Source organism: Halopseudomonas pelagia (genome assembly GCF_009497895.1).
GTDB lineage: Bacteria > Pseudomonadota > Gammaproteobacteria > Pseudomonadales > Pseudomonadaceae > Halopseudomonas > Halopseudomonas pelagia_A.
The window spans coordinates 173,015-286,583 of sequence record NZ_CP033116.1 but is presented as its reverse complement, the minus strand read 5'-3'; the positions used below and the strand labels follow the sequence as shown (position 1 = coordinate 286,583).

At 59.2% G+C, this 113,569-nt stretch carries 101 protein-coding genes (2 of these 101 cut by a window edge); 55 read left to right on the top strand and 46 right to left on the bottom strand.

Translation table 11 applies throughout. The annotated features are described in order from the left end of the window. The 3 genes from EAO82_RS01320 to EAO82_RS01310 form a co-directional block, all read left to right on the top strand. Window positions 1-1,087 carry the 3' portion of an efflux RND transporter periplasmic adaptor subunit gene (locus tag EAO82_RS01320; protein ID WP_096345380.1) on the top strand. Its footprint begins 65 nt before the window's first position, so only the last 1,087 of its 1,152 coding nucleotides appear in the window; the start codon falls outside the window, past its left edge; it ends in the stop codon at window positions 1,085-1,087. 82 nt (window positions 1,088-1,169) lie between these two features. Next, entirely contained in the window at window positions 1,170-4,358 is a 3,189-nt protein-coding gene (locus tag EAO82_RS01315) for an efflux RND transporter permease subunit (protein ID WP_096345379.1), read from the top strand. Next, entirely contained in the window at window positions 4,351-5,769 is a 1,419-nt protein-coding gene (locus EAO82_RS01310) for an efflux transporter outer membrane subunit (protein ID WP_096345378.1), read from the top strand. Before EAO82_RS01315 ends, EAO82_RS01310 begins: the two co-directional genes overlap by 8 nt. A gap of 84 nt (window positions 5,770-5,853) precedes the next feature. On the opposite strand, the gene EAO82_RS01305 is transcribed toward EAO82_RS01310, so the two are convergent. The 3 genes from EAO82_RS01305 to EAO82_RS01295 form a co-directional block, all read right to left on the bottom strand. After that, window positions 5,854-6,018, bottom strand: coding sequence for a DUF1328 domain-containing protein (locus tag EAO82_RS01305; protein ID WP_022962111.1), 165 nt, complete (start codon window positions 6,016-6,018; stop codon window positions 5,854-5,856). A 108-nt stretch (window positions 6,019-6,126) separates the two neighbouring features. Next, the gene (locus tag EAO82_RS01300) at window positions 6,127-6,561 is read right to left on the bottom strand and encodes a PA2169 family four-helix-bundle protein (RefSeq protein WP_096345377.1); all 435 of its coding nucleotides are present in this window, start codon (window positions 6,559-6,561) and stop codon (window positions 6,127-6,129) included. A gap of 80 nt (window positions 6,562-6,641) precedes the next feature. Next, complete coding sequence (locus EAO82_RS01295) at window positions 6,642-7,478, bottom strand: BON domain-containing protein (RefSeq protein WP_096345376.1); 837 nt, start codon at window positions 7,476-7,478, stop codon at window positions 6,642-6,644. Window positions 7,479-7,701: 223 nt separating this feature from the next. Between EAO82_RS01295 and algB the strand changes: the two genes are divergently transcribed. The 3 genes from algB (at window position 7,702) to EAO82_RS01280 (ending at window position 11,553) form a co-directional block, all read left to right on the top strand. After that, window positions 7,702-9,048 carry a sigma-54-dependent response regulator transcription factor AlgB gene (algB, locus tag EAO82_RS01290; protein ID WP_096345375.1) on the top strand — a complete coding sequence of 449 codons (1,347 nt, stop codon included), beginning with the start codon at window positions 7,702-7,704 and terminating at the stop codon, window positions 9,046-9,048. Then, window positions 9,045-10,820, top strand: a complete 1,776-nt coding sequence (locus EAO82_RS01285) for an ATP-binding protein (protein WP_096345374.1) — start codon at window positions 9,045-9,047, stop codon at window positions 10,818-10,820. The genes algB and EAO82_RS01285 overlap by 4 nt, the downstream gene beginning before the upstream one ends. 139 nt (window positions 10,821-10,959) lie before the next feature. Beyond that, on the top strand, window positions 10,960-11,553 hold the full coding sequence (locus tag EAO82_RS01280) for a DUF4136 domain-containing protein (RefSeq protein ID WP_096345373.1): 594 nt from the start codon (window positions 10,960-10,962) through the stop codon (window positions 11,551-11,553). A 21-nt stretch (window positions 11,554-11,574) separates the two neighbouring features. Here EAO82_RS01280 and EAO82_RS01275 read toward each other — a convergent pair whose 3' ends face one another. Together EAO82_RS01275 and EAO82_RS01270 are read right to left on the bottom strand one after the other, a co-directional pair. Then, window positions 11,575-13,071 carry a helicase HerA-like domain-containing protein gene (locus EAO82_RS01275; protein ID WP_096345372.1) on the bottom strand — a complete coding sequence of 499 codons (1,497 nt, stop codon included), beginning with the start codon at window positions 13,069-13,071 and terminating at the stop codon, window positions 11,575-11,577. A 114-nt stretch (window positions 13,072-13,185) separates the two neighbouring features. Next, window positions 13,186-13,734 (bottom strand): cupin domain-containing protein, encoded by a 549-nt coding sequence (locus tag EAO82_RS01270; RefSeq protein ID WP_096345371.1) that lies wholly within the window; start codon window positions 13,732-13,734, stop codon window positions 13,186-13,188. Window positions 13,735-13,888: 154 nt separating this feature from the next. Between EAO82_RS01270 and EAO82_RS01265 the strand changes: the two genes are divergently transcribed. Next, complete coding sequence (locus EAO82_RS01265) at window positions 13,889-15,430, top strand: bifunctional GNAT family N-acetyltransferase/carbon-nitrogen hydrolase family protein (RefSeq protein WP_096345370.1); 1,542 nt, start codon at window positions 13,889-13,891, stop codon at window positions 15,428-15,430. Here the strand turns inward: EAO82_RS01265 and alr are convergent. The 3 genes from alr to EAO82_RS01250 all read right to left on the bottom strand — a co-directional run bounded on the left by alr (window position 15,399) and on the right by EAO82_RS01250 (window position 18,222). Beyond that, a complete protein-coding gene (alr, locus tag EAO82_RS01260) occupies window positions 15,399-16,490 on the bottom strand; it encodes an alanine racemase (protein WP_096345369.1) in 1,092 nt (363 codons plus the stop codon). The genes EAO82_RS01265 and alr overlap by 32 nt on opposite strands. Window positions 16,491-16,592: 102 nt before the next feature. Then, window positions 16,593-16,949 (bottom strand): RidA family protein, encoded by a 357-nt coding sequence (locus EAO82_RS01255; protein ID WP_096345368.1) that lies wholly within the window; start codon window positions 16,947-16,949, stop codon window positions 16,593-16,595. After that, window positions 16,924-18,222, bottom strand: a complete 1,299-nt coding sequence (locus EAO82_RS01250) for a D-amino acid dehydrogenase (RefSeq protein ID WP_096345367.1) — start codon at window positions 18,220-18,222, stop codon at window positions 16,924-16,926. Before EAO82_RS01250 ends, EAO82_RS01255 begins: the two co-directional genes overlap by 26 nt. Window positions 18,223-18,369: 147 nt before the next feature. On the opposite strand from EAO82_RS01250, the gene EAO82_RS01245 reads away from it, so the two are divergent. Both EAO82_RS01245 and EAO82_RS01240 read left to right on the top strand, forming a co-directional pair. Next, on the top strand, window positions 18,370-18,864 hold the full coding sequence (locus tag EAO82_RS01245; protein WP_096345366.1) for an Lrp/AsnC ligand binding domain-containing protein: 495 nt from the start codon (window positions 18,370-18,372) through the stop codon (window positions 18,862-18,864). A gap of 57 nt (window positions 18,865-18,921) precedes the next feature. Next, entirely contained in the window at window positions 18,922-20,223 is a 1,302-nt protein-coding gene (locus EAO82_RS01240; protein ID WP_096345365.1) for an NAD(P)/FAD-dependent oxidoreductase, read from the top strand. A gap of 101 nt (window positions 20,224-20,324) precedes the next feature. Here EAO82_RS01240 and EAO82_RS01235 read toward each other — a convergent pair whose 3' ends face one another. From EAO82_RS01235 to EAO82_RS01190, 10 genes are all read right to left on the bottom strand, one after another. Then, on the bottom strand, window positions 20,325-21,665 hold the full coding sequence (locus EAO82_RS01235; RefSeq protein WP_096345364.1) for a ribonuclease J: 1,341 nt from the start codon (window positions 21,663-21,665) through the stop codon (window positions 20,325-20,327). A 114-nt stretch (window positions 21,666-21,779) separates the two neighbouring features. Further along, window positions 21,780-22,256: a DUF2214 domain-containing protein gene (locus tag EAO82_RS01230; RefSeq protein WP_096345363.1), complete on the bottom strand. Its 477-nt coding sequence runs from the start codon at window positions 22,254-22,256 to the stop codon at window positions 21,780-21,782. A gap of 17 nt (window positions 22,257-22,273) precedes the next feature. Further along, window positions 22,274-22,660, bottom strand: coding sequence for a DUF6152 family protein (locus tag EAO82_RS01225; protein WP_096345362.1), 387 nt, complete (start codon window positions 22,658-22,660; stop codon window positions 22,274-22,276). Between the two features lie 110 nt (window positions 22,661-22,770). After that, entirely contained in the window at window positions 22,771-23,493 is a 723-nt protein-coding gene (phoU, locus tag EAO82_RS01220) for a phosphate signaling complex protein PhoU (protein WP_096345361.1), read from the bottom strand. A 30-nt stretch (window positions 23,494-23,523) separates the two neighbouring features. Next, the gene (gene pstB, locus EAO82_RS01215; protein WP_218838561.1) at window positions 23,524-24,420 is read right to left on the bottom strand and encodes a phosphate ABC transporter ATP-binding protein PstB; all 897 of its coding nucleotides are present in this window, start codon (window positions 24,418-24,420) and stop codon (window positions 23,524-23,526) included. Between the two features lie 11 nt (window positions 24,421-24,431). After that, window positions 24,432-25,709: a phosphate ABC transporter permease PstA gene (gene pstA, locus EAO82_RS01210; RefSeq protein ID WP_096345360.1), complete on the bottom strand. Its 1,278-nt coding sequence runs from the start codon at window positions 25,707-25,709 to the stop codon at window positions 24,432-24,434. Continuing rightward, window positions 25,702-27,090: a phosphate ABC transporter permease subunit PstC gene (gene pstC, locus EAO82_RS01205; RefSeq protein WP_096345359.1), complete on the bottom strand. Its 1,389-nt coding sequence runs from the start codon at window positions 27,088-27,090 to the stop codon at window positions 25,702-25,704. The genes pstA and pstC overlap by 8 nt, the downstream gene beginning before the upstream one ends. A gap of 152 nt (window positions 27,091-27,242) precedes the next feature. Beyond that, window positions 27,243-28,289, bottom strand: a complete 1,047-nt coding sequence (locus EAO82_RS01200) for a substrate-binding domain-containing protein (protein WP_218838560.1) — start codon at window positions 28,287-28,289, stop codon at window positions 27,243-27,245. Between the two features lie 220 nt (window positions 28,290-28,509). After that, window positions 28,510-29,739 carry a nucleoside recognition domain-containing protein gene (locus EAO82_RS01195; protein WP_096345357.1) on the bottom strand — a complete coding sequence of 410 codons (1,230 nt, stop codon included), beginning with the start codon at window positions 29,737-29,739 and terminating at the stop codon, window positions 28,510-28,512. A gap of 18 nt (window positions 29,740-29,757) precedes the next feature. Beyond that, the gene (locus tag EAO82_RS01190; RefSeq protein ID WP_096345356.1) at window positions 29,758-30,630 is read right to left on the bottom strand and encodes an N-acetylmuramoyl-L-alanine amidase; all 873 of its coding nucleotides are present in this window, start codon (window positions 30,628-30,630) and stop codon (window positions 29,758-29,760) included. Between the two features lie 291 nt (window positions 30,631-30,921). Here EAO82_RS01190 and EAO82_RS01185 point away from each other — a divergent pair, with 291 nt between their 5' ends. Then, window positions 30,922-32,208, top strand: coding sequence for a DASH family cryptochrome (locus tag EAO82_RS01185; protein ID WP_096345355.1), 1,287 nt, complete (start codon window positions 30,922-30,924; stop codon window positions 32,206-32,208). A gap of 18 nt (window positions 32,209-32,226) precedes the next feature. Here the strand turns inward: EAO82_RS01185 and EAO82_RS01180 are convergent, their stop codons facing one another. The 4 genes from EAO82_RS01180 to EAO82_RS01165 form a co-directional block, all read right to left on the bottom strand. Continuing rightward, window positions 32,227-33,903 (bottom strand): diguanylate cyclase, encoded by a 1,677-nt coding sequence (locus EAO82_RS01180; RefSeq protein ID WP_174958664.1) that lies wholly within the window; start codon window positions 33,901-33,903, stop codon window positions 32,227-32,229. 86 nt (window positions 33,904-33,989) lie between these two features. Beyond that, window positions 33,990-34,850 carry an endonuclease/exonuclease/phosphatase family protein gene (locus EAO82_RS01175; RefSeq protein ID WP_410402920.1) on the bottom strand — a complete coding sequence of 287 codons (861 nt, stop codon included), beginning with the start codon at window positions 34,848-34,850 and terminating at the stop codon, window positions 33,990-33,992. Window positions 34,851-34,859: 9 nt separating this feature from the next. After that, window positions 34,860-35,492, bottom strand: coding sequence for a thiol:disulfide interchange protein DsbA/DsbL (locus EAO82_RS01170; RefSeq protein ID WP_231703264.1), 633 nt, complete (start codon window positions 35,490-35,492; stop codon window positions 34,860-34,862). 153 nt (window positions 35,493-35,645) lie between these two features. Further along, window positions 35,646-36,266 (bottom strand): c-type cytochrome, encoded by a 621-nt coding sequence (locus EAO82_RS01165; protein WP_096345353.1) that lies wholly within the window; start codon window positions 36,264-36,266, stop codon window positions 35,646-35,648. Window positions 36,267-36,544: 278 nt separating this feature from the next. Here EAO82_RS01165 and yihA point away from each other — a divergent pair, with 278 nt between their 5' ends. Next, window positions 36,545-37,252, top strand: a complete 708-nt coding sequence (gene yihA / locus EAO82_RS01160) for a ribosome biogenesis GTP-binding protein YihA/YsxC (RefSeq protein ID WP_096345352.1) — start codon at window positions 36,545-36,547, stop codon at window positions 37,250-37,252. A 246-nt stretch (window positions 37,253-37,498) separates the two neighbouring features. On the opposite strand, the gene polA is transcribed toward yihA, so the two are convergent. After that, on the bottom strand, window positions 37,499-40,243 hold the full coding sequence (gene polA / locus EAO82_RS01155) for a DNA polymerase I (RefSeq protein WP_096345351.1): 2,745 nt from the start codon (window positions 40,241-40,243) through the stop codon (window positions 37,499-37,501). Window positions 40,244-40,319: 76 nt separating this feature from the next. Here polA and EAO82_RS01150 point away from each other — a divergent pair, with 76 nt between their 5' ends. Continuing rightward, window positions 40,320-40,604, top strand: a complete 285-nt coding sequence (locus EAO82_RS01150) for a DUF2782 domain-containing protein (RefSeq protein ID WP_231703387.1) — start codon at window positions 40,320-40,322, stop codon at window positions 40,602-40,604. 9 nt (window positions 40,605-40,613) lie between these two features. After that, window positions 40,614-41,567, top strand: coding sequence for a homoserine kinase (locus EAO82_RS01145; protein WP_096345349.1), 954 nt, complete (start codon window positions 40,614-40,616; stop codon window positions 41,565-41,567). Here EAO82_RS01145 and EAO82_RS01140 read toward each other — a convergent pair. After that, window positions 41,564-42,466: an ROK family protein gene (locus EAO82_RS01140; protein ID WP_096345348.1), complete on the bottom strand. Its 903-nt coding sequence runs from the start codon at window positions 42,464-42,466 to the stop codon at window positions 41,564-41,566. The genes EAO82_RS01145 and EAO82_RS01140 overlap by 4 nt on opposite strands. Before the next feature lie 154 nt (window positions 42,467-42,620). Between EAO82_RS01140 and EAO82_RS01135 the strand changes: the two genes are divergently transcribed. After that, a complete protein-coding gene (locus tag EAO82_RS01135) occupies window positions 42,621-43,034 on the top strand; it encodes a group II truncated hemoglobin (protein WP_096345347.1) in 414 nt (137 codons plus the stop codon). A 13-nt stretch (window positions 43,035-43,047) separates the two neighbouring features. Here the strand turns inward: EAO82_RS01135 and znuA are convergent, their stop codons facing one another. Further along, the gene (gene znuA, locus EAO82_RS01130; protein ID WP_096345346.1) at window positions 43,048-43,977 is read right to left on the bottom strand and encodes a zinc ABC transporter substrate-binding protein ZnuA; all 930 of its coding nucleotides are present in this window, start codon (window positions 43,975-43,977) and stop codon (window positions 43,048-43,050) included. An 82-nt stretch (window positions 43,978-44,059) separates the two neighbouring features. Here znuA and EAO82_RS01125 point away from each other — a divergent pair, with 82 nt between their 5' ends. The 9 genes from EAO82_RS01125 (at window position 44,060) to EAO82_RS01085 (ending at window position 54,169) form a co-directional block, all read left to right on the top strand. Next, window positions 44,060-44,554 carry a Fur family transcriptional regulator gene (locus tag EAO82_RS01125; protein WP_096345628.1) on the top strand — a complete coding sequence of 165 codons (495 nt, stop codon included), beginning with the start codon at window positions 44,060-44,062 and terminating at the stop codon, window positions 44,552-44,554. Next, a complete protein-coding gene (gene znuC / locus EAO82_RS01120; protein ID WP_096345345.1) occupies window positions 44,551-45,342 on the top strand; it encodes a zinc ABC transporter ATP-binding protein ZnuC in 792 nt (263 codons plus the stop codon). Before EAO82_RS01125 ends, znuC begins: the two co-directional genes overlap by 4 nt. Beyond that, complete coding sequence (gene znuB, locus EAO82_RS01115) at window positions 45,335-46,120, top strand: zinc ABC transporter permease subunit ZnuB (protein WP_096345344.1); 786 nt, start codon at window positions 45,335-45,337, stop codon at window positions 46,118-46,120. The genes znuC and znuB overlap by 8 nt, the downstream gene beginning before the upstream one ends. 122 nt (window positions 46,121-46,242) lie before the next feature. Next, the gene (locus EAO82_RS01110; RefSeq protein ID WP_096345343.1) at window positions 46,243-47,238 is read left to right on the top strand and encodes a ligase-associated DNA damage response exonuclease; all 996 of its coding nucleotides are present in this window, start codon (window positions 46,243-46,245) and stop codon (window positions 47,236-47,238) included. After that, window positions 47,238-48,833: an ATP-dependent DNA ligase gene (locus tag EAO82_RS01105; RefSeq protein WP_096345342.1), complete on the top strand. Its 1,596-nt coding sequence runs from the start codon at window positions 47,238-47,240 to the stop codon at window positions 48,831-48,833. The genes EAO82_RS01110 and EAO82_RS01105 overlap by 1 nt, the downstream gene beginning before the upstream one ends. Continuing rightward, a complete protein-coding gene (locus EAO82_RS01100) occupies window positions 48,823-51,312 on the top strand; it encodes a ligase-associated DNA damage response DEXH box helicase (protein ID WP_096345341.1) in 2,490 nt (829 codons plus the stop codon). The genes EAO82_RS01105 and EAO82_RS01100 overlap by 11 nt, the downstream gene beginning before the upstream one ends. Further along, window positions 51,309-51,956, top strand: coding sequence for a ligase-associated DNA damage response endonuclease PdeM (gene pdeM / locus EAO82_RS01095; RefSeq protein WP_096345340.1), 648 nt, complete (start codon window positions 51,309-51,311; stop codon window positions 51,954-51,956). The genes EAO82_RS01100 and pdeM overlap by 4 nt, the downstream gene beginning before the upstream one ends. A gap of 98 nt (window positions 51,957-52,054) precedes the next feature. Further along, entirely contained in the window at window positions 52,055-53,269 is a 1,215-nt protein-coding gene (locus EAO82_RS01090; RefSeq protein ID WP_096345339.1) for a putative DNA modification/repair radical SAM protein, read from the top strand. Window positions 53,270-53,278: 9 nt separating this feature from the next. Beyond that, window positions 53,279-54,169, top strand: coding sequence for a TIGR03915 family putative DNA repair protein (locus tag EAO82_RS01085; RefSeq protein WP_096345338.1), 891 nt, complete (start codon window positions 53,279-53,281; stop codon window positions 54,167-54,169). Here the strand turns inward: EAO82_RS01085 and EAO82_RS01080 are convergent. From EAO82_RS01080 to EAO82_RS01060, 5 genes are all read right to left on the bottom strand, one after another. After that, window positions 54,156-54,788 carry an SCO family protein gene (locus EAO82_RS01080; RefSeq protein WP_096345337.1) on the bottom strand — a complete coding sequence of 211 codons (633 nt, stop codon included), beginning with the start codon at window positions 54,786-54,788 and terminating at the stop codon, window positions 54,156-54,158. The genes EAO82_RS01085 and EAO82_RS01080 overlap by 14 nt on opposite strands. Further along, window positions 54,779-55,675 (bottom strand): heme o synthase, encoded by an 897-nt coding sequence (cyoE, locus tag EAO82_RS01075; RefSeq protein WP_096345627.1) that lies wholly within the window; start codon window positions 55,673-55,675, stop codon window positions 54,779-54,781. The genes EAO82_RS01080 and cyoE overlap by 10 nt, the downstream gene beginning before the upstream one ends. A 99-nt stretch (window positions 55,676-55,774) precedes the next feature. After that, window positions 55,775-56,815, bottom strand: coding sequence for a COX15/CtaA family protein (locus EAO82_RS01070; protein ID WP_096345336.1), 1,041 nt, complete (start codon window positions 56,813-56,815; stop codon window positions 55,775-55,777). A gap of 5 nt (window positions 56,816-56,820) precedes the next feature. Then, the gene (locus EAO82_RS01065) at window positions 56,821-57,420 is read right to left on the bottom strand and encodes a hypothetical protein (protein WP_096345335.1); all 600 of its coding nucleotides are present in this window, start codon (window positions 57,418-57,420) and stop codon (window positions 56,821-56,823) included. Then, window positions 57,413-58,147 carry an SURF1 family protein gene (locus tag EAO82_RS01060; protein WP_096345334.1) on the bottom strand — a complete coding sequence of 245 codons (735 nt, stop codon included), beginning with the start codon at window positions 58,145-58,147 and terminating at the stop codon, window positions 57,413-57,415. The genes EAO82_RS01065 and EAO82_RS01060 overlap by 8 nt, the downstream gene beginning before the upstream one ends. Before the next feature lie 63 nt (window positions 58,148-58,210). Here EAO82_RS01060 and EAO82_RS01055 point away from each other — a divergent pair, with 63 nt between their 5' ends. Beyond that, window positions 58,211-58,423 carry a twin transmembrane helix small protein gene (locus tag EAO82_RS01055; RefSeq protein WP_096345333.1) on the top strand — a complete coding sequence of 71 codons (213 nt, stop codon included), beginning with the start codon at window positions 58,211-58,213 and terminating at the stop codon, window positions 58,421-58,423. 30 nt (window positions 58,424-58,453) lie between these two features. On the opposite strand, the gene EAO82_RS01050 is transcribed toward EAO82_RS01055, so the two are convergent. Genes EAO82_RS01050 through coxB form a run of 4 tightly spaced genes read right to left on the bottom strand, consistent with a single transcriptional unit; the run spans window position 58,454 to window position 62,675 of the window. Further along, complete coding sequence (locus tag EAO82_RS01050) at window positions 58,454-59,344, bottom strand: cytochrome c oxidase subunit 3 (RefSeq protein ID WP_096345332.1); 891 nt, start codon at window positions 59,342-59,344, stop codon at window positions 58,454-58,456. 30 nt (window positions 59,345-59,374) lie between these two features. Beyond that, window positions 59,375-59,947 (bottom strand): cytochrome c oxidase assembly protein, encoded by a 573-nt coding sequence (locus tag EAO82_RS01045; protein ID WP_096345331.1) that lies wholly within the window; start codon window positions 59,945-59,947, stop codon window positions 59,375-59,377. Window positions 59,948-59,957: 10 nt separating this feature from the next. Continuing rightward, window positions 59,958-61,541 carry a cytochrome c oxidase subunit I gene (ctaD, locus tag EAO82_RS01040; RefSeq protein WP_096345330.1) on the bottom strand — a complete coding sequence of 528 codons (1,584 nt, stop codon included), beginning with the start codon at window positions 61,539-61,541 and terminating at the stop codon, window positions 59,958-59,960. Window positions 61,542-61,550: 9 nt separating this feature from the next. Beyond that, window positions 61,551-62,675: a cytochrome c oxidase subunit II gene (gene coxB / locus EAO82_RS01035; RefSeq protein WP_096345329.1), complete on the bottom strand. Its 1,125-nt coding sequence runs from the start codon at window positions 62,673-62,675 to the stop codon at window positions 61,551-61,553. Window positions 62,676-63,095: 420 nt separating this feature from the next. Here coxB and EAO82_RS01030 point away from each other — a divergent pair, with 420 nt between their 5' ends. Then, a complete protein-coding gene (locus tag EAO82_RS01030) occupies window positions 63,096-63,740 on the top strand; it encodes a hypothetical protein (protein ID WP_096345328.1) in 645 nt (214 codons plus the stop codon). 26 nt (window positions 63,741-63,766) lie between these two features. On the opposite strand, the gene EAO82_RS01025 is transcribed toward EAO82_RS01030, so the two are convergent. Both EAO82_RS01025 and prlC read right to left on the bottom strand, forming a co-directional pair. Beyond that, complete coding sequence (locus tag EAO82_RS01025) at window positions 63,767-64,030, bottom strand: YheV family putative zinc ribbon protein (RefSeq protein ID WP_096345327.1); 264 nt, start codon at window positions 64,028-64,030, stop codon at window positions 63,767-63,769. Beyond that, a complete protein-coding gene (gene prlC / locus EAO82_RS01020; RefSeq protein WP_096345326.1) occupies window positions 64,027-66,075 on the bottom strand; it encodes an oligopeptidase A in 2,049 nt (682 codons plus the stop codon). The genes EAO82_RS01025 and prlC overlap by 4 nt, the downstream gene beginning before the upstream one ends. Before the next feature lie 119 nt (window positions 66,076-66,194). Here prlC and EAO82_RS01015 point away from each other — a divergent pair, with 119 nt between their 5' ends. From EAO82_RS01015 to amt, 4 genes are all read left to right on the top strand, one after another. Beyond that, on the top strand, window positions 66,195-66,737 hold the full coding sequence (locus tag EAO82_RS01015; protein ID WP_096345325.1) for a gamma carbonic anhydrase family protein: 543 nt from the start codon (window positions 66,195-66,197) through the stop codon (window positions 66,735-66,737). Between the two features lie 57 nt (window positions 66,738-66,794). Then, window positions 66,795-67,865, top strand: a complete 1,071-nt coding sequence (locus EAO82_RS01010) for a GGDEF domain-containing protein (protein WP_096345324.1) — start codon at window positions 66,795-66,797, stop codon at window positions 67,863-67,865. Window positions 67,866-67,993: 128 nt separating this feature from the next. After that, on the top strand, window positions 67,994-69,016 hold the full coding sequence (locus EAO82_RS01005; protein ID WP_096345626.1) for an NADP-dependent oxidoreductase: 1,023 nt from the start codon (window positions 67,994-67,996) through the stop codon (window positions 69,014-69,016). A gap of 231 nt (window positions 69,017-69,247) precedes the next feature. Then, window positions 69,248-72,634 (top strand): ammonium transporter, encoded by a 3,387-nt coding sequence (amt, locus tag EAO82_RS01000; RefSeq protein ID WP_096345323.1) that lies wholly within the window; start codon window positions 69,248-69,250, stop codon window positions 72,632-72,634. Window positions 72,635-72,637: 3 nt separating this feature from the next. Here amt and EAO82_RS00995 read toward each other — a convergent pair whose 3' ends face one another. Continuing rightward, on the bottom strand, window positions 72,638-73,330 hold the full coding sequence (locus EAO82_RS00995) for a sensor histidine kinase (RefSeq protein ID WP_096345625.1): 693 nt from the start codon (window positions 73,328-73,330) through the stop codon (window positions 72,638-72,640). Between the two features lie 8 nt (window positions 73,331-73,338). Next, window positions 73,339-74,943: a tetratricopeptide repeat-containing response regulator gene (locus tag EAO82_RS00990; protein WP_096345322.1), complete on the bottom strand. Its 1,605-nt coding sequence runs from the start codon at window positions 74,941-74,943 to the stop codon at window positions 73,339-73,341. 255 nt (window positions 74,944-75,198) lie between these two features. On the opposite strand from EAO82_RS00990, the gene EAO82_RS00985 reads away from it, so the two are divergent. Together EAO82_RS00985 and EAO82_RS00980 are read left to right on the top strand one after the other, a co-directional pair. Next, window positions 75,199-75,915 carry a tellurite resistance TerB family protein gene (locus tag EAO82_RS00985; protein WP_096345321.1) on the top strand — a complete coding sequence of 239 codons (717 nt, stop codon included), beginning with the start codon at window positions 75,199-75,201 and terminating at the stop codon, window positions 75,913-75,915. A 92-nt stretch (window positions 75,916-76,007) separates the two neighbouring features. Next, window positions 76,008-77,975 (top strand): alkaline phosphatase D family protein, encoded by a 1,968-nt coding sequence (locus EAO82_RS00980; protein ID WP_231703263.1) that lies wholly within the window; start codon window positions 76,008-76,010, stop codon window positions 77,973-77,975. A gap of 106 nt (window positions 77,976-78,081) precedes the next feature. Here EAO82_RS00980 and EAO82_RS00975 read toward each other — a convergent pair whose 3' ends face one another. From EAO82_RS00975 to EAO82_RS00965, 3 genes are read right to left on the bottom strand one after another with little or no spacing between them, the layout of a single operon-like run. Continuing rightward, complete coding sequence (locus tag EAO82_RS00975) at window positions 78,082-79,497, bottom strand: efflux transporter outer membrane subunit (protein ID WP_096345623.1); 1,416 nt, start codon at window positions 79,495-79,497, stop codon at window positions 78,082-78,084. Window positions 79,498-79,508: 11 nt separating this feature from the next. Further along, window positions 79,509-82,658: an efflux RND transporter permease subunit gene (locus tag EAO82_RS00970; RefSeq protein ID WP_153274261.1), complete on the bottom strand. Its 3,150-nt coding sequence runs from the start codon at window positions 82,656-82,658 to the stop codon at window positions 79,509-79,511. A 6-nt stretch (window positions 82,659-82,664) separates the two neighbouring features. Next, entirely contained in the window at window positions 82,665-83,813 is a 1,149-nt protein-coding gene (locus tag EAO82_RS00965) for an efflux RND transporter periplasmic adaptor subunit (protein WP_096347776.1), read from the bottom strand. 190 nt (window positions 83,814-84,003) lie between these two features. On the opposite strand from EAO82_RS00965, the gene EAO82_RS00960 reads away from it, so the two are divergent. Further along, window positions 84,004-84,639 (top strand): TetR family transcriptional regulator, encoded by a 636-nt coding sequence (locus EAO82_RS00960; protein ID WP_096347802.1) that lies wholly within the window; start codon window positions 84,004-84,006, stop codon window positions 84,637-84,639. Window positions 84,640-84,658: 19 nt separating this feature from the next. On the opposite strand, the gene EAO82_RS00955 is transcribed toward EAO82_RS00960, so the two are convergent. Both EAO82_RS00955 and EAO82_RS00950 read right to left on the bottom strand, forming a co-directional pair. Continuing rightward, complete coding sequence (locus EAO82_RS00955; protein ID WP_143520368.1) at window positions 84,659-85,318, bottom strand: TetR/AcrR family transcriptional regulator; 660 nt, start codon at window positions 85,316-85,318, stop codon at window positions 84,659-84,661. A 290-nt stretch (window positions 85,319-85,608) separates the two neighbouring features. Beyond that, window positions 85,609-86,958, bottom strand: coding sequence for a sensor histidine kinase (locus EAO82_RS00950; RefSeq protein ID WP_096347778.1), 1,350 nt, complete (start codon window positions 86,956-86,958; stop codon window positions 85,609-85,611). Between the two features lie 67 nt (window positions 86,959-87,025). Here EAO82_RS00950 and EAO82_RS00945 point away from each other — a divergent pair, with 67 nt between their 5' ends. Then, on the top strand, window positions 87,026-89,017 hold the full coding sequence (locus EAO82_RS00945) for a TonB-dependent receptor domain-containing protein (protein WP_096347779.1): 1,992 nt from the start codon (window positions 87,026-87,028) through the stop codon (window positions 89,015-89,017). Here EAO82_RS00945 and EAO82_RS00940 read toward each other — a convergent pair. Continuing rightward, entirely contained in the window at window positions 89,007-89,702 is a 696-nt protein-coding gene (locus EAO82_RS00940) for a response regulator transcription factor (RefSeq protein WP_096347780.1), read from the bottom strand. The two genes, EAO82_RS00945 and EAO82_RS00940, sit on opposite strands and share 11 nt — an antisense overlap. 162 nt (window positions 89,703-89,864) lie before the next feature. Here EAO82_RS00940 and EAO82_RS00935 point away from each other — a divergent pair, with 162 nt between their 5' ends. Genes EAO82_RS00935 through EAO82_RS00925 form a run of 3 tightly spaced genes read left to right on the top strand, consistent with a single transcriptional unit; the run spans window position 89,865 to window position 92,100 of the window. Beyond that, a complete protein-coding gene (locus tag EAO82_RS00935; RefSeq protein WP_096347781.1) occupies window positions 89,865-90,185 on the top strand; it encodes a hypothetical protein in 321 nt (106 codons plus the stop codon). Beyond that, window positions 90,182-91,780, top strand: a complete 1,599-nt coding sequence (locus EAO82_RS00930; RefSeq protein WP_096347782.1) for a PepSY-associated TM helix domain-containing protein — start codon at window positions 90,182-90,184, stop codon at window positions 91,778-91,780. Before EAO82_RS00935 ends, EAO82_RS00930 begins: the two co-directional genes overlap by 4 nt. Next, the gene (locus tag EAO82_RS00925) at window positions 91,777-92,100 is read left to right on the top strand and encodes a DUF3325 domain-containing protein (protein WP_096347783.1); all 324 of its coding nucleotides are present in this window, start codon (window positions 91,777-91,779) and stop codon (window positions 92,098-92,100) included. Before EAO82_RS00930 ends, EAO82_RS00925 begins: the two co-directional genes overlap by 4 nt. A 50-nt stretch (window positions 92,101-92,150) precedes the next feature. Here EAO82_RS00925 and EAO82_RS00920 read toward each other — a convergent pair whose 3' ends face one another. Next, window positions 92,151-93,563, bottom strand: a complete 1,413-nt coding sequence (locus tag EAO82_RS00920; RefSeq protein ID WP_096347784.1) for an APC family permease — start codon at window positions 93,561-93,563, stop codon at window positions 92,151-92,153. Window positions 93,564-93,667: 104 nt separating this feature from the next. On the opposite strand from EAO82_RS00920, the gene EAO82_RS00915 reads away from it, so the two are divergent. The 13 genes from EAO82_RS00915 (at window position 93,668) to EAO82_RS00855 (ending at window position 105,160) form a co-directional block, all read left to right on the top strand. Continuing rightward, the gene (locus EAO82_RS00915) at window positions 93,668-93,973 is read left to right on the top strand and encodes a DUF2845 domain-containing protein (RefSeq protein WP_231703262.1); all 306 of its coding nucleotides are present in this window, start codon (window positions 93,668-93,670) and stop codon (window positions 93,971-93,973) included. A 75-nt stretch (window positions 93,974-94,048) separates the two neighbouring features. Beyond that, window positions 94,049-94,441: a GFA family protein gene (locus tag EAO82_RS00910; protein ID WP_096347786.1), complete on the top strand. Its 393-nt coding sequence runs from the start codon at window positions 94,049-94,051 to the stop codon at window positions 94,439-94,441. A 253-nt stretch (window positions 94,442-94,694) separates the two neighbouring features. Next, a complete protein-coding gene (locus EAO82_RS00905; RefSeq protein ID WP_096347787.1) occupies window positions 94,695-95,291 on the top strand; it encodes a paraquat-inducible protein A in 597 nt (198 codons plus the stop codon). Further along, entirely contained in the window at window positions 95,288-95,932 is a 645-nt protein-coding gene (locus EAO82_RS00900) for a paraquat-inducible protein A (protein ID WP_096347788.1), read from the top strand. The genes EAO82_RS00905 and EAO82_RS00900 overlap by 4 nt, the downstream gene beginning before the upstream one ends. Then, on the top strand, window positions 95,913-97,559 hold the full coding sequence (locus tag EAO82_RS00895) for an intermembrane transport protein PqiB (RefSeq protein ID WP_096347789.1): 1,647 nt from the start codon (window positions 95,913-95,915) through the stop codon (window positions 97,557-97,559). Before EAO82_RS00900 ends, EAO82_RS00895 begins: the two co-directional genes overlap by 20 nt. Before the next feature lie 17 nt (window positions 97,560-97,576). Further along, complete coding sequence (locus EAO82_RS00890) at window positions 97,577-98,143, top strand: membrane integrity-associated transporter subunit PqiC (protein WP_096347790.1); 567 nt, start codon at window positions 97,577-97,579, stop codon at window positions 98,141-98,143. Between the two features lie 89 nt (window positions 98,144-98,232). Further along, window positions 98,233-98,757 (top strand): transporter suffix domain-containing protein, encoded by a 525-nt coding sequence (locus tag EAO82_RS00885; RefSeq protein WP_143520369.1) that lies wholly within the window; start codon window positions 98,233-98,235, stop codon window positions 98,755-98,757. 65 nt (window positions 98,758-98,822) lie between these two features. Continuing rightward, window positions 98,823-99,953 carry an HlyD family secretion protein gene (locus EAO82_RS00880; RefSeq protein ID WP_096347791.1) on the top strand — a complete coding sequence of 377 codons (1,131 nt, stop codon included), beginning with the start codon at window positions 98,823-98,825 and terminating at the stop codon, window positions 99,951-99,953. Continuing rightward, window positions 99,943-100,995: a DUF2955 domain-containing protein gene (locus tag EAO82_RS00875; RefSeq protein ID WP_096347792.1), complete on the top strand. Its 1,053-nt coding sequence runs from the start codon at window positions 99,943-99,945 to the stop codon at window positions 100,993-100,995. The genes EAO82_RS00880 and EAO82_RS00875 overlap by 11 nt, the downstream gene beginning before the upstream one ends. A 221-nt stretch (window positions 100,996-101,216) precedes the next feature. After that, window positions 101,217-101,894 carry a DUF3313 domain-containing protein gene (locus EAO82_RS00870; protein ID WP_096347793.1) on the top strand — a complete coding sequence of 226 codons (678 nt, stop codon included), beginning with the start codon at window positions 101,217-101,219 and terminating at the stop codon, window positions 101,892-101,894. 122 nt (window positions 101,895-102,016) lie between these two features. Beyond that, entirely contained in the window at window positions 102,017-102,361 is a 345-nt protein-coding gene (locus EAO82_RS00865; protein WP_096347794.1) for a hypothetical protein, read from the top strand. A gap of 167 nt (window positions 102,362-102,528) precedes the next feature. After that, window positions 102,529-104,151, top strand: coding sequence for a methyl-accepting chemotaxis protein (locus EAO82_RS00860; RefSeq protein WP_096347795.1), 1,623 nt, complete (start codon window positions 102,529-102,531; stop codon window positions 104,149-104,151). A gap of 34 nt (window positions 104,152-104,185) precedes the next feature. Continuing rightward, window positions 104,186-105,160: an alpha/beta fold hydrolase gene (locus tag EAO82_RS00855; protein ID WP_096347796.1), complete on the top strand. Its 975-nt coding sequence runs from the start codon at window positions 104,186-104,188 to the stop codon at window positions 105,158-105,160. 7 nt (window positions 105,161-105,167) lie between these two features. Here the strand turns inward: EAO82_RS00855 and EAO82_RS00850 are convergent, their stop codons facing one another. Beyond that, window positions 105,168-105,968: a helix-turn-helix transcriptional regulator gene (locus tag EAO82_RS00850; protein ID WP_096347797.1), complete on the bottom strand. Its 801-nt coding sequence runs from the start codon at window positions 105,966-105,968 to the stop codon at window positions 105,168-105,170. Window positions 105,969-106,073: 105 nt separating this feature from the next. On the opposite strand from EAO82_RS00850, the gene EAO82_RS00845 reads away from it, so the two are divergent. The 6 genes from EAO82_RS00845 to EAO82_RS00820 form a co-directional block, all read left to right on the top strand. Continuing rightward, window positions 106,074-107,054 (top strand): threonine dehydratase, encoded by a 981-nt coding sequence (locus EAO82_RS00845; RefSeq protein ID WP_096347798.1) that lies wholly within the window; start codon window positions 106,074-106,076, stop codon window positions 107,052-107,054. A 311-nt stretch (window positions 107,055-107,365) separates the two neighbouring features. After that, window positions 107,366-110,812, top strand: coding sequence for a response regulator (locus EAO82_RS00840; protein ID WP_096347804.1), 3,447 nt, complete (start codon window positions 107,366-107,368; stop codon window positions 110,810-110,812). Beyond that, window positions 110,809-111,642: a CheR family methyltransferase gene (locus EAO82_RS00835; RefSeq protein WP_218838665.1), complete on the top strand. Its 834-nt coding sequence runs from the start codon at window positions 110,809-110,811 to the stop codon at window positions 111,640-111,642. Before EAO82_RS00840 ends, EAO82_RS00835 begins: the two co-directional genes overlap by 4 nt. Next, the gene (locus EAO82_RS00830) at window positions 111,639-112,211 is read left to right on the top strand and encodes a chemotaxis protein CheB (RefSeq protein ID WP_096347800.1); all 573 of its coding nucleotides are present in this window, start codon (window positions 111,639-111,641) and stop codon (window positions 112,209-112,211) included. The genes EAO82_RS00835 and EAO82_RS00830 overlap by 4 nt, the downstream gene beginning before the upstream one ends. Before the next feature lie 2 nt (window positions 112,212-112,213). Then, window positions 112,214-113,380 carry a hybrid sensor histidine kinase/response regulator gene (locus EAO82_RS00825; protein ID WP_218838666.1) on the top strand — a complete coding sequence of 389 codons (1,167 nt, stop codon included), beginning with the start codon at window positions 112,214-112,216 and terminating at the stop codon, window positions 113,378-113,380. Between the two features lie 81 nt (window positions 113,381-113,461). Continuing rightward, window positions 113,462-113,569 carry the 5' end (the start) of a LysE family translocator gene (locus EAO82_RS00820; protein ID WP_153274260.1) on the top strand. It continues 510 nt past the right edge of the window, so 108 of the gene's 618 nt are visible here — the first part of the coding sequence; the start codon lies at window positions 113,462-113,464; its stop codon lies beyond the right edge, outside the window.

Genomic DNA, 113,569 nt, shown 5'->3' with positions numbered 1-113,569 from the left:
GGCCGGCTGCGATGCTCAAGGCCAGGACAACACCGCTGCACCCCCACCGCCAGAGGTTGAGGTCGCCGAAGTTCGTGCTGAACCTGTAACCCTGTGGGGAGCCTTCAGCGGCCGCGTTGAGGCACCGCAAACGGTGGAACTGCGGCCGCGCGTCAGCGGCTATATAGATAAGGTCGGTTTTGAAGAGGGCGAACTGGTCAGCGAGGGCGACGTGCTCTTTGTTATCGACCCGCGGCCCTATAAAGCCCGTGAGCAACTGGCCCAGGCCGAACTGGCGCGCATGCGCAGCCAGTTGACGCTGGCCAGCAGCGAGGCTGCGCGATCCGCGCAATTGTGGGAGCGCCGAGCGATCTCCCGTGAGGAGTTCGAGCAGCGCAACGCGGCGAAGACCATGGCCCAGGCGGCAGTCAATGCAGCTGCGGCGTCCTTGCAAAGCGCGCAACTGGATCTGGAATATACCCAGGTCAAGGCGCCGGTCAGCGGTCGTATCGGCCGTGCCCAGGTGACTCGCGGCAATCTGGCCAGCGCAGATGCCACGCTATTGTCCACGTTGGTATCGGTCGACCCGCTCTATGTCTATTTCGAGAGTGATCAGCAGACCGCCCAGGACAACCCCCACGGTCAGGCCGTGCCAGTACGCATCGGGCTGCCAGGCGGGCAGGACTTTCCGTTTGAAGGCCAGCTGGACTTTGTTGATAACCAGTACAACAGCCGCACCGGCACCCTGCAGTACCGCGCGCAGGTAGCCAATCCGGACGGCGCTCTGCGCCCGGGGCAGTTTGCCCGGGTAGAAATGCCGGTGGCCTCGGCCAGTGCCGCATTGCTGGTGGATCAGAAAGCGGTGATGACCGATCAGGATCGCCGCTACCTGTATGTGCTGGATGCCGACAATCGCGCCGAGCGCCGCATTGTTGAAACCGGCCGCCGGGTTGATGGACTGCTGGTGATCACCGAAGGGCTGGCCGCTGGCGAGCGCGTGGTGGTCAACGGGTTGCAGAAGATCGCATTCCCCGGCATTGAAGTGGTTCCGCAGCTGGTAGATATGCGCCGTGGCGAGGCACCCATAGTAGTCGCGACAGCGCCGTGAGGCAGTAGCGCTCCATTTAACCTTCTTCTTTATTTGACTGATACGGGCGCGCCTTCTGGACGCGTTCCGGGAGGCTGTTGCCGTGAATTTTTCGCGTTTCTTCGTAGACAGGCCGATCTTTGCCTCGGTGCTGTCGATCATCATCTTCGTTGTCGGGCTGATCAGCATTCCGCTGCTGCCGGTCAGCGAGTACCCCGAAGTGGTGCCGCCCAGCGTATTGGTCAGCGCCAGCTATCCGGGCGCCAACCCCAAGACCATATCCGAGACCGTGGCCACGCCGCTGGAAGAAGCCATTAACGGCGTCGAGGACATGATCTACATGAAATCGGTGGCCGGCAGTGATGGCAGCCTGGCGCTGACCGTGACCTTTGCCCTGGGTACCGACCCGGATCAGGCCCAGGTGCAGGTGCAGAACCGGGTATCCCAGGCGTTGCCGCGGCTACCGGAGGATGTGCGTCAGCTAGGCGTCACCACCCAGAAGCAGTCGCCCAACCTGATGATGGCGGTGCATCTGACCTCACCGGACGACAGCCTGGATGCCACCTATATCCGCAATTACGCGGTACTGCATATTCGTGACGAGCTGGCACGCATTCCCGGTGTCGGCCAGGCCGGCCTGTTCGGTTCTGGCGACTATGCCATGCGCCTGTGGATCGATCCGCAGCGTGCTGCGGCGCTGGGCGTGACCGCTGGTGACATCAGCGCTGCGGTACGCGAGCAGAACATCCAGGTCTCCGCCGGACAGATCGGCGCGCCGCCGATGCCGGATGGCTCGGATCTGCTGATCTCGATCAACGCCCAGGGCCGCCTGGAGACGGTCGAGGAATTCGAGAATATCGTGTTGCAAACCGGCGAGCAGGGTGAGGTCACACTGCTCAAGGATGTGGCGCGGGTTGAGCTGGCTGCGTCGCAGGACTCCTTGCGCGCGCTGTTGAATAACCGCCAGGCCGTGGCCCTGCCGATCTTCCAGGCACCCGGCTCTAACTCTCTGGATGTGTCCGCTGCGGTACGGGCAAAAATGGCCGAGCTGGAGGGCGATTTCCCCGAGGGCTTGAGCTGGGAAGTAGCTTACGACCCGACCGTGTTCGTCAGCACCTCAATCAAGGCCGTGATCATGACCTTGCTCGAGGCCGTCGCGCTGGTCGTGCTGGTGGTAATTCTGTTTCTGCAGACCTGGCGCGCGTCGCTGATTCCGCTGCTGGCGGTACCGGTATCGATTGTCGGTACCTTTGCCGTCTTGCTGCTGATGGGCTTTTCGATCAACACCCTGACCCTGTTTGCCATGGTGCTGGCGATTGGTATCGTGGTGGACGATGCCATCGTGGTGGTGGAGAACGTCGAACGTAATATCGAGGAGGGGCTGGCACCGTTGGCGGCTGCGCACCAGGCGAAGCGCGAGGTCAGCGGGCCGATCGTTGCCATCAGTCTGGTGCTCTGTGCGGTATTCGTGCCGATGGCCTTTCTGGATGGCATTACCGGGCAGTTCTACCGCCAGTTTGCCATGACCATCGCCATTGCCACGGTGATTTCAGCGATCAACTCGCTGACCCTCTCGCCCGCGCTGGCGGCTGCGTTGTTGAAACCGCATGGCGCTCCGCCGGATTTGCCGGCGCGCATTATCAACCGCCTGTTTGGCTGGATATTCCGTCCGTTCAACCGCTTTTTCCAGCGTAATGCGCAACGCTACGAATCCTTGGTCGGTCGCAGCCTGAGTAAACGCGGCTTGGTCTTTGGCGTTTATCTACTCCTGCTGGGTGGTACTGCGTTGATGTTCACCCAGGTGCCTGGCGGTTTTATTCCGATTCAGGACAAGACTTACCTGATCGGTAGTATCCGTTTGCCGGAAGGTGCTTCGCTGGATCGTACCGAAGCCGTGGCAAGGCGGGTCAGTGAGCTGGCGCTGGAGACGGAGGGCGTATCTGACGCGCTGGCCTTCGTCGGCTTCAATGCGCTGCAGGGCACCAACACGCCGAACGTGGGTACGGTGTTCATGGTGTTCGATGACTTCGAGGTGCGTGACCGCACCGCACAGGCGATCTCCGATGACATCAACGCACAGCTGGGCGGCATCAATGAAGGCTTCGCCATAACCTTTATGCCGCCGCCGGTGTTCGGTCTGGGCGCGGGTTCGGGGTATTCGCTGTACGTACAGGATCGTCGCGGCGCCGGTTATGGTGAACTGCAGAACGCCACCAACGAACTGGCCCTGGCGCTGAGCGAGACGCCCGGCATGTTCTACCCGTTCAGCTCCTACCAGGCCAACGTGCCGCAACTGGATGCCGATGTAGACCGTATGCAGGCCAAGGCCCAGGGCGTGCAGCTGGATGATCTGTTCGGCAGCCTGCAGCTGTATTTTGGCTCGCAGTACATCAACGACTTCAATCTGTTCGGCCGTACCTATCGGGTCATGGCTCAGGCGGATGCGCAGTTCCGCGATAACCCAAGCGACATCGACCACCTTTATACGCGTAACGCGAATAACGAGATGGTCCCGCTCAATACCATGGTGACGCTGCGCGAGAGTTTCGGGCCAGACCCGGTGATCCGCTACAACGGCTATCCGGCGGCGGACCTGATTGGCCAGTCCGACCCGACCCTGCTGTCGTCGTCGCAAACCCTGGCTGCGGTCATGGGCGTAGCAGACGAGGTGTTGCCAGCCGGCATGACGCTGGAATGGACCGACCTGAGCTTCCAGCAGGTAACCCAGGGCAATGCGGCGATGGTGGTGTTCCCGCTGGCCTTGCTGCTGGTGTTCCTGGTGCTTGCGGCGCTGTATGAAAGCTGGGTGATGCCGCTGGCAGTGATTCTGATCGTGCCGATGTGCTTGCTTGCCGCCTTGTTCGGCGTGTGGATGGTCGGTGGTGACAACAACATCTTCGTCCAGGTGGGCCTGGTGGTGTTGATGGGGCTGGCATGCAAGAACGCAATCCTGATCGTCGAGTTTGCTCGCGAACTGGAATTGCAGGGTCGCGATACCGTCAGCGCCGCACTGGAGGCCAGCCGCCTGCGTCTGCGCCCGATCATCATGACCTCGGTGGCCTTTATTGCCGGTGTCGTACCGCTGGTGCTGGCAACCGGCGCAGGTGCCGAGGTGCGCAACGCCATGGGCATCACGGTGTTTACCGGGATGATCGGTGTGACCCTGTTCGGCCTGCTGCTGACCCCGGTGTTCTATGTTGCCCTGAGAACGCTGGCCAAGCGCTTTGAGGGTAAGCCGGAAACGGCTGTTGCAGAATCCAAAGGGTCGCTGAAAGGAGAATCACATGAGTAAGCTGGCAGGACTCTTTACCATGGCTGCACTGCTCGGTGCCTGCGCAGTCGGCCCGGACTACCAGGCCCCGGAGCCGGTGCAGTTGCAGCAGTTCGCCCACGATCAAGCGCCGGCTGACACCGCAGGCACAGCTGTGGCGAGCAATGAGCAGCTATTCTGGCAAGGGTTTGACGACCCCCTGTTGGCAGGCTTGATTGAGCAAACCCTGGCTGAAAACCAGAGCCTGCAGGCAGCGCTGGCGCGGTACCAGGAGGCTGAAGCACTGCTGCGCGGCTCGCGCCGCGATCAGTTGCCGAGTGTCACGGCGGGCGCCGGTGTTGCTGGGCAGCGGCTGGCGGAAGTGGAACGCACCCAACCGGATGAGCGCAGTGTGGAGCTGTACCAGGCCGGTGTCGCGCTGAGCTGGGAACTGGACCTGTTCGGGCGGCTGCGCCGCGCCACTGAAGCCAGTGAGGCCGAACTGCAGGCGGCGGGCGCGGACCGGCAGACTTTGCAGGTAGCGCTCGCAGGCCAGATGGCCAGCAGCTATTTCCAGCTGCGCGGTCTGCAGCAACAACTGCGGGTGGCTGAAGAGAACGTCGGTTTACAGCAGGCGTCGCTGGATATTGTCAGTGCGCGCCTGGATGCCGGCCGCGGCACCCTGTTCGATCAGGTCCGGGCTCGCGCTCAGTTGGACGCTACCCGAGCGGTGATTCCGCAGTTGAAAGCAGGTATAGGCGCAGAAATGCACCGCATCGGCGTGCTGACCGGGCAAACGCCTACCGCACTGGTGCCTTTGCTGCATGTTCCTGCAGATCTACCTGACAGCCATCCATCGATTGCGGCGGGTAGCCCGGGCGACGTACTGCGGCGACGTCCGGATATTCAGGCGGCCGAGCGGCGGTTGGCGGCGGCCAGTGCGCGTATTGGCGTGGCCAGTGCTGATCTGTTCCCGCGCTTTACCCTGGACGGGCTGATAGGTTCGCTGGCTGGCAACGGCTCTGACCTGTTTACTGGCGGCGCAAGCACCGGACGCGTGGCGCTGGGGATTGACTGGAGCTTCCTCGACCGGGCCCAGGTGCAGGCGCGCATTGATGCAGCTGATGCCCAGTCCGCCGAGCTGTTGGCCGACTACCGGCAGACAGTGCTGCTGGCCCTGGAAGAGACTGAAACCTGGCTGTTGCGCTACCAGCAATCGCAAGAGCGTGCAGCGTTGCTGCAAAGCGCCACTGACGCCGCCACCCAGGCGGTAGAACAGGCACGTGACCGCTATGACCAGGGCTTTATCGGTTATTTCGAACTGCTGGCCGCCGAGCAGGAGCTGACCGCCATGCGTGACAGGTGGGTGCAGAGTGAGACGCAAGTGGTGTTGGCGATGGTCAATGTGTACCGCGCGTTGGCTGGAGCCCCGGCTTCCCCGGTTGCCGGCTAGCCAGCAAAACTCAAACTGCAGATGCGCAAAAACCGCTCCCCAGGGAAGCGGTTTTTGAGTTTTGCGCGTTTTTTTGTGGTGCTACTAAACCTTAGGTCGTCGACCCAGGATCAGCGAAACCACGAAGAGCACCAGGAAGACCAGGAACAAGATCTTGGCAATCCCTGTTGCGGTGCCTGCAATGCCACCAAAGCCCAGAACCGCAGCGATGATGGCGATAATTAAGAATGTAACAGCCCAACTCAGCATAGTGTTTCTCCTTAAATAGGGCATATGCCCCGCCAGGCTAGCTCTGGACCAGCCGTTAAGGCTGCTTCAGGCCAACTGCGCCTGGGCCGCCCTGGTGTTGCCCATCTATTACTCTGTTGCTTTTTTCAGTGCGCGCATGCGGTCATGGCAAGCCCGTACTTTGGGCATTTCCAGAACCAGCAAGGTGCGTACATCCGCCTCGGAATCTTCCAGCGCTTCTTCAAACGCGTGAAGGATACGGTCCTCGGCTTCTTCCAATTGGGCGATGTAAGTTGCATCTTCATCGCTGGAAATCATTGCACGGGTGTCGGCATAGATCTGGCGGCATTTGCCGGCAAAGGTGCCACCCGTGGCTGGCTGCTCATGATTAGCCGCCACTTTCAGCGACAGCGCCTGGATCACTTCGGTTTTCGCCAGCACCATGTCACTGAACAGGTTCTGCAAGCCGATATCCTTCACCTCTTCACGTGCATGCTCATAGAAGCGCTGTCCGTCGCGGGTGATTTCAATCAGTTCATTCAGTTGTGCGGTCTTGTTCGTCATCGTCATTCTCCAGGTGCATCACGTCGCTTGTGGCGGCGAATACGGCAGCCACCGGCCGGAATTGGCCGGTGGTTTGGTTCTTAGCCCGCTACGTTCAGAGCAGAGGCGTTTACATCTGTCACACCGCGAATGTTGCGCGCGGTCTCAACTGCCAGCTCTTTCTCAGCTGCGGTAGCGACGGTGCCGCTCAGGGTGACCTGACCGTTCTCGGTTTCCACCGTGATATCCAGACCGTCCAGGTTGTTACTGAACAGGAAGGTAGACTTCACCTTGCTGGTGATCCAGGCGTCGCTGATAGCTTCACCAGCTTCGTCTGCCGTGTTCTGCGCCTTGGCAGCAGTCGTGGCATTGGCATTAACAGTGATGTTGTTTTCTACATCACGCACGCCATCGGTATTGGCAGCCAGACGCTCGGCCAACTCCTTGGCTTCTTCAGATTGGGCGGTACCTTCGAGAGTAACGACACCGTTCATGGTGGTGACATTAATGTCCAGACCTTCAGTGTTGCTGTTCCACAGCAGACGCGATTTCACGCTGGCGGTAGTGGTAGCGTTGTCAAAGCGCTGGGTCATGGATTTGTCGTTGTGCTCGTTGCGCTCGGCTTCGCGATCAACAGTTAGTTGGTTGTCGACCTTCTGTACGCCATCAACGCTCATGGCAACTTGTTCGGCCAGATCACGATCAACGTCGCTTTCGACTTCACCGGTCAGTACAGCAGTGCCGTTTTCAACTTCAACGTCAATCTTGAAGGGGTTGAGGTGGCGATTCAGTGCGATAGCAGTGACCACGGAACCCTCTTGACGGGCTTCACTCAACTGGCGGCTGGTGTCGCCGTCGTCAGCGAAAGCGGTCATGGGGGACAGGGCAATGATGCCGGCAGTAGCAGTGGCCAGGGCGAGAGTTTTTAGTTTGAACATCGTTATTCTCCAATTTTTATCGCAAAATGACTGTTTTCCCAGTCGTACCATACTGTCGCAAGCGCTGTGCCAACCTGAAAGATCAGTTAATTCTGTTATAAATCAGGTAGATACAAAAAAGTGCTGGCACTAGGTGGCATGCAGGCTGCATGATCGCGGTCTTGATGCCGTGCAACTTGCACGACTTTTACAAGCAATTCCGGAAAGAGGTCAGGAGCGGAAAATGGAACCGGCGGAACAACCCTGCGGACGTATTCTTCTGGTTGATGATGAATCAGCTATTTTGCGCACTTTCCGTTATTGCCTGGAAGATGAGAACTACCAGGTATCCACAGCCAACTCGGCCTCCAAGGCCGAGGCCCTGCTACAGCAGCACGTATTCGATCTGTGTTTTCTGGATCTGCGTCTGGGTGAAGACAGCGGCCTTGATGTGTTGGCACAGATGCGCGTGCTGGCGCCGTGGATGGCGGTGGTTATAGTGACCGCGCACTCGGCAGTGGATACCGCGGTGGATGCCATTCAGGCCGGTGCTTCGGATTATCTGGTCAAGCCCTGTAGCCCCGAGCAGTTGCGCATGAGCGCGGCCAAGCAGCTCAAGGCCCGCCAGCTGGTGGCGCGTATCGAGCAGCTCGAGGGCCAGGTGGGCAAGCCGCAGGAAGGCCTGGATTCAAGATCGCCAGCGATGATGGCGATTCTCGATACAGCGCGGCAGGTAGCGTCTACTGATGCCAATATCCTGATTCTTGGAGAGTCCGGTACCGGCAAAGGTGAGCTGGCCAAGGCCATGCACAAGTGGAGCCAGCGCGGGAAAAAGTCCTTTGTGACCATTAACTGCCCTTCGCTGTCCTCGGAACTGATGGAAAGTGAGCTCTTTGGTCATACCAAGGGCGCTTTTACCGGCGCCAGTGAAAACACACTGGGGCGGGTCAGTCAAGCCGATGGCGGCACCTTGTTTCTCGACGAGATCGGCGATTTCCCGCTTACGTTGCAACCCAAGTTGCTGCGTTTCATCCAGGACAAGGAATTTGAACGGGTCGGCGATCCGGTCACCCGTCAAGCGGATGTACGGATTCTTGCCGCGACCAACCGCAGCCTCAAGGATATGGTCGACGACGGCCGGTTCCGCGAGGATCTGCTCTACCGCTTGAACGTTATTACCCTGACATTGCTGCCGCTGCGTGAGCGCGTGGAAGATATTGCCGAGCTGGCAGAGCGCTTCCTGCTGCGTTTCGTCAAAGCCTACAGCACGCCGGCCCGGGGCTTCACCGAAGAGGCCATGACCGCGCTGCTAGCCTATTCATGGCCGGGCAACATTCGTGAACTGCGCAACGTCATCGAGCGTGCGAGCATTATCTGTACTGATGACAAGGTGCAGGTCAGTCACCTGGGTTTCAGCGGTCCAGCACTCAACAGTGCGCCGCGGGTGGGTGATGAGCTGAGTCTCGACGAGCTCGAGCGGGCGCATATCGCGGCAGTATTGGCCAACAGCGAAACCCTGGATCAGGCCGCCAAAACCCTCGGCATTGACGCCTCCACCTTGTATCGCAAGCGCAAGCAGTTGGCATTATGAAATTGCGCAGCCGGTTGTTCCTCAGCAGCAGCGCGCTGCTGACGGTCGCGGTGGTCGGCTTGCTGTTGGGACTGTTCAGTGTGCTGCATCTGACCAAGACGCAGAACACCGCGATGACGCGAAATCTGAGCATTATTCAGGCAACCCTGGGGCTCAGCCATGAATTGAGTCGCCAGGTGACGCTGCTGCTGGCTGAAGACCTGGACCGCGATGCGTTGGCGGCTTCTGATGCGCACTTCCGTAATTGGCTCGACACTGCCGCTTCCAGCGCGATGAATGACGCTGATATACAGGCAACCGAGGAAATTCGGCATGCCTACGCGACCTACAGCCTGTTGATCAGCGAGCCCTTTACCGTACGCCGCGAGCTGCTGCGCAACGACCAGTTTGGTCGGGCGGTGGACGCCATGCGTGACCGCATCAGCGCTGTGCAGATGCGCTACGTGACGCAGGTGGAGGCGGCCGAAGACAGCTCCCGCGAACGGGCCTGGCTGGTTGCTGGGCTGATGGGCTTGATCGCCGTGGCGGTACTGCTGATCGGCCTGATTACCGCCAACAGCATCGCCCAGCGCTTCGGCCGGCCAATTGAGTCATTGGCCAGGGCCGCCGACCGCATCGGTAAAGGCGATTTCAAGGTGGTATTGCCGATTTCGCCGATCGCCGAAATGTCGACTCTGGCCAAGCGTTTCGGGCTTATGGCCGCTTCGCTGGAAGAGTTCCGCAACAGCGACATCGCCGCGTTGCAAGCCGAGCAGAAACGCCTGCAGGCGGTGCTGGACAGCATCGACGACGGCCTGCTGATCTTCGATTGCGCGGCGCGCATCGAACATATCAACCCGGTAGCGCAGCGCCAGTTGGGGTGTGATGAGAGTCATCTGGGTCTACATCTAGGTGAAGTACTCGGCTTGCCTGAGTTGGATGAGCAGCTGCACAAACTGCTCCAGGATGATTATCAGGAGCACGGCGAGCAGGATCTGCAGATCGAGGCCGATGGTGAAACCCGTATGCTCAGCTACAGCCTGTCCTCGGTTATTCATAACGAAGGGCATTTCGTCTGCGCGGTGATGGTGCTGCGCGATGTGACCGAGCAACGTGCATTCGAGCGCGTGCGCAGCGAGTTCGTGTTGCGCGCTTCCCACGAGTTGCGCACGCCGGTGGCCGGGATGCATATGGCCTTTGCGCTGCTGCAGGAAGGCGCCAATGCGCAGCCCGGCAGCCGCGAATCGGATCTGATGAACACCGTGGACGAGGAGATGCGTCGTCTGGTGCGGCTGATCAACGATCTGCTGAATTTCTCGCGGTATCAGAACGGTCTGCAGAAGATCGATCCGGCCCCCTGTGATCTGGAGCCGTTGCTGATTAATACCCAGCAGCGGTTTACTGGACAGGCAAGCGAGCGAGATATCTCCATCACCATCGAAACCGAAGGCGAGTTACCCAAGGTCGAACTGGACCGGCTGCAGATTGAACGCGTGCTGGACAACCTGATCGGCAACGCCCTGCGCCACACGGACAGCGGCGGCAAGATAGTGCTGCGTGCGCGGCGCAAGTCGGAGCGTGTGATCATCGGCGTTGAAGACAACGGCGAGGGTATTCCCTATAGCCAGCAGGCTCGGGTATTTGAACCCTTTGTGCAGGTCGGCGGCAAGAAAGGCGGTGCTGGGCTGGGGCTGGCGCTATGCAAGGAAATCGTGCAATTGCATGGCGGTTATATGGGCGTACTGTCCAAACCCGGACAGGGCGCGCATTTTTATCTGGCCCTGCCGTTGTGACGTGTTTGGTAACAGAGCGCTGCGAACTGCAACGCGGTATTGTGGGTCTTATGCAGTAGTACGGTATTTGCAAGGGCGTGTGCGCACAGGCGTGTTTGCAGAGCAATGTGTCCCTATCGGCCTATGGCGGGTGATTATAATGTTTGTTTCTCGACTGCACTCCACAACCAAATCTCTGACGCTCGGGGTCGCTGTGTTGCTGCTGGCAGCCTGTCAGGCAGCGCCAATCCAGCGCGATTTCGACACCAACCGTGATTTCACCCAGTACCGGGACTGGAGTTGGGCTGAAGAGGCGGTGAGTTACACGCCGGCCAGTGACCCGCGTATCCAGAGCGATCTGACTACCCAGCGTATCCGCGATGCGGTCAGCGGCCAGCTGGATGTTCGTGGCCTGCGCCCGGTTCAGCCCGGCCAGGAGCCAGATCTGCAGGTCAAGGTCTACGTGATCAGCGAAATGCGCGAGGATAACGTCACTACCAGCTATGGCGGCTCCTTTGGTACCTATTGGGGCGGTTGGGGTGGTGGCTGGGGCGGTGGTCCCGGTTATGCTGAAACGCGCTCGGTGGACTACCAGGTATTAACCCTGCAAATCGATCTGCTCGACGATGGCCAATTGGTGTGGCGCGGCAGCGATGAGCAACAGTTGCGTAGCACTCCCCTGACACCAGCAGAGCGTTCGCAGCAGATTCAGGATATGGTCAGCAAGATTCTGGGTGGTTTCCCACCCTACTGATGATGATCGATGCTGGCTCTCTCAACGGCCCTTGAGGGAGCCGAGCACGCCGCGCAGAATTTGCCGGCCCAACTGGGTGCCGAAAGCTCTGGCCGCACTACGGCCCACAGAGGCGGCCATATCGGTCCAGGTTGAGCTTGCTCTGGCCGCCGGTTTACGCGCTTTGGACGCGGCCCGCGCTTGTTCCTGGGTGCGGGTCTTTGCGGTTTCTTCCGATAGCGCCTTTTCTGCCTGCGCCTGCAGAATCTCGTAGGCGGACTCGCGATCCAGCTCCTGTTCATAGACGCCCGCCAACACCGAAGTGCCGATGATCTCGCCACGTTCCTGATCGCTGATGGGGCCCATCTGGCTTGCCGGCGGGCGTATCAGCACGCGCTGTACCGGTGTGGGAACGCCTTTTTCGTCCAGCATGGAAACCAGCGCTTCGCCGACCGCCAGTTCGGTGATGGCCTGCTCGGTGTTCAGTTCGGGATTGCTGCGGAAGGTTTGCGCGGCGCTGCGTACCGCCTTCTGATCTCTGGGGGTAAAAGCGCGGAGTGCGTGCTGTACGCGGTTGCCGAGCTGGCCGAGGATGGACTCTGGCACATCCAGTGGGCTCTGAGTAACAAAATACACACCCACCCCCTTGGAGCGGATCAGCCGCACAACCTGCTCGATCCTGTCCACCAGGCTTTTTGGGGTATCGGCGAACAACAGGTGGGCTTCGTCGAAGAACAGCACGAAGCGGGGTTTTTCCGCATCGCCGACCTCCGGCAATTGCTCGAACAGTTCGGAAAGCAACCACAGCAGAATGCTCGAGTAGGCCAGTGGGCTGTCCCGGTAGAGCCGTGCTGCGTGCAGAATATTGACGACACCGCGGCCCTGAGCATCGGTTTGCAGGAAGTCCTCCAGGGTCACCGCTGGTTCGCCGAACAGCTTCTCGCCACCCTGATTGTCAAGGTTCAGCAGCGCGCGCTGGATGGCGCCAATGCTGGCGGCGGACAGGTTGCCATAGCGCGGCCCAATCTCGGCGCGTTGCTCGTTGATATGCGTGAGCATGGCGCGCAGATCCTTTAGATCCAGCAGCAGCCAACCGTTATCGTCGGCCACCCGAAACAGGATCTGCAGTACGCCGCTCTGGGTCTCGTTCAAATTCAATAGCCGTGCCAGCATCACTGGCCCGAAGTCGCTGATGGTCAGCCGCAGCGGGTGGCCATGCTCGCCATGAACGTCCCAGAACACGGTAGGTGCACCCTTTACGGTCATTGGGCCCAGGCCGACCTTGTCCGCGCGCTGCTGAAGCTTTTCGCCGAGCACGCCTGGCTTGGCTATACCGGAGAAGTCGCCTTTGATATCCGGCACCAGCACCGGCACACCCAGATCGGAAAAGGCCTGCGCCATGATTTGCAGCGTGATGGTCTTGCCGGTGCCGGTAGCGCCGGCCACCAGGCCGTGGCGGTTGGCCATGCGCGCCATCAGACTCACCGAGCCGTGGGCGTTGCCGCCGATTAACAGGGTCTGGGACTGGCCGTCAGGCATGGGTATAGCTCCTGGGTAAGGGTACGCAGGGCCCAGTTTAGACTGTTTTATTCGTGCCGGGAGTGACCGGCGACCGGGAACGGCTTGCGTCGCCCCGGCAGTGCTCGGAACGGCTTAAAAGTTGGCCGGCGTGGTCGCGCTGATCAGCAGGCAGGGTACGTCAAAGGGATTACGAAAGCGGTGCGGCTGATTGCTGTCGAAGTAGTAACTGTCGCCGGTATCCAGCACGAATACTTCGTTGCCAACAGTCACTTCGAGCTGGCCACTGACCACGGTGCCGGCTTCTTCGCCGTCATGATTGAGCATGTCCGGGCCGGTATCGGAGCCGGGTGGATAGGTTTCGTTGAGGAAGGAGAACGCGCGGTTGGCGTGGCCCTTGCCGACCAGTTTCATGGTCACCTCGCCGGCGCCTATGTCGAGCAGTTCTTCGGCACGGTAGACGACCTTGCGTGGGTTGTCGTCTTCGACTTCAAGGGAGAAGAAATCCACCAGCGACATCGGGATGCCAGCCAGCACCTTTTTTAACGAGCTTACCGAAGGGCTGACGCTGTTTTTCTCGATCATGGAAATAGTGCTGTTGGTTACGCCTGCTCGTTTGGCCAGTTCACGTTGGGACAGGCCCTTGAGCTTTCTTATGGTTTTGAGTCGGGCACCCACGTCCAATATCGATTCCTCCAAGCAGCTCAGCGGGTAATGGCCAGAATGATTGCATGACTGTTCAGAATTTACAACGCATCAACGGGGATGCTTGAACACCTGTTAACATACGCGGTCATATGGCCGATTGTTTGCCATGATAGAAAATGAGGATTGCCGAATGGATCTGGAAGACCTGCACCTTACCCTGCGCACACTGCAACCCAGTGATTATCCGCAGCTCAAGGTGTTGATGGACAAGGTATATGACGATATTGGCGGTGCCTGGCCAAAAAAGACCATTTCGCGACTGATCAGCGATTTTCCTGACGGCCAGCTGGCGTTGGTGGATGCCGACAAACTGATCGGCGTGGCACTGAGCGTGATGGTCGATTACGACGTGTTTTCCGACCCGCACCGGTATCAGGATCTGATCGGCACCACCGAGATTATCCCGAACAAGGCCGATGGCGATGCTATCTACGGTCTGGACGTCCTGATCGATCCCGAGTATCGCGGTCATCGCCTTGGCCGCCGGCTGTATGAGGCGCGCAAGGAATTGTGCCGCTCGCGGAATTTGCAGGCGATTCTGGCCGGTGGTCGTATTCCCGGTTATCACCTGCATGCCGATGAGATGAAGCCCAGCGAATACATCGAGGCTGTGGATCGCAAGGAAGTGCATGACCCGATCTTGTCATTCCAGCTGTCCAATGACTTTCAGGTCAAGCGACTGCTGCGCCGCTACCTGCCCGAAGACAAGAAGTCCATGGGCTATGCCACGCTGCTTGAGTGGAACAACATTCTCTATGAAGCGCATGAATCGCTGCTGCAGATCAACCGCACCCAGGTGCGCGTAGGCGCTGTGCAGTGGCAGATGCGGCGTTTTGCGTCGGTCGAGGCGGTGCTGGAACAGGTCGAGTATTACGTTGATGCACTGTCGGATTACGGCAGTGACTTTGCGGTGTTCCCCGAGCTGTTCAATGCGCCGTTGATGGGCTTGCGTGACCAGACCGACGATGTGGAGGCGATTCGTTTCCTGAGCAGCTTTACCGAGCGTTTCCGTTCGGAGATGTTGCGCATGGCGGTCAGTTACAACATCAACATCATTGCCGGTTCCATGGTAGAGGAAGGCAAGGACGGGCGGCTGTACAACGTTGCCTACCTGCTGCGCCGCGATGGCTCCGAAGAGCGTCAGGCCAAGCTGCATATCACTCCGCAGGAGCGTCGCGACTGGATTATCCAGGGTGGTGACGATCTGCAGGTGTTCGATACCGATGCCGGCCGCGTTGGTATTCTGATCTGTTACGACGTCGAATTCCCTGAGCTGGGACGGCTGCTGGCCGATCAGGATATGGATCTGCTGTTTGTACCCTTCTGGACCGACACCAAGAACGGCTATCTGCGCGTGCGCCATTGCGCCCATGCCCGGGCCATCGAGAACGAATGCTACGTGGTGCTCTGCGGCAGCGTCGGCAACGTGCCATCGATCGAGAACCTGGGGATTCAGTACGCCCAGTCGGCGGTGTTCTCGCCGTCGGACTTCCCGTTCCCGCACGACGCGGTGCTCAACGAAACCACGCCAAATACCGAGATGATTTTCTTCTCTGACCTGGACTACAACCGCTTGAAGCTGGTGCGCAACGAAGGTTCGGTGACCAACCTCAAGGATCGCCGCAACGACCTGTTCACGCTCAAGTGGAAAAAGAAGAAGTCGAAGAAATAAAGCGCCGCGGCACGCGATTGAGATTGCAGAACAGTTGGTAGGCAATGGTGCCGGCGTGGCTGGCAACTTCGCTGGCATTCAAGCCCGCGCCCCACAGGCGCACGTTGCTGCCCAGGCCGGATTGCGGCAGGTCGGTCAGATCCAGGGTGAGCATGTCCATCGATACCCGGCCGATTATCTGGCTGCGCTGGCCGTCTACCAGCACCGGCGTGCCGTCTGTAGCGTGGCGCGGGTAGCCGTCGGCATAGCCCATGGCAACCACGCCGACCCGGGTGGGTCGCTGGGTGATGAAGCGTGAACCATAACCAATCGGCTCGCCAACGGGCAATTCGCGCACGGCGATCACCTTGGATTGCAGCTGCATGACCGGTTTGAGCCGGGCAGCATGTTCCTGTTCGAACTCAAAGGGTGTTGCGCCATAGAGCATGATGCCCGGCCGCAGCCAATCGCCGTGGGCTTGTGGCCAGGCCAGTATGCCCGGCGAATTGCACAGGCTGGTTGGGCCCTTCAGATCCCGGGTTACGCGCTCGAAGGTCGCCAGCTGCTCCTCGGTGCGGCCGGTTTCAGGTTCATCCGCGCGGGAAAAATGCGTCATGCTGGCCAGGCGGGCAACGTTCTGGCTGCGCTCCAATTGCTGCCAGAGGCCGGCATATTCCGCGGGAGAAAAGCCCACGCGGTGCATGCCGCTATCCAGTTTCAGCCAGATATGCAGCGGCGCGCCGAGCTGAGCTGCCAGCAGTTCCTGGACCTGGCCGTGGTGGTGCACCACGCACCAGAGTTGGTGCTCAACGATCAGCGGCAATTCGCTGGCTTCGAACCAGCCTTCCAGCAACAGGATCGGCTGTTGAATTCCGGCGGCGCGCAGCTGCAATGCTTCTTCGATACAGGCGACAGCAAAGGCATCGGCGTCATCTGCCAGGGCCTGGGCGCATTCCACCGCGCCATGGCCATAGGCATTGGCCTTGATAACGGCAAAGGCGCGGCTTTTGCTCAGGCTTTTGGCAAACCGATAGTTGTGGCGCAGGGCGTCGAGATCGATCAGGGCGTGGGCTGGGCGCATGCTGGCTTCTTGTAAAAAATGCGGGGCTGGACAGCCCCGCCAAGGCCTAGATTATCAGACCCGGATGCCGCACGGGAATCAGGGCCGCCGAGAGGGTACCGTTCAGACCGCGGCGATCACCGACATCTCTACCAGGATCTCCGGCTCGCAGAGCAGCGCCTGGACGGTCGCGCGTGCAGGGGCGGTACCGGCGGGCAGCCACTCGTCCCAGACCCGATTCATTGCCTCGAAATCGGCATTGATGTCCTTCAGGTAGATGGTCACCGAGAGTATTTTCGTCTGGTCAGTGCCAGCCTCGGCCAGCAGTTTTTCGATGGCCTGGAGGGTGCTGCGGGTCTGCGTTTCCGCGTTCTTGTCCAGATCATCATCGGCCGCCACCTGGCCGGCCAGATAGACGGTGTCCTGGTGAATAACGATCTGGCTCATGCGTTCATTAGTGTGCAAGCGCTGTACTGACATGCCGGCGAATCTCCTTGTGAGTGGTGTAACGGTCCAGGCCCAGACCTTCGGTGCGAATGGCCGGGGTGCGACCGCCGATCAGATCGGCAAGCAATTGGCTGGAGCCGCAGGACATGGTCCAGCCGAGTGTGCCGTGACCGGTGTTCAAAAACAGGTTACGCAACGGGCTGGCGCCGATAATCGGCGTGCCGTCCGGGGTCATTGGCCGGAAACCGGTCCAGAAACTGGCCTCCTGCAACTGCCCGCCCTGGGGAAACAGGTCGCTGACCACCATCTCCAGTGTAGCGCGGCGTTTGGCCCGCAGGCTGCTGTCGAATCCGCTCAGTTCGGCCATGCCGCCAACCCGGATGCGGTCGGCAAAGCGCGTCATGGCCACCTTGTAGGTTTCGTCCATGACCGTGGACACCGGCGCCATGGCATCGTTGGCGACCGGCAGGGTCAGCGAGTAACCCTTGACCGGGTAAATTGGCGCCTCGATGCCCAGTGGGCGCAGCAGTTGCGGCGAGTAGCTGCCCAAGGCCAGGACGTAGCTGTCGGCTTGCAGCACCTGATCATCGGCGAGTACGCCGGTAATGCGATCGCCGTCGGTCAGCAGTTCCTGGATATTCAGGTTATAGCGGAATACCACGCCCTGCTCCGCGCACTTGGCCGCCAGGCTGGTGGTAAACAGATGGCAGTCTCCGGTTTCATCGTTGGGTAGCCGCAGGCCGCCAACGATTTTCTCGGCGCTGGGCGCCAGGCCCGGTTCGTAATTGACGCAACCGGCGCGGTCGAGCAGTTGATAAGGTACGCCGCAACTCTCCAGCACGGCCATGTCTTGCGCGGCGGCGTCGAGTTGCTTCTGCGTGCGGAACAGCTGCAGTGTGCCCTTTTCGCGGTGTTCGTACTCGACCCCGGCTTCCTCGCGCAGCCCCATCAGGCAGTCGCGGCTGTATTCGGCCAAGCGCATCATGCGTTCCTTGTTCACCGCATAGCGGGCCTGGGTACAGTTGCCGAGCATCTGCATCATCCAGCGATACTGGTGGGGATCGGCGGTTGGGGTGATGGCCAGGGGCGCATGCTGCGCGGTCATCCACTTCAGCGCCTTGACCGGTACGCCCGGCGCAGCCCAGGGCGCGGAGTAACCGGGGGAAATCATGCCGGCGTTGCCGAAGCTGGTTTCCAGGCCAGGGCCGGGCTGTCGGTCGATCACCGTGACCTGATGTCCGGCCTTGGCCAGATACCAGGCGCTGGTCACACCAATAACGCCGCTGCCGAGAATCATTACGTGCATGACCTTCACTCCGTCTCAAACCGAAAAGGCAATTTGCCCATGTGGGCGATATTGCTATTCTAAGAGCTGTTGAGCAGTGGCTTGGTTTGAAAAAAAGGTAAAGTGCAGTGGTTTATTCTGAATTAATCCGCCTGGAAGAGTTTTTTCATGAAAACACGTAGAGCTTCAAGCCGCGAGCTGGACAAGATCGATCGGCATATTCTGCGGCTGCTGCAGGCCGAGGGTCGAATGTCTTATGTGGACTTGGGTGAGCGGGTCGGATTATCCACCACGCCGTGCATGGAACGGGTTAAACGCCTGGAGCGGGAGAAGTTTATTCTGGGCTATGGCGCTCAGCTCAATCCACAGAAGCTTGAGGCCAGTCTGTTGGTATTTGTCGAAATCAGCCTGTCTTCCAAGTCGGCGGATATTTTTGACGAGTTCCGTCGTGCAGCGATCAAGCTGCCACATGTGCTGGAGTGTCATCTGGTCTCGGGTGATTTTGATTACCTGATCAAGGCGCGTATTTCGGAAATGGCTTCCTACCGCAAGTTGCTCGGCGATATTCTGTTGAAACTGCCCGGCGTAAGGGAGTCAAAGAGTTATATCGTCATGGAAGAGATCAAGGAAAGCCTCGCGATACCTGTACCGGAAAGTGATTAGTGCTATCCTGCGTAAAATTTAATTTACATTAATTCGCTATTTCAAACGGACCGTTCGATGCTTTCTCTGACTCCGCAAAACCAGCCAGCCCCCTCCTGGTATATCGCTTCCGCCAATATGCGTCTGAACTGCCCGCCCCTTGCTGGGGTTGTGGAGGCGGACGTATGCATCGTCGGCGGCGGCTATACCGGGGTGAATACTGCTATCGAACTGGCCGAACGTGGGTTGTCGGTGGTGTTGCTGGAGGCCAGTCAGATCGGCTGGGGTGCCAGTGGACGCAATGGTGGGCAGTTGATTCGTGGCGTCGGCCATGGCCTGGAGCAGTTCACCAATGTGATTGGTGAGCAGGGTGTGCGCGAGCTCAAGCTGATGGGGCTGGAAGCCGTGCAGTTGGTCAAGCGCCGGGTCGAGAAGCACGATATCGCCTGCGATCTGACCTGGGGCTACGCCGACCTGGCGAACAAGCCGCGGCATCTGGATGCTTTTCGCGCCGAGATGCAGGAGCTGCGCGAGCTGGGTTACGGCGCCGAGATGCGCATTCTTGAAGCCGCCGAGGTGCATCAGGTGGTGAACTCCGACTTCTATGCCGGAGCGATGACGGATATGGGCTCCGGCCATCTGCACCCGCTCAATCTGTTGTTGGGTGAAGCGGTTGTTGCTCAGCAGTTGGGTGTGCGTTTATTTGAGCAGTCGCAGGTAACCCGCATCGAATATGGCCCCAGGGTCAGAGTGCACACCGCTAGCGGCACCGTCAACGCCGGCCAATTGGTACTGGCGTGCAATGCCTACCTGCGCGATCTGCAGCCCCAGCTGAGTGGCAAGGTGCTGCCCGCCGGCAGCTATGTGATCGCTACCGAGCCACTGGGAGAGGAGCGCGCACGTGCCCTGATCCCGCAGAATATGGCGATGTGTGATCAGCGTGTAGCCTTGGATTATTACCGCTTGTCCGCTGACCATCGCCTGGTGTTCGGTGGTGCCTGCCATTACTCCGGGCGGGACCCTGCGGACATAGCCGCCTATATGCGGCCGAAGATGCTGCGCGTGTTTCCACAATTGGCCGAGGTTAAAATCGACTATCAGTGGGGCGGTATGATCGGCATAGGTGCCAACCGCTTGCCGCAAATCGGCAAGCTGCCGGAGCAGGCCAACGTCTTTTACGCCCAGGCCTACGCTGGCCACGGCATCAATGCCACGCACCTGGCGGCGAGTCTGCTGGGCGCGGCCGTAAGTGGCCAGGCCAGCAGCGGCTTCGAGCTGTTCGACCGGGTACCGCACATGACTTTCCCCGGCGGCAAACACTTGCGAGCGCCGCTGCTGGCGATGGGCATGATGTGGGAACAGATCAAGGAAGCGTTTTGATGCAGCGGCAAGCTGCAAGCCTCAAGCTGCAAGATTAAGCAGATCGAGTCAAACTTGAGGCTTGAGGCTTGAGGCTTGAGGCTTGAGGCTTGAGGCTGGCGCTAGCGCCTATCGCTCGGGACTGTCAGTCCCCAGGGCAGGTCAGCGACCTTGCAGGGCTGGGAGCTGAGATCGATCAGCTCGCCATTGCTGGGTACCAGGCCACTGAGTCCCAGGCTGCGGCCAAACTCCATATGCGCCTTCTGGTGGTACAGCTCGCCATGTACCGGCAGCAGGTAGCGCGCTTTCAGCCAACCATAGAGTGTGCGCAGGTCTTCCTGGGGCGGATGGCCGGAGGCATGGATTGGCGCCATGTCATCATCGATCACATGCACGCTCTGCGCTTTCAAGCCGGCCTTGATCCGGGCCAGAGCTTCTTCATTGCCAGGGATCAGGCGCGAGGAAAACAGCACAGTATCACCGGCTTCCAGGCTCAAATGCGGATGGCTGCCGCTCGACAGGCGCGCCAGCGCGGCTGCCGGTTCGCCCTGGCTACCGGTACAGATCCATAACTGCTGCTCGCGCGGCAGGAAGCCCAGCTCCCAGGGTCCGATAAAGCCGGGTTGCGCCTTCAGGTAGCGCTGCGCGCGGCCGGCGCTATGCATGGTCAGCAGACTGCGGCCCAGCAGTCCGGCATAGCGGCCCGCATCGAAGGCAATCTCGGCCAGGCTATGCAGGCGCGCCAGGTTGCTGGCAAAACAGGTCACTATCACCCGTTGCTGGCAGGGGCGGATGGCATCCTGCAGACCGTTCTGTACCGCAGCTTCGGATCGGCTGGCCCCGGTTACCGGCGCGTTGGTCGAGTCGCCAATGATCACATCCACCCCAGCTCGGCCAATCGCCTGCAGGCGCGCCTGGGCGGTCAACTCACCTACCACCGGGTCGTTATCCAGCTTCCAGTCGCCGCTGTGGTAAATACGTTTGCCCGCTACTTCGAGCACAATCGCATGGGACTCGGGGATCGAATGCGTGACGGGGATCCACTCAGCCTGGAAGGCGCCGATGCCAATGGGCTCAAGCGGCTTTATTTCATGCAGGCGCGGCCAGGTCAGATTGGGGTCAAGCTTGTTACGAATCAGCCGGGCGGCAAACGGGCTCGCGTACAGCGGGCAGTCCAGTTGTCCCCAAAGGTGCGGAATCGCGCCAATATGATCTTCATGCCCATGGGTAATCAGTAGTGCCGAGAGCTTGATGTCGTACTTCTCGAGGGCTTCCAGGCTGGGTACCGAGACCTGATTACTGCCGCCGGGCGTGGCTTGCAGGGCAAAGCCGCAGTCCACGGCAATCCACTGCCCGCCAGAACCGAACAGGTAGAAATTCGCGCCGAACATGCCGGTACCGCCCAGCGCCAGAAAAAACGGGCCGGGCTGGCGGTGGAGTTGATCGAAACGCGGGGCGGGCATGGATATGTCCAGTCGGAATAGGCAGCCAGCTTAACAGTCCGCCAAGGGGCGCGGCCATACCCGGCGGGGTCTGGTTCACGGGCAGGCTAACGGCAGGAAGCAGGTTTTGCCTGTTTAGAGAAAGCCGATCCAGCGCCCGGCTACCAGGGCGGCAGGCCAGAGCAGCAACGATATCAACGCATGAATGCGTACTGGCAGGTTTGCCCGGCCTTCCTGCAGCGCCAACCGCCAGTGTCTTCGAGAGTGAAGAAATGTCGCGTTAGCAATGGCGAGGCTTACCAGCAGCAGTTTGCTTAAGAACGCACTATTGTTTACATATTCCGGAGCATTGACCAGGAACAGCCAGATGCCGGTGAAAATGGCCAATGCCAGGCCGCTGGCAGCCGTGCGGCTCAGAACGTGAGCCAACGGCTGCAACGGCGCCTGGCGAAACAGCCCCAGCAGGCGAAGATCCAGAGTGATAATGCTGCCCAGCAGCATACCCAGCCCGGCAATATGCGCGGCATTGACCAGCAGATAAGCTAGGAAATAATCACGTAGCCATACGGCCGGAGGTAAAGCCGTGAGTGCGGTCCAGAGACTGTCGTCCATTCAGGCGCAGCGCCCGGTCAGTGCTGAACACGGTCGGGGTAGATATCGTAGGTCTTGTCCCCGACAATCACCTGCACCGCTTTCATGCGTTTTTCCGCTGCGTCGCGGGAGCGGTTGCCGATAACTGTAATCTCGTCGCCAGGCTTGGTAGAGTCCTGGTCAAAACCGGCACGTGCAGTGCCACGGGGATTGCCCAATTCGATGCGCCAGTTACCGTCATCTTCGGTTTCGAGCTCAATTGATGGATGCGGAGGGCTGATGCGCACTTCGCTGACGGTGCCGGTCAGCTGCATCTGATCTTCTTCAGCCCAGGACCAGCCGTGATGGGCCAGGGCGGGAGCGGCAAACAGGGCCGCCAGGGCAGTGATGCCAAGTGTACGAGTGAGTGCTGATGGAAAGCTCATGATGACTCCTGTTTGCATGTCAGGGCAATGGCGCCTCAATCACTAGGACAGCCGACAGGAGAAACAGTGCCGCTCAGTTAGCCTGGCGGCACGCGATCTGCGCGTTCGAATCAGCGCCCGACTACTTTCTCGGCTTCTTCCACCGGCGTGTGGCGTACGTCTTCGCCCTTGACCATGAAAATCACGTTTTCGGCGATATTGCAGGCGTGGTCGCCGACCCGCTCCAGCGCGCGCAATACCCACATCACCGACATGCAGCGGGAGATATTGCGGGTATCTTCCATCATGAAGGTCAGCAAGGAGCGCGTGGCCGCCTGGTATTCTTCATCAACGCGCTTGTCTTCCTTCATGATCCTTAGCGCTTGCTCGGAATCCAGGCGAGCAAAAGCGTCCAGTGCGTCGCGCAACATGCTCAACACATGATCGCCAATGTGTCGCACTTCCACATAGCCGCGTGGCGCCTGGCCCTCTTCCGAGAGTTTGATGGCAAACTTGGCAATCTTCTTCGCCTCATCACCAACCCGCTCCAGATCCGCCACCATCTTGATTACCGAAATAACCAGACGCAGATCGCGCGCGGTAGGCTGACGCCGGGCAATGATCAGCGTTGCCTCTTCGTCTATGTCCATTTCCATGCGGTCGACTTTCTTGTCGCCAACGCGCACTTCATCGGCCAGATGGCCGTCATTTTCAACCAGGGCGTGGATGGCCCGCTCAACCTGGGACTCGACCATGCCGCCCATCTTGAGAAATTCTGATTTCAGATCCAGAAGTTCATCATTGAACTTGTTGGAAATGTGATCGCCGTACACATCGTCTTTTTTATCTGTCATAACGTTTCTCCAGTGTCCAACAATCCAGGGTTAGCCAAAGCGACCGGTAATATAGGATTCGGTAAGATCGTGCTCTGGGGAAGTGAACACCTTGGTGGTTTCATTCACTTCTACCAGGTGCCCCAGGTGGAAGTAGGCAGTGCGATGGGATACACGCGCGGCCTGCTGCATGGAGTGGGTGACGATAACGATAGTATAGCTTTCCGACATCTCGGCGATCAGTTCTTCCACCTTGGCGGTGGCGATAGGATCCAGTGCCGAGCAGGGCTCGTCCATCAGGATGACTTCCGGGCTGACCGCGATGGCGCGGGCAATGCACAGACGCTGCTGCTGGCCGCCGGACATGCCGGTGGCCATGCCATCCAGACGATCCTTGGCTTCATTCCACAAACCGGCCTTGCGCAGACTGCTTTCAACGATATCGTCCAGATCCGATTTGCGGTTCGCCAGGCCGTGAATGCGCGGGCCGTAGGCAACATTGTCGTAAATGGATTTGGGGAACGGATTGGGCTTCTGGAACACCATGCCGACCCGCGCACGCAGCTCCACCACATCGTTCTTAGAGTGGTAAATATCTTCACCATCTAAGAGCAGATCACCCTTGACCCGGCAGATATCGATGCTGTCGTTCATGCGGTTCAGGCAGCGCAAAAAGGTCGACTTGCCGCAGCCTGATGGCCCGATAAAGGAGATCACCTCGTTACGGGAAATATCCAGGCTGATGTTTTTGATGGCCCGGGCTTCACCGTAGAAGACTTCCACATTGCGCAGCTTGAACTTGGGGTTGTCCGAGTAGGGGATGCCTACGGTCTTGCCCTCTTCGACATGGATGTCTTCGCGTTTGGTTTCTGCTATCGGGTCTTGCACTGGAATAACCGTTTCTTTGCGCATTCCAGCCTCACTGGTAATGGTTTCATTGACACTCATAATTATCTCCTTTACCACCGGCGTTCAAGGCGTTTGCGCAGCCAGATGGCCAATGCGTTCATCGTGATCATGAAAGTTAGCAGGACCATGATGCCGGCGGATGCCAGCTCCACAAATCCCTGTTCTGAGCTGCTTGCCCACAGGTAAATCTGCACGGGTAGAACGGTGGCGGAATCAAAAAATCCTTCAGGCACGTCGACAATAAAAGCGACCATGCCGATCAGCAGCAGCGGCGCAGTCTCACCCAGTGCCTGCGCCATGCCGATGATGGAGCCAGTCAGCATGCCCGGCATTGCCAGCGGAATCACGTGGTGTAACACCACCTGCATCTTTGACGCGCCGATGCCTTCCGCTGCCTCGCGAATGGACGGCGGCACGGCTTTGATTGCGGCCCGGCTGGAAATAATGATGGTCGGCAGTGTCATCAGCGCCAGTACCAAACCGCCCACCACCGGCACCGAACGCGGCATACCGAACAAACTGATAAATACCGCCAGGCCGAGTAGACCAAAGATGATCGACGGCACGGCGGCCAGGTTGTTGATATTCACTTCGATAAAATCAGTGATCTTGTTTTGCGGAGCGAACTCCTCCAGATATACCGCCGCTGCAATACCCATGGGGAAAGAAATCATCAGCGTGACCAGCATGGTCAACAGTGAACCTACAATGGCCCCAAGAATGCCCGCGTTACCCGGTTCACGAGAGTCGCCCCGGCTGAACAGGGTGTCGTTGAAGCTGGTGCCGATCACGCCCTCTTCCTGCAGGTAATCGACCCACTGTTGTTGCTGCTCCGATAGGCGGATGCTGTATTTCGGGTTGTCTGCATGCTTGACGTAAACCGACACCTGGTCATGCGCCTGGAACACGAAGGTTTCTGTGGTATTCAGCAGCTCCGGATTTGCCCGCAGCCGATCACTGATATCGTTGGCGGCGTAACTACTGACCAGCGCCCTGAGTTCGCGTGTTTGCGCAGCGCTTTCCGCCCCAGGGATCTGCTCCTGCAACGCGGTGATAATCGGCGCGATGAAATCAGCCATCGATCGCTGCTCGGCATCCGTTGGGTCGGTGAGATACATCTGCTCGGAGTCCAGCGTGACATCAAGGGTTACCGTGGTTTTGATAAAGCCGGTATGGCCCTTGTTGATGATGTCGGCGAACAGGATGACCAGTGAAGCCAGCGCGATAAAGATCGCTACCATGCCGTAAACCCGGAAGCGGCGCTCCTTGCGGTAGCGCTTTTTCAGCGAGCGGCGGACGATCTCCGCCTGAGAACGTTGATCAGTCATACTGTTCCCTATATTTGCGAACGATTTTGAGTGCCACCACGTTAAGCATCAGTGTGACGATGAACAGCAATGCGCCCAACGCAAATGCAGAGAGTGTTTTGGCACTGTCGAATTCCTGGTCACCGACCAGCAGGGTAGCGATCTGTACCGTGACGGTGGTTACCGATTCCAGTGGGTTGGCGGTCAGATTGGCCGCCAGGCCTGCAGCCATTACCACGATCATGGTTTCGCCGATGGCCCGCGATGCCGCCAATAGGATGCCGCCGATGATGCCGGGCAGCGCGGCCGGGAAAATCACCTTCTTCATGGTCTCGGACTGGGTCGCACCCAGTGCCAGCGAACCGTCACGCATCGCCTGCGGTACCGCGTTGATAACGTCATCCGAGAGCGATGAAACAAAAGGAATGATCATGATGCCCATGACCAGGCCGGCAGCCAGTGCACTCTGCGAGGATGCTTCCAGGCCGATGATTGCCGCAGCATCGCGGATAAAGGGCGCGACCGTAAGGGCGGCAAAAAAGCCGTAAACCACGGTGGGTATACCGGCGAGCATTTCCATCAAGGGTTTGATGGTGGCCCGCGCACGTTTGCTGGCGTATTCGGAAAGATAGACCGCAGACAGAAGCCCGGTGGGTACCGCCACAAGCAAAGCGATGGCGGATATCAACAGGGTGCCGGTAAACAACGGAATAACGCCGAAAGCCCCGTCAGAGCCTACCTGGTCAGCTCGCAGAGCAGTTTGCGGGCTCCAGCTGGTACTGAACAGAAAATCAGTGATCGGCACTTTCTCGAAAAAGCGCAAGGTTTCGAACAATACCGAGAACACAATCCCTGCGGTCGTCAGCACGGCCACCGCCGCGCAGAGGAAGAAAAACCAGCGTAATGTGCGCTCGACGTTCTCGCGGGCGTTGATATGCGGCATTACCCGGGTCCAGGCGAACGCGGCGCCGAGGACAGCGATCAGCGCGACCAGCATTGCCTTGAAGTTATCGCTGCGATCGCGCAAACCCTCCAGCACTTTGGCCGCTTCGGCAATGTGCTCGGGCACGTTGTTAGCATTGAGGCTGCCAGCGGCAACGTTGCTGATCTGGGACAGTACCAGACTGGCTCTGCCGGCGGAGTCCGGCCAGACGTCCATGGGCATGGAAGCGATGACGATGCCCTGAATCACCTTGCTTTCAAATGCCGCCCACAGGGCTAAAACGATCAGCGCGGGTATCGCACACCAGAGTGCCGCCCGCGCCGCGTAGTAAAAGGGTAGCGCCTTGAGATTGCGGATACCGCCAAGTGGCTCGGCTACGGCCTTGGAACGCATCAGTGCCAGGCTATAGGCGATGGGGGTAAGCACCAGAATCAGGAGCAAAAGATGGGCCGTTTGCATAACAGTCTCTGTGTTGATGGCGTAATTTAGCTAGCTGCGGCCGGTAGTCTGCCAGTTTGCTGAGCAAAAATAATCACCCAAACGTAAGAAAAGAACGCGGGCTGTTCAGCTCGCGTTCTTCTTTGTCATCCCTGACGTTTTACAGCTGAAGCTTACAGCTCGTTACCGGTCATCGGCGTCAGCTCTTTAACTGCCTTGGCTGTGGCCATGCGACGGTCGCGCGGGTTAGGGATAAGACCAACGTCAACCAGGTAGCCGTTGTCACCCCAGGCGCCTTCGCTGGTGAACTCGGAAACATACTCTTCAATACCAGGTACCACACCTACGTGGGCTTTCTTGACGTAGAAGAACAGTGAGCGAGCAACAGGATACTCTTCGCTGGAAATCGTCTCAGGCGTCGGCGCTACACCGTCAACTGTGACAGCGTGGATCTGGCCTTCGTTTTCCATCAGGAAGCTGTAACCGAAGATACCCAGAGTGCTCTTGTCCTGAGCCAGACGCTGAACGATCAGGTTGTCGTTCTCACCGGCTTCAACGAAAGGACCGTCTTCACGCATGCTGTGGCAAGCGGCCTTGAAGGCGTCTTCTTCCATTGCCTTGATAAACTCGAACTTGCTGCAACCGCCTTCCATCGCAATTTCAACAAAAGCGTCACGGGTACCGGAGGTAGGAGGCGGCCCCATTACGTTGATTGCCATATCTGGCAGGTTGGAATCGATGTCGCTCCACTTCTTGTAAGGGTTGGCAATCAGTTTGTCACCGCCCTTGGGATCTGGAACTTCCTTGGCCAGGGCCAGGTAAATCTGCTCCAGACTCACGTTCATCTTGTCTGCTTCGTTGGACTGGGCAATCACGATGCCGTCAGCGCCAATACGTACTTCGGTGATTTCTTTAACGCCATTGGCCTGGCAGTTGTCGAACTCGCTCTTCTTCATGCGGCGCGAAGCGTTGGTGATATCGGGGTGCTGAGTACCCACGCCATCACAGAACAGCTTCAGACCGCCACCAGAACCAGTGGACTCGAGCTTAGGCGTAGGGAAGTCGGTGTTACGACCAAAACGCTCGGCAACAACGGTTGCGAACGGATAAACAGTGGATGAGCCGACGATGTTGATGGTATCGCGAGCCATGGCTGGGGCAGATACGGCAGCGATGCTGACCGCGAGTGCCGCAGAGGTAAGAGCTGTCTTCAATTTCATCACGTGTGTCTCCATTTTGACGTTATGTACCGGGTTTGTTTCGCCGATGTGAGAACAGTAATAGCTCTGTGTGACAACTTTGTTACAGCGATTGAAATAGCCTGCTTGGCACAAGGCCATGCCACTCAAGGTCAGGTGGCTGGCGGGGAAAGAGCGTGCGCCTGGGGTCGTTCTGCTGCCCTTGTTGCGCTGTCTTTGGGCAAGTAGTCGGGCCGCGGCCCTAACCAAAAAACCAGTAGCAGACGGCAATGGCGGTGAGCATGCCGGCCAGGTCGGCGAGCAGGGCGCAGCCCAGGCCGTGGCGAATTTTGGTGATACCTACGGCGCCAAAATAAACGGCCAGGACATAAAACGTGGTTTCAGTACTGCCCTGAAAGGTCGCGGCCATCAGCGCCGCAAAGCTGTCGACGCCGAAGGTATCCATGGTTTCGATCATCATTGCCCGCGCGCCGCTGCCGGAAAGCGGCTTGATAAAGGCAGTCGGCAAGGCATCAATAAAGCGCGTATCCCAGCCCAGGCCTTCGACCATCCAGCGAATCCCGTCGAGCCCGGCATCCAGTATGCCGCTGGCACGCAGTACGCCGACGGCGACCAGCATGGCAACGAGAAACGGCAACAGGGAAATGGTAAAGCTGAAACCTTCCTTGGCGCCTTCTATAAAGGTGTCATACACATTGACCTTGCGCAGCGCGCCGATCGCCAGGAAGGCAATGATGATGCCGAATAGCGTCAGGTTGCCGACCAGGGTCGAGGTGGCTGCAAGCGCTTGCGCAGACATGCCGGCCAGCGCGGTCAGCAGCAATCCCAGCGCCAGGCCACCGCCAATCAGATAAGCCAATACCACCGGATGCCAGAGCTTCAGGCGCTGCATCAGCGCGACGCTGAACAGGCCGACCAGACTGGAGGCGGTGGTAGCCAGCAGAATCGGCAGGAACACCGCGGTAGGATCAGCCGCGCCCTGTTGCGCGCGGTACATGAAGATGGTCACGGGTAACAGCGTCAGCGAGGAAGTGTTGAGCACCAGAAACAGAATCTGCGCGTTGCTGGCGGTGTCCTTGCCGGGGTTGAGGCTTTGCAGCGAGTGCATGGCCTTGATGCCAATCGGCGTCGCGGCATTGTCCAGGCCGAGAATATTGGCGGCGAAATTCATGCTGATATGTCCAAGCGCGGGGTGGCCGCTGGGCACTTCGGGCATCAAGCGGCGAAATAGCGGATCCAGAACCCTGGCCAACACGCGAATCAAACCGGCCTTTTCAGCAATCGCCAGAAACCCCAGCCATAGGGTCATGGTGCCCACCAGCACGAGAATAATCTCGACACTCAATCGCGCCATATCGAATAACGCGGCGACCAGCCGGCTGAATACTTCGGCGTCGCCCAGGCCCAGCCATTGCCAGAGGGCGGCGGCGAAGGAGGCAAGGAAGAAGCTCAGCCAGATTCCATTAAGCATTGGGGTCGGTTCCGTTTCTCAGCGGTAAGGTTGCGCGCATGGCCGTAGTACTGACGGTGCGGCCGGCGTCATGCTTTGCGCTGCGGGTTTGCACCACAGCGGCGAGTTGACCGTCTGCGGTACCAGTGCGGCTAGAATTGCCGCGGTTTCAGCATCGGCGACTCCATCAAAACGGGCTGGCCGAAAACGCATCTGAAACGCGGCCAACAGGTTTTTGCTGGCATTGACCTGCTCGGGTGCACGCGCCAGGTTATATCCGAATTGCTCCAGCGCCATCTCGAACCACTGCACAGGTGGTGTTTGGCCGCCGAGTTGCCGTTGATAGTGTTCGACCTTTTGCTGCTCGGGCCAGATCGCCACGCCGGCATCCGCCAATTGCCGCCAGGGGAACAAAGGGCCCGGGTCCACTTTACGTTGTGGGGCGATATCGCTGTGGCCTACCACGCGGTCCGGGCCTAGCCCGTGACGCTGCAATATGTCTTTCAACAGCGGAATCAATGCATCGATCTGATCCTGTGGCCAAGGGTGCCAGACGCGACCTGCCGGAGTATCGGTATAGCCAGGGTGAACGATCTCAATGCCAATACTGGTGCTGTTCAGCCAGGTACGACCCTGCCAGCTGCTGTCACCGGCGTGCCAGGCACGGCGATTCTCGTCCACCAAGCGGTAAATAATCGGCGGTGTTGCACCAATCAGATAATGGCTGCTGACTTCGCCAGCCAATAGATGATTAAGTGAACGCTCAAAGCCTGAGGAGGTGTAATGCAACACGACGTACTGCACGCGACTGTCGTGGTTTGGGGAGTTATAGCGGGTATCGATCTTCAGCCCGCTGGTGCAGCCGGTCAGCCACAACAACAGATATACAAGCGGCAATAGGCGTAGAGGCATGCGGGCAGATCCTGGCCGGTTGGGGTCAGCCGGGAGACTAGCATGCGGCGGGCCTGCGATGCAGCTATGTCAGTGCCGGGTCGCCGGTGGCGCCTGAGTGGGGCCGGAGAAATCCTTGCGCCAAGGCTTGCCTTGGCAGCTAGCCCGGTTCGGGCAGTCAGCCAGGCATCCGCGGCAAGGGAGAGGGGGCGCAGGCGGGTTAGGCATTTTCTGACGGCTCGCTATTGGCAATAATATTATGCATATTAAGGTTATTGTATAAGATAAGTACAGAAAATACAGGATTGCAAGATGTCAGTGCTGGTCTGGTTAAAAAGCGACTTGCGGTTGCAGGACAACCCGGTGCTGCGGGAGGCGTTGGGCAGCGCTGCGTGCCTGCCAGTCTATTGTCTCGATCCTGCCGAGTTCGTACCTGACCGACATGGCATTACTGCGTGTGGTGCGCGCCGCACCAGTTTCCTGCTGGAAAGCCTGGTAGATCTGCATGCGTCGCTGCAACAGTTGGGGTCGGGACTCCTGGTAAGAATCGGCAGCGCCGAACGCATTCTTCCACAGCTGTGCGCGCAGCTGGGTATCGACCGGGTTGTCAGCCATGCTGAGCACGCGCCGTATGAGCAGGCATTGCTGGACCGGGTAACCGCCGCATTGCCTGAGGGCACGCAAGTTATGCTGCGCCTGAGCAATGCGTTGTTTGCACTGGAGGACCTGCCCTTTACCGAAGAGAAGTTGCCCCAGGTTTTCACTCGCTTTCGTCATCAGGTGGAAAAGTACCCGCCTGCTATCGAGGCCTTGGCTGCGCCAGAAGAACTGCCGGGCTGGCCTGCGGGCGCTTCGGACTTAGTTGCCGGGGTGCCTTGCATCAGCGATCTAGGGTTCACCCCGCTCGCTCAGGAGCCGCGTTCCTCCCTGCCCTATTCAGGGGGAGAAACGGCTGCAAAAGCATGGCTGGATGATTACCTTTGGCACAGCCAGGCGATCAGGCACTACAAAAGCACGCGCAATCAACTGCACGGCCGGTATTTTTCGTCCAAGCTGTCTGCGGCCCTGGCGCACGGATGTCTGTCACCGCGCACCGTATTGCTTGCTTTGCGTCGTCACGAAGCGCGGTTCGGGGCGAACGAGTCCACCTACTGGTTATGGTTCGAGCTACTGTGGCGGGAGTTTTTCCGCTTGAGCCTGAGGTTGCACGGCAAACGGTTTTTTCGGCGCGGCGGCTTGCATGCGGGGAGCCCACCGACAGGGCATGATCAGCGTTTCAACGATTGGCGCAATGCAGCGACAGGCCAGCCGTTTATCGATGCCTGCATGACCGAGCTGAATGCCAGCGGCTTTCTGTCCAACCGTGCGCGGCAGATTGTCGCCAGCTATCTGGTTCACGATCTGCAACAGGATTGGCGGTTGGGCGCTGCCTGGTTCCAGCAGCAACTGGTGGATTACGACGTCGCCAGCAATTGGGGTAATTGGGCTTATATCGCTGGGGTTGGGCATGACCCCCGGGGCGGACGCGTATTTAACCTCGCCAAACAGGTTGAGCAGCACGATCCCGAGGGGCGGTATGTCGCAATCTGGTCGCGCTGATTGGGTCTGGCCCGGTGCTTAGTCAGCCGATACGATCCGATTGCGGCCCTGCTCCTTGGCCTGGTACATCGCGCGGTCAGCGCGGCCGAATACTTCATCCAGCGTGTCGTCGCGCTTGAACGCGGTGTAACCGACCGAGATGGTGATGGTGACGCGCTCGGTTTTGAAGTGAAACGGGCTTTCTTCAATGCCCTGGCGCAGCGCTTCGAGCGCCGAAGCGGCCTGCTCTACGGTAGTGCCGGGCATCAGTAACACAAACTCTTCACCGCCGAAGCGGCCAATGAAGTCAGTCTTGCGCAGGCGTCGCGACAGTTGCTGGGCGATCAGGCGCAATACCTTGTCGCCAGCCAGGTGGCCAAAGCGATCATTGATCGATTTGAAATGATCCACATCGAGCACTGCCATCAGTAGCTCGCCGCCGTAGCGCTGCCAGCGTTCGAACTCTTCCTCCATGCGTTTCTGCAGGCCGGCGCGATTGGCCATGCCGGTCAGGCTGTCGATCATCGCTCGCTGGCGCTGCTCTTCCAGGTGGTTGCGGAAGGTTTGTGCTTCCACCTCCATGACCTGAATGCGCTGCACCATGGTATCCAACTGGCCGGCGACGAGCGTTTCCTGATCGTCACGCAGTTGCCTGGAGCGTTCGACATTGCTGAGTAGCGCATTCAGTTGCGCTTCAACGTTGGCTTTGAGGCTTTCCAGTTCGGTCGCCTGGCGCACATCCACATGCAGCTCTTCCACTTGCTCGCGGATGCTGCCTTCCAGCGCGCGCCCAGCCTCGCGCGATTCGTTATAGGACTCATGCGCCTGTTCAATATTGCCCTGGAACTGCGCCAGACGGCTGTTGAGCTGCTGCAGGTAACGTTCAAAATCGGCCTGGCGGCTTTGCTGTGCGCCCATGACCAGCGCCGCCAACTCGTCCATGGCTGCAGCCAGCTCATACCAGTTCAGGCCCTTGGTCACCCGCTCACGCAATTGCTCACACCGCGTCTGCTGGCTGTCGAGCACCTGTAGTTCTCCGAGCAGGTTGAGCAGTATGGTTTCAATATGCGCGGCTACCTGCGAGTAGTTCTGCTCCTCACCCGCGAGTACGCCGGCTGGGTCGGAAAATGCCGGGGCAAGCTCATCATCTGGCGAGGGTGCGGTCTGGTCAGCGGCACTCAACGCTGATGAAGTGCTGATGGGCGTCACTGCGGCGTTACCGAAAAGCCGCGACCAGAGGCCGGCAGGGCGGGTTCCCGTGAGTTCCGAGCCAAGTGTGCTGGCTTGCAGGCTGACCACTTCGCTGAGCAGCTCAGGTACGCTTGAAGCGTATTCGATGGGCTGATCCAGGCGCTTGGCCATTTGCTGCAGGGCTTTGGAAATATCTTCAGGCGCGGGCTGTTTCTGCAGCTGACGAATCAGCGCATGCAATCCACTGGTGACCTTCTCCAGGCGCTCCTGGCGGGCTGCATCGGCGGCCAGCACGGCCCGCTCAAGGTCGGGCATCAGCTCGGCAAGCAGTTGGGGGGCAGCGTCATTGCGCAGCGCCAGGCGCAACTCTTTCAACCGTTTGTCCAGCAATGGGTCCATGCCGTCAGCCGCGATACTGAGCCTGACCAACCCTCGTTTGAGCAGTTCTTCCTGAATTGACTGGTCGAAGGGGGGGCTAACATTGCTGATGTTAGTAGCGGTAAGAGGGGTGCGGCTATCGGACATGAGCATACCTGCTTCGGTTTACCCGCTGATTATAGGGTAAACCGCGGCTTTGACTAGCCGGAGCTCAGGTCCGGAAGGCGAAACTGTTAACCAGGATTGCACAATGCATGCGGTAACCGGATATGCATGGAGACCGGCAAGTGATCGGAAATGGCGTTGGGCAGTACATCGACCCGCTCAATACTCAGGCTCGGGCTGATCAGGATATGATCCAGCACGCGTGCCGGTTTCCAGCTTGGGTAGGTGCCTGGCAGCGTTGCTGTGTGCAGGTTGCTGCCGCGTAACGGGGAGTGTTCCAGTAGATCTTCGGCGTGGGTATTCATGTCGCCCATCAACACCACATGCTTGTGATCGCTGATCCGCTCGCGAATATAAGCCAACTGGTTGGCCCGGGCCTTGGTACTCAGCGCCAGATGCATCATCACCACCAGCAGTGAGTCCTTGCCCTTGCCAAAGCTGGTCAGGATCGCGCCACGGCCGGGCATGAAGCCTGGCAGCTTGTGATCTTCCAGCAATTCCGGCGCATAACGGCTAAGCAAACCGTTGGAGTGCTGGGCAAAGCGCCCCAGGTTGCGGTTGAGCTGCTGATACCAGTACGGGAACTGACCCTCACGGGCCAGATGCTCGACCTGGTTGACGTACCCCGAACGCATGCTGCCGCCATCCACTTCCTGCAGTGCGACCAGATCAAAGTCATTCAGCACTTTGCCAATCTCGCCCAGCGTATGGTGACGGCCATTATGCGGGAGCAAGTGCTGCCAGCTTCGGGTCAGGTAGTGATGGTATTTCTGCGTATTGATGCCCACCTGAATATTGAAGCTCAGCAGGCGCATCACCTCGGGCAATGCGCCATCCGGGCAGTCACACAGGTGATTGGTCTGCAGATTGCCCGGCAGCATCAAGCCATGCAGGGAGCGGCGTCTTGGCGGAACGAGGGGCTTGACCATGAGCTAGCCTTAGAGGGCCTGACGTTCCTTGTCTACCAGGAACTCGGCCACCTTGAGCATCTCGTCAAAGCCACCGACCATGGCGCCTTCGATACGGTACTTGCCGTTGACGATCAGTGTGGGTACGCCAGTGGCGCGATAGGCTTTGGCCAGACGGGTGGCCTGCTCCATTTTGCTACGCACCCCAAATGAGCCCCAGGCCTTGTTGAAATCTTCTTCGCTGATGTCGTAGTCGGCGAGCAGCTCGATCATCGCGTCTTTATCGGCCAGACGGTTATTCTGCCGATGAATTGCGTTGAAGATGGCGCTGTGGGTTTCTTCCAGCTTGCCCAGGCTTTCGACCGTGTAGAACAGCTGTGCATGAGTATTCCAGGCGCCGCCAAACATGGCCGGTACTTCACGGAAGCTGACGTCTTCAGCCAGGCTGCCCTTCCACTTGCTGATGATCGGGTCAAACTGGAAGCAATGGCCACAGCCATACCAGAACAGCTCGGCTACTTCGATTTTCTCGGGGTCAGCCGTGGTGGCCGGGGCAGGTAGGACGATGTAATGTTCGCCGGCCTGGTAATCGGCTTCCTGTGCTTGCAGCAGCGCAAAGCTACCCAGTAACCAGAGCAGGCCTGCTGTCATTAATACGCGCATGTAATTCTCTCCGACTGAATTGTTCTGTGTGTAAGACTATGATCGGGATGAAAAAATTCCCCGGCACAAAAAAGGGTGACCTAAGCCACCCCTCAAGTGAAGCCGGTGGAAACAACCGGCAACATAACATATGACGCGTAGGGCCTGCCGAGCTTAACGCAAACCCTGGATATAGGCGGAAACCGCTTCGATATCCTTGTTGCTCAAACGGCTGGCAATCGTGCGCATAACCATCGACTCGCCATCGTTGGTGCGCTCGCCTTCGCGGAAGTTGGTCAGCTGCTTGGCGATATATTTTGCATGCTGGCCGCTCAGACGCGGAAAGCCAGCAGGGTCATTACCCAGACCGGTAGGTGAATGGCAGCCGGTGCAGGCCGGCAGGCCGGTTTCCAGATCGCCACCACGGTAAATTTCTGAACCGCGGGCTACCAGTCCGGCGTCATTCGCTACACCGCCGGCGGTGCTCTGGGCGTCAAAATGGGCAGCGATATCTCGCAGATCCTGCTCGTCGAAGTCATCCAGCATGCCGGTCATCTCGACGACAACGCGGTCGCCAGTCTTGATATCGTTCAACTGCTTGTACAGGTACTTTTCCCCGAGCCCGGCGATTTTCGGGAATTCTGCAGAAGGGCTGTTGCCGTCGGGACCATGACAAGCGCCGCACATGGCCACTTTGCCGGCACCGGCTTCTGCATCGCCCACGAGTATTTCTTGTGCGTAGGCCGTACCGGCCATACCGAGGGATAACACCAGGCTAACGAGTAATTTATTCATCGGCTAATCCAATTACGGCTGAAAGAGTGGGCCTTGTCTGAGCGTCCGGCCTTAAGACCTTGTGTGACGCAACAGCATGCCTCGTTTATTCCACGCCACACAGTCCACAGCAACGGGATGGAATTTATTGCCCAATGCTATCTGTCGCGCGTGAGCGACGCAATGTACAGAACGTCGCAGTAAGCTTTCGCGTTATAAAACCGCAGCAGTATATACTAAGGCGATGGCCAAGGTGAACGTCATCTGGCCCAATCAGCCCGCAGCGTAACGGATTTCTCATGTCTTCAGCTCCACCCGCAACAAAACATCTGGTCACACTCTGTCAGCAGGCCACCTTTATCAAAAGCGCCAGTGAAGTGACCCAATGCCCAGCGGACCGCGGTTACGAGGTCGCTTTTGCCGGGCGTTCCAACGCGGGTAAGTCCAGTGCGCTGAACACCCTGACCCACGCGCGGCTGGCACGCACCTCGAAAACCCCTGGGCGTACGCAGCTACTCAATTTCTTTGGCCTTGACGAGCAGCGCCGGCTGGTTGATCTGCCCGGTTATGGTTATGCCAAAGTGCCGCTGGCACTCAAGGAACACTGGAAACAGCACCTGGACGCTTATCTGACCGAGCGTAATTCACTGGTCGGTCTGGTGCTGGTAATGGACATTCGCCATCCCCTGTCTGATTTTGACCGGATGATGCTTGAGTGGAGCGACGTCAGCGGCCTGCCTGCGCATATTCTGCTCAGCAAAGCTGACAAGCTGGCTTTTGGTGCCGCGAAGAATACCTTGCTGAAGGTGCAGACCATCGTCCGTAAGGAATACGGCAATCGCGCCTCGGTGCAGCTGTTTTCGGCGCCCAAGCGCCAGGGTCTGGATGAGGCCTACACCGTGCTGGATAGCTGGCTTTTCTCTGAACAGGACGAGGAAGCCGGCGCGGTAGATGATCAGTTGCAGGCGGAGTCGGATGGCGAGCAGGAAAACCAGGATGGCGAATAGCCATTACGCCTAACCAAAAAAAACCTCGAACTTCTATGGGGAGGGAAAGTTCGAGGTCTAATAACCGGGCGTGCTAGGAGAGATTACCCGGTATTTCTGCCAACACTAAATCACATCTAGGAGCATGAAGGGCTTGACTGGCCTTTCACAGATTCTGACCGACCTTGTTCAACCTAAGTTCAATAAAAATTCAAAAATAATCAAAATAGTTTTCAAGGTCTCTGGAACAAGGGTTTCAGCGCTGTCTCAGTGTGCCTCATCCCAGTTGTCACCCACCCCGACATCCACCACCAGTGGCACCGCCAGTTCGGCTGCGGCGGCCATATGGGTGCGCAGGCCTTCGCTCAATTGCGGCACCTGATCTTCGCGCACTTCCAGGACCAATTCATCGTGCACCTGCATGATCACCCGGGCGTCCAGTCCAGACTCCGCCAGCCAGGCATCAACAGTGAGCATCGCCCGTTTGATGATATCCGCTGCGGTCCCCTGCATCGGCGCGTTGATCGCGGTGCGCTCGGCGCCCTTGCGTAGCGCCTGATTCTTGGCATTGATATCCGGCAGGTACAGGCGTCGCCCGAACAGGGTTTCGACGAAGCCCTGCTCGCCGGCCTGAGCTCGAGTGCGCTCCATATAGCCGAGTACGCCTGGGTAGCGGGTGAAATAGCGGTCGATATAGGCCTGAGCCTGTTTGCGATCGACATCAATCTGCTTTGCCAGGCCGAAGGCGCTCATGCCGTAGATCAGGCCGAAGTTGATCGCCTTTGCCTTGCGCCGCTGATCGCTGCTGACCTCCTCCAGCTCCACACCGAAGACCTCGGCGGCGGTTGCCTTGTGCACGTCCAGACCATTCTGGAATGCATGCAGCAAGCCTGGATCCTGGGCCAGGTGGGCCATGATCCGCAGCTCGATCTGCGAATAGTCCGCCGCTACCATTTTGTAGCCTTTGGGTGCGACAAAGGCTTGGCGAATGCGCCGGCCTTCGGCGGTGCGGATCGGGATGTTCTGCAGGTTCGGATCCGATGACGACAGCCGCCCGGTAGCCGCGACCGCCTGGTGATAACTGGTGTGAATACGACCGGTGCGCGGGTTGATCTGCTCCGGCAGGCGGTCGGTGTAGGTGCTCTTGAGCTTGCTCAGGGTGCGGTACTGCATGATCACCTGCGGCAACGGATAACCCTGCTCGGCCAGTTCGGCCAGCACCGCCTCGGCGGTGGAGGGCTGGCCCTTGGCGGTCTTGGAAATCACCGGGATGCCCTGTTTTTCATACAGGATGGTACCCAACTGCTTGGGTGACCCCAGATTGAACTCTTCGCCAGCCAGTTCGTAGGCTTCGCGTTGCAGGGCAATCATCTTGTCACCCAGCTCGATGCTCTGGATGCCCAGCAGCTTGGCATCGACCAGCGCGCCGTAGCGCTCAATCCGTGCCAGTACCGGCACCAGCGGCATTTCAATCTCGCGCAACACCTTGGCCAGGCTCGGCTCGGCTTCGAGCTTGGCCCAGAGTGTTTGATGCAGGCGCAGGGTGATATCGGCATCTTCGGCGGCATAAGGCCCAGCCTGCTCCAGCGCGATCTGATCAAAGGTCAGCTGCTTGGCGCCCTTGCCGGCGATGTCTTCAAAATGAATAGTGCTATGGCCGAGGTAGCGCAGCGCCAGACTGTCCATGTCGTGACGGGTAGCGGTGGAGTTGAGCACATAGGACTCAAGCATGGTGTCGAAGGCGATGCCCTGCATCTCGACGCCGTAATGCGCGAGCACGTTCATGTCGTACTTGGCATGTTGCCCGACCTTGGCTTTGTTTGGGTCTTCCAGCAGCGGTTTGAGTGCGGCCACCACGGCATCGCGGTCGAGCTGGTCGGGCACCCCCATATAGCTGTGGGCCACCGGAATATAAGCAGCTTCATTGGCCGACACCGCCAGCGAGACGCCCACCAGCTCCGCCTTCTGTGCGTGAATGCTGGTGGTTTCGGTATCGAAGGCAAACAGCTCGGCGCTGCGCAGCTTGTCCAGCCAACGCTTCAGGCCGGCTTGGTCCAGGATGATCTCGTATTTCACCTCGGCCGCGGTGGCTTCGACGGGTGCGCTAGCCGCCCCCTGGGCAACGGCCTTGGCCTCGCGCGACAGATCCTCGACCCAGCTTCTGAATTCCAGCTCCTGGTACAGCGCCATCAGCGCTTCGCGGTCCGGTTCGCCGGGCATCAGCGCGTCGGCGCGGATGTCCAATTCTACGTCCACCTTGATGGTTGCCAGCTGGTAGGAGAGATAAGCCATCTCCTTGAATTCCAGCAGCTTCTCCGGGAGTTTCTTCGCCCCGCGGATGGTCAGCTCGGGCACTTTATCGAGGTTGGCGTAGATCATGTCCAGCCCGCCGCCAATGCCGGTAATCAGTCCGGAGGCGGTTTTCTCGCCCACGCCCGGGACGCCGGGAATGTTGTCGGACTTGTCGCCCATCAGTGCGAGAAAGTCGATGATGCATTCCGGGCCGACGCCGAACTTTTCGTGTACGCCGGCAATGTCCAGTACCGTGCCACTCATGGTGTTGACCAGGGTGATGTGCTCATCGACCAGTTGGGCCATGTCCTTGTCGCCGGTGGAAATCACCACCGGGCAGCCGGCCGCCGCGCTTTGCCGGGCCAGGGTGCCAATCACGTCGTCCGCTTCCACGCCATCCACGCATAGCAGCGGCAGGCCGAGGGCCTTGACGCTGGCATGCAGGGGTTCGATCTGCAGGCGCAGGTCGTCGGGCATCGGCGGGCGGTGGGATTTGTAATCTTCAAACAGCTCATCGCGGAAGGTCTTGCCCTTGGCGTCGAAGACCACGGCAAAGGGGCTGCGCGGGTACTGTTTGCGCAGACTGTTGAGCATGTTCAGCACGCCTTTTACCGCGCCGGTGGGCAAACCCTTGGACGTAGTCAGCGGCGGCAGGGCGTGAAAGGCCCGGTAAAGGTAGGATGAACCATCCACCAGGATCAGGGGGGCTTTGTCAGTCATGCGTCAGGTCAACATTTCCATAAGTAAAAGAGACTAGAATAAGAGCATCATTCCACGATAGGACAACTTTACCATGATAAGCACACTCGGCCGCGGATTGGCGGTGATTGGTCTGGCCTTGGCGGTCAGCCTTTCAGCTCAGGCACAGGACGCCCCCGGCGAGCCTGAGGTAACCATCCGCACGGAAGGCGACCGTACTGTTGAAGAGTACCGATTGAACGGCTTTCTCTATGCGATCAAGATCACGCCGAAGAATGGTGCGCCCTATTATCTGGTAGCGGTTGACGACGATGGTAATTTTGCCCGTTCCGATCAGCCGGAAGGCTTGCGTATCCCATCGTGGAAAATTTTCGAATGGTAGGGGCGGTCCATGTCTGTATTTACCGAGGTCAGCCGAGCTGAGCTTGACGCTTTTCTAACGCGCTACGATCTCGGCCGCCTGCTGAGCCATGAAGGCATCAGCGGTGGCAGCGAGAACAGCAATTTCTTCGTCAGTTGTGAGCGTGGCGAGTTCGTGCTGACACTGGTCGAGCGTGGGCCGGTGGATGATCTGCCGTTCTTTATCGAATTGCTTGAGCACCTGCACGCCGACGATTTGCCGGTGCCTTATGCGCTGCCGGATCAGCAGGGGCAGGCGCTACAGCAGCTTAATGGTCGGCCTGCGCTGTTGCAGCCGCGTCTGCCCGGCAAACATGTAGCCCAGCCGGATGCCAGCCATTGCCAGGCCGTCGGCCAGACGCTCGCCCGGCTGCACAACAGCACGGAAAAAAGTGGCCTGTTGCGCGAGAGCGACCGCGGCCTGTCCTGGATGCAGCGGCATCTTGGTGAACAGTTGCTGCGGTGCAGCGCTGCCCAGCAGGCGATGTTTGAGCCGCTGCGCGGCGTTATCGACAGCTGGCTGCAAACGCCGCCGCATTTGCCTGAGGCGGTGCTGCATGCTGATCTGTTCCGCGACAATGTACTGTTTGACGGCCATCATCTGAGCGGCGTGATTGATTTCTACAACGCCGCCAGTGGCTGGACACTTTATGACGTGGCCATCTGTGTGAATGACTGGTGTATGGACGAGCACCAGCGCCTCGATTCCGACCGCACCCAAGCGCTGCTGGCCGGTTACGCCGGCATCCGCCGTTTCACACCGGTCGAAGCCGAACACTGGGCCGACGTGCTGCGCCTGGCAGCGCTGCGTTTCTGGCTGTCGCGGCAATTGGCGGCAGATCAACACAGCGGCCAGAGCGGTGTGCTGGTCAAGGAGCCAGAGCATTTTCTGCGGGTGCTGGAAGGCCACGGCAAAGTGAGTATCGGCTTACCCTTGGCACTCTAACCCGGCCAGAGCCAGGCCGCGCCGCGCACCCCGCTGGCATCCCCATGCACGGCAGGCAGGACCGGCGTGGTGAAGCAGTCCGAGAACACATAACGGGGTAAGCGCTGGGTCAATTGCAGGTACAGAGGCTGGTAGCGCGACATACCGCCGCCCAATACCACTACGTCGGGATCGAGCACGTTGATCACGCTGGCCAGCGCGCGTGCCAGGCGGTCGTAGTAACGCGTCAGGGTGGCCAGAGCCTGTGGGTCGCTGGCGTTGGCACGCTGGGTGATTTCCAGGGCGGACAGCTTTTCGCCGGTCTGCAATTGGTGGTCCCTGGCAAAGCCGGTGCCGGAGACGAAGGTTTCAATGCAGCCGCGTTTGCCGCAGAAACATTGGATCCCCGGCAACTCATCCGCTGTAGGCCAGGGCAGTGGATTGTGGCCCCATTCCCCGCCGATCGCGTTGCGGCCCTGGAGCACCTGCTGGTTGATCACCACGCCGCCGCCGGTACCGGTGCCGAGAATGACGCCGAACACTACCTGGGCGCCGCGGCCAGCGCCGTCGATCGCTTCCGACAGGGCAAAGCAGTTGGCATCGTTGGCAAGGTGCACTTCGCGCCGCAGTGCGTTGCTCAGGTCCTGCTGAAACGGCTTGCCGTTCAGGCATTGGGTGTTGGCATTGCGCATCAGTGATGTGGCGGGAGAAGGCGATCCGGGTACACCTATGCCAATGCTGGCGCTGGCGCCGAGCTGGCGTTCAGCGTCGGTGACCAGAGCGACTATGCAGGCAATCACCGCCGCGTAGTCGTTTGAAGGGGTCGGCACGCGGATGCGGTAGCGCTCCTGGCCTTCAGTATCGAGCGCAACGAGTTCGGTTTTGGTGCCACCCAGATCGATGCCGATACGCAGGGTCATGACGGTTATCTCTTGAACAGGTATGAGCTCATTCTGCCCTGTCGTCTCGCTCAAACAAAGCCGAGGCGCTGCGTTAGAGAAAGCGTTTCGAATCTTTACCTTGGCAAGTTGCGATCACTGCCAGGCTACATCGGTCACAGAGGGGTAGATCAATATGCTGCAATACGGTCAACAAGACGCCTCATTTCAGGCTGCCGGCGGGTATGAGGGGGTGCGGCAACTGGTGGATGATTTCTACCAGAAAATGGATGAGCAAGCTGATGCCGTAGCGGTGCGGCGGTTGCACGCCGAGGATCTAAGCTCGGCGCGGGACAAGCTCACCCGGTTTTTGTGCGGCTGGCTAGGCGGGCCGCGGCTCTATCTGGAGCGCTACGGGCAGATCAATTTACCCAGCTTTCACGCGCACTGGAGCATCGATGAGGCCGAGCGCGATGCCTGGCTCAACTGCATGGCCGGGGCGCTGGAACGGCAGCCGTGGTCAGCGGAATTCAAGGCTTATCTTTTCCAGCAACTACGGGTTCCAGCCGAGCGGGTGATGCAAGCCTCGCAGGCAACCCGCCGCAGCTAGCGGCGGCACCTGTTCAGAGTTTTTCCAGGCAGTTAGCCATCTGCTCGGCAAGCGAGTTCAAGGTTTGCTCGTAACCGCGCGCCGAGATCTCAATGCCGCCACCTAATGGATCCAATTCGCCTTTTTCAACGGGCAGGCCCTGGGTCAAGCTATCGACCAGACGCGGGGTGAATTGCGGTTCGGTAAATACGCAGCTGGCTCCGGCTTTCTGCAGCTGCTGGCGCAACAGATTGATATGCCGCGCTCCCGGCTGCACTTCATGGGACAGGCTGAAAATGCCGCGCGGGCGCAAGCCGTAATGGTCCTCGAAATAGCCGTAGCCATCATGGAAGACAAAATACGCCCGATCCTGCAGCGGTTCCAGGCGCTCTTTCAGGCGCGCGTCCAGTGCGCTCAGGCGCTTGGCAAAGGCTTCTGCGTTAGAGCTTAAACGCTCAGCGTGTTGTGGATACAGGCTGGCCAGATCTTCGGCCATAAATCGGGCTATATGCAGCGCATTGTCCGGCGACAGCCAGATATGCGAATCCAGCGCGCCGTGATCGTGGTCATGCCCGTGGTCATGGCCATGATTGTGCTCGCTTTCATCTTCCTGGAAGTTAATTGATTGCAGTTGCTCGCGCACCCGCATGCCGGGTAGATGCAGCAGCGCCTGGGCGTTGCCCTGGCGACCCAGCACTTCTTCCAGGAACAGCTCCAGCTCGGGGCCGATCCAGTAGATGCGCTCGGCATTCAACAGCGCCCGGCGGTCTGACGGGCGCAGAGCGTAGTTGTGCGGCGAATTGCCGGGCGTGAGCAACACCGCCTGCGTATCGACGCCGTCCATCACCGCTGCGGCGATCTGCTGCAGCGGTTTGATGGTGGTCAGCACCTTGGCGCTATCAGCCAGCACAGGAAAAGACAGGCCCAGACTGCAAAGCAGCAAGAGCATTGAGCGCAACAGCATGGAAATATCTCCGGGGACGTAATTGTTATATGATAACAGCAGTAAAGCCGTTGACCAGACTCCCTTTGAAGGCCTATTCGCCATGAGCAACCTCAGCCTGCCCCATGATCCGCACCAACCGCATGACCACGACGCCTGTGTGCATGACGCGCTGGCGGCGGCCGAACACCTGTGCGAGCGCGCCGGCGTGCGTTTTACCGCGCTGCGTAAACGGGTGCTGGAGCTGGTCTGGGACAGTCACAAGCCGCTGGGCGCCTACGACATTCTCGATACTCTGGCGCGGGAAGATGGCCGCCGTGCAGCGCCGCCGACGGTGTATCGGGCACTGGATTTCCTCCTCGATCAGGGACTGGTCCATCGCATTGCGTCGCTGAACGCCTTTATTGGTTGCGCCAGCCCGGAGCACCGCCATCAGGGCCAGTTTCTGATTTGTCGGCAGTGCCATATCGCTATCGAGCTGGATAACAGCGCCATCCAGGACGCTATCGCCGCCAGTGCCAAGGGCTTCGGATTTCAGGTCGAAGGTGAGACCGTGGAAATCACCGGTCTGTGCGCGCAGTGCCAGGCGGCAGCATGAGCGAGTCACTGCTGAGTCTGAGTAACGTCAGCCTGCGGCTGCATGGCAACCCCGTGCTGGAATCGGTCAGCCTCAGCGTCAAGCGCGGTGAAGTTGTCACCCTGATTGGCCCCAATGGCGCGGGTAAAACCAGCCTGGTGCGGGTAGTGCTGGGTTTGCTCAAGGCCGACTCGGGCAAGGTGCAGCGCCAGCCACGCTTGCGCATCGGCTATATGCCGCAGAAGTTGCAGGTGGATGCGACCCTGCCGCTGACGGTCATGCGCTTTTTGCTTCTGGCGCCGGGTGCCAAGCGCGGCGAGGCACTGCAAGCGCTGGAGGATGTCGGCGCCGGGCATTTGCTTGAGCGACCGCTGCAGCAGGTTTCCGGCGGCGAGTTGCAACGCATATTGCTGGCCAGGGCCCTGCTGCGTAATCCGGACTTGCTGGTGCTCGACGAGCCAGTGCAGGGCGTGGATGTAAACGGCCAGATTGAGCTTTACCAACTGATTACCCGGCTGCGTGACCGCTATAACTGCGGCGTGCTGATGGTCTCGCATGACCTGCATCTGGTGATGGCGACCACGACCACGGTGGTGTGCCTGAATCGCCACGTCTGCTGTTCCGGCCATCCCGAACAGGTCAGCCTGGACCCGGCTTTTGTCGCGCTGTTTGGCGAGCAGGCCAGCGCCCTGGCGGTGTATAACCACCACCATGATCACGACCATGATCTGCATGGTGAAGTAGTGGATGCCTCGCCTTCCCATACATCACACAGCCACCAGCACGGACCCGACTGCAAGCATGCCTGACTTTCTGATTTATGCGCTCATGGCCGGCCTTGCCCTGGCTCTGGTGGCTGGCCCGCTGGGCTCCTTCGTGGTCTGGCGGCGCATGGCCTATTTTGGCGACACCCTGTCGCACTCGGCGCTGCTGGGTATTGCGCTGGGCATTCTGCTGGATATCAACCTCACACTCGCAGTGACGCTCGGCTGCGTACTGTTGGCCGTTCTGCTAGTCGCTCTGCAGCACAAGCAGTGGCTGGCCAGCGATACGCTGCTCGGCATTCTGGCGCACAGCAGCCTGTCGCTAGGCCTGGTGGTGCTGGCGCTGACCGATAACGTGCGGGTGGATCTGATGGCCTACCTGTTTGGCGACCTGCTGGCCATCGGTCGCGAGGACCTGTACTGGATGCTTGGCGGTCTGGTGATAGTGATGGTGTTACTGACCCTGCTCTGGCGCCGATTGCTATCGGTCACCGTGCATGAGGAACTGGCCCGCGTGGAAGGTTTACCGGTCACGGCGATCCGCCTGGCGCTGATGCTGCTGATTGCCATCGTCATCGCGGTGGCAATGAAAATTGTCGGGGTGCTGCTGATCACCTCGCTGCTGATTATTCCCCCCGCCGCGGCCCAACGTCACGCGCGTACGCCGGAGCAGATGGCCATGGGTGCCAGCGTGCTGGGCTGTCTCGCAGTGATGGGTGGGCTGGCGATGTCGTGGAATCTGGATACGCCAGCAGGTCCGTCGATCGTGGTCTGCGCCGCGCTGTTTTTTATGCTTGCGGTCAGCGTTCCGCGTCGGGCCTGAGCCCGCGTGCATACGTAGTGCGCTACACCTGGCAGCTACATTCGCTGTAACAGCTCGCTGATCCTGTTGTCCCATTTCTCGGATAGGCTGAAATGGACACGGACCAATGAGCGCACTCTTGCATGCATGATCCTCTGGTGATTCCCACCGACGAAGGGCTTTATTGCCCCGCCGGCAATTTTCACATCGACCCCTGGCGGCCGGTTGCCACGGCGGTAATCACCCACGCGCATGCCGACCACGCCCGTTCCGGTCATCAGCAATATTACGCCCAGCATTTGAGTGTGCCCATCCTGCGCCACCGCTTGGGCGAGCATGAATTTACCGGGTTGGAATACGGCGAACAGCGGCGCTTCGGCCCTATCACTCTGAGCCTGCATTCGGCCGGGCATGTACTCGGTTCAGCGCAGGTGCGCGTGGCCCACGATGACGGCCGGGTCTGGGTGGTGAGTGGTGATTACAAACGCGATGCCGATCCGACCTGCGCACCTTTTGAAGTGGTGCCCTGCGATACGCTGATTACCGAAGCGACCTTTGCCCTGCCCTGTTACCGCTGGCCGCCGGTGGAAGAGGTTGGCCAGCAGATGTGGGACTGGTGGTCCGGCAACCCGGACCGGCCCTGCATTCTGTTCACCTATGCCTTTGGCAAAGCGCAGCGGGTATTGGCGGCGCTGGCCGCGCACACTGACCGCACGGTTTACCTGCATGGCGCCATGGTCGCGCTGACCGAGCTGTATCGTGAGGCCGATGTGGCCATGCTGCCAACCCAACCGGTCTCCGAGCTGTCCCGCGAGGAAACCTTTAACGGTCAGTTGATTCTGGCGCCGCCCTCCGCTGCCGGATCACCCTGGATGCGCCGCTTCAAGAATGCCAGCACCGGCTTCGCCTCCGGCTGGATGCGCATTCGCGGTAATCGTCGCCGGCGGGGCTACGATCAGGGTTTTGAACTCAGTGACCATGCCGATTGGCCGGCGCTGCTCAATACCATCCGTGACTGCGGGGCCAGTACCGTGCTGACCACCCATGGCCGCAGTGATGATCTGGTGCGCTACCTGCGTGAACACGGGGGCATCGACGCCCGCGCGCTGACCACCCTGTACGGCGGCGAGGAAGATTGATGCAGGCCTTTGCCGATCTTTACGCCGAACTCGATGCTACCACCCGCACCCAGGTCAAGCTGGATGCGTTGATTACCTACTTCCGCGCTGCGCCGCCAGCCGATGCCGCCTGGGCTGTATACATACTCGCCGGACGGCGGATGAAGCGTCTGATCGGCCCGCGCAAATTGCGTGACTGGCTGGCAGAAGCCACCGGGCTGCCGGATTGGCTAGTCGAAGAAACCTATCAGCACGTCGGCGATCTGGCGGAAACCATCAGCCTGTTGATGGAAGACGATGGCGAGCGCCGCGCGGTTGAAGGCTCGCTGGCCGGCTGGATCGAACAGGCGGTCCTCGGATTACGTAAACTGGAGGAAGAGCAGCAACAGGTGCATGTGGTTGCCCACTGGCGCAGCCTGCCGCGCCCAGCCTGTTTTCTCTACAACAAACTGCTGACTGGTAGCTTGCGCGTGGGCGTGTCCCGCGGGTTGGTCGAGCGCGCGCTTGCAGCCTTGGGTGATCTGCCCCGGGCATTGATCGCGCGGCGCTTGATCGGCGAGTTCGAGCCCACTGCCGAATTCTTTACCGCGCTGTTCGATCAGGAACACCGCGAAGAGCGTGAAGGCCAGCCCTACCCGTTCTTTCTCGCCTCGCCGCTGGAGGGCGAGCCGGAGATGCTGGGTGACCTGCAGGATTGGCTGGCCGAGTGGAAGTGGGATGGTATTCGCGCGCAACTGATCGCTCGGCCGGGTGGCATCTGGCTCTGGTCCCGCGGCGAAGAACCCATGAACGGCCGCTTCCCGGAAGTGGAAGCCGCCGCAGCAGATCTGCCGGAAGTGGTCCTTGACGGTGAAATTCTTGCCTGGGATACCGACGTTCTGCCGTTCTCGCAAATGCAACGGCGCATCCAACGCAAAACCATTGGCGAGAAAATGCTACGCGAGGTGCCGGTTATCTTTCTGGCCTACGACGTGCTGGAATATCAGCAGCAGGACTGGCGCGAGCGACCGCTGCGTGAACGTCGTGCGCTGTTGGAGCAGCTGCTGGCGGACAGCGGCCAGAGCGCAATTCGCCTCAGCCCCAGCGTCAGTGCCGCCGAATGGACTGACCTGGCCACACATCGCGATAGCAGCCGAGAACGCCTGGTGGAGGGGTTGATGCTCAAGCGACTGGACAGCCCTTATCGCAGCGGGCGGATTCGCGGTGACTGGTGGAAGTGGAAGATCGAGCCGTTGACCATTGATGCAGTGCTGCTCTACGCCCAACCCGGCCACGGCCGCCGGGCCAATCTGTACACCGATTACACCCTGGCGGTGCGTGATGGCGATACTTATGTGCCGATCGCCAAGGCCTATTCGGGCCTGACCGACAAGGAAATCCAGAAGCTCGATCACTGGATACGCCGCAACACCGTGGAGAAGTTTGGCCCGGTGCGGTCGCTGAAACCCGAGCATGTGCTGGAAATTGCCTTTGAGGGCATTCAACCCTCGCCGCGGCACAAGTCCGGCATCGCGCTGCGCTTCCCGCGGATTTCGCGCTGGCGTCAGGACAAGCCGGTGGCCGAAGCCGATACCCTGGAGCAGGTTAAGGACCTGCTGCGTCTGTATGGCGGCTAAGCCCGCTGCAGCCAAGGACGCAGTGGACGGCCTGGCTACGGTCGAGGCCTGGTTCGCCCAGCAGGGCTGGACGCCTGCACCCTTTCAGCGCCAGGCCTGGCAGGCCTTTCGCTCCGGGCGCAGCGGGCTGATTCATGCTTCTACTGGCTCGGGTAAAACCCTGGCCGCCTGGCTAGGCCCGGTATCCGACGCGCTGGATAAACCGACGCGTTCCGGCGGCCTGCGGGTTCTGTGGATCACGCCGTTGCGCGCGCTGGCCAGCGATACCGCCGGGCACCTGCAGCAGGCGGTCGATGCTTTGGGCCTGGACTGGAAGGTCGAGACCCGCACTGGCGACACCAGCGCCAGCGTGCGCGCCCGGCAACGGCGGAAACTGCCGGAAACCCTGATCACCACCCCGGAAAGCCTCTCGGTGCTGCTCTCCTACCGCAATGCTGAAGAAAGCTTCAAGCTTCTGGATGCGGTGATCGTGGATGAGTGGCACGAGCTGCTGGGTAATAAACGCGGCGTGCAGCTGCAATTATGTTTGGCCTGGTTGCGCGCGCGGCATTCGCAGCTGCCGGTCTGGGGCCTGTCGGCGACCCTGGGGAATTTGGATGAAGCCATGGCGGTGTTGCTCGGCGAAGGAGCGGAACCGGGCGAGCGAATCGCCGGCACCCAGAGTAAACCTTTGACCATTCGCGGTCTGTGCCCGGCCAATGTCGAACGCTTTCCCTGGGCCGGCCACCTGGGCTTGTCGCAGCTGGATGGGGTGCTGGACTATCTGGGCGAGGGCAACACCTCGCTCCTGTTTACCAATACTCGCTCCCAGGCCGAACTCTGGTTTGAGGCGATTCTCAAGGCGCGGCTGGAATGGCTGACTGAACTGGGCCTGCATCATGGTTCAATCGACCGCAAATTGCGTAAGCGCATCGAGGACGGTTTGCGCCAGGGCGATTTTCGCTGCGTGGTCTGCACATCGAGCCTGGACCTGGGTGTGGACTTTTCGCCAGTGGACCGGGTTGTGCAAGTCGGTAGCCCCAAGGGGGTGGCGCGGCTGATGCAACGCGCCGGTCGCTCCGGTCACCAACCGGGCGCCGCCAGTGAAATTCTCTGTGTGCCCAGTCATGCGTTGGAACTGGTGGAAATCGCCGCTGTGCGCCGGGCCTGGGAGGCTGGCCGCGTCGAGGCAAGGCGGCCACCACGGTTGAGCCTGGATGTGCTGGTACAGCATCTGGTGACCCTGGCCGCAGGCCCCGGCTTTGTTCCTGAACAGGTGTTCGCCGAGCTGCGCAGCACCCATGCCTTTGCCGGGCTGGACCAGGAGATCTTCAGCTGGTGCCTGCTGTTTATCACCCAGGGCGGGCCGGTGCTTGAGCATTACCCGCAGTTCCAGCGTGTGGTGATTCAGGACGGTCGTTACAGCGTCGAGGATACCGGCATTGCCCGCCGCCACCGGCTGGCGATCGGCACTATCACCAGTGACGCGCAGATCCAGGTGCGCTTTATGAAGGGTGGCAGTCTGGGCAGTATCGAAGAAACCTTTATCGCCCGGCTCAAGCCCGGTGATGTGTTTCTGTTTTCCGGCCGCGCGCTGGAGTTGGTCAAGGTGCGTGACCTGGTGGCCTATGTGCGCATGGCGAAAACCCGCCGGCATAGTGTGCCGCGCTGGTACGGCGGGCGCTTGCCGCTCTCCAGCGAACTGGCCGACAGCGTGCTGGAGATTTTCGAGGAAGTGCAGGCCGGGCTGTATACCGACCCGGAGGTCCAGGCGGTTGCTCCAGTGCTGGAATTGCAGAAGCAGCAGTCGGCGCTGCCAAGTCGCGCGCGGCTATTGATCGAAGGTTGCAGCTCGCGCGAGGGTCAGCATCTGTTCGTTTACCCCTTTGCCGGGCGCCTGGCCCACGAAGGTCTGGCCGCGCTGCTGGCCTGGCGGCTGGGGCAACTGACGCCAGCGACCTTCTCGCTGTCGGTGAACGACTACGGCCTGGAGCTGCTCACCTCGGCCAAGCTGCCGGAGCTGACAGAGGCGGATTGGCATTCACTGCTCGATCCTGAAGATTTGCTCGATCATGTATTGGCCGCGCTGAATGCCGGGGAGTTGGCGCGTCGGCAATTCCGCGATATCGCCCGGGTCAGCGGCTTGGTGTTTCAGGGCTTCCCCGGTCGGGGCAAGAGCGACCGGCAATTGCAGGCTTCCAGCGGTCTGCTGTACGACACCTTGCAGCGTTACGATCCCGAACACCGGCTTTTGGCCCAGGCCAGCCGCGAAGTGCTGGAAGATCAGCTGGAGATTCAGCGGCTGCGCGCGGTATTGGAGCGCGCAGCCGAGCAACAGATGCTGTTGGTATCCCTGGAACGTTTCTCGCCTCTGGCCTTTCCGCTGTGGGTCGAGCGCCAGCGTAATAGAATCAGTACCGAGGGTTGGCGCGAGCGCGTTCAACGCATGATGGCCAGCCTCGAAAAGCACGCAGCACGTAAACCAAAGAGACGCCCATGAGTCGTACCCTGAATTGGCAGTTGGCCGGCGCCGAAGTGGTGCTGCATGGTGACTGCGCATTGTTCTATCCCGCCGAGTCTGCATTGCTGGTCGCCGACACTCATTTCGGCAAGGCGGCTTTGATGCGCCGGCGTGGTCTGGCGGTCCCCAGCGGCCAGAGCCGCGATGACCTGCATCGCCTGACCAATCTGCTTGAGGAGTTCAATCCTCAACGGCTGATCGTACTCGGCGATTTTTTCCACCATCGGCCGATGGCTGGCGAGCCCTTTCTGGATATGTTCCCCGGTTGGCTGGCGCAGCACCGGTCTGTGTCGGTAGAGGCAGTTGTGGGTAACCACGATCGGCACGCCGCAGGGGTGGATATCGGTCTGCGTTGGCACGATCATCTGGATCTGGGGCCGTTCCGTTTACGCCATGAGCCCGAGCAGGTACCGGGGCGTCATGTGCTGGCCGGGCATCTGCACCCGGTGCTGACCTTGCAGGTTGCCGCTGACCGGCTACGCGCGCCGGTGTTCTGGTTTCGTGATCAGGTCAGTGTCTTGCCTTCGTTCGGAGCACTAACCGGAGGTTGGGATCTGCCGCGCACAGCTGAAGGGCGAACCGTACTGGTGGTCGAAGGCGAGCTTTTCCAGGGTCCGGATTAAGCTCGCGGCTCTGCCATTATGTAACCGGCTATACAGCCTGGTTGAGCAATGCGTCGACAACACTTATGCTGTATTTATATACAGTATATAGGTGTGACATGGAGCTAATCGAAAAACTCACCATTCTGGCCGATGCAGCGAAGTATGACGCGTCCTGCGCCAGTAGTGGCGCGCCCAAGCGCAGCTCCCGCGGCAAGGACGGCATTGGCGCGACCAATGGCATGGGCATCTGTCACAGCTATACTCCGGACGGTCGCTGCGTCTCGCTACTGAAAATTCTGCTGACCAACTTCTGTCTGTATGACTGCCAATACTGCGTTAACCGCCGGTCCAGTGATGTGCCGCGGGCGCGCTTTATGCCGGAGGAAGTGGTCAAGCTGACGCTGGATTTCTACCAGCGCAATTATGTTAGCGGGCTGTTTCTCAGTTCGGGCATTATCCAGTCGCCGGATTACACCATGGAGCAGTTGATCCGCGTGGCCAAGTTGCTGCGCGAAGAACATCAGTTCCGCGGCTATATCCACCTCAAGACCATTCCCGAGGCGGACCCGGCGCTGATCGAAGAGGCCGGACGTTATGCCGACCGGCTTAGCGTGAATATCGAGCTGCCCAGTCCGGATAGTCTGATTCGTCTGGCACCGGAAAAACAGATCGGCAGTATTACCGGCGCCATGGGTACCATCGATAGCGCATCGAATGAATCACGCGCAGACAAGCGTGCGCCCAGGTTTGCCCCGGGCGGGCAGAGCACGCAGATGATCGTCGGTGCCGATGCCAGTGATGACAGCCGCATTCTGCATACCGCCGAAGCCTTGTACGGCGATTATCGACTGCGCCGGGTCTACTATTCGGCATTCAGCCCGATCCCCAACAGTCCCTCCTCGGTGCCTTTCCAGGCGCCGCCCTTGTTGCGCGAGCATCGGTTATATCAAGCTGACTTTCTGCTGCGCAGCTACGGCTTCAAGGCCGGCGAGTTGATCGGCGCGCAGGGTAATCTGCCGCTGGATATCGACCCCAAGCTGGCCTGGGCGCTGGTTAACCGGGCGCAGTTTCCGGTCGATCTGAACCTGGCAGAGCCGGCGATGATCGCCCGGGTGCCAGGCATTGGTATTCGCTCGGCGCAGCGCATAGTCAGCCTGCGCCGGCTCAAGCGCATCCGCTTTGAAGACCTGTTGCGGATGCGCTGCGTGATGGACAAGGCACGGCCGTTTATCGTCACCAGCGATTACCGCCCCCGCCAGGACACGGTGGAATCCAGCCTGCTGCGCCGCCAATTGAGCGATCAACCGGCGCAAATGGCGCTCTGGGGCTGAGGCAAGATTATGCGGATACTCTGCTGCGAAGACGATTTTGCATGCTGGCGCGATCAGGCCCGGCAACTGCTGGTGCAGGGCGTGCCGCCACACGCAGTGTGCTGGGAAGATGAAGACAATCGCCAGCTGTTCGCTGCGGAGCCGCTGCCCGCTTACGGCGGGCCGGTGCAAACGCTGCGCGTACCGGCGGCATTGCTCACGGAGCTCAAGAGTGCCGCTCGCTACCGAGCGCCAGGCCGCTGGAACCTGCTGTATCGGGTGCTCTGGCGGGTGGTCAAAGGTGAGCGGCAAGCCATGCTGGCGGGTGATCCGGACGGTAGCGAACTGCATCGGCGCATCAAGTCAGCCAGCCGCGAGGCGCATCACTTGCATGCATTCTTGCGCTTTCATCCGCTGCCCGCTGATGCGGATCTGGACTACGTGGCCTGGCATGAGCCGGCGCATGACATTCTCGCCAGCGCCAGCATGCATTTCGCCGAACGTCTTGGCCGCCAGCGCTGGTTGATCGCTACACCCCGCGATGCGGTCTGGTATGACGGCCAGCAGCTGCATTACCGTCAGCCCTGTCCGCCTGAGTGGCGAGTACGAGCTGAGGCGGTGCGGGGCAAGGATGACGCGCTGTGGGAAACCTACTACGCGAGTATCTTCAATCCGGCACGGCTGAACCGCAAAGTCATGCAGGGGCATATGCCGCTGCGGTTCTGGAAGGGGCTGACCGAGGGCAAGTTGATTCCCGTGTTGCTAAGCAAGGCGCGGGCGGGATCACAGAAAGACGGCCAGGCCGACGGCGTATCGGGCAAGGCCGGGAAGGTTATTCGTCTGGCGAGAAGCAAGGCTGTTGCCGACGGGCCGGCAACAGCTCAGATCGGTGTAAAAGACGCGTCGATCAGGGAGTCATGATTCGCGGCAACCACTGGCTCAATTCCTGCGGCTTCAGCGGGGGTCGCAAGAAGCCCACGTATTGCCCCTCGGGGTTGACGATCACCACCTGGCCGCTGTGGTCGACCAGATAATTCTCGCTGCTGGTGTCCGGCTCGATATAGGCGATGGATAACGCCCGCGCCAGCTTGGCCAGCTCTTCCGGGTTCCCGGTCGCACCGTGGAAGCCGGCTTTGAAGAAGCCCAGGTATTGCTGCATCTGCTCGGGCGTGTCGCGATTCGGGTCAACGCTGACCATGGTCACCTCGAGTTGCTCAGCAGACGCTTCTGGTAACGCGTCAACCAGTTGCTTGAGATCGGCCATGGTGGTCGGGCAGATATCCGGGCAAAAGGTATAACCAAAGAACAGCAAATCCCATTGTCCGACCAGGTCCTGCTTGCCCCAGCTACCGCCAGCAGCAGACAGCATTTCTACTTCGGGCAGGCTGCGCGGGCTGTCGAACAGAAATATGCCTGACTGCGACAGTTGCTCACGATCCAGTGCTACTGGACGGGTGACTTTATGGACAATCGCGCCGATGACCAGGGCAATCACTGCCAGGGTCACCAGAACAGTTTTTTGCACGCCGCTTAAAGCCATCCGGCAACTCCCACATAATGATCAACCAGCAGCGCGACGAATATCCACAACAGATACCAGAGGGAAAACTTGAAGGTCTTGATGGCTGCATGCGGACGGCTGTCACGCCACATAGCCCAGGCCCAGTCGATAAAGCGCACGCCGAGTACCAGCGCTACGGTCAGGTAGATGATGCCGCTCATGTGAATCACATAGGGCAGCATGCTGACGGCGAGCAGAATAAAGGTGTAAAGCAGAATGTGCAGCTTGGTATACCGCTCGCCATGGGTGACGGGCAGCATCGGAATGTCGACCTTGGCGTATTCTTCCTTGCGGTGAATGGCCAGTGCCCAGAAATGCGGTGGCGTCCAGGCAAAAATGATCAGTACCAGCAACAATGCTTCGGCATCAATCTGCCCGGTAACCGCGGTCCAGCCAAGCAAGGGCGGAGCTGCGCCAGCGAGACCGCCGATGACGATATTCTGCGGCGTGGCGCGCTTGAGAAACGAGGTGTAGATTACCGCGTAGCCGAGCAGCGAAGCCAGTGTCAGCCAGGCAGTCAGGGCATTGATCCATTGCAGCAGAATGCCCATGCCGGCCACGCCGAGTACCAGGGCAAAGAGCATGGCATTGAGCGGATTGACCCGCCCCTGAGCCATCGGCCGACGCTGGGTGCGCGCCATATGGATATCGATACGCCGATCCACCAGATGATTGACCGCCGCCGCCGAGCCGGCGCACAGGGCGATGCCGAGATTACCCAGCAACAACACGCTCCAGGGCACCATGCCTTCGGTGGCCAGCAGCATGCCGATGGCCGAAGTGATGATCATCAGTGCCACAACTTTGGGCTTGGTCAGCTCCAGGTAGTCGCGCCATCCGGCGGTGGCCTGTGCGGTGTTGCTCATAACGGTCATCAGTGCTTCCCCCGACGCCTGAGGCGCCTGTCATTGTTCTTCTGGTCAGGCTTTGTTCTGGAAAAATCTGCGCCCAGTATGCGCTAGCCGTCAGCGGCTGGCCAGCCTTGAGCTAGACCTCTCGGTACTGAAAATGGCATCTGCAGCAGGCGCACGCAAGCGATAGTTGATAGTCACCACGACCAACAGCAGAGTAGCACCCACAGCATTGTGGGCAACGGCGACGGTTAGCGGCAAATGCGCCAGTACATTGGTGATGCCCAGACCGACCTGGGTTATCAATACCAGGGTAAGCAATCCGGCCAGTTTAGGCATGCGCCGGTCCATCAGCTTCCAGGCCAGCAGTAGCACAAACAGGCTGGTTACAATGGCGCCGAGCCGGTGGGTGAAATGGATGGCCGTGCGGCCTTCACCGAGCAACATGCCGCCCAGGTAATTGGGCCCTATTTCGTGGAACAGGTGAAAGCCAGCGGCGAAGTCCATCTCTGGCCACCATTCGCCGTGGCAGGTGGGAAAGTCCACGCAGGCAACGGCGGCGTAATTGGTGCTGGTCCAGCCACCGAGGGTGATCTGCGCGATGACCACCAGCAGTGTCAGCCGGGCAAGGAAGCGTAGTTTGGCGATCGCTTTGGCGGGGCCCATCGGGTGAAATCCGCCGTGCAGGCGCAGGCACAGTAGCATCAACAGACTGAGGGTGGCGAAGCCGCCGAGCAGGTGCGCGGTGACGACTTGTGGCCACAATTTCAGTGTTACCGTCCACATGCCGAACAGCGCCTGACAGACTACCAGCAGCAACAGGCCGAAGCTCAGGCCCACCGGATAACCCGGCACGCGTTTTTGCCGCAGGCTCATCAGCGCCAGGCCGAGGATGACCAGGCCTAGGATGCCGGCGGCATAGCGGTGGATCATCTCGGCCCAGGCCTTGAAAACTTCCACCGGGTCATCGGGAAAGCGCATCTCGGCTAGCTGAATGGCACTGTCGCTGCGCGGTACGCCGAGAAAACCATAACACCCCGGCCAGTCCGGACAACCCAGGCCGGCATGCACCAGGCGAGTGTAGGCACCGAGAATCACCACTACGAACCCTAGCGCCAGTGCGCCGACGGCAAACAGGTAACCTGGTTTACGCATGACCTTTATCCTACCTTGGATACTTTCAAAAGATGTTTCAGATCGTCGAGCAACTGCTTGCCCGGTTTGTCCGCGTCCTGATGCAGCACCACTCGACCCAGTGGGTCGACTACCCATAACTGCGGGCCCTGCTGCCATTCCTGCGGATGCTGGTTGAGGCTGTTCTGGTAGGCAGCGGAATCCAGCGTACCTTTTTCCAGGCGCGGGTACTCGGACTCCAGCTGTTCCAGCAGCTCTGCAGGGGGCTGCGTCGCCAGTGCCAGCATATGCTTCACTCGGCCGGCTTCGCGGCCAAGGGCAACATTGATCTGGCGCGCCTCGTGCAGCAGTTGCAGGCAGGCTTCCTCGCACGCCTGCGGGCTGGTAACCAGAACACGCCAAGGCGAGCCATAACCGACTGGATCAGCTACCAGTTGCCAGTCTTCCAGCTGAATCTGTGGCTCAACCAGGTCGGAACGGTTGGTATTGCTTTGCGGCTCGTAGCCGACTTTGGCCATGATGCCGGCAATCACGATGGGGCCGATTACCACGGCGAAGATCGCCAGCAGTTTCAGTTGCCCGCGCGGCTTTTTAGCGGTTGTGGGTGAGGTATCGCTACTACTCATTGTTGTTTTTTCCCCGATGTTCAGACTGGAATCCAGCCCAGATAAAGAGTGCCAGTAATGCTATGGCCAGCGCAAACCATTGCACCGCATAGGCAGTATGTTTGCTGGCGGTCATGGGTAGTGCCGGCCAGTCCAGTTTGAAAGCGGCCTGGCTGCCGGTTTTCAGCCGCGCAGTCCAGCCGAGCAATGGGCGCTCTACTCCTGCGGCCATGCTCTCCAGATCCACCCGTGATATCAGCTTGGGCCAGTCAGATGTGCCGCCGCTTTGCCCCAGGGTAAAGCCTTGTTCTGCGCTGGGTAGCGCTTCCGCGTCGAGTTGTACGTCCTGGTCGGGTGTAGCTACAGTGGGGCGCAGGCGCCGGTCGGGCCAGGGTATCCAGCCGCGGTTGACGATCAGGCTATCCCCGGAGGCATGATCGTCAAACACCTGCAGCACCTCTACGCCGGCCTTGCCGCCACGGATACGATTGTCCAGTAGCCAGATGCGCTCGGGGTCAAAGCGGCCCTGCAGGTATAACGGGCGCCAGCTGGGATCAGACTGCTGCTGCAGTTGTTCCAGGGTTTCGGCTACCGCGCTGCGGTTGGCATCCATCTGCGCCTGCATTGCGCGTTTTTCTTCAGCACGGTCCAGTTGCCAGAAGCCGAGGATAATCAGCAGTGGCAGAAAGGCCAGCAGGAATATCCAGAGGGGCCAGCCGGGGGCGAAGCGTTTGGCGGAATCAGACATGGCAACCTTGATTAACGACAGGGTCTATAATGCACAAACCCTAACAAGCATGGATATTCAATTATGTGGTTGAAACTGGCCATTCTGGTCTTGCTGCTGGCGGTCATCGTCAGCTTGTTCAGCGGCCTGTTCTTTCTGGTCAAGGATACCGACGGTTCAGGCCGTCTGGTTACTGCTTTGAGTGTGCGGATTGGTCTGACGATAGCGATACTGCTGCTGATTGCCTATGGCTTCTGGTCAGGTCAGTTTGCCTGGAATACGCCCTGGCTGCACTGAAACTGGCCCCGGGAGGGGCCAGGTATCACGTCAGAATATATAGACGAAGATAAACAGACCAACCCAGACCACATCGACGAAGTGCCAGTACCAACTGGCCGCTTCAAAACCGAAATGGTTTTCCGGGGTGAAATGGCCCTTGTGCACACGCACCAGCATCACTGTAAGGATCAGCGTGCCCATAAACACGTGGGCGCCGTGAAAACCGGTAAGCATAAAGAAAGTAGCGCCGTAGATCCCCGAATTCAGCGTTAACCCCAGGTCCTGATAGGCATGCACGTATTCAGCAATCTGCAGGCTGAGGAACACGACGGCCAGCACCACCGTCAGCAACAGCCAGTTCTTCAGGGCACCCCGCTTGCCCGCTCGCAGAGCGTGGTGGGCGAAGGTCACGGTGACACTGGAGGTGATCAGCAAAATGGTGTTGATCAGCGGTAGCTGCCAAGGGCTGATGGTTTCCGCTGGTCCCGGAAACAGCGCGGGATCGGGGTTGGCCATCAGTGGCCAGCTATACTGAAAGCCTTCCCAGAGCATGTTGCTGATGCCCTTGTCGCCATCACCGGACAGCCAGGGGCCGGCGAAAGTGCGCACATAAAACAGGGCGCCGAAGAAAGCCGCGAAGAACATCACCTCGGAAAAGATGAACCATCCCATGCCCATGCGGAACGAGCGATCCATCTGCGCGCTGTACAGGCCCTGGTGGCTCTCGGTAATAACGTTGCCGAACCAGCCAAAGAACATCCAGGTAATGATCAGTGCGCCAGCCAGCAGTATGAACAGGCCGCTCTCGCCGCTGGAGTTCATCAAGGTACCGGCACCGAATACCGAGGTCAGCAAGCCGATGGAGCCTACTATCGGCCATTTGCTCTGCGCCGGTACGTAATATTCTTCATGTGTTGAAGGGGTGTCGTGACTCGCCATCTGTTGTTCTCCTTATCAGGCAGTCAAAATTCAGTTGCTGTGCACGGCGGCCAGATCAAGATCAAAGGTCTCGGCCATGCGCTCAGTCACATCAAACAAGGTATAGGACAGCGTGAGCCGGTGAACTTCGCTCGGCAGCTCGCGATCCACGATAAAGCGTACGGGCATTTCCACCGTTTCACCGGGCTGTAACATCTGCTGAGTGAAGCAGAAGCATTCGGTCTTGTGGAAATAGGCCGCGGCCTTGGACGGTGACACGCTGGGGATCGCCTGGGCGATCATCGGCTTGCTGGTCGGATTATGCGCGGTGAACATCATTTCATGCGTTTCACCAGGATGCAGGGTCAGCTCGTTGGCCTGTGGGCCGAACGTCCATGCCATGCCTTCGGCATTGGTCGAAATAAACTGCACCCGTACCGAACGGTTTTCATCCACGCTGCCATCGCCACCTTCATATGCGCTTGCATTGGTCTTGCCGTTGATGCCGAAGGCATCACACATCACGTCGTAGATAGGCACCAGCAGAAAGCCGAAGCCGAACATGCCCACTACCAATAGCAACAGGCGGCTGATCAGACGTTTTGTAGTGATGCCTTCGCTCATGGCTGTCCCCTTACTTCACTTCAGGTGGGGTGCTGAAGGTGTGGTAGGGCGCCGGTGAGGCGACTGTCCACTCCAGACCTTCCGCGCCTTCCCAAGGCTTGGCTGCTGCCTTGGGGCCGCCTTTGATGCACTTGATCACGATAAACAGGAACAGCAACTGTGTTGCACCAAACATGAAGGCGCCAATTGACGAAACCATGTTGAAGTTGGCGAACATCATGTTGTAGTCCGGTATCCGCCGCGGCATGCCGGCCAGGCCGATAAAATGCATCGGGAAGAACGCCATGTTCATGCCGACAAAGCTCATCCAGAAATGCGTCTTGGCCAAGACTTCGTCGTACATGTGGCCGGTCCATTTCGGTAGCCAGTAGTACGCCGAGGCAAAGATGCCGAAGATCGCGCCCGGAACCAGTACGTAGTGGAAGTGCGCGACTACGAAATAGGTGTCGTGATACTGGAAATCCGCCGGAGCGATCGCCAGCATCAGGCCGGAGAAGCCGCCGATGGTAAACAGAATAACGAAGGCGATGGCAAACAGCATCGGTGCTTCGAAGGTCAGCGAGCCGCGGAACATGGTGCTCACCCAGTTGAACACCTTGACCCCGGTGGGGACGGCGATCAGCAGGGTGGCGTACATGAAGAACAGCTCGCCGGTCAGTGGAATGCCCACGGTAAACATGTGGTGGGCCCAGACCACGAAAGACAGGAACGCAATCGCTGCGGTGGCGTACACCATCGAGGTGTAACCAAACAGCGGCTTGCGGCTGAACGCCGGGATGATCGCACTGACCGCGCCGAACGCCGGCAGGATCATGATGTACACCTCGGGGTGACCGAAGAACCAGAAGATGTGCTGGAACATCACCGGGTCACCGCCACCGGCAGCGCTGAAGAAGCTGGTGCCGAAGTGAATATCCATCAACATCATGGTTACCACGCCCGCCAGTACTGGCATTACCGCGATCAGCAGGAAAGCAGTGATCAGCCAGGTCCAGACGAACAGCGGCATTTTCATCAGTGTCATGCCCGGGGCGCGCAGGTTGAGGATGGTGGCGATGATATTGATCGCGCCCATGATCGAACTGATACCCGCCAGGTGAATGGCAAAGATGAAGAAGGTCACACTGTCTGGCGCATAGGTGGTTGATAGCGGAGCGTAGAAGGTCCAGCCGAAGTTCGGGCCACCGCCTTCCATGAACAGCGTCGATACCAGCAGACCGAAGGCCGCAGGCAACAGCCAGAAACTGAAGTTGTTCATGCGCGGCAGCGCCATGTCCGGCGCGCCGATCATCATCGGGATCATCCAGTTGGCCAGGCCAACAAATGCTGGCATAACCGCGCCGAAGACCATGATCAGGCCGTGCATGGTGGTCATCTGGTTAAAGAATTCCGGCTGCACCAGTTGCAGGCCGGGTTGGAAAAGTTCCGCGCGGATAACCATGGCCATGGTGCCGCCAAGCAAAAACATGGCGAAACTGAACCACAGGTACATCGAGCCGATGTCCTTGTGGTTGGTGGTCAGAACCCAACGCATCAAACCTTTGGCCGGACCATGAGCATGGTCGGCGTGATGGTGATCAATCACTGCACTCATGATGGTCTCCTATTGGCTATTCTTGAAATTGAGAATGTCGAGCGGTGCTACGATGTCGCCGGTGTCATTGTCCCAGGCGTTACGTTCGTAGGTGATGACCGCAGCGATATCGGTTTCCGACAGCTGTGGGCCGAACGCGGCCATCGAGGTGCCGGACTTGCCATTGACGACGATATCGATGTGCGCAGCGACATCATTCAGCGCAATTTCACTGCCTTTCAGTGCGGGGAACATCGGTGGCAAACCTTCACCACCAGGCTGGTGACAGGAGGAACAGGAGCGTGAGTAAACCTGCTCACCACGTTCCATCAGCTCTTCCAGCGACCAATCCTTCTCGCGCAGCTCGGCTTCGCGGGCGGCGGTTTCTTTTTTATCCGCCAGCCAGATATCGTAATCAGCCTGCGATTTGGCTTCGACCACAATCGGCATGAACGCATGGTCACGACCGCACAACTCGGTGCACTGGCCGCGGAAAATGCCTGGCTCCTCGATGCGCGTCCAGGCTTCGTTGACGAAGCCTGGAATGGCGTCTTTCTTCACTGCCAGTGCAGGTACCCACCAGGAGTGGATAACGTCTGCGGCGGTGACCAGAAAGCGAATTTTCTTGCCAACCGGTACCACAAGAGGCTCATCCACTTCGAGTAGATAGTTTTCATTCTTGGGGGTGAGATTGTCGATTTCTTCGCGGGGGGTAACCAGGTTGCTCATGAAAGCAACGTCTTCATTCAGGTAGCTGTACTGCCAGCGCCATTGATAACCGGTGATCAGGATGTCGATATCAGATTCTTCGGCATCATAGATTTCTATCAGGGTTTTGGTCGCGGGTACTGCCATGCCCACCAGAATCAGCAGCGGTATGATGGTCCAGAGAACTTCAACGCCGACGTTCTCGTGAAACTTTGCGGGGACGGCGCCCCTGGATTTGCGGTGCATGAACATCGACCAGAACATGATGCCGAAGACGATCACGCCTATCACGACACAGATCCAGAAGATCAACATATGCAGATCAAAGACCGAGCGACTGATGTCAGTCACCCCCTCACGCATATTAAATGCCCATCCGGCGCTTACGGTGCCACTGAGTGCTAGCAATAACAGACCACTCAGCCAGGCGCTTGCTTGTCGCAACATTCCCGGTTCCCCTTATTTTTTTTATTCAGCTCTGGTAGCGGGGGGAAGTGCATTTAGAAAGTCATCAGGACTGAATAAACACGTGGCAATGCACTGCTCGGACGGGCCGTTGAAGCGGCATGCTCAAGCGGGATTGACTGGCCCCCCAAAAAACTGCCAGACCCGTTGAGTATAGACCTGACAGTTTCTAAGGCAATCCCCGGAAAGCTTTATTTTTGATATCTGTCAAGGCTGCACATGTAGCCTTGTGTTATCAGCGGCCGCCGCAAACCGGCAGCGGTAAGAGGGCAAAAGTCTCTGCATTTCATTCTATTGCCTCAGCCTGAGCCACTTTGACGATATCATAGTGCTCTGCTAGCTTGAGACGGATCGCCAGCGATCTCCATCTCGACCAGTTTCTGGTATTTACGGGAGTGTCTTATGAATATTGCAGCGTTACGCGAGCGAATCCGTGTGGCTGAACAGCAGGAGCAGCAGCAGGGTAGCCTGCGCAAATGGCTCAGCGGGCAATTGGAGCAGCTGCATCCGGCTATCGAGCCCGGCAGTGATCCGCTGGATACCCTGCACCGCTTTGCCGAAGGCTATATCGCCGAAGTGCCGGACACGCTGGAGGCCGCGCAGGCGGTAGCCGAGTCAGCCAATATGCGCACGCAGCTGCTGCCAGTACTCAAGGTCGCCGAGGCCTTTTTTCTGCAGCCGCCGGACCTGCCGGCCGATCATCAAGGCATGCTGGCGTTGCTGGATGAAGCCTATCTGGTGCATCGCCTGGTCGAGGAAATCAACGATCGCTATATCGCCCACGGCGGGGAGCCGTTATTGCCGCTGGATACCACGCGGGCAAATGTCATCGTTCATCAGTTACTCGGTGATGCTTTCGCCAATCAGCTGGATATGGCGGTGGATACCGCGGTCGAGGGGTTGGCGCCGGAAAGGCTGTTCAGCAGCAAGGATTTTGCCGATTTCCGCCAGATTATTGCGCAGCGTGGACGTATTGCCCTCTGGCAGAACTGGCCGTGTCTATCACGGCAACTGGGCGTGGAAATTCGCCTTCGCGAGGCCAGCTAGTCAGTCGCCAGCCAGCCTGCGGAGGTTCAGGGCTTTTTCAGCCGCGGGTTGGGGAAGAACTGCACTGTCTGGCTCTTGGGCGCTGCAGATTCCTTGGTCTTGGTTACCCGGGTAGGCACTTCCCGGGGCACCGAGTTGCCGCGCTCATCCAGCGTATCGGCATAACCGCAGGCAACACAGTCGCGGTTGGGCACCCCGTCGACCTCGTACATGCGGATGGTATCCATTGCACTGCACGCCGGGCAGACTGCCCCGGCGATAAAGCGCTTGACGGTGGGGGTACTGCTCATGCGGCCTCCCCGGTCAATCCGCTGTGGCGCAACAGGGCATCAATGCTCGGCTCGCGACCCCGGAAGGCAACGAACAGCTCCATGGGCTCACGGCTACCGCCACGTGCCAGGATGTTGTCGCGGAAGGCCTTGCCCGTCTCGGTATTCAGCACACCCTCTTCTTCAAAGCGTGAGAAGGCATCAGCCGAGAGTACTTCAGCCCACTTGTAGCTGTAGTAACCAGCCGCGTAACCGCCAGCAAAGATATGCCCGAAGCCGTTCTGGAAACGGTTGAATGCCGGTGGCGGGAATACCGATACTTCGGCGCGTACCTGATCGAGTACTTGCTGCACCGTCTGGTCGGGCTTCTCGCGCAGGTGCAGGAGGAAATCGAACAATGACAACTCTACCTGGCGCAGCATACCCAGGCCGGACTGGAAGTTACGCGCGGCAAGCATCTTGTCCAGCAAATCCTGGGGTAGCGGTTGACCGGTTTCATAGTGGCCGGAAATCAGCGCCAGGCCTTCGGGCTCCCAGCACCAGTTTTCCATGAACTGGCTGGGCAGCTCGACTGCGTCCCAGGCCACGCCGTTAATGCCGGATGCCGCTGGGTAGTCAACACGCGTAAGCAGGTGGTGCAGGCCATGGCCGAATTCGTGGAACAGTGTAGTCACTTCATCGTGGGTCAGCAGTGCAGGCTTGCTTCCGATCGCCGGGGTGAAATTGCACACCAGGTAAGCAATCGGCCGCTGCAGTTCGCCGTCAGGCAGCAGCCGACGATCCCGGCAGCCATCCATCCAGGCACCGCCGTTCTTGTGGCTGCGGGCGTAGAGGTCGAGGTAGAAACGGCCGATGACTTCGCCCTGCTCGAGCACTTCGAAAAGCCGTGCGTCCTTGTGCCAGCGATCAAACTCGCTGACTTCGCGCAGTTGGATGCCATACAGGCGCTCGACCACCGAAAACATGCCGGTCAATACGGTATCCACCGGGAAGTACGGCTTGAGCTCTTCCTGGGAAATCGCATAGCGATGCTGCTGCAATTGCTCACCGTAATAACCGACGTCCCAGCTTTGCAAATCAGTGCAGCCGCGCTCGGCAGCAAATTCGCGCAGCGCGGCCAGGTCCTGGCCGGCGAAGTTCTTGCTGCGAGTGCCCAGATCGCGCAGGAAGCTGACGACCTGATCGGTGTTCTCGGCCATCTTGGTCGCCAGCGACAGCTCGGCAAAGTTGGCAAAGCCCAGCAGCTCAGCGAGCTCCTGGCGCAGGGCGAGAATTTCGCTGATCAGCGGGCCGTTGTCATATTCGCCGGCTTGCGGGCCGACTTCTGACGCACGGGTGCAGTACGCGGTATAAACCTCTTCGCGCAGCGAACGATCATGGGCGTAGGTCATCACCGCGTAGTAACTGGGAAATTCCAGCGTCAGCAGCCAGCCATCCAGCTCTTTGGCTTCGGCCGCTTGTTTCGCCTGCGCCAGCGCAGACTCCGGCAGACCGTCGAGCTGGGCCGCGTCGGTAATATGTTTGGTCCAGGCCTGGGTAGCGTCCATCAACTGATTGGAGAAGGTGCTCTGCAGCTCCGACAGGCGCATTTGCATGTCACCGTAACGCTTTTGCTGCTCGGCAGGGAGTGCGATACCAGACAGACGGAAGTCGCGCAGCGCATGCTCAATGATCGTTTGCTGCGCCTGATCCAGCTGACTGAAGGCTTCGCCTTCGGCGAGTTGCTGATAGGCGGCAAACAGCTTCTGGTTCTGGCCCATTTCGGTGCTGAATTCACTCAGCAGCGGCAGGCAGCTGTTGTAGGCATCGCGCAGCTCGGGGCTGTTCATCACTGCGTTCAGATGGCGCACTGGCGACCAGGCCTGGCCGAGCTTTTCGCCTATATCGTCCAGCGGCACGATCAGGTTGGACCAGGTCCATTGCGCAGGTGGGTTATCCAGCAGTTGAGCCAGCGTCGCGCGACTGTCTGCCAGAACCTGCTCGATGGCAGGCTTTACGTGCTCGGCACGGATGCTGCTGAAGGGGGGCAGGTCGTAGGGTTGCAGAAGCGGGTTGGACGAGGTCATGAAGTTTCCTGAAATGGGTGACTGAGTCATAGTATGTATCTTATTGAATATGGGAGCGCTTGGCACGGCCACTGGATTTTATTAATAGTGACAAGAGCTTTCGTTAATGGAGACAGAGCATGAATGTACGCACGCTGAGCGGCAAGTCGCCGCAATTGGGGCAGGCGGTATTTGTTGATCCGTCTGCGGTGGTGATTGGCGACGTGGAACTGGGCGATGATTGCTCGGTATGGCCATTGACGGTCATCCGTGGCGACATGCACCGCATTCGCATTGGCGCGCGTACCAGCGTGCAGGATGGCAGTGTATTGCACATCACTCACGCCGGGCCGTTCAATCCGGACGGCTATCCATTACTTGTCGGTGATGATGTGACCATCGGACACAAGGTTTTGTTGCATGGCTGTACGATCGGCAGCCGGGTGCTGGTCGGCATGGGCAGTATCGTCATGGACGGCGCGGTGGTTGAAGACGAGGTGATCATTGGTGCCGGTAGCCTGGTTCCGGCGCAACGCACGCTGGAGTCGGGCTATCTGTATATGGGTAGCCCGGCACGTCAGGTGCGGCCGCTGACCGATAAAGAGCGCAGTTTTTTCACCTACACCGCGGCCAATTATGTACGGCTCAAGGACGAGCACCTGGCCGAGCTGGCGCAGAGCTGACGCAGCTGCCGGAATGCTGGATGTGGGTCTATACTCGATGAAAAAGAGATCAGAACCATGTTTCCATGGCAGTCCCGCTCGCTCAGCGTGGCCTTCAAGACTGGCGCTACCGGCCTGGTAGAGAATGATCAGCGGGCGCTGATGCGTGTGGTGTTTCTCACATCGAGTATTACTTTGGGCGTATTCGGGGTGTTGCAGCTGAGTTACGGCCGCTATCTACTGGGTTTGTTCGAGCTGGTCTCTTGCGTGGTGCTGCTCTGGTGCAGCTGGCGAGTTGCCAGTGCAGTGCGACCGGTCATATGGATCTACTTCTACCTGCTTCCGCTTTACTGCTTTCTGACTTACATCATTTTCATGCCCGACGCGTCGCATACGGCATTCGTCTGGGTATATCTGATTCCCATCCTGTCCTATCTGTTGTTGGGTCGCCTCGCCGGCCTGCTGTTGGCCTTGCCATTTATAAGCGCAGCAATGTTCGCCTATATCTACCGCTTCGGCGTTCCTGCAGATGCGGCTGGCTTGATCGATCTGGGTAACGCCTTGCTCTGTGGTCTGCTGATTCTATTGTTTGTACACCTGTACGAGTCCCGGCGTGCATTGGCTCAGCGGGCGCTTGAGCATCTGGCCGAAGTGGATGCACTGACCGGGGTGGCCAACCGCGGCAGCTTTCAGCGGGCGTTGGAGCGTAGCGTGGATGAGGCCGCGCGCAGTGGCTCCGGATTGGTATTGGTGATGATGGACGTGGATTTCTTCAAGGAGGTCAATGATCGTTGGGGCCACGACGTGGGAGATGCGGCTTTGCAGCACATTTGCGCCTGTATTGCGCAACGCCTGCGGCGCACCGACACTCTGGGCCGGCTGGGCGGCGAGGAGTTTGGCATCTTGCTGCGCAATACCGACGCGCGGGCGGGTCTGGAACTGGTGGAAAGCCTGCGCCGGCAGATAGTGACTACGCCATTGGAGCACCAGGGCCAGCAGATCCTGCTCTCGGCAACCTTCGGCTTGGCGCAGATGGGTGTGGATGGCGCAACTGCGTTCGAGCTCTACCGTTGCGCCGATCAGCGTCTGTATCGCGGCAAGGCTGGGGGGCGCAACCAGTTGATCGACCGCGACCCCGGTTTCGGATAGCCAACTAGCAAGCAATCAGCCCGATGAATAATGCCGCGATGTTCCATGATTTGGCTGCTGCCTGGTTTATGCTCTGTGGGTCAGGGCGTTCTTGCCCCTTTTTCTGTTTTCAACAAGTCGAGGCTTTCATGTCTGCCTACAGCAATCGCAAAGTAGTACTTAACCAACGTCCACAGGGCGAAATCAAGGATGGCGATCTGGTCATCAAACAGGATCCGGTGCGTGATCTGAAGGACGGTGAAGTACTGATCAAGACTCTGTGGCTGTCCCTGGACCCCTACATGCGTCCGCGCATGAATGACAGCAAGGGTTACATGGACCCGATCGAAATTGGTGCGCCTATCGTTGGTGAAAGCGTTGGCCGCGTGGTCGAGTCCAATTCGTCCAACTATGCGGTAGGCGATGTGGTCACCAGCTATTCCGGTTGGCAGGAATACAGCATCATCCAGGGTGATGCGCCCATGGTCTACAAGGTGCAGGATCACGGCATTCCGCTGCAGGCGTATCTGGGCGTGGCCGGCATGCCAGGGCGTACCGGTTATTGTGGCCTGGTGTATGTCGGCAAGCCCAAGGCTGGCGAAACCGTGGTGGTGTCTGCTGCCTCCGGTCCGGTGGGTACTGTAGTCGGTCAGACCGCCAAGCAACTGGGTTGCCGCGTGGTCGGCGTTGCCGGTGGTGAGGAGAAATGCCGCTATGTGGTCGAAGAGCTGGGCTTTGACGAATGCGTTGATTACAAGGCTGGCAACCTCGAGCAGGACCTGAAGGACGCCTGCCCGGACGGTATCGATGTGTATTTCGAGAACGTCGGTGGTGCTGTCACCCGCGCCGTCGCCAAGCTGCTCAACAGCGGCTCACGCGTGCCGATCTGCGGTTATGTATCGGCTTACAATGCCGAAGATGCGAGCAAGGTCGAAACCCCCTTCCACGTATTTGGCGCGATGGAAGACAAGCCTGAACACCGCTTCTTCCTGGTCACCGAGTGGCAGGACAAGCACCAGGAAATCACTGCGCATCTGGCCGAGCAGATTGCCTCAGGCAAGATCAAATATCGTGAAACCATCGCCGAAGGCCTGGACAATGCCGTAGACGCATTCAAAGGCATGCTTAAGGGCAAGAACTTCGGTAAGCAACTGGTTCGCGTCGCCGAGTGATGCTCTGATTCGCCGCCATCTCCTCGCGGGGTGGTGGCGGTTTTTTTCCCGCAACGACCCTTTCAGCAATATCCCCTCTCCTTGGTATAGAAACTGCATTGGCTGCACTGTATTGAGCCAATAAGCCTGTTGGTTTGCCTCAATGCCTCTTTTTACAGCACAAAGGCCAGCTTTTTTAATCTGCTGCGCCATCATTGTGCCATTTCGCTCATTTAGTCACCAGGATGGGCCATGCCAGTCTCCATGATAGATGTACTCTGGGTCGTGCTTTGCGCCGGTCTGGTGTTTAACATGCAGTTGGGCTTTCTCTGCCTTGAAGCGGGTCTCACGCGCAGCAAGAACACTATTAATGTCGCGGTAAAGAACATGGCTGACCTGAGTGTCGCCATTTTGCTGTACTGGTTGTTCGGTTTCGGCATCATGTTCGGCGCCAGCGAACATGGCTGGTTCGGCACCGGCTTTGTCATGTTGTCGTTTCTCGATACCTGGCAGTCGGCGTTTTTTCTGTTTCAGGCGATGTTCTGCACCACCGCAGCCACTATTGTCTCCGGCGCGGCCGCCGAGCGCATGCGCTTCAGCGGTTACCTGTTGGTCACGGTGCTGGCAGCCGGGCTGATCTATCCGTTTTTCGGCCATTGGGCCTGGGGCGGCGCTTTCAGTGAAGGTCAGGGCTGGTTGGCTGCGCAGGGTTTTGTCGACTTTGCCGGCTCTACAGTCGTACACAGCATTGGCGGCTGGATCGCTCTGGCGGTGGTGCTGGTGCTTGGTCCGCGCCAGGGCCGATATGAACTGGGCCGGCACGGCCGCAGCATGCCCGGGTCCAACCTGCCCATGGCCATGCTCGGCGCATTGCTGCTGATGTTTGGCTGGTTCGGGTTCAACGGCGGCAGTACTTTCAGTTTCGATAACACGGTACCCGGCATTATCGCCAACACCGTGCTTGCCGGCGTCGCCGGGATTCTCGGCGGAATGGGACTTTCCTGGCTGCGCTGGCGGCATGTGGATCCGGTCTATCCGCTCAACGGATTGATCGCGGGCATGGTCGCAGTGACGGCCAGTGCACACGTCATTGATGCCGGAGCGGCGCTGCTGATTGGTCTGACCGGTGCGGTAGTGATGTACCTGGCTGACCGACTGATGTACCGGCTGAAAATCGATGATGCGGTTGGCGCGGTGCCGGTGCACCTGGCCAGCGGCATCTGGGGCACGCTGGCGTTGGCGCTGTTTGCCGACCTGGAACTGCTGGGCACCGGATTGAGCCGCTGGCAGCAGTTTCTGATTCAGGGTCAGGGCGTGCTTGTGGCAGGTCTCTGGGCGTTCGGTCTGACCTGGGCGGTATTGCGGTTGCTCAATCGTATTGTGCCGATACGTGTCAGCGCGGAAGATGAAGTGGTGGGTTTGAACGTCTCGGAGCATGGCGCGCGCACTGAACTGGTTGAATTGCTCGGAGCGATGGCGACGCACCAGCGCGATGGGCATTTTGCCCGGGAGGTGCCGGTCGAGCCGTTCACCGAGGTGGGCCAGATCGCCGGGCAATACAACAAGGTGATTCGCGCGCTGCAGACCGCCGTGGGCACTACCCAATCGATCATCCGCGACATACGTGACGGCATTGTCACCTGTTCTCCCGAGGGCGTGCTGGCCAGCTGCAACCCCGGCGCCGAGCGCTTGTTCGGTTTGCAATCAGCAGACCTGCTTGGCCAGCCCCTGCAACGGCTGGTGGCCGAGGATAACTGGAAAGGACTTCCGCAGCCGTCGGCTGGTGGCGAATTGAAACAGGAAGTGCTGTTCAGCCGCCATGGGCACGAGCAGTTTGTAGCCGAGCTGACGGTCAGCCGCGGGCATGAGGATGAGCATTTGCTGACCTGCATGATCCGCGATATCACCGAGCGGCGCCGCGTCGAGCAACAACTGTTTCAGGAAAAGGTGCTGGCGCAGGTCACGCTGGCTTCGATTGGCGACGGGGTCATCACCACCGGTCCGGACAGCCGTATCAATTACCTGAATCCGGTGGCCGAAAAGCTTACCGGGTGGAGCAGCGAGCAGGCACGCGGTCGACCGTTGGAAAATATCTACCGGCTGTTCGATGAATTTACCGGCGTATCCTTGGGCAATCCCGTCACCGCATTGCTGCGCCGTTATCGTCAAGGTTTGCAGGGTCAGGAAGGCAACGTGCTGCTGCTGCGCAGGCGCGACGGCAGCGATGTGGCGATCCAGGATGCCGTCGCGCCGATTCGCGATGCCGAGGGCCATATTATCGGCGCGGTGCTGACCTTCCGTGATGTCACCACCAATCGTCGGCTGGCCCGCGAACTCTCGCATCAGGCCGCCCACGACACTTTGACCGGGCTGACCAATCGCGCCGAATTCGAGCGGCGCCTGCTTGCAGTACTGCTGACCCCGGCGGAGGAGCGTGGCGACCAGGTGCTTTGCTATATGGACCTGGATCAGTTCAAGATCGTTAACGATACCTGCGGGCATGCGGCGGGAGACGAATTGCTGCGGCAACTGACCAAACTGTTTCAGAGCCGCATTCGCAGTAGCGACGTGCTCGCCAGACTCGGCGGTGACGAGTTCGGCCTGCTGTTGGCGGGCTGCCCATTGGAGGAGGCAGTGCCGATTGTCGACGGCATGCGCGCGCTGGTTGAAGAGTTCCGCTTCAGCTGGGAGGGCAAGACCTTTGCGCTGGGCGTCAGCATTGGCCTGGTGCAGGTCGAGCAGGGCGAAACCATGGGAAGTCTGCTCAGCGCTGCTGACAGCGCCTGCTACGCCGCCAAGGATGCCGGACGTAACCGGATTCACATCTACCAGGCTGACGACCAGCAACTACTCGAGCGGCGTGGCGAAATGCAGTGGGTCAATCGCTTGCGCCAGGCGCTGGATGGCGACTGGCTGCGCCTTTATGTGCAGCCGATTGTCTGCGTGCAGCAGCAGGACGCTGCTCCCAGTTACGAAGTGCTGGTGCGCATGCTCGCGGAGGACGGGCGCATTATCCCACCTGGTGCCTTTATGCCGGCGGCCGAGCGCTATGCTCTGGCAACAGCGATTGATCGCTGGGTAGTAGGTAACTTTCTCGCCTGGGTCGGAGATTACTCGCGGCGCACGGCCGGTAACCCGGGCAATTATTCGATCAATTTGTCAGCGGCCTCGTTGGGCGAGGAAAGCTTTCTGGAATTTGTTCTGGAGACGCTGGAGCGGCACAAAGTGCCGGCCGAGTGCATCTGTTTCGAGCTGACCGAAACCAGTGCGATTGCCAACCTGAGCCGTGCGGTGATTTTCATGCAGCGGCTCAAGGCCATTGGCTGCCGTTTTGCGCTGGATGACTTTGGCTCGGGGCTGTCGTCTTTTGCCTATCTGAAAACCCTGCCGGTGGACATCCTGAAAATCGACGGCGTGTTCGTCAAGGATATTGAAACCGACCCTATCGCCCGCGCCATGGTCGCCTCGATCAACACCATCGGCCATGAGATGGGGTTGATCACGGTGGCCGAGTTTGTCGAGAGTGCGGGCATTCTCGACTGCCTGACCGAGATCGGCGTCGACTACGCTCAGGGTTATCACCTCGGCCATCCACGGCCGCTCAGCGAGCTGGACGGCGTGCGCATGATGCCGCGTTAATGGTCAGGGCAGATAGATGCGAAATTCGCCGCCGTTCAGTGGTCCGCCGTTCAGCAGTTGAATATGCCCCTTCTGGCCGTTGCGCTGATGCAGTTCGGCGATGCGCTGGCCGAAATACAGACCCAGCCCGGTACTGCCGGTACTCATGTTGATGCCCAGCACGTAATCGGACTGGTCCTCGATCATGCTAGGCGGATAGCCCTGACCGTCGTCGCTGATGGACAGCACCAGTTGCTCGTCCTCGGTCCAGGCCTTGAGATGGATGGCCGAGCGGGCGTAGCGGATCGAGTTGTTGATTACATTGCCGACCACCGAGCCGACCAGTTCGGCATCGAAGAAGGCCAACTGCCCGTCCTCCTCGACCTCATAGCTGCCGGTGATGTGCCGCGAACCGAGAATCTCGTTGTGCCGCGCCAGCTGCGCCTGAAGAAAATCCTCAACTTCCATCCAGGCCGGGCGCATGGGCAGTTGATTGACCCCCAGCTTGTACAGGCTGAGCATCTGCACCAGCATGCCGTTCAGACGCAGGGACTCGTACTCGATCACTCCGCGTTCGCGGTTGTCGGTCAAATCCGCGGGCAGATCCGCAGACCATTGCTGGTAAGCCTGCATCAACATGCCCAGTGAATTTTTCATGTCGTGCACGGTAGAGGCGATTACGGTGGAAAAATCCAGCCCCTCAGGTTTTTTCTGCAGATCGTCGCTCACAGACCGGCTACCGTGTTACAGAGTTTTTGATAACGCTCATACCGTGCATCGCTGGCAGGCATGCTGCGCACCTGGTCCAGGCAGTCCAGGCATTGCGCTTTCAGCTCAGGATCGGGCTGCGCCAGCAGCATGCGCAGAAGTGACTGGGCGGTATTCAGCGCGAAGCTGATATTGCGCGGCTGCAATGCTTGTGCCTCGCGGAATAACGGCAGAGCCTCGGCGAACTGCTTTTGCTGATAAAGACGGATGCCCTGTCGATTCAGCTCCTGCGCAGCCTTGCCGCCGTTCAGAATGGCCGGATCATCGGTTTGTTCGGCGATCAAATGCATAACGTTGGCATCGTCACCATACATTTCCGCACAGGTGTGCAGGATACCCTTGGCCTGCTCCTCCTGGCCCAGCGCTTTCAGTTGCTCTGCCACCTCAAGTGCCACTTCGGCGGAGAAGAAGGTATCCAGTTCGCCCAGCTGGGTACTGGCTTGCTGAATCAGCTTGTCGGCCTCGCGCTGGTCACCGGTCTTGATCAGCGTACTGGCTTCCATCAGCTGCGCGCGTACCTGCAGGTTGGCATCGCCCTTCCAGCTTTTGCCCAAGTCGCCGAGGGTCTTGCGGATTTCCAGTACTGCGCGCGGATTGGGTGCCTGGTCGCCTGCCTGCTCGTTCAGGCTGGCCGCCAGTCCGAGATGGCTTTCCGGGTCCCGAAATTGCGAGTTCTGGCCCAGGTCCACAGCCTGGCGGTAGGCCCGCACTGCATTGTCGAAGTCGCCATTGGCCTTGGCCAGTTTGCCCAGCGACTGCTGGCGCTGCAGGCTGTTCGGTGAGATCTTGATTCCCTGCTCGATATATTCCTGCGCCTGTTTGGGCTCGCCCATGGCTGCCATCACCGCGGCCAGTCCGTCGAACAGTGCCGGCAGCATCGGGAACTGGCTGATTGCCGAACGGAACAGCTCCAAAGCCTGTTCCAGTTTGCCCTGTTCCAGCCACAGATTGCCCAAAGCAATTATCGCCCAGGGCATCGGGCGATCAGTCAACTGGGCCTGCAGCAGCTTTTCCAGTTCAGCACGTTGCCCGAGGGCCTTGAGGGCATTGGCCTGATAGCGCAGGCATTGCGGCGCAAAGCGTTTGTGCTCGACAGTCACCTTTTCGCACGCGGCCAACACGGCGCGATGGTCCTGTTTTGCCAATGCGTCGAGGATCGGCTTGAGCGCGGTCTTGCGCTCCACCAGTTTATCCAGCCGCTGTTGCAGGCTGGCACGGTTGAAAGGTTTGGTCAGGTAGGCGTCCGGCTCGCACTCAAGCGCGCTCATGACCATCGCCTGGCTGCTTTCGGCAGTGCACATGACGAAAATGCAGTGCGGGCTGATCAGCTTTAAATGATGCAGTTCTTCCAGCACCTGCTGGCCATTTTTGCCGGCGCCCAGATTGTAGTCATGTAGTATCACGTCATATTGAGTGTTGCGGCACATCGCGATCGCATCTTCGCCGCGTGGTGCGGAGTCGGCTTGTTTAACCGCCATCAGCCGCAACATACCGATGACGGACGTACGAAACTCAGAAAAGTCATCGACGACCAGAAAGCGGTTTTTGCTGTAATCAATCATAGAAGCATCCGGGCAAAGCACCTGCTAAGTAACAGGCACTATGGGCAGTATAGCTGGCTGGTTGCAAGCCTCACGCAGTTGCAGAATAAGGCAAAGTGCCACTACATGAAAGTGTATGCCTTGACGTCACGCCCGCTCGTGCGTGATTGCAGCCCGAGCGGGTTTTAAGACTGAGTTAAGTTTGATGTGGATAATCGAACTAATTTTTCGAAAATAGCATCCTATGGATAGTTCATTCTTACGACAGAGGCACACATGATTACACGTGGCTTGCTTGACCAGTTGCTCAAATCCGGCACCGAGATGTTGCAAGGCGGCTCTTCCTCCCAGGGCGGCTCTCAGAGCGGCAATACGCACCGGCAATCCTCCGGCAAGGGCGCCTCTTCGCTGAGCGGTCTGCTGACAGGTGCCGGCGGTGGCGCGCTCGGAGCGGGTGCCATAGGCATGTTGCTGGGTAGCAAAAAGGCGCGCAAGATGGGTGGCAAGGTGATTACCTACGGCGGCCTCGCCGCGCTGGGGGTGGTCGCGTACAAGGCCTACAACAATTGGCAGCAGCAAAATGGCGACCAGCAACGCCAGATTGAGCCACAAACCGTTGATCGCTTGCCGGCCGCGCAAGCGGAAGAGCACAGCCATGCGATTTTGCGTGCGGTGATTGGCGCTGCCAAGGCCGATGGGCACATAGACGCCCGTGAGCGCGAACTGATCGATGGCGAGGTCGCCAAGCTGACGCAGGATCCCGATCTGCAGCGCTGGTTCGACCAGGAATTGAACAAGCCGCTGGAGCCCAAGGATATCGCTGGCTCGGCTACCACGCCGGAGATGGCCGCCGAGATGTATCTGGCCAGCCTGCTGATGGTCGATGAGGAGAACTTTATGGAGCGCTCCTATCTGGAAGAGCTGGCGCGTCAGCTGTCGCTGGATCCGGCTCTCAAGGTCGAGCTGGAAAAGCAGGCACGGGTAGCTGCCTGAGTCGTCCATACTCCACCATTTGAGCAGTTGCCTGTATTCATGCCGTGATCCTGCCCCGGTTATTGCCTGGGCAGGTCTTTGATTAGAGAGGCTTGACCATCGTCACCCTACCCACTGCGCTTTCAACCGAGCTGCCTGCCATCCTCGCCGGCCCGGTGCTACGCCGTCTATCGCCTGATCGCATCCTGATCTGGCTGGTCACCAGCCAGCCGTTGGACATGACGCTCAGTGTGCAGCCCGAGGGTGGCAGTCACTCTCGGCATGGCCTGAGCGAGGGTGATGCTGAGGCAGGTAAGGGGCAGGGCCAGATATTATCGATCGGCCGGCATGCTCACGTGCAGCTGCTTGACTACGCACTGCCGCAGCCGTTGCCGGTGGATCAATTGATCAGCTACGACCTGCTCTGGACTGATGGTGCGGGTGAACAGAGCCTGGCTGCGGTTATGCCTGAATTGCGCTATCCAGGGCAGGAGACATTGTCTTTCGTCATCCCCGGCAGCAATCGGCAACTGCTGCACGGCTCCTGCCGTAAGCCACATTTTGCCGGCAAGGATGGGTTGGTGCGGGCCGATGAGTGGCTTGGCGAGCGGCTGCTGGACCCGCAGCAACGGCCTGACTGGCTGCTGATGACCGGTGATCAAGTGTATGCCGACGATGTCGCGGGGCCGATGCTGGTAGCGATACATCGGTTGATTGAACGTCTAGGCCTGTATGACGAGAAGCTTGAAGGCGCTACGGTGGATGATAGCCAGGCGCTCTATCAGAGTGACAAAAGCTACTATCAGCGTGAACAACTGTTGCCTGACGTACAGGGCAACGTGGCACTGCGCGAACGTTTCTTCGGCGGGGTGAAAAAGCCGGTGTTCACCTCGACCCATGCACGCAATCACCTGATGACTTTGAGTGAAGTGCTGGCGATGTATCTGTTGGTCTGGTCGCCGGTGCCCTGGCGGCTGATTGATCGGCAGGGCAAGCCTGTACTGGCGCAGGAGCAGGAAGAGGCATATAGGGAAGAGCAGGAGATCATCAATGAATTCGTTGATGGCCTGCCCCAGGTAGCGCGGCTGTTGGCGCACATGCCGAGCCTGATGATTTTCGACGATCACGATGTGACCGACGACTGGAATCTGACCGCCGACTGGGAAAGTACCGCCTACGGGCACCCATTCTCCCGGCGCATCATCGGTAATGCCCTGGTGGCCTATCTGCTCTGCCAGGCCTGGGGTAATGATCCAGACCGGGTCAGCAAACCCCTGGCTGACCTGGAAAGTCTATTGGGCAGTGCCAGTGAGAGCGGTTGGCTGGATGCCGCGGCTCAGGATGCCACGATCGACAACCTGTTGCGCTTTCATGCCTGGGAGTATCAAGTCCCCGGCACACCCCATCTGATCGTGCTGGATACCCGCACCCGCCGCTGGCGCAGTGAGCGTAGCCCCGGACGCCCCTCGGGGCTGATGGATTGGGAGTCGCTGACCGAGATGCAACAGCGCATGCTGGACAAGAAAGGCGTGGTGATCGTCTCGCCAGCGCCCATGTTTGGCGTCAAGCTGATCGAAGGGGTACAGAAGCTGTTTACCCTGGTGGGCAAACCGCTGTTGGTCGACGCCGAAAACTGGATGGCCCATCGTGGCGCGGCCAAGGTCATGTTGAATATTTTCCGCCATTCCCGCACGCCGGGTAATTTTGTCGTTCTCTCCGGCGATGTGCATTATTCCTACGTCTATGACATCCGCATTCGCCACCGCGACCGGGGCCCGCATATCTGGCAGATCACCAGCAGCGGCCTGAAAAACGCCTTTCCCGACACGTTGCTGGACTGGTTCGATCGCCTTAACCGCTGGCTGTATGCGCCCTGGTCGCCCCTCAATTGGCTGACCAAACGCCGCCGCATGCAGATCACTCCGCGTGATCCCGATCAGGCGAGCTCCGGTGAGCGGGTCTGGAATGGCACTGGTATCGGCTTGGTGATCATGGATCAGGACGGTCGGCCGGTGGATGTGCGGCAGCTGGATGCGCGGGGATTTGAGGTGAAGTTTCCGCGCAAGCCGGACAGAAAATAACCGGCCAGCCGCTGGCCCATAGCCAATAGCTATTCAGAGGCTGGCTGTTCGGCCTCCTGCTCATGATAATACCGTGAGCAGGAGGCCGCCTTGTGAGCTTTCTGATTTATTCGGGCTGTTCGCCTTCGCCTGCCCAGCCACCGCCCAGCGCGCGAAACAGGTCAACCTCACTCGCCAGCTGGTTCAGCCGGTCGGTGATCAGTTGCTGGCGGGCAGTGAAAAGCTGGCGCTGCGCGTCGAGCAAGGTCAGGTAGCTGTCTACGCCACTGCGGTAGCGGCGTTCGGCGATCTGGAAGTAGTCCTCACTGGCGTCGAGCAGGCGTTGCTGCGACGCGACTTGATCCACATAAGTTTCCCGTGCAGCAAGGCCGTCGGCCACTTCGCTGAAGGCGATCTGGATGGCTTTTTCATACTCGGCTACGCGCACATCACGAATCACTTCGGCGTAGTTCAGGTTTGCCTGCAGGCGCCCGGCATTGAAAATCGGCACGCTGATGCTGGGGGAAAAACTCCAATACTCCGAGCCGCTGTCGAACAAGCCTGACAGCTGGCTGCTGGCGCTGCCGGCATTGGCGGTGAGGCTGATGCTGGGGAAGAAGGCCGCCCGTGCGGCGCCGATATTGGCGTTCGCGCTGCGCAGGGCGTACTCGGCCTGGAGGATGTCCGGGCGTTGCAACAACACATCTGAGGGCAGACCGACCGGTACCTCGGCGAGCAAGTCTGCGTTCAATTGCGGCCGCTCGGCGGGCAATACCGGTATGCGCTGGCCTATCAGCAGTGCCAGAGCGTTGCGATCCTCGGCTACCAGCCGGGTGTAGCGTGCCAGGCTGCTGCGTGCGGTCTCCACTGCAGTGCGCGCCTGAGTCAACTCCAGTGACGAGGCGATGCCGACATCGAAGCTGCGCTGAGTCACCCGTAGGCTCTCATCATAGGTCTTCAAGGTGTCCTGGGTTGCTTCCAGCAGTGCCTGATCCGCCTGCCAGAGCAGGTAGGTGTTGGCGACGCTGGCGATCAGACTGGTCTGCACGCTGCGCTGTGCGGCCTCGGTTGCCAGGTACTCTTGCAGTGCCTGTTGCTGCAGGCTGGCGACCCGGCCAAACAGATCAATCTCCCAGGCGACACCGAGTGTCGCGCTGTATTGGCTGGTGATGCCGCTTTGCGTGGTGCCGTTGAGATCTGACGGTGTACGCGTGCGGCTACCGGCAGCGTCAGCGCTCAAGCTGGGCAGGCGGTCGGCGCTCTGAATACGGTACAGCGCGCGGGTGGCCTCCACATTCAAGGCGGCCACGCGCAGGTCGCGGTTATTCTCCAGCGCTACCCCTATCAGGTCGCGCAACTGCGGATCGCGGAAGAAGTTTTGCCATAATGGCGGCGCGACCAGCGCTTCGCTGGAGGCGGTGGCGTAGGCTTCACCTCGTGGCCAGCCTTCGGCTACCGGAGATTCCGGGCGCTGGTAGTCGGGTATCATCGAGCAGCCAGCCAGCGCTGCAATCAGGCTAGCGCCCACCAGGTTTCTGGCCATCAGAACAGGCTTCATGGCGCGACCTCCTGGGGGGTCGGATCGGTGTCATCGGCCTTGGCTTTTCTGCCACCGAACAGCGATGAAATCATTACGAAGAACAGCGGCACCCAGAAGATCGCCAGCACCGTGGCGGTGATCATGCCGCCGATCACGCCAGTACCGATAGCATGCGAGCTGCCGGCACCCGCGCCGCTGGCCAAGGCCAGGGGCACCACGCCGAGGGTGAAGGCCAACGAGGTCATGATGATCGGGCGCAGACGCATGCGGCAGGCTTCCACTGCGGCGTCAAACAGGCTCATGCCCTGCTCGTGCAGGTCCTTGGCGAACTCGACGATCAGAATCGCGTTTTTCGCCGTCAGGCCGACGGTGGTCAGCAGTCCTACCTGGAAGAATACGTCATTGGTCAGCCCGCGGCCCAGGGTGGCCATCAGCGCGCCAATCACACCCAGAGGCACCACCAGCATCACCACCAGCGGAATTGACCAGCTCTCGTACAGCGCCGCGAGACAAAGGAATACCACCAGCAAGGACAGCGCATAGAGCATCGGCGCCTGATCTCCGGAAATACGCTCTTCGTAGGAAAGACCGGTCCAGGCCACGCCGATACCTTGCGGCAACTTCTGGGCTATCTCTTCTATCGCCGCCATGGCGTCGCCGGTGCTGTAACCGGGCGCGGCTTCACCCATGATTTCCATCGCAGCAACACCGTTGTAGCGTGACAGCTTGGGTGAGCCGTAGATCCACTCACCACTGGCGATGGCGTTGAACGGCACCATCTCGCCGCTGCTGTTACGCACAAACCATTTCCCCAGATCATCAGGGCCCATACGGGCACTGGCCTCGCCTTGCAGATAGACACGCTTGACCCGGCCGCGGTCGATAAAGTCGTTGACGTAGCTGGAGCCCCAGGCAATCGATTGGGTGCTGTTCACTTCGGCAAGTGACACGCCGAGCACGCGAGCTTTTTCGTCGTCCACGGTCAACTGGTATTGCGGCTCGTCTTCCAGGCCGTTGGGGCGGACAGCCATCAGTGCAGGGTGCTGCGCGGCCATGCCGAGCAGTTGATTGCGCGCCTGCATCAGCGTGTCATGACCGACCCCGGCATTGTCCTGCAGAAACAGGTTGAAGCCGGTGGCGTTACCCAGCTCCATCACCGCAGGAGGCGCGAAGGCGAAGACCATCGCATCACGGTAGGTGTCGAATTTCGCCTGCGCCCGCTCGGCCAGCGCAAATACACTGAGCTCGGGGTCCGCACGCTCATCCCAGGGCTTGAGGCCAATAAAGGCCATGCCCGAGTTCTGCCCGCGGCCGGCAAAGTTGAAGCCGGTGACGGTGAATACCGAGTTCACTACATCGCCTTCTTCGTTCAGCAGGTAATCGCGCATGGTGTCGATTGTCTGCTGGGTACGCTCGGCGGTAGAGCCGGCTGGGGTCTGCACCTGGGCGAAGAGCACGCCCTGGTCCTCGTCCGGCAGAAAAGCCGTGGGAATGCGGGTGAAGAGCACGGCCATGACCGCGACGATGACAAGATACAACAATACGTAGGGCGTCTTGCGCTTGAGCATGCTGGCGACGCCACGCTCGTAACGGCCGACGCCGCGATTGAAGGTACGGTTGAACCAGCCGAAGAAACCGCGCTTCTCATGGTGGCCGCCCTTGGGGATCGGCTTGAGCATGGTCGCGCAGAGCGCCGGGGTAAAGATCATTGCCACCAGCACCGAAAGCGTCATCGCCGAGGCAATGGTGATCGCAAATTGGCGATAGATCACCCCGGTGGAGCCACCAAAGAAAGCCATGGGGATAAATACCGCCGAGAGCACCAGGCCGATACCTACCAGCGCTCCCTGAATCTGATCCATCGACTTGCGCGTCGCTTCCACCGGCGACAGGCCTTCCTCGGCCATCACCCGCTCGACGTTCTCGACCACCACAATGGCGTCATCCACCAGCAGACCGATGGCCAGCACCATGGCGAACATGGTCAGAATATTGATGGTAAAGCCGAATACCGAAAGCACACCGAAGGTGCCTAGAATCACCACCGGCACCGCCAGCGTCGGAATCAGCGTGGCGCGGAAGTTCTGCAGGAACAGATACATCACCAGGAACACCAGCACCACAGCTTCCAGCAGGGTATGCACCACACCTGTGATCGACGCGGATACAACCGGCGCGGTTTCATAGGGATATTCGACCTTCATGCCAGGCGGAAAGAACGGCTCCAGGTCGGCAATGGTCTGCTTGACCGCCGCAGCAGTGTCCAGCGCGTTGGCACCGGTGGCCAGTTTGATCGCCAGGCCGGAGGCCGGCATGCCGTTGAACTGGGCGGAGATATTCGCGTTCTGTGCACCCAGCTCGACACGGGCGACATCTTTCAAACGCACTTGCGAGCCGTCTGGATTAGCTTTGAGCAATATTTCGCGGAACTGCTCCGGACTTTGCAGGCGGGTTTTGCCGATGATGGTCGCGCTTAATTGTTGCCCGGGCACGGCTGGCAGGCCGCCGAACTGGCCGGAGGAAATCTGCACGTTCTGCGCCTGAATCGCGGCGCTGACGTCGGTGGGCGTGAGCTGGAAGTTATTCAGCTTGGCCGGGTCCAGCCAGACGCGCATGGAGTAAGGCGCGCCGAAGACCTGGAAATCGCCCACGCCATCGGTCCGCGATACCGGATCCTGCAGATTGGAAATGATGTAGTCGGCCAAGTCGTCGCGGTTCATGCTGCCGTCGGTAGAGACGACGCCGATGACCATCAGGAAGTTGCGCACCGACTTGGTCACGCGAATGCCCTGTTGCTGGACTTCCTGCGGCAGTAGAGGGGTAGCGAGCTGTAGTTTGTTTTGTACCTGCACCTGAGCGATGTCCGGATCCACGCCCTGGTCGAAGGTAACAGTAATTTCCATGCTGCCATCGGAATTGCTGTCCGAACGGATATAGCGCAGGCCATCAATACCGTTGAGTTGCTGCTCGATGACCTGGACCACGGTGTCCTGCACCGTTTGCGCCGATGCGCCGGGGTAACTAACCGAGATGCCTACCGCCGGCGGGGCGATGCTCGGATATTGATTGACGGGCAAGCTGAGTACGGAAAGACCCCCAGCCAGCATGATCACCAGGGCTATTACCCAGGCAAAGATCGGACGGTCGATAAAGAAACGTGGCATGGGGAATTATCCTTCCTGACCAGCGGCGGACGCGGGCTCAGACACATTGCCTGCCGGCACCACCTTGACCTCTGCGCCGGGTTTGACGAACTGCAGGCCTTCGGTAATCAGCCGGTCACCGTCATTCAGCCCTTCGCTGATCAGCCAGCGATTGCCCACGGTGCGTTCGGTGCGTACTTCGCGCAGCTCGACGATATTGTCGGCGTTGACTACCAGCGCCGTGGCCTGGCCTCTGGGTGTACGGGTAATGCCTTGTTGCGGCGCCAGAATGGCCTCCGAGCGGGTACCGGCAACCAGTTGGGCGTGCACGAACATACCCGGCAGCAGCATATTGTCCGGGTTGGGGAATACTGCGCGCAGGGTCACGGAGCCGGTACCGGCGTCGACTGATACTTCAGAGAATTCCAGCGTACCCTGATGCGGGTAAACGCTGCCGTCTTCCATTTGCAGGGTTGCCTGGGCCGCGTTGTCACCAGCCTTCTGCAGGCGACCTTCGTCCAGATCTCGGCGTAACGCCAGCAAGTCGCGGGCGGGTTGGGTCACGTCCACATAGATAGGGTCAAGCTGCTGAATAGTCGCCATTGCCGCGGCCTGGCCGTTGTTCACCAGCGCGCCTTCGCTGACCGCCGAGCGGCCAATACGCCCATCGATGGGTGCTCTGACCTGGGTATAACGCAAATCGATCTCGGCGCGCTCCAGCGCGGCCTGGGTTTGCAGGCTGCTGGCGCGAGCTTCGTCATATTCCTGGCGGCTCACCGCTTGATCTTCGATCAGTTGCTCGTAACGGTCGCTCAGCGCTTTGCTGGACAGATGGGCGGCTTTGGCGCTGTTCAGCGCCGAGCGGTAGACCGACGCATCGATCTGGTAAAGCTGCTCACCGGCCTTCACCTCGCTGCCTTCTTCAAACAGACGCTTCTGGATGATGCCGTCCACCTGGGGGCGCACTTCGGCCATCCGAAAGGCCGCCGTTCGGCCTGGCAGGTCAGTTGTCAGCTCAAAGGGCTCCGCCGCCAGCGTTACCACGCCTACCTCCACAATTTGCGCTGCGTCGGGCTGCTCGGCAGGCGGACTGTCCTGTTGCCCGCAAGCGCTCAGCAGCCCAATGACCGTTAGCAGGGGAAAGAGCGCGGTCCGCGCAGAGATCGGGCTAAGCATGAAAAAATCCTCGAAGGATGCAGTGCGTGTGCTGGTGGCCAGAAGGAAAGTCAGGCCGATTGATGGGTAATATACTTACGTACATGAATGTTTGTAAATACCCAGAACATTAGTTAACATAAATCGCTTGCCTGGCAGCCCCGGTAAATCAGGCTACACGAGCTTCAATGATGACTGGATGACAAAGCAGATGGTAAGGCGGACGAAAGAAGAGGCGCAGGAAACCCGGAATCAGATATTATCCGCAGCGGAGTTGTGTTTTTATCGCAAAGGTCTTTCGCGTACCTCGCTGGCAGAGATTGCCACCGCTGCCGGGGTGACCCGCGGTGCCATTTACTGGCACTTTCAAGACAAGTCAGAACTGGTTGGCGCGTTGCTTGAGCGCGTCAACATACCCTTGCAGCCGCTCAGTGAAGCCAGCCGCAGCCCAAGTGAGCCTGATCCCCTGGGGCGCCTGCGTGATTTGCTGGTCACCGTTTTCCGCCGCGCCGCGACTGACCCGGAAGTACGCCGCGTCAGCGAGATTCTATTTCACAAATGTGAGTACACCGAAGATCTCGGCAACCTGCGCCAATGGATGCAGGACTTCCGCCGGGAATATAACCACAATATTGAGTTGAGTCTGGGCAACGCCGTGGCCAAGGGGCAGTTGCCTGAAAAGCTCGATCTGGTGGTCGCCAGCCGCTGCGTTCACGCCTTCATTACCGGCGTACTGGACCAGTGGTTGCTGGTGCCGGTGGGCCTGGATCTGGACGCGAAGGCGGAAACCCTGGCCGACGGTATTCTGGATATGCTGCGGTTGAGTCCGGCGTTGCAGACGGCCTGAGCGGCAGCGGCGCTGAACCTCAGCAACCGCCAGCGTGCTGGGCTTCAATGGTTTGCAGGTAAGCGACCATGGCATGAATCAATTCCATCCGCAGCACGCGCTCCCGGTACTGATTATTTTCCTGCAGTGATTGCAACGCCCCGACCGGGATGTTGAAAAGCACGTAGCTGATCGTCTTCAGCAGCGCGGTGTCCAGTTTGGGCATGCGCAGTTCCAGCACCTTTTCATAATTGGCCAGAATCGATAGCCTCAAGTCGGGCGCGCCTTCAATCTTGCTGCCCAGGGAATTGCTGATGATGACCAGCATCTCAGGGTAGGTATCAACATATTGAAAGTATGGCCGCGCCAGGCTTTCGATCACCGCCTGAGGGCTCATATCGCGCCATTGAGCTGATGAAATCTGGTCAAGCTCGCGGGTAATGCCGTTCATTGCGGTCAGATGACGCTGACACAGGGCATCTATCACCGCGTCTTTATCCGGAAAGAAATGATACAGAGAGCCAATCGAGGTCTGGGCCCGTTTGGCCAGCTTGTGCATCGTCAACTCACCCGGTCCCTCCTCCCATAATAAAATCGCACAGGCATCCAGCACTGCCTCCACCCGCGCACGGCCCCGTGTTTGCTGGGGGGTGCGGCTGGTTTTGCCGGAAGGCTCATTCTGGGTGGATGTTCTGGTCATGGGCAGTATCTGCGGATCAGTGAAAATCAGTTCGGAGCATAGAGTATTGGGCAAGCAGGGGCCAGTGAGGAAGCGTTTCAGCAAATGAGTTGCAAATGTGCTTACTAGAACTATTCGTCTATTCAAGAATCTAGTGATTGGATCAATCTTGAAAAGGCTTCTCTATGCCCATGAAAAATTCAGCGTTGTTGATTATTCGTTTAGGTCTGGTGGACGCGCGAGTTTAGTGGCCAGGCCGAACCGGATCAGTTCGGCTCGCTGGTGTTGGCACGGGCGTTTTGAACTACCTGCTATACCGGCAAGGTGATGCGGATTGTGCTGGGCTGGTCGGGTACGAAAGCCACCCGACCGCCGGCGTTCTGCACAATCCGCCGGACTATCGCCAAACCGAGTCCGGTCCCTTCGCTGCCCTGGCGACCTTTGTGAAAGCGCTGGAACATGCGCTCCTGGTCCTGCTCTGGTACGCCTGGGCCCTGGTCGCTGATTTCGATGACAAGCTCGCTGGACTCTCGGCGAAGCACGACAAAGGTTTCACCGCGCCCGTGCACCAGTGCATTGTCGAGCAGATTGATCAAGGCCTCGCGCAGCTCGTGAGCGTGGCACAGGCAGTGCTGTCCGTCGGCAATCTCCGCGACTATCGCTCTTCCCTGCTCTTCGAACATGGGCAGCATCGTCCCAGTGACCTCGCGGCTCATTCGCGACACATTGGTCAGAACCAAGGGGCTGCCGCAAGCCCCTGCGCCATCCTGCCGGGCCAGTTCCAGCAACTGGGCCACCAGGCGGCGTAGCTGGCGCATTTCCTTCTCGAGTATCGGCCAATCGAGCAATCCGCTGCGACGTGAATCCTGCAAGCGCAAGTCGAGTACCGTCAGCGGCGTGCGCAGTTCATGGGCGGCATCGGCGATAAACCGACGTTCGGCTTCATAGGCGCCTCCCAGTCGGTCAAGTGCGCTGTTGGCAGCGCTTGCGAGCGGGTGAAATTCCGTGGGAAGCCCTTTCAGCGGGATGCGCCTGCCCGGGTTGTCCGGCCCTATGCTTCCGGCCAGCTGCGTCGCCCGTCCTACCGGTCTGAGCGTCCAGTTCAGCAACATCATGATGAGCAAACCAGCACCCAGCACCAACGGCAGCAGCAGAATCAGGCTCTGACGCACCCGATTCAGGAGCATTCTGTCGAGCATTTCGCGTTCGGCGGTATCCGTGCGCGACACCATCAGCACAGCGCCGTCGGCCAACTGCACAGGCACGTTGATGGTTCTCCCGGCATAGGGGCTCCAGTGCCACCATTGCGGCTGGGTCTGCAGCAGTTGAGTCCGCAGGCGGCTGGGTCGCGGCATATGCGCGGAATAGTCCAGCAGGCTGCCATCGGCAGCGTAGAGCGTATAGCTCATCTGGTCCCCGGCGTAATGGCGCGGCAGCGTTTCGATGTTCTGTTCGGCGCTGAACCCTTGGCTGAGGGTGCCGGCCTGAATCAGCAATACCGCTCGGCGCAGTTCGTCGCGGGTGCCATATAGCTGGATGGCAGATATACCCAGGCCCATTACAAACACCAGCAACAAGGCGATCAGCATTCGCCTGCGCAGACTTTGGCCGGCGGAAGAAATAACTCCGTCCGTCAGGTTGTGGTCAGAAAGCCGTGGCATATTCCTCCGGAAATAGAACTGCGAATCTATATCGTTCGCATTACTTATATCCGAGAGGCGCTCCTGCATGCCAGCGTTAAAGACTTACCGGCAGTATTTTTTCCATCCAACAGCGTTGGCAATGGCCATCGCGGCGGCGCCTGTGTATGGCGCGGAGCCGGTTGAATCCGACGTTCTGAACCTTAATGAGATGGTAGTGACTGCCGCAGGCTATGAGCAGCAACTGATTGATGCGCCAGCCTCCATCACGGTGATTGGCAAGGATCAGCTCGAAGGTCGCTACTACCGTGACGTGACTGATGCGCTGCAGGATATTCCCGGGGTTTCGATTGAAGGTGGCGCTGGCGGCAAGCTCGAAAGCACCAGCATCAACATTCGCGGACTGGGCGAGTCCTATACCCTCTTCCTGATCAACGGCAAGCCACTGGGCGCTTCGACTGAGGCTTATTACAACGGTTTTGGCAGTGCCACCCAGGTCGGCTGGTTGCCGCCGCTGGCATCCATAGAGCGCATTGAAGTGATTCGCGGGCCGATGTCCTCCCTGTATGGCTCAAGTGCTCTGGCCGGGGTTATCAATATCATCACCAAGACTGTGGGCGATGTCTGGAGCGGTCGGCTTAGCTACGACACTCAATTCCAGGAGGACAACAATGCAGGCACCGCTCGGCAGGCCAATTTCTATCTCAGCGGCCCGCTGATAGAGGATCGGCTAGGGTTGACCTTGTACGGCTCGCAATTCGAGCGCGATGAAGATCAGATCGAGGGCGGTTATACCGATAAACAGCGTGTGGATGGCACAGCAAAGCTGAATCTTGTAGTCAACCAGAGCAACAGTCTGGAATTCGAAGCGGGCCGGGCCGAACATGATAACGAACGCACGGAAAAATCAGGCGCTCCAGGCGAGATGAACAATGTCCGTCATCATTACGGCGTCACTCATGACCTTGAGTGGGGCAGCAACCTGGAAACGCGGACTTTCATCATCAGCGAAACCGTGGATATTGAAAACGGCAGCATCGAATCCGAGTATTCCAGCACTTTGGCCAACAGCAAAACCGTGTTGCCGCTGCAGAATCAGACGCTGACTCTGGGCGGCGAGTACAAGTGGGAAACCACGGCCCATGATGCCAGCCGCTTCTATGGTGCGGCCAATGATCTGGAGCTGGATCGCTGGCAGCGCGCGGTGTTTGTCGAGGATGAATATTATCTGAGTGACGATCTGTCGGTCACTGCGGGTCTGCGGTTTGACGAAAACGAACACTACGGTGAAGAGTTTATCCCTCGCCTTTATGCGGTCTACCGCCTGGCGGACAGTTGGGTAGTCAAGGGCGGGGTAAGCGGCGGCTACAAGGCGCCTACGCTGAAGCAGGCGGACCCGGGCATTGTAGAGAATGCTGCGCGCAGCCGGGCCTTCGATATGGGTAATGCCGATCTCAAACCCGAGAGCAGCGTGAATTATGAGGTTGGGTTGATGTGGGATGCCGAGAACGGCATCAGCTCGGGAGCCACAGTCTATTACACCGAGTTTGAGGATCAGATCGGCAAGCGGCTGTTCTGCGATACCCGTGACGGGTCTGATCCGGTATGCGAGGTTGGGGGTGTGACCCGCGAGTACATCAATCAGTACGTCAACCACGATTCCGCCGAACTGCGGGGTGTGGAGCTATTCTTCAATATGCCACTGGGCCCGGTGGATCTGAAAACCAACTACACCTATTCCGATAGCGAAATCATCGAGTCGCGTGACTCCCCGGAAAGTATCGGCCAGCCGTTCAATAATCTGCCCCGGCACATGTTCAATGTGGGCCTGGACTGGAAGGCCAGTGCAGCAATGGGGCTCTGGGCCAAGGCGCGTTACAAGAGCAAGAGCGTAGAAGATACCGAAAGCCAGATACCCGCCTACACCCTGGTGGATATTGGCGGGCTGTACCGGCTCAGCGACAGTTTTGATGTATATGCCGGCCTCTATAACGTCTGGGACAAGGAAGTCACCGCGGAGGATTACGGCAAGACGCTGGACGGCCGACGGCTGAACCTGGGTGTGGCGTTCAACTTCTGAGCAAGGAGTAGGTCGTCGGCGCGAGCCGGTAGCCCAGGCCACGCAGGGTTTCGATGCTGCTGTTTGCTCCCGCAGCATTCAGCTTGCGCCTCAACCTTGAGACCAGCGCCTCGATGGCATTGAGCGTAACGGCTTCATGCATTGAGTACAGGCGTTCCTCCAGGCGGTCCTTGATCACCACCCGGGGTGCGTTGCGCAGCAGCTCCTCGAGCAATGCCAGCTCGCGCTTGGGTAACAAAAGCGGGCGCTGGTCGACCAGCAGGGCCCGGTCTGTCTGGCGGAAGCTCAGATTGCCCAGATTGATGTATGCCTCTCTGCGGGGGCCAGCGCGTCGCAGCACCGCGCGCAGGCGTGCTTCAAGCTCCGGCATGTCGAAGGGTTTGAGCATGTAGTCGTCGGCGCCGGCGTCCAGTCCGGCGACCCGGCTATTGAGAGCGTCACAGGCGGTAAGAATGATGCAAGGCAGATCAGGATTGCGGGTGGATCGCCGTGCGGCAAGCAGATCGAGGCCGTCCATGTCAGGCAAGCCAAGGTCAAGGATCATCGCGTCGTAGCGGCTGAGTTCGAGCATGGCCAGCGCCTGACGGCCATCTTCGGCAACGTCCACGACGAATCCGCTGCGGGCCATATGCCTGGAAAGCAGTTCTCGCAAGGCGGGGTGGTCTTCGACGACGAGCAGTTTCATGGCGGCCTCCAGTGCCGGGGACGTCAGGGTCCGGTCAGCAAGATCAGAGAAAGTAACAAGATATTACTTTATCAAAACGCAGATGATTTGTATTCTCATTTAAAGGCGGTGTCTTCTCGGCCCGTGTAATGATGCTCTTTCCCATGGCAGGAACTTCACTCAATGCTTAATCCTTCTCTTCTTGCCGGCGCGCTTTCACATTGCACGCGCTATCGTAGGGCGATCCTTTCACGCAGCCTCCTTGCGGTATTCGGGGGTTATTTCTTTACCGCCTTGAGCACTGCGAGTCTGGCGCTGGCGATAGCAAGCGTATTACCCCGGGCGCAAGCGGTGCTGGCTGCCAGCCAACTGTCGTTTGCACTTTACTGCGCCATGGTGATCTGGGCTTTCGCCGCGGCTACTCCGTTGCGTGCATGGATAGTTACGAGCGCTCTCTGTACCTTGCCGGCGCTGCATCTACTGCTGGTCGGAGCCTTGCCATGAAGCCGCTCGGTTTTCGCCAGGCCAATGCCTGGTTGCACACCTGGGTAGGTCTGCTGCTCGGCTGGCTGCTGTATGCCGTTTTTCTGACCGGCACCCTGAGTTTCTTCCATGAGGAAATCAGCTTCTGGATGAAACCTGAGCAGCACGGTTCGCAGCCCCATAGCGGCACGGCCATGCTGGCATACGAACGCATGCAGCAGTTGGCGCCCGATGCGGCGCAGTGGAACATCAATCTGCCTGACGAGCGCGACCACTCCCTGCAGGTGCAGTGGTTCGAGCAGGGTGAGCGTGTAGGCCGAGGCGGCGGTCAACGGCTGACGCTGGATGCCGCCAGCGCAGAGCCCATTGAGGTGCGCGAAACCCGTGGCGGAGGCTTTCTCTACCGGTTCCATTTCGAGCTGTATGGGCTGCCCCGGGTGATGGCACGCTGGATTGTCGGCGTTGCAACCATGGCGATGCTGATCGCTATCGTCAGCGGCGTGATCACCCACAAGAAAATATTCAAGGATTTCTTTACCTTCCGTCCACGCAAGGGCCAGCGTTCATGGCTGGATGCGCACAACGCCAGTGCCGTCCTGGCCTTGCCTTTCCATTTCATGATCACCTACAGCGGCTTGCTGTTGTTGATGTTCATGCTTATGCCCTGGGCAGTAGACAGTGTTTACCAGGGTGATACGCAGAAATTTTTCCAGGAGTCGGGCGGGCGTGGGGGTGGTCAGCGAGGCGAGGCGACGCCGGTACAGAATGCGCTTCCCGCCCCGCTGACCGACATCGCTCCGCTGCTTGCCCAGGCGCATGCGCGCTGGCCACGCGGCGTGGCAGACATCAGGGTCAGCCAGCCTGGGCGCCAGGGAGCGGTCATCGAGTTGCGCGAAAATGGCGGTGACAGCCTGGTTGAGCGCGGTGCCAGCGAGCGCCTGCGTTTTGACGGCGTCACCGGTGTCGCGCTGGGTGACCCCTTGTCACCGGCTACCCCGGCGGTCAACGCCGTCTATAACGTGTTCACCAGTCTGCATCTGATTCGCTTCGCCGGCCCGCCACTGCGCTGGTTTTTCTTTTTGAGCGGACTGATCGGTACGGCGATGGTTGCAACCGGCCTGATACTTTGGGTAGTCAAGCGACTGCCCGAACGCAAAAAGCTGGGACGCACTCCCTGGGGGCAGCGTCTGGTGGAAGTGCTGAATGTGGGGACGGTGGCCGGTCTGCCGTTGGCAATAGGCGCCTACTTCTGGGCCAACCGGCTGCTGCCGGCAACGCTGGCCGACCGAGGTACCACGGAGATTCGCTGCTTTTTCATCGTCTGGGCACTGTGTCTGATTCACCCGTTATTACGGCGCCACAAGCAGGCGTGGATCGAGCAGTTGTTTGCAACTGCAGTGCTTTACGCCGGCTTGCCGCTATTCGGCCTGACAACACCCGGCAGTGGGTTGCCAGTCACCCTGCGTGAAGGCAATTGGCTGTTGGTGGCGATGGACCTGAGTCTGCTGGTGGCGGCCGTCGCGTTTGCCTGGTCTGCGATGATTCTGCTCCGGCACCAACCACTGGTGAAAGTAAAGCCGGCCAAGGTCAGCCCTGCAAGGAGAGCGCCGGTATGATCGCATTGAGCCTGGCGCTCTGTATCAGCGGCTTTGGTAGCTTGTGTCTGGGAACACCCAGGCATTACCAGCGCATATGCCAGACCCCTTGCGGGCATCAGCGCCAGCGGCTGCTGCAATTGCTGGGCTGGTTGCTGCTGGCAGCGGCGGCTGCGCCGGCAATCGCGTCAATGGGTGCGTCGGTAGGCCTGGCGTTCTGGGCTGCGGCGCTCACCCTGGGCGCCATGGGGCAACTGCTCATGTTGAGCTATCGACCGGGCTGGATTATCCCGGTCACGCTGCTGGCGCCCTTTCTGGCACTGGGGGCTGGCCAGTTGTAGCTGGCGTCCTGGTCTGTCAGCAGTTGTCTGCCGGCAGACAGTCGCTGGCCTCACTCCTCCAGTTCGCGGCGCATCGCCTCATCCGAATAGGCGACGCCGTAGCGCTTGCGCGACCAGGCGTACATACCCAGCCCCAACAGCATCCAGCCAGCAAAGACCACCCACTCAACGGGTAGCAGTGCCGATGGGCTGCCTGGCATATAAAGTGTGATCATCCCCAGCGAAGCAAGCAGGGCGATGCTGCCTACCAGCATGCCGGCCGGCACCTTGAAAGGCCGTTCCAGATTTGGCTCCTTGCGGCGCAAGGCGAGGAAGGATAGTGCGACGAAGAAGTACGCGATCACGATTCCCAGCCCGCCGGCATCCACCAGCCATACCAGCGCCGGGCGACCGAAGAACGGCGCTATGCTCGACAACACGCCGATCATCAGAATCGCATTGACCGGCGTTTTGTATTTGGGGTGCAGTTGGGCCAGAAACGCCGGCAGCATGCCGGAGCGCGCCAGCGCGTAGATCGCCCTGGAACCGCCGATGTAGAACGCATTCCAGCTGGTAATAATGCCGGCGATCCCGGCAAACACCATCAGCTTGCCGGCCCAGGGCGCGTTGAATACCGCCTGCATCGCGTCCGGCACCGCCAGCGAACTCTGCTCAAGAGCGGCTGGCGTGAGCATCATCGAAGTGCCGTAAATGATCAGCGCATACCAGAACACCGCCATCAGCACCGATAGCATCAGCACCCGGCCGATCTCACGGAACGGCAGATTGATTTCTTCTGCCGCCTGAGGAATCACGTCAAAGCCGACAAACATGAAGGGCACCATGATCATCACCATCATGATGCCGCCGACCACGCCGTTCTCGACACTGAATAGCGGCTCCATGGTCACGGTATCGCCGGTGAACATCGCGCCGGTGATGAACATGATACCCACCACCAGAATCAGCAGCGTCACCACCTTCTGAACCAGCGCCGCCATGCGAATGCCCAGATAGTTGATCCACATCATTATCAGAGAGCCGACTACGCCCACGGCAACCCAGGTCGCTTCCACTTCCCAGCCGGCTACGGTCCACAGATGCCCCACCGAGTACCCCGGAAACAGATGTTCAACTACTGTGGGCAAGGCCACGGCCTCGAAGGACACCACGCTGATGTAGCCCAGCACGATGCTCCAGGTACACAGGAACGAAGGGAAGTGGCCCAGTGAGCGGTAGCTGTAAACATGCTCGCCGCCGACTTGCGGCATGGCCGAAGCGAGCTCGGCGTAGGTCAAACCAACCAACAGAATGGCTATGCCGCCAACGACGAAAGCAGTGATAGCGCCCAGGCTGCCGGCGGACTGAATCCAGGACCCGGTCATCACGATCCAGCCCCAACCAATCATCGCACCGAAAGCCAGGGCGAGGACGTCTTTGCGCGCGAGAACGCGTTCGAACTTGACGGCTATGGGATTACTCATTGGCGAGATCCTTTTTGTTATGTTGCGTCGTGGTAAAAGTGCGCGCTTACTATCAGGATAGACTATCGCCATGGGTTCAACGTTCACGATAAGGGGAATAACCGGTGCTAATTTTACGAACGATGGCTGTCGTCGTTGGTATGCTGTTGGCGTCATCCGCCTGGGCGTCGATGCGCTGTGCGGACGGCATTCTGAGCACTGCGGAAGACATCCAGAGCGTACTGAGCAAGTGCGGTGAACCGGACAGCCGCGCCCGCGAGCCTGCCGAAGTGGATGGTTATGGCGCACTGGTACCCAACGCGGTGCCGGTCGAACGCTGGGTCTATGGACCGCAGAACGGGATGTACTATCACTTGCGCTTTGTAGATGGGCGTCTGGCGGAGGTGCGCAGTCGTCGCTCTCCGCAATAAGCTCACCGGGGTCACCAAGCTTCGGCTAAGCTCAGTTAAGGCTCAGCTTCCATCCAGTTCATTAGGAGACGCAGCATGGAGCAATTCACTGGCGGTTGCCTGTGCGGCGACGTTCGCATTCTGGCGTCGGGACGGCCCTACCGAGTTGGGATTTGTCACTGCCTCGATTGCCGCAAGCATCATGGCGCGCTGTTTTACGCCTCGGCAGTGTTCCCCGCAGAGGCGGTGACGATTGAGGGCGAAACCCGCGACTATGCCGGAAGATTCTTTTGTCCCCGCTGTGGCTCCTCTGTTTTCGCGCGCAGCGATGACGAAATCGAAGTACATCTGGGCTCTCTGGATAAACCTGACCAGCTAACGCCTACCTACGAAAGCTGGGCTATCCGCCGTGAGTCATGGTTGCCGACCTTTCCGTTGGCGAAACGCTATCTGCGTGATCGGGAAGGGACGGGGCGGTCTGAGAGTTAAGTTGTGTCGCTGGCAATTATTTTCCGATGTTTTACTCGATCAAGGCGACGCGGCTGAACCTGGCTATCTGGCTGAGCGAGTAAAGGCTTCGAAAGCCCTGTTCATGCTGCCTGGATTAAATCTTCCGGGCCCCATTCGACGAATTCAATTCCAGGGTCTACTGTTATTTTACCCGCATAAGCAGTGCGCGCCTTTACCCTTTGAGACGACGATCGCGGCCCCTGTTGCTTGACATCGCTTGCGGGTGATATCCATGGCGAACTGCGACGAGTTGATCATCTGTGAACACTGCGATTGCGTGTTTGAAAGGGTTGCTCTCGCCAAGCACCAGACCTCCCTTTGCTCGCGCTGCGGTGGCGTGCTGCAGCGTGCCAGTGGTATGGCGATCGACCAGCGGCTGGCGCTGACGATTACCGCCGGCGTGCTGTGGATACTGGCCAACTTTTATCCCCTCATGACCATCAGCCTGCAAGGGCAGAAAAACAGTGCCACGTTGTGGGATGCGGTATTGGCGCTCAGCGTCGGGCCGATTACGTTCATCGCGCTGGTAGCTGCTATCTCCATCATCATCGCCCCCATCTTTCAACTGCTCGGGCTGGCCTGGGTGCTCAGCTTCGCCCTGGCCCGCAAGCGTGCTCCGGGCTTCAAGCTGTGCATGCGCTGGCTTGAGTCGCTGCGGCCCTGGAGCATGCTGGAGGTGTGCCTGCTGGGCGCGTTGGTAGCGGTATTCAAACTCGCTGGCATGCTCGACGTGTTGCCAGGCGTCGGCTTGTTTGCGCTGGCCGCGCTCAGCGTGTTGCTGATCCCGGTTGCCGGTCGCGACGTGCGCGAGCTGTGGGACCTGCCTTGAATACGCCAACGCTGGCCAGCGACCTGAACCTTTGCCTCTGCCATAGCTGCGGCAAGAGCTGTGACATGTCCGGGCGACCCCTGTTCTGTGAGCGCTGCGGCGCCCCGCTGCACGCGCGCAAGACCAACTCACTGTCGCGCTCATGGGCGTTCTTGCTGACGTCGTTAGTGTTTTACATCCCCGCTAATGTGCTGCCGGTGATGAACACCAGCATGCTCGGCAATGGCGCCGATAGCACCATAATGAGCGGGGTGCTGGAATTTTGGCAGCATGGCGCCTGGGATATTGCGCTGATCATTTTTATCGCCAGTATTGCCGTGCCGGGGGTCAAGTTCGCCGTCCTGTCGCTTCTACTGGTGACGGCGCAACGGGGCAGTAACTGGGCGCGCAAGGAACGCTCCAGGCTTTACCGCTTTATCGAGCTGATTGGCTACTGGTCGATGCTCGATGTGATCGTGGTCGCGCTGGTTGCTGCGCTGGTGAAATTCCACGGCCTGGCGGATATCGAACCACGCGTGGGCATCCTGTTTTTTGGCCTGGTAGTGGTGTTTACCATGCTCTCGGCCATGAGTTTCGATCCACGCCTGATCTGGGAAAATCCGACACAGCGGGAGGTCGCGAATGGAATCGCAAGCCACTGACGAATCTCGCCCCCCTGGCAAGGCTGTCGTCAAAACCCGCCGCTTCAGAGTGTCGCTGGTGTGGATCGTACCCATAGTGGCAGTGCTGGTGGGTATTTCCCTGGTGGTGCACAACGTCTTGCAGGTCGGGCCCACGATCACGGTGACCTTCAAAACCGGCAGCGGCCTGACCGCGAACAAGACGCAGGTCAAATACCGCAATGTGGTGATTGGCTACGTCTCGGATGTGGCGTTGAGTGAGGATCAGAGAAGCGTCAACGCCACCATCAAGCTGGCCAAGGAAGCGGAGAGCTTTACCCGCGCAGACTCACAGTTCTGGGTGGTGCGGCCGCGCATTGGTGCCAGTGGTGTTTCCGGTATCGATACGCTGCTCTCCGGCGACTACATCGGCGCTGATATTGGCCAGTCGACTACCCTGGTAAAGCACTTTGAAGGCCTGGAAACGCCCCCGCTCATTACCTATGGTGAGCCGGGCAAGCGTTTTACCCTGCGCAGCACCGACCTGGGCTCGCTGGACATTGGCTCACCGGTTTACTACCGCAAGATCCCGGTCGGTCAGGTGGTGGCTTACGCCCTGGACTCTGACGGCAAAAGCGTCAGCATCGACGTGTTTGTGCATGCGCCGAACGATGCTTATGTGACCGACAATACCCGCTTCTGGAACGCCAGTGGTATCGACGTCAGGCTGGATGCCAACGGCTTTGCGGTACAAACCGAATCCTTCTCGTCTATTTTGATGGGCGGCATTGCCTTCCGCGCTCCGGACTACAGCCCCAATGATCAACCGGCCGAAGAAAACAGCGGCTTTGAGCTGTTCGATGACCAACAGGCTGCTTTGGCTCCGCCCGACGGCAAAGCCCAGTATCTGAGCCTGCGTTTCGACCAGGCATTGCGCGGATTAAAGGTCGGTGCTCCGGTCGAATTTCTTGGCATCGACATCGGCAAAGTGGTGACGGTCAACCTGGACTTCGACCCATCAGAACGAAGCTTTCCATTAGAGGTGGGCATTGTGATTTATCCGCAGCGCCTTGGCCTGGCACACGCAAAGATGCTTAAAGCGCTCAACCATGACCCCAACGATGAAGCCGCCGGTGTTCGGCTTATGGGCAGCTTTATTGATAACGGGCTGCGAGCGCAGGCACGTAGCGGAAACCTGCTGACTGGCCAGCTGTTTATCTCGCTCGATTTCTATCCGAATGCAGAGAAGGTCGAGTTTGATCCGATCGCCAGACCGGTGACCATACCCACCATTCCTGGCGATTTCGAACAGGTGCAGGAACAGTTGCAGTCTGTGGTCGAGAAGATCAGCAATCTGCCGTTGGACCGCATTGCGGGGAACCTCGACAGCAGCCTGGTCGAGTTGCGCAAGGTTCTGGCGCAGGTCAACGCCAGCACCTTGCCTGAGGTAACCACCACCTTGACGGAAGCCAGCAAAGCCCTGGGGTCGGCCAGCTCGACACTCGCCGAGGACTCTCCGCAACGGGAACAGCTGACGCAAATGCTGGAGGAGCTGGGTCGTACCTCGCGCTCCCTGCGTGAGCTATCGGAGTATTTGGGACGTCATCCGGAGTCGCTGATTCGCGGCCGGCCGGAGAATGCGGCGCCGCTGCGAGCGCCGTCCAATTGAATGAAGGAGCATCACCCATGGATTTTCCACGGAAGATCATGCTCGCCGCCGCGGTGCTGCTCCTGGCTGCTTGCCGCAGTGATCCTATTCAGTTCCACACCCTGTCTCCCACTTCGGCACAGTCATCCGGCGCCGTTCAGAGGCACAATGTTGAGGTGCAGATCGAAACCATCAGCATACCGCCCCAGGTGGACCGGCAGCAGATTGTCGTCCGCCAAAGCGACAGCAGCCTGGCCATTCTGGAGGGCCATTGGTGGGGGGCGAGCCTGGTGGATGAAATGCGCAGTGCCCTGGAGCAGCAATTACCCAATCCGGGCGCGGCAGGCAAGGTTTCGGTACGACTGGATGTCCAGCGTTTGGATTCTCTACCCGGGGAATACGCGCTGATTGACGTCAATTGGCGTCTGCGAGACCTGGGCGCCAATGCCAGGCCGCTGCTGCATTGCCGCAGCAGACTACAGACAGCTGCGGGCTTAAGCATTGACGACATCGTAATCGCCCATCAACAGAATTTGCGGCAACTGGCCGCGGAAATCACACAAACGGCCAGCAACACAGCCTGGCGTTGTTTATCAAGCTCATAAGTTAAATGAGCATGCTTTTGTGCGGGTCATTTTGAGGTGCTGGGGGAAAGATCAGTTATCTACAACCCTTATTACACAGGTAATACATCATGATCACGGCACAGATTTCGGAAGCGCCAAAGTCCGCTAAGTGGCGCTTCAAGCTAGGCATCGGCTTTCTCTGTTTAATGCCCATCCTGTGGCTGTTGGTGCCGCTCGCGGCGATGGCGGATGCGCCAGGCTCGCGCATTGCCGCTTTGACTGGCGCGCTGTTCATCATCAACAAGGTGCTGCTGCTGCTGGTGATCGCGGTCATGGGCAAGGCCGGTTTTCAGGAGCTGAAAAAGCATCTGTTCGGTTACGTCTCCGATCTCGCTCCCAGCAGCGATGTCGAGGTCAGTGCCACCCGCTACCGTATTGGTCTGGTGATGTTTTGCCTGCCTTTGGTGTCGTCGTTTCTCGAGCCCTATATTGACGCCCTGGCACCTGGCCTGCGGCCCAATAGCTGGGCATTGCAGCTGTTAGGTGATGTGCTGCTGATCAGCAGTTTCTTTGTGCTCGGTGGCAACTTCTGGGAAAAGCTGCGCGCGCTGTTTATCCGCAAGGCACGGGTGATCAACGCCGACGCGGTCTGAGGCTGCGCGGCTCAGATCCGGCGCCAATGGCATTACCCATTTTTGTATACCTAGCAGGTGTATATATGGCCGACACACTGAATGCGCCCGACCCTACGGAGACGGCGATTGCCCACGAGCCTCCGCCCAAGAAAGCGGCTCCAGCCAACCCGCTACGAGGCGTTGCCCTGGCCGTGGTGATCCTGATTGTGCTGTTGTTCGCCGTGTCAATCGTCATGGAGCGGCGCACGCCATCGACTTCACAGGCCGTGGTGCAGGCCTACGTGGTCAACATGGCTCCCGAGGTGTCGGGTCGAGTCACCGAAATAGCGGTGCTCGACAACGCGCGGGTAGAGGCCGGCCAATTATTGTTTCGTGTAGACCCTCTGCCCTACAGACTAGCAGTCAGGGAGGCTGAGGCGCGGCTGGAGGAAGCGGGTCAGGCAATCGGCGCCAACACGGCTTCAGTGGATGCTGCCCAGGCGATGCTGGTGTCTGCCCGTGCCCAGCGCGATAACGTACGCGAGCAGGCCAAGCGCGTAGCGCAGATGGTCGAGCGTGGTGTATTTGCTACAGCGCGCCAGGATGATGCCGATGCCTCCTTGGGTTCCGCCGAGGCCGCAGTCAGCAAAGCCCAGGCTGACTTGCAGCGCGCGCGGCAACAGTTAGGGGCGGAAGGTAGCGACAACCCGCAACTTAAGCAGGCCCTGGCAGCATTGGAAAAAGCTCGGCTCGAGTTGGGACGCACTGATGTTGTCGCGCCGTCAGATGGAGTGGTGACCAACCTGCAACTCGCGGTGGGCCAAGTAGTTAGCGTGGGTCAGCCGTCGCTGACGTTTATTGACGCCGACATTGTCTGGGTATCTGCTGCCTTCAAGGAAAACAGCCTGGAGCACGTGCAGGCCGATGATCCTGCAGAGCTGGTGTTTGATCTGTTACCCGGCCGCGTGTTCAAGGGACGCGTTGAAAGCGTCGGCTGGGGCGTGTCGCAGGAAGGCAGCAGCCACACCGCGCTGCCGTCGGTGCGCAATCAAAGCGGCTGGGTGCGCGACCCGCAGCGTTTTCCGGTGCGCCTGATTGTTGAAAAACCTTATCCAGTCGGCCCGCGTTACGGCTCGCAGGTGACAGTAGTGATTTATACCGATGACAACCCCCTGACCAATTGGCTGGGCGCGTTCACCGCGCGCCTCGGCGCCTGGCTCAGCTATGTCAATTGATAAAGAACTGCAGCTGGAACTCAGGCGGGCCAAACGTCAGGGATTGCGCGTCGCTTCAGCGGTGACTGTGGGATTTTGCCTGGGTCTGGTTTTAGGCGGGCCGTTACCCTTTCTCGCCCCTTTGTTTGCGACGCAGTTCCTGCTGGCCAGCCGCCGCCCCTTAACCCTGCGTCAAGGGTTGATGACAGTGCTGATTGTTCTGCTTGCCGGTGCGCTATTGGTGTTGTTGACCGGCGTGCTACGAGAACGACCATGGATCCTGTTACCGCTGCTTTGGTTGTTTTACTTCGCCTGCTTTGTCGTCCAGGGTCGGCAACTGGGCGGTGCCGGACCGGCCCTGATGCTGGTGATTGCTATTGCTGTGCCGTTGCTGGATATCCTGCATCCTGACCTGGGTGAGTCAATCGTGCTGTTACTGGCCAAGGCCATCAGTCTGGGCTTATTGCTGGCATGGGCAGCCCATGCATTGTTGCCAGACCCGGGCGGTGAACAGGCCAATGCCCCGATCGCAGCTCCCCATACGGCTACTGTGATAATCCGCCAGGCGATGGGTAGCGCAGTGATTCTGTTGGCCATCGTTACCCTCTGTTTGAGTGACCCGCGGTTGACCACGGCGCTGGTCGTTCCGATCACTGTCGCCTCGTTGCTCGGTCAGCTTGAGCTGGATATGGGCCCGCGCGCCGCGCTGGGTCTGGTGCTGGTCAACTTGCTCGGCGGGGTGGCGGCGTCTCTGGCATATATCCTGTTCGAGCTGCGTCCTGCGCTGTGGCTGGTCGCGCTCGTCGTGCTGCTGGTCAGCCTGCTGTTTGCCGGCAATGCGGCTCTGGGCGGTATCAAAGGTAAGGTGTTTGGCGGCGGGCTTATTGTTTTTCTGGTGCTGTTCGGGCTGGGTGTGTCGCCATTGCCGACCAGTACTCCGGAGCTGTTTTCCACGCGCATCGCTTATGTGCTGTTCGCGATTGTTTACACCATCGTTTTGGCTGCTGTGCTCTGGCCGCGGCCGCGGGTGGTTGAGCAGGCCATCGTAGCGGGTAAAAGGTGAGTTCTGGATAGACGAAACGGACCAGCTACACTTGTTTTCACGAGACCGCAGCGGCGTGCCAGAAGGTACGCAGGTGCGGTATGTGAGGTTGAGCGGCACATGCCGGCTACGACTGAACGCCTCTCTGTTGGTAGTAATTCGCTGTTTCAACAGCAAGCGACGCTACAGGTAACCGTCTTCCGCGATTGCAGTTAAAGCTGTAATACATTGGAGATACCTGCATGAATATTTCAAGGACGTTTCTGATTGGCGTTGGGTTGAGCAGCATGTTGCTTGGTGGTTGTGCTTCGCAAGTGACCGAAGAGGAACAATACTCCGGCTTCTTGCCAAGCTACGAAGGTTTACGCGAAACCACTTCGGCAAATGGCCAACCGGTCATGCGCTGGGTAGCCGACGGTTTCAGCCCGAACGACTACGACACAGTGGTCTTTAATCAACTCGAGCTCTACCCGGCGCCAAGACCAGATGACCGGGTTAACCTGCAGACCCTGCAGGAACTCCAGGCACTCACCAGCTCGAGCGTAAAAGGTGTATTGGCGCAGAAGTACAACGTGGTGCCCAGCGCAAATACCGCTCCCGCGGCCTCCCGCACCCTGGTTCTCAACGCCGCGATAACCGGTGTATCGGCCACCAATGAAGGTATGCAGTGGTATGAGGCACTACCGGTAACGGCTGTCGCCGGCGCGGTTTCCCGGGCAGCCGGCTATCGCGACCAGAATACCGAGTTGTTTCTGGAGGCCAACCTGGTCGATGCATCCACTGGTCAGGCGGTGGTGAAAACCGTACGCAAAGTGCGGGGCGAAAACCTGGAGGACAGCACCCAAGCGATTGCCACCAATGACTTCAAGTTGGCGATAAGAGGGTTGGCTGCTGACTTGAACGCCTTCATCAACAACTAACCTGAGGCCAGATCACGTTAAGTCATGTTACAGAGTTCGGGGAGGCTGGAGGGTTACGCCGCCAGCGCAGTACCCTGAACTATCTCAGTCGTTCTTTTCCTGCAGATGCGCAAAGGTAGAGCATGAGAAAACTATGGCACAAATACATTGATCTGTTGGAGCAGGACCTTTGCGCCAAGGTGTTCGATAACGTAAAAAATTTGTTGGTTTGTGCGCTGTTGTTTGCCGCAGGTACCAGCGCGCTGCATTCGGAAAAAGCGATTTTTGTTGGCCTGTTGGGTACGCAGGTCGCCGGGGCGGGGTTAATTCTGATTTCCGCGCTACTGATGTTTCTTAATGTCACCGACGGATTGCGCCGCGTCGCCAGCAGGCGTTACCACAAGGTGTTGCTGCTAGCGGTATGGGCTTTTTATCTGATCGTGGCAGTGAGAATGGTGCAGTTGGTCTGGGGATTTCGCGCAGACTGATTGGCGGTTCAGTGCGCAGCCAGGACCAAGATTGCCTTGGAAATCTTCTCGACCGTCTGTCTCTCGCATCACAAACGCTCTAAAGCTTGGGCAGCATGCGCCGATAATCCTCGCGTTCCGACAGTTCCTGCAATCACCTAGACCTCCACGATTAACCCGGGAAACATATGCTCAGAAAATCCATCCGCGCACAGACGTTGGCGCTGATTGCTGGCAGTTTACTGCTGCTCACAGCCATAGCGTTATTAAGCCAGAGTATCTTATCCTCAAGCGTAGGTTCATATGGCAAGCTCGTTGCGGGCCCAGTCCAGGCATCGCTGCTGATCGAACGGGCTAATAGCCAGTTCAAGACTCAGGTTCAGGAGTGGAAGAATGTATTGTTGCGGGGTAAGGACCCAGCGGCGCTGGACAAGTATTGGATGGCTTTCCAGCAACAGGAGCGGGAGGTTCAATCGACGCTTAGTACGCTGAGCGCATTGGAAGGTCTCCCGGAAGGAGCTGGTGGCAGCGTAGAGGCGCTAAGCCAAGAGCATCTGAGGCTGGGTAAGGCATACCGCAGTGGTTATCAGGCTTTTGTAGCCTCGGGTCAGGATCCGCAAGCTGGTGACTTGGCAGTAAAAGGCATTGATCGGGCCGCCTCGGAGCAGATGACTTCTCTGGTCAGCGAGTTGCGGAAGCAAGCTGAGGATGACTCGGCGGATATCGCCAGCAGCGCTGCACGCGCAGTGCTTATCGGCACCCTGATGCTTATTTTTACCGGTATTGCCCTGACCTTCCTGAGTATCTGGCGCATTGACCGCAGTATGGTGGCTCCGGTGCGAACGCTCATCGACCAGGTCACGGCTTTAAGTCAGGGTCGGCTGGGAGCCAAGTCCAGCATCAAGCGTGAAGACGAACTGGGTAGATTGGCGGATGCAGCGAATACATTAGATGATTTTCTTGTGGCTACTTTTGCCCAGTTGGAAGTCAGTACGCGTGAGTTGGACCAGGCCAGCGGCGAACTCAACAGTGTAGCTACCATCATTTCGGGCGGGACTCGCGAGCAGTTCACTCGTACTGACCAGGTTGCTACCGCGATGGAGGAGATGTCCGCTACGACGGCTGAGGTGGCCGCTCACGCGGGCACCGCCGCAGAGTCAGCCGACGCGGCGGATTCAGCCGCGCGTAAAGGCGAGGTTGTTATGCAGACGACCGTGCGCAACATTACCGATATGCGCGGTGAGATCACGCGCACTGCAGAGGTGATCAATCGTTTGGCTAATGACAGCGGCCGGATCGGTAAAGTGCTGGACGTGATCCGCGGTGTGGCAGAGCAAACCAACCTGCTTGCTTTGAATGCTGCCATTGAAGCAGCGCGTGCCGGTGAAGCCGGCCGAGGTTTCGCTGTCGTGGCCGACGAGGTGCGCACGCTTGCCCAGCGCACGGCGGCTTCCACCGCCGAGATCAACGAGATTATTGATACGGTGCAGCGCGGCGCGATTGAAGCGGCCAAAGCCATCGAAGCGGGTCAGGAACGCAGTGATCAAGGAGTACGCATGGTCACCGAAGCCGGGGAAATGCTGCATGACGTCACCCGAGCCATTGAGGCCATTCGGGACATGAACCGCCAGATCGCCACCGCCGCAGAGGAGCAAAATGCCGTCGTGAACGATATATCGCGCAACCTGACGGAGATTACGGCCATCGGTATGACCAATCAGGATAACGTTGGAAGGACCACCCGGGCTAGCGAGCTGCTGCACACGCTATCGGCTGATCTTGGGGATATCACAAAGCGAATCAAGCATTGAGGCGCTGAGCACCAGTGCTAGCCTGGGAGTAAGTATGTACACCGTTGAAGACATCACCCATGAAACCTGGACAGTCACCGGTTTGAGCACCCGTGTTGCCAGCCTGGGCCAAGGGCCGGTGGCGCTGTTTATTCATGGCTGGCCCGAATGCTGGTTTACCTGGCGGCAACAGATGGTCGCTTTGGCCAACGCCGGTTACCGTGCCATCGCGCCGGATATGCCGGGGTTTAGCCAGACGGAGGCCCTGCCGAATATCGCCGACTACAACGTGGTACGTATTTGCGACTTCATGCGCGAATTACTCATTGAGGCCAGCGGCGGAGCAGCAGTATTGCTGATAGGCCATGACTGGGGGGCGATCAATTGCTGGCAGTTTACCCTGCGTCACCCTGAACTGGTTTCCCGGCTGGTGAACATGAGTGTCCCGCTACACCCGATAGCGGACCAGCCTCCCACTGCGCTGTTGCGCGAGCACTTCAAGGATAACTTTTTCTACCAGCTGTACTTTCAACAGCCGGGTGTGGCGGAAGCCGAGTTTGATGCGGATCCAGAGGGCATCCTCCGCGCCCTGTATTGCTCACCGGATACGCCGCGAGATCCACCCGTGCTTGGCCGCTCAATAGATGAGGGTGGCGGGTGGATAGGTAGGCTGGGCAAACCGCAGGAGCAGCCGAGCTGGCTGACCCATGAGGCGCTGGCGTATTACGTTGCCGCCTACCGGCACAGCGGTTTTGCGGGCGGCATCAACTATTACCGTAACCTCGATGAAAACTGGCGCTTGATGCAGCCATACCGCGACACGCAGATCACTTGCCCAGTGCTGTTTCTGGTCGGCAGCGCCGACAGTGTTATCCGGGGTGCCAGCGAAGAGCAGCTGCAAAACAGAATGAGCCGGCGCATCCCCGACTTGCAGATTCTGATGTTGCCTGGCAAAGGCCATTGGATTCAGAGCGAAGCTTGCGCGCAGGTGAATGCGGCGTTGCTGGAGTTTGCGGTCGCAGCACCCTGACGCGACTTCAGGTTCTGCGTAGTGTTGCCGGGCTTGTTCCCAGCCGTTGCCTGAAGGCACTCGTCATGTGCGCCTGAGAGCTGAAACCGCAGCTGTTGGCGATCTCCGACAGCCTGGCTGTTGGGTCGAGCAGCATTGCGCGGGCTCTGGCCAGGCGCCGGTCGACCAGGTAACTATGCGGGCTTCTGCCCGTAGCCTGCTTGAGTGCGCGCATAAAATAACCTTCGGATAGCTCCAGCAAATCCGCCATGGCCTTTACCGTCAGGGTGCTTTCCAGGCCAGCGTCAATGAACTCATCCAGCAGACGCATCCGCCTGTTGGTTATGGAGCCTTGGAGCGGTGCAGCCGGGATTTCGCTGCGGTTTGCCCGTTCAGCCAGGGCGTGAGCCCATGCCTCCCAGTCGTCGTCGACGCGGGCCTGCAATAACGCGCCGCGCATTGCTTGCGCCAAGGTAATTGCCTGCCGATCAATCCGATTGTTGAACGCACGGTCGCCCACCAACGGCGTACCGTCTATGCGCATTAGCCGCAGGTATTCACCACCTTCAGGTGACTCTGATAACACATCACAGCCGGCAGGAACGAACGCCAGACTGTTGGGCCGCGCCGAGAAAGGCTGCACTCGGTCGCTACCGATGGCGTGTAATCCACGCTGGCTGTCAAAGGCAAAACCGATAGCAGACTGGGCCGCTACATAGTGGGTCGAGTAGGCTGCGGCGGGCAGCAATTCAACCGCCCAGGGCCCGGCCTCGATACGACGTACCGATTCAGTTGGGCGTTGTGGCTGTAGGCGGTTGTGATCACTCATGCAGATGATAGTAGTAGAGAGCGACGACAAAAGTCAGGTCGGTTTTCTGAAAGCCTGCATTGTGCACCCCTGCCTAGACTGGACAGAACTTCAGGGAGGGTTCTCATGCACAGACTGAATCGCGACGATATCGAGCAAGCTGCTCGCCGCATATACCAAGTAATGCCTGCCACTGCGCAGTACGCCTGGCCCTTGTTGGCTGAGAGGTTGGGTTGCACGGTGTGGGTCAAGCATGAGAATCACACACCTACAGGTGCTTTCAAGGTGCGCGGCGGCATTACCTTCATGCACTGGCTCAAGCATGTACACCCAGACGTGAAGGGAGTGGTTACTGCTACCCGCGGCAACCATGGCCAAAGCCTGGCGCTGGCAGCAAGCGCACTGGGATTAAAGGCGCTGATTGTTGTACCGGAAGGTAATTCGCTGGAAAAGAACAACGCCATGCGCGGCTTTGGTGGAGAAGTGGTTGAGTACGGCATTGATTTCGATGAGGCGCGCGAAGAGGCGGCGCGCCTGGCAGATGTGCATGATCTCTACCTGGTGCCGCCGTTCCACATCGAGCTGGTCAAAGGGGTGGCCACTTATGCGCTTGAGCTATTCAAGGCCGCGCCTGACCTGGATACCCTTTACGTGCCGATTGGTTGTGGCTCGGGGATTTGCGGGGTGATCGCCGCCCGGGAAGCGTTGGGTCTGAACACCAAGGTGGTAGGCGTGGTGGCTCGTGAAGCTGCGGCCGCAAAACTGTCTTTTGACGCGGGCGTCATATGCGAGACCGCCTCGGCGAATACCTTCGCTGACGGCCTCGCCGTTCGTAAGCCAGTTGCAGACGCTTTCGCCATCTACGGCGCAGAAGCAGCGCGGATCGTATCAGTGAGCGAGAGCGAGATTGCCGAAGCGATGCGGGTGTATTACACCGATACCCATAACCTGGCCGAAGGGGCCGGTGCGGCGGCACTGGCCGCGCTCATTCAAGAGCGTGAAACCATGCAAGGAAAAAGGGTCGGCGTGATTCTGTCCGGAGGCAATGTTGACAGATCGGTGTATGCGAAAGTGCTCGGCTCCGATTCTGCCAGTGATCGCCGGTAGGCAAATCGTTGTATCGCAGCGGATCAGCGCTGAGCTTTTTTCGCGCGCAGCCAAGCCTGCTGAGGTTCTGCACCAGGCCACGAGGTTCGGATGCGTCGAGTTCAGCTGGCTAATCTCGCGTCTGCAGGTGATTTTAAATGATAGACTGTGCCCGCCGGCCGGGAGCAGTTGACTGCGTCAATCAATTCTGGAATGCCCAGCATACAAACCTAGATCGACAGCGTAGTGTGCCGCTCCGTTAAACAGCCCTTTTCTCGGCTGCAAAGGAGCGCCTGCTGCGTTGACGCTGATATTGATAACGCGTGAGTCAAATGCACAGAAAAAACGCGAGCGTGAACAACAAGGGCACACTTGGCCTCGATCCGACAGTTGCCGTCGGCCTGGCAGTCGCCTTCGTCATCTTCATGCTGGGCACGGTGGTCGCTGTTTACACCACCCAGCTACTCAGAACGAGCAACCAGAGCGTCGTGCAGACGCACAATGTCATCGTCGCCATCGACCTGCTGCTGGCGGATGTCCAGGATGCCGAAACCGGGCAGCGCGGCTATTTGCTGACCGGCGATGAGGAATATCTGGAGCCCTATCACCGCGCGGTATCCCAGGTGCAGAGCCGGATTACGCTGGTTGAGGGGTTGGTCGCCAATAATGAGTCGCAGCGTTTGCGTTTTGAAACGCTTCGCGGCTACGTCACCTCCAAGTTCAATGAGCTGGCACGCACACTGAGCGTGTACCGGGACGACGGGCAAATTGCAGCGCTTGGCCTGGTCAATTCCGATAGCGGCAAGACCGAGATGGATGCTATCCGCGATGTGATTGCCGAACTTCGCAACGAGGAAACGCAAGTGCGAACCCGGCGCGTCGAGGAGATGAACAATGCCTACACGGTAGCCTTCATCACCAGCGCGTTATCCGGCTCTCTGGGTCTCGTATTGACGATTGTCATTGCGCTGCTGGTGCGCAGCGCGACACTCGCGCGTCGACGCGAGCAGTGGCTTCAAGGTGCTCAGGTGGGTCTCGCCTCTGAGGTGATCGGGGAGCAATCCACCCAGGAACTCGGCCAGAACATCCTGCGCTTTCTCACCAGCCACCTGGGCGCGGTTGCTGGCGCTCTCTACGTCAAGGATGGCGATCGCTATGCACTTTTGGCCGGCCACGGTGTGCCAACCGACGTCAACCTTCCGGCGCATTTCGATCAGCATGACAGCCTCTTCAGCCATGTGCTGCAGGATCACCGACCGATCACTGTAGGTGAGGTGCCGGACGGCTATATCGCCTTCGGCTCCAGCCTGGGGCAGCAGAAGCCACGCTATCTGGCGCTGGCGCCAGCGATGATGGATGGCGAGGTCAAAGCACTGTTCGAGCTCGGCTTCCTGTATCCGGTGGGCGATCACGTCCTCGCTCTGCTGGAAGAGGTGTCGCACACTATTGCAACGGCAATCAGTTCGGCCGAGTACCGCACACGTCTGCGCACACTGCTGTATGAAATGCAGCGTCAGGCGGAGGAGTTGCAGGTGCAGGGCGAGGAGTTGCGCGTTTCCAATGAGGAACTGGAAGAGCAAGGCAGAGCGCTCAAGGAGTCCCAGGCACGTCTGGAGCAGCAGCAGGTCGAGCTGGAACAGACCAACTCGCAGCTTGAAGAGCAGGCGCAGGAACTGGAGACCCAGCGCGATGATCTGGAGAAGGCCAACGAGGCGATCCAGCTCAAGGCGCAGGAAGTGGAACAGGCCAGTCGGTATAAATCGGACTTCCTGGCCAATATGTCCCACGAGCTGCGCACGCCACTGAATTCTTCGCTGATCCTGGCCAAGCTGCTGGCAGACAACGCGGATGAAAATCTCACCGCCGAACAGGTGAAATACGCGCAGACCATACAATCCTCTGGTAATGACCTGCTGAACCTGATCAACGACATCCTCGATCTGTCGAAAATCGAGGCGGGCCATGTCGATATCCATCCCGAGCCGGTGCTGGTCGAGCGCATGGTCAACTCACTTCGTCACCTGTTCGATCCCGTGGCCAACGACAAGGGTCTGGCGTTTTCGCTTGAGGTTCAGCCTGATGTCGCGCCTGTCATTGAAACCGATCCGCAGCGCCTGGAACAGGTACTCAAGAATCTGCTCGCCAATGCAATCAAGTTCACCGCCAAAGGCAGCGTAGCGCTGACAGTGCGGCCGCTCGGTGAAGATCAGATTGCGATCTCGGTGTCCGACACCGGCATCGGCATTGCGGATCACCAGCAACAGCGAATTTTCCAGGCCTTTCATCAGGCCGATAGCACCATCAGCCGCCAGTTCGGCGGCACCGGCCTCGGGCTTTCGATCTCCCGCGAAGTAGTGCGACTGCTGGGTGGCCGCCTGCAGCTGAAAAGCCAGCTTGGCTCGGGCAGTACCTTTACCGTCATCATTCCGCGGTCATACGATTCCTCAGCGTTACGCATACCTGCACCGGACATTCAGCCGCTATCGCCATTGCCGGCAGCGCCCGTGCCTGCGGCCAGAGCTGCAGAAGAGCCAGCGCGGCAGCCACGGGCAGGCGTGGTCGACGATGACCGCCTGCGGTTGGATGATACTGCGCGCAAGCTGTTGATCATCGAGGATGACCGCTCCTTCGCGATGATTCTTCGCGACCTGGCGCGTGAATCGAACTTCCAGGCGCTGGTCGCCGGGACGGCGCAGGAAGCCCTGGAGCTGGCCCTGCAGTTCATGCCCAGTGCCATTGTGCTGGATGTGGGTTTGCCGGATCAGTCGGGTCTGTCGGTACTTGATCGCCTGAAACGTGACGTGCGCACCCGCCACATACCGGTTCACATCATCTCCGCCGAAGACTACTCCGAGCGCGCCATGTCGCTGGGCGCAATTGGTTATGCGCTGAAGCCGGTGCATCGCGACCAACTGGTGGGTGTGCTGAAATCGCTCGAGGCGAAAGTCTCGCAGAACCTGCGGCGCGTGCTGATCGTCGAGGACAATGAAGTACAGCGTGAGGCGGTGAGCAAGCTGATTGCCTCGCACGACGTCGAAACCATCTGTGCCGGCACGGCTGCCGAGTGCCTGGCGCTGCTCAAGGAGCAGACCTTCGACTGTATGGTGCTCGATCTGTCTCTGCCGGATGCTTCCGGCTTTGATCTGCTGGAAACCATCAGCCAGGACAGCGCCCACTCCTTTCCGCCGGTGATTGTTTACACCGGCCGGGTGCTGGCGCGTGAAGAAGAGCAGAAGCTGCGCCGCTATTCAAAGTCGATCATCATCAAGGGTGCCAAGTCGCCGGAGCGTCTGCTGGATGAGGTGACGCTGTTCCTGCATCAGGTGGTGTCTGAGCTGCCCGACGAACAGCAGAAGATGATCCGCAAGGCGCGCAACCGCGATGCGCTGCTGGAAGGCCGGCGCATCCTGATCGTCGAGGATGATGTGCGCAATGTGTATGCGCTGACCAATATCCTCGAACCCCGTGGCGCCCTCATCGAAATTGCCCGTAATGGCGAAGAGGCGTTGCAGAAACTCAAGCAGGCCCAGAGCAAGCCCGATGGCCGTATCGATCTGGTCCTGATGGACGTGATGATGCCGGTCATGGACGGCCTGACGGCCACCCGACATATCCGCAACAATCCGGACTGGAAGAAGTTGCCGGTCATCACGCTGACGGCTAAAGCCATGCCGGACGATCAACAGCGCTGTATCGATGCGGGCGCCAACGACTACATGGCCAAACCACTGGATGTGGAGAAGTTGCTGTCGCTGGTACGAGTATGGATGCCGCAATGACCGAGGCCTTTGAGAAGGTCGAGGACATCGAGATACGTCTGTTGCTCGAAGCGCTCTACCATCGCTACCACTATGACTTTCGCAGCTATGCGATGTCCTCGGTCCGGCGGCGGCTGCGTCAGGTCCGGGATAATCTGGGGTTTGCGACCATCTCCGCCATGCAAGAGCGGGTGCTGCATGATCCTCAGATGCTGCCGATCATGTTGCGCTACCTCACCGTCCAGGTCAGCGAGATGTTCCGCGATCCGAGCTATTTCCGTGCCATCCGCGAAACCGTAGTGCCGCATCTGCGCACCTATCCTTCGTTGAAGGTCTGGATTGCCGGGTGCAGTACCGGCGAGGAGCTCTATTCCCTGGTGATTCTGTTCCGCGAAGAGGGTCTGGAAGAGCGCACGCTGTTCTATGCTACCGATATCAATCCCGAAGCCCTGGCCCAGGCTGAGGCCGGGGTTTACGAGCTCGAGCGGATGCGCCTGTTCACCGAAAATCACCGGCAGGCCGGCGGCAAGACATCGCTATCGGATTACTATCACAGCGGCTATAACCGCTGCGTGCTGGACAAGAGCCTGCGTCGCAATGTGGTGTTTTCCGACCACAGTCTGGTGACGGATCAGGTGTTTGGCGAGATGCACTTGGTCTCCTGCCGCAACGTCATGATCTATTTTGACCGCGTTTTGCAGGACCGTGCAGTGGGACTGTTCAAGGACTCCCTGCCGCGCAATGCCTTTCTGGGGCTTGGCGCCAAGGAAAGCCTGAGGTTCTCCGAGCATGCCGATGCGTTTCGCGATTTTGTGCGAGAAGAGAAAATTTACCAGAGGACCGGCTCATGACAAGCACGGCCAAGGGCGCAGTGATCATTGGCGCTTCAGCAGGCGCGTTAGAAGCGCTGTCACTTATCCTGCCGGCACTGCCAGCCACTTTTCCGTTGCCGATTTTCGTGATTGTGCACGTGCCGCCACACAAGCCCAGCGTGCTGGCAGATATCTTCAATGCCAAATGCCGGCTCCGGGCGATCGAGGTGGAAGACAAGGAGCCGATAGAGCCCGGGGTCATCTACTTCGCTCCGCCCAATTATCATATGCTGTTCGAAGACCAGTCGAGCTTGGCGCTGTCGAATGAGGATGAAGTACTGTTCTCGCGTCCCTCGATCGATGTGGCCTTTGAAAGCGCGGCCGAGGTCTGGGGTGCCGAGTTGATCGGGATCATCCTCACCGGAGCCAATCAGGATGGAGCCAGAGGCTTGCAAGCCATTTCAAAAGCGGGCGGTACTGTGATCGTCCAGAATCCCGAGGATGCCTACGCCAAGGCGATGCCCGAGACTGCGATTGCGTTTTCTCCGCAGGCGCAGGTCTTGTCTATTGCGGACATTTCCGCCTACCTGATGAGTAACTCTGGATGACGATGCCGGTCAAATTTCTACTCGTTGATGATCTCGCGGAAAACCTGCTGTCTCTGGAGGCGCTGCTTCGCCGCGATGATCTCGAGCTGCTAATGGCCAAATCCGGTGACGAAGCGCTGGAGCTATTGCTGCATCACGACTTTGCGCTGGCACTGATCGACGTACAGATGCCGGGTCTTAACGGTTTCGAACTGGCCGAACTGATGCGCGGCAATGAGCGTACGCGACGTATTCCGATCATCTTCGTCACCGCAGGCACGCATAGCGCGGAGCGCCGGTTTCAGGGTTATGAAGCTGGGGCGGTGGATTTTATTCAGAAGCCGATAGAGCCCGACATTCTGCGTAGCAAGACCGAAGTCTTTTTCGAGATTTTCCGCCAGCGGCAGATGATTGCCGAGCAGCGGGATCTGCTTCAGGCGCAGGCGCAGGCGTTACAGCTGTCTGACAAGCGCAAGGACGAGTTTCTGGCCGTGCTGGCGCATGAGCTGCGCAACCCCATGGCTGCCCTGCAGGGCGGATTGCAGCTGTTGCTGCGCAAGCCTGAAGGGCCGCAGGCGGACCGGATAGGCAGCCTGATGCAGGATCAGATGACGCACCTCTTCCGTCTGGTGGACGACCTGCTGGACGCCTCGCGCATTACCCAGGGCAAGATCGAGCTGCGCACCGCGCCATTTGACCTGCGCGATGCCGTATTGGCCGCGGTAGAAATGGCCCGGCCAGTGATCGAGGCGCAGGATCACGCTCTCAGCCTGCACCTGGGCGACCACCGCATCGAGCTGTTGGCCGATCAGGTGCGTATCACTCAATGCATCGCCAACCTGCTGAATAATTCCGCCAAATACACGCCGCCTGGCGGCCGCATCGATGTTACTGTTGAAGACACCCCTGACGCTTTCCGCGTGACCGTTGCCGACAATGGCCTGGGGTTGACGCCTGAGGCATCAGCCGCGATTTTCCGGATGTTTGAACAGGTGGAAGGTCACCTCGCGCATTCTCATGGCGGGCTGGGTATTGGTCTTGCGCTGGTCAAACAGTTGATAGAGTTGCATGGTGGCAGTATTGAAGCCTCAAGCGATGGCCCGAACCTGGGCAGTGCGTTCACGCTTGAGATGCCCAAGGTATTGATCCGAAATGGCCAGACTCTCAGCTCTAGCGCTGTGCTTAGCTGAAGGCAATGGCTGAACGCAAAGAGTGATGGGTAAGCGAACTGGCAACCTGCGTATGAGCAACCCTTGGAGCACCACTGGGCCATGGCATTTGAAACCTGGTTAATCTATCTGCTGGCGGCTATTGGCTTGTCCTTGTCGCCCGGCCCAAACGGTTTGCTGGCGCTGACGCATGGCGCGCTGCATGGCCGC

What these genes read in the sequence shown, in the direction of transcription:
- EAO82_RS01090 (WP_096345339.1), top strand. Translation starts at nt 52,055, where the DNA reads ATGGAGCTAATCGAAAAACTCACCATTCTGGCCGATGCAGCGAAGTAT.
- EAO82_RS01280 (WP_096345373.1), top strand. Translation starts at nt 10,960, where the DNA reads ATGTTTGTTTCTCGACTGCACTCCACAACCAAATCTCTGACGCTCGGG.
- EAO82_RS01240 (WP_096345365.1), top strand. Translation starts at nt 18,922, where the DNA reads ATGCTTTCTCTGACTCCGCAAAACCAGCCAGCCCCCTCCTGGTATATC.
- EAO82_RS00970 (WP_153274261.1), bottom strand. Translation starts at nt 82,658, where the DNA reads ATGCCACGTTTCTTTATCGACCGTCCGATCTTTGCCTGGGTAATAGCC.
- EAO82_RS01055 (WP_096345333.1), top strand. Translation starts at nt 58,211, where the DNA reads ATGTGGTTGAAACTGGCCATTCTGGTCTTGCTGCTGGCGGTCATCGTC.
- prlC (WP_096345326.1), bottom strand. Translation starts at nt 66,075, where the DNA reads ATGACCTCGTCCAACCCGCTTCTGCAACCCTACGACCTGCCCCCCTTC.
- EAO82_RS01275 (WP_096345372.1), bottom strand. Translation starts at nt 13,071, where the DNA reads ATGCCTGACGGCCAGTCCCAGACCCTGTTAATCGGCGGCAACGCCCAC.
- EAO82_RS01045 (WP_096345331.1), bottom strand. Translation starts at nt 59,947, where the DNA reads ATGAGCGAAGGCATCACTACAAAACGTCTGATCAGCCGCCTGTTGCTA.
- ctaD (WP_096345330.1), bottom strand. Translation starts at nt 61,541, where the DNA reads ATGAGTGCAGTGATTGATCACCATCACGCCGACCATGCTCATGGTCCG.
- znuC (WP_096345345.1), top strand. Translation starts at nt 44,551, where the DNA reads ATGAGCGAGTCACTGCTGAGTCTGAGTAACGTCAGCCTGCGGCTGCAT.
- EAO82_RS01105 (WP_096345342.1), top strand. Translation starts at nt 47,238, where the DNA reads ATGCAGGCCTTTGCCGATCTTTACGCCGAACTCGATGCTACCACCCGC.
- EAO82_RS01265 (WP_096345370.1), top strand. Translation starts at nt 13,889, where the DNA reads ATGGATCTGGAAGACCTGCACCTTACCCTGCGCACACTGCAACCCAGT.
- EAO82_RS01135 (WP_096345347.1), top strand. Translation starts at nt 42,621, where the DNA reads ATGCTGCAATACGGTCAACAAGACGCCTCATTTCAGGCTGCCGGCGGG.
- EAO82_RS00880 (WP_096347791.1), top strand. Translation starts at nt 98,823, where the DNA reads ATGGCCGACACACTGAATGCGCCCGACCCTACGGAGACGGCGATTGCC.
- EAO82_RS00855 (WP_096347796.1), top strand. Translation starts at nt 104,186, where the DNA reads ATGTACACCGTTGAAGACATCACCCATGAAACCTGGACAGTCACCGGT.
- EAO82_RS00940 (WP_096347780.1), bottom strand. Translation starts at nt 89,702, where the DNA reads ATGAAACTGCTCGTCGTCGAAGACCACCCCGCCTTGCGAGAACTGCTT.
- znuA (WP_096345346.1), bottom strand. Translation starts at nt 43,977, where the DNA reads ATGCTGTTGCGCTCAATGCTCTTGCTGCTTTGCAGTCTGGGCCTGTCT.
- EAO82_RS00985 (WP_096345321.1), top strand. Translation starts at nt 75,199, where the DNA reads ATGATTACACGTGGCTTGCTTGACCAGTTGCTCAAATCCGGCACCGAG.
- amt (WP_096345323.1), top strand. Translation starts at nt 69,248, where the DNA reads ATGCCAGTCTCCATGATAGATGTACTCTGGGTCGTGCTTTGCGCCGGT.
- EAO82_RS01245 (WP_096345366.1), top strand. Translation starts at nt 18,370, where the DNA reads ATGAAAACACGTAGAGCTTCAAGCCGCGAGCTGGACAAGATCGATCGG.
- EAO82_RS01295 (WP_096345376.1), bottom strand. Translation starts at nt 7,478, where the DNA reads ATGTTCAAACTAAAAACTCTCGCCCTGGCCACTGCTACTGCCGGCATC.
- EAO82_RS00850 (WP_096347797.1), bottom strand. Translation starts at nt 105,968, where the DNA reads ATGAGTGATCACAACCGCCTACAGCCACAACGCCCAACTGAATCGGTA.
- EAO82_RS01005 (WP_096345626.1), top strand. Translation starts at nt 67,994, where the DNA reads ATGTCTGCCTACAGCAATCGCAAAGTAGTACTTAACCAACGTCCACAG.
- EAO82_RS01065 (WP_096345335.1), bottom strand. Translation starts at nt 57,420, where the DNA reads ATGAGTAGTAGCGATACCTCACCCACAACCGCTAAAAAGCCGCGCGGG.
- EAO82_RS00935 (WP_096347781.1), top strand. Translation starts at nt 89,865, where the DNA reads ATGCTTAATCCTTCTCTTCTTGCCGGCGCGCTTTCACATTGCACGCGC.
- EAO82_RS00835 (WP_218838665.1), top strand. Translation starts at nt 110,809, where the DNA reads ATGACCGAGGCCTTTGAGAAGGTCGAGGACATCGAGATACGTCTGTTG.
- yihA (WP_096345352.1), top strand. Translation starts at nt 36,545, where the DNA reads ATGTCTTCAGCTCCACCCGCAACAAAACATCTGGTCACACTCTGTCAG.
- pdeM (WP_096345340.1), top strand. Translation starts at nt 51,309, where the DNA reads ATGAGTCGTACCCTGAATTGGCAGTTGGCCGGCGCCGAAGTGGTGCTG.
- EAO82_RS01255 (WP_096345368.1), bottom strand. Translation starts at nt 16,949, where the DNA reads ATGTCAGTACAGCGCTTGCACACTAATGAACGCATGAGCCAGATCGTT.
- EAO82_RS01110 (WP_096345343.1), top strand. Translation starts at nt 46,243, where the DNA reads ATGCATGATCCTCTGGTGATTCCCACCGACGAAGGGCTTTATTGCCCC.
- EAO82_RS01200 (WP_218838560.1), bottom strand. Translation starts at nt 28,289, where the DNA reads ATGAAATTGAAGACAGCTCTTACCTCTGCGGCACTCGCGGTCAGCATC.
- znuB (WP_096345344.1), top strand. Translation starts at nt 45,335, where the DNA reads ATGCCTGACTTTCTGATTTATGCGCTCATGGCCGGCCTTGCCCTGGCT.
- EAO82_RS01050 (WP_096345332.1), bottom strand. Translation starts at nt 59,344, where the DNA reads ATGGCGAGTCACGACACCCCTTCAACACATGAAGAATATTACGTACCG.
- EAO82_RS00870 (WP_096347793.1), top strand. Translation starts at nt 101,217, where the DNA reads ATGAATATTTCAAGGACGTTTCTGATTGGCGTTGGGTTGAGCAGCATG.
- EAO82_RS00875 (WP_096347792.1), top strand. Translation starts at nt 99,943, where the DNA reads ATGTCAATTGATAAAGAACTGCAGCTGGAACTCAGGCGGGCCAAACGT.
- EAO82_RS01145 (WP_096345349.1), top strand. Translation starts at nt 40,614, where the DNA reads ATGTCTGTATTTACCGAGGTCAGCCGAGCTGAGCTTGACGCTTTTCTA.
- EAO82_RS01195 (WP_096345357.1), bottom strand. Translation starts at nt 29,739, where the DNA reads ATGCTTAATGGAATCTGGCTGAGCTTCTTCCTTGCCTCCTTCGCCGCC.
- EAO82_RS01125 (WP_096345628.1), top strand. Translation starts at nt 44,060, where the DNA reads ATGAGCAACCTCAGCCTGCCCCATGATCCGCACCAACCGCATGACCAC.
- pstB (WP_218838561.1), bottom strand. Translation starts at nt 24,420, where the DNA reads ATGAGTGTCAATGAAACCATTACCAGTGAGGCTGGAATGCGCAAAGAA.
- EAO82_RS01300 (WP_096345377.1), bottom strand. Translation starts at nt 6,561, where the DNA reads ATGACGAACAAGACCGCACAACTGAATGAACTGATTGAAATCACCCGC.
- cyoE (WP_096345627.1), bottom strand. Translation starts at nt 55,675, where the DNA reads ATGAGCAACACCGCACAGGCCACCGCCGGATGGCGCGACTACCTGGAG.
- EAO82_RS00860 (WP_096347795.1), top strand. Translation starts at nt 102,529, where the DNA reads ATGCTCAGAAAATCCATCCGCGCACAGACGTTGGCGCTGATTGCTGGC.
- EAO82_RS01285 (WP_096345374.1), top strand. Translation starts at nt 9,045, where the DNA reads ATGAAATTGCGCAGCCGGTTGTTCCTCAGCAGCAGCGCGCTGCTGACG.
- EAO82_RS00955 (WP_143520368.1), bottom strand. Translation starts at nt 85,318, where the DNA reads ATGACCAGAACATCCACCCAGAATGAGCCTTCCGGCAAAACCAGCCGC.
- EAO82_RS01010 (WP_096345324.1), top strand. Translation starts at nt 66,795, where the DNA reads ATGTTTCCATGGCAGTCCCGCTCGCTCAGCGTGGCCTTCAAGACTGGC.
- EAO82_RS00830 (WP_096347800.1), top strand. Translation starts at nt 111,639, where the DNA reads ATGACAAGCACGGCCAAGGGCGCAGTGATCATTGGCGCTTCAGCAGGC.
- EAO82_RS00960 (WP_096347802.1), top strand. Translation starts at nt 84,004, where the DNA reads ATGGTAAGGCGGACGAAAGAAGAGGCGCAGGAAACCCGGAATCAGATA.
- EAO82_RS01225 (WP_096345362.1), bottom strand. Translation starts at nt 22,660, where the DNA reads ATGAGCTTTCCATCAGCACTCACTCGTACACTTGGCATCACTGCCCTG.
- EAO82_RS01190 (WP_096345356.1), bottom strand. Translation starts at nt 30,630, where the DNA reads ATGCCTCTACGCCTATTGCCGCTTGTATATCTGTTGTTGTGGCTGACC.
- EAO82_RS01170 (WP_231703264.1), bottom strand. Translation starts at nt 35,492, where the DNA reads ATGCGCGTATTAATGACAGCAGGCCTGCTCTGGTTACTGGGTAGCTTT.
- EAO82_RS01015 (WP_096345325.1), top strand. Translation starts at nt 66,195, where the DNA reads ATGAATGTACGCACGCTGAGCGGCAAGTCGCCGCAATTGGGGCAGGCG.
- EAO82_RS01070 (WP_096345336.1), bottom strand. Translation starts at nt 56,815, where the DNA reads ATGCGTAAACCAGGTTACCTGTTTGCCGTCGGCGCACTGGCGCTAGGG.
- EAO82_RS01060 (WP_096345334.1), bottom strand. Translation starts at nt 58,147, where the DNA reads ATGTCTGATTCCGCCAAACGCTTCGCCCCCGGCTGGCCCCTCTGGATA.
- EAO82_RS00905 (WP_096347787.1), top strand. Translation starts at nt 94,695, where the DNA reads ATGGCGAACTGCGACGAGTTGATCATCTGTGAACACTGCGATTGCGTG.
- EAO82_RS01235 (WP_096345364.1), bottom strand. Translation starts at nt 21,665, where the DNA reads ATGCCCGCCCCGCGTTTCGATCAACTCCACCGCCAGCCCGGCCCGTTT.
- EAO82_RS00930 (WP_096347782.1), top strand. Translation starts at nt 90,182, where the DNA reads ATGAAGCCGCTCGGTTTTCGCCAGGCCAATGCCTGGTTGCACACCTGG.
- EAO82_RS01165 (WP_096345353.1), bottom strand. Translation starts at nt 36,266, where the DNA reads ATGAATAAATTACTCGTTAGCCTGGTGTTATCCCTCGGTATGGCCGGT.
- EAO82_RS00910 (WP_096347786.1), top strand. Translation starts at nt 94,049, where the DNA reads ATGGAGCAATTCACTGGCGGTTGCCTGTGCGGCGACGTTCGCATTCTG.
- EAO82_RS00950 (WP_096347778.1), bottom strand. Translation starts at nt 86,958, where the DNA reads ATGCCACGGCTTTCTGACCACAACCTGACGGACGGAGTTATTTCTTCC.
- EAO82_RS01080 (WP_096345337.1), bottom strand. Translation starts at nt 54,788, where the DNA reads ATGGCTTTAAGCGGCGTGCAAAAAACTGTTCTGGTGACCCTGGCAGTG.
- EAO82_RS01230 (WP_096345363.1), bottom strand. Translation starts at nt 22,256, where the DNA reads ATGGACGACAGTCTCTGGACCGCACTCACGGCTTTACCTCCGGCCGTA.
- EAO82_RS00840 (WP_096347804.1), top strand. Translation starts at nt 107,366, where the DNA reads ATGCACAGAAAAAACGCGAGCGTGAACAACAAGGGCACACTTGGCCTC.
- EAO82_RS01140 (WP_096345348.1), bottom strand. Translation starts at nt 42,466, where the DNA reads ATGACCCTGCGTATCGGCATCGATCTGGGTGGCACCAAAACCGAACTC.
- EAO82_RS01100 (WP_096345341.1), top strand. Translation starts at nt 48,823, where the DNA reads ATGGCGGCTAAGCCCGCTGCAGCCAAGGACGCAGTGGACGGCCTGGCT.
- EAO82_RS00925 (WP_096347783.1), top strand. Translation starts at nt 91,777, where the DNA reads ATGATCGCATTGAGCCTGGCGCTCTGTATCAGCGGCTTTGGTAGCTTG.
- EAO82_RS01250 (WP_096345367.1), bottom strand. Translation starts at nt 18,222, where the DNA reads ATGCACGTAATGATTCTCGGCAGCGGCGTTATTGGTGTGACCAGCGCC.
- pstA (WP_096345360.1), bottom strand. Translation starts at nt 25,709, where the DNA reads ATGACTGATCAACGTTCTCAGGCGGAGATCGTCCGCCGCTCGCTGAAA.
- EAO82_RS00920 (WP_096347784.1), bottom strand. Translation starts at nt 93,563, where the DNA reads ATGAGTAATCCCATAGCCGTCAAGTTCGAACGCGTTCTCGCGCGCAAA.
- pstC (WP_096345359.1), bottom strand. Translation starts at nt 27,090, where the DNA reads ATGCAAACGGCCCATCTTTTGCTCCTGATTCTGGTGCTTACCCCCATC.
- EAO82_RS00990 (WP_096345322.1), bottom strand. Translation starts at nt 74,943, where the DNA reads ATGATTGATTACAGCAAAAACCGCTTTCTGGTCGTCGATGACTTTTCT.
- EAO82_RS00945 (WP_096347779.1), top strand. Translation starts at nt 87,026, where the DNA reads ATGCCAGCGTTAAAGACTTACCGGCAGTATTTTTTCCATCCAACAGCG.
- EAO82_RS00885 (WP_143520369.1), top strand. Translation starts at nt 98,233, where the DNA reads ATGATCACGGCACAGATTTCGGAAGCGCCAAAGTCCGCTAAGTGGCGC.
- EAO82_RS01175 (WP_410402920.1), bottom strand. Translation starts at nt 34,850, where the DNA reads ATGGTCAAGCCCCTCGTTCCGCCAAGACGCCGCTCCCTGCATGGCTTG.
- EAO82_RS01085 (WP_096345338.1), top strand. Translation starts at nt 53,279, where the DNA reads ATGCGGATACTCTGCTGCGAAGACGATTTTGCATGCTGGCGCGATCAG.
- EAO82_RS00890 (WP_096347790.1), top strand. Translation starts at nt 97,577, where the DNA reads ATGGATTTTCCACGGAAGATCATGCTCGCCGCCGCGGTGCTGCTCCTG.
- EAO82_RS01310 (WP_096345378.1), top strand. Translation starts at nt 4,351, where the DNA reads ATGAGTAAGCTGGCAGGACTCTTTACCATGGCTGCACTGCTCGGTGCC.
- EAO82_RS01025 (WP_096345327.1), bottom strand. Translation starts at nt 64,030, where the DNA reads ATGAGCAGTACCCCCACCGTCAAGCGCTTTATCGCCGGGGCAGTCTGC.
- polA (WP_096345351.1), bottom strand. Translation starts at nt 40,243, where the DNA reads ATGACTGACAAAGCCCCCCTGATCCTGGTGGATGGTTCATCCTACCTT.
- EAO82_RS00865 (WP_096347794.1), top strand. Translation starts at nt 102,017, where the DNA reads ATGAGAAAACTATGGCACAAATACATTGATCTGTTGGAGCAGGACCTT.
- phoU (WP_096345361.1), bottom strand. Translation starts at nt 23,493, where the DNA reads ATGACAGATAAAAAAGACGATGTGTACGGCGATCACATTTCCAACAAG.
- alr (WP_096345369.1), bottom strand. Translation starts at nt 16,490, where the DNA reads ATGCGCCCAGCCCACGCCCTGATCGATCTCGACGCCCTGCGCCACAAC.
- EAO82_RS00825 (WP_218838666.1), top strand. Translation starts at nt 112,214, where the DNA reads ATGCCGGTCAAATTTCTACTCGTTGATGATCTCGCGGAAAACCTGCTG.
- EAO82_RS01305 (WP_022962111.1), bottom strand. Translation starts at nt 6,018, where the DNA reads ATGCTGAGTTGGGCTGTTACATTCTTAATTATCGCCATCATCGCTGCG.
- EAO82_RS00845 (WP_096347798.1), top strand. Translation starts at nt 106,074, where the DNA reads ATGCACAGACTGAATCGCGACGATATCGAGCAAGCTGCTCGCCGCATA.
- EAO82_RS01185 (WP_096345355.1), top strand. Translation starts at nt 30,922, where the DNA reads ATGTCAGTGCTGGTCTGGTTAAAAAGCGACTTGCGGTTGCAGGACAAC.
- EAO82_RS00895 (WP_096347789.1), top strand. Translation starts at nt 95,913, where the DNA reads ATGGAATCGCAAGCCACTGACGAATCTCGCCCCCCTGGCAAGGCTGTC.
- algB (WP_096345375.1), top strand. Translation starts at nt 7,702, where the DNA reads ATGGAACCGGCGGAACAACCCTGCGGACGTATTCTTCTGGTTGATGAT.
- EAO82_RS01180 (WP_174958664.1), bottom strand. Translation starts at nt 33,903, where the DNA reads ATGTCCGATAGCCGCACCCCTCTTACCGCTACTAACATCAGCAATGTT.
- EAO82_RS01030 (WP_096345328.1), top strand. Translation starts at nt 63,096, where the DNA reads ATGAATATTGCAGCGTTACGCGAGCGAATCCGTGTGGCTGAACAGCAG.
- EAO82_RS00965 (WP_096347776.1), bottom strand. Translation starts at nt 83,813, where the DNA reads ATGCTTAGCCCGATCTCTGCGCGGACCGCGCTCTTTCCCCTGCTAACG.
- EAO82_RS00975 (WP_096345623.1), bottom strand. Translation starts at nt 79,497, where the DNA reads ATGGCCAGAAACCTGGTGGGCGCTAGCCTGATTGCAGCGCTGGCTGGC.
- coxB (WP_096345329.1), bottom strand. Translation starts at nt 62,675, where the DNA reads ATGTTGCGACAAGCAAGCGCCTGGCTGAGTGGTCTGTTATTGCTAGCA.